Here is a 115,343-nt window from a genome sequence, read left to right on the forward strand (position 1 = left end):
CGGCCGCTTCCTGCCCGCCGAGGAACTCGCCGCCCGCTTCAAGTCCCTGGGCGCCTGCGAGGACACCCGCGTCGGCGTCTACTGCGGCTCGGGAGTCTCCGCCGCGCACCAGGCCCTGGCCCTGGCCGTCGCGGGCATCCCGGCGGACCTGTACGTCGGCTCCTGGTCGGAGTGGTCCTCGGACCCGTCCCGTCCGGTGGCCGTGGGTCCCGATCCGCAGTAGGACCCGTACACGGATCGAGGGCCGCGTTGCGAACAACGCGGCCCTCGTCTTCGTACGGCCGCACGGGCGGCTGTACGACCGGCGGTTACCGGCTACTCCTGCTTCTTCCTGCGGGTGCCGAACACGATCTCGTCCCAGCTCGGGACGGCCGCCCGGCGGCCCGGACGGACGCCGTCCGCCTCGGCCTGGCGGTCGGTGGCACCGATGAGGCGATCGCGGTGGCTGCCCACGGAGCGGGGCATGAGGACGTCCGCGTAGGCGGAACCGGCGGACGCGGCCGGAGCGGGAGGCTCCTCCGCGGCCGGTTCGGCCGGCGGCTCCTCCACCTCGGGCTCCGCAGGGCGCTCGGGGACCACCATGTCACCGCGGAAGCTGGGAACCGCCTCCAGCAGGCTGGTCAGCGAGTCCCGCTCCTCCGCGGTCTCCTCGACCGGTTCGGAGGCCTGGGCCGGCAGGCTCGGCCGCGCGGTGTCGAGGGCACGGTCCATCGAACGCTCACGCGGGAGCCGGGCGATCCGCGGCACGAACGGGAAGCTGGGCTCCGGCGCGGCGAGGTCGTCGGACTCGCCGATCAGCGAGCGCGCCTCCTCGTCGACGGCCTGGACGAGCCGCCGGGGCGGGTCGTAGGTCCAGCTCGCCGAGTGCGGTTCGCCCGCCACCAGGTAGACCAGCAGTACTTCCCAGGTGCCGTCGTCGCGGCGCCACGAGTCCCACTGCACGGTGTCCTTGTCGGCGCCGCGCAACGGCAGCCGCTCCTGGACGGCCTCGCCGAGCTGCGGACCCGCGGCGTTCTCACCGGGCCTGCGCACGGGAGTCTTGCGCGCCCGCTCGGCCATGAAGGCACGCTCGGCGAGCACGGGACCCTCGAAGCGCCGCACACGGTCGACGGGGATACCGGCGAGCTGGGCGACCTCTTCCGCGGTGGCACCGGCGCGTATACGCGCCTGGATGTCGCGGGGGCGGAGATGGCTCTCCACCTCGATCTCGATCTGGCCGAGACGCGGACGGTCGCCGCGCACGGCTGCGCGCAGGCGTTCGTCGATCGGAAGGGTGTACTCCGTTGCGTCGGCAGCCTTCAGCACCAGCCGTGTGCCGTCATTTGAGACGGCCACGACACGCAGTTCGGGCATGGGGACCTCCCGGGTGGTGCCTGCCGACGTCACGTGCGTCGCTGCTTCCGCTAGTCGAGTGTGGCCTGCCCGGGTGCAGCCTGCCACAACCTTGCCGAGTTGCCCGGCGTGTCGGGCACGGGCCCTGGATCGCCGTTATGGCACGGTTACCTATTCGCAACGCTAAGTGACCAACTCCGTCACCCTGTGCAACTAGCCCCCTCCCGGCGGTCCTTGAAGGCCACGGATGCCCAGGCGGGAGACCGGACCCAGGGCTCGCCACAGTACTCCATTTGGGCCACGTGCGTGGATTGGCACGCCGCCCAACTTCTGGCAAGAGGCGTGACTCGGCCGTGGGTTGGGCGGTTTTGGACCTTGAACGTGGCGTACTTCACGCAAATGTCAGAAACGGAACTAATGCTTTCGACCGTGCGTGCCCCCGTCGCGCAGTTGGCCGGAACGGCGGGCTCGCGGACCGGGCGCTACGCGCCCAACACCCTCCGCAGGTAGTCGTTCTGGAAGAGCCGGTCGGGGTCGAGCCGGTCCCGCAGCGCGGTGAACTCCTCGAAGCGCGGGTAGACCCCGGCCAAGTACTCGGCGTCGCGCGTGTGGATCTTGCCCCAGTGCGGGCGCCCCTCGTGCGCCGTGAAGATGCGTTCGGCCGAGGTGAAGTACCGCTGGAACGGGGTGCCCTTGACCATGTGGACGGCGATGTACGCGCTGTCGCGCCCCGAGGCGGTGGACAGGGTGATGTCGTCGGCCGGGGCGGTGCGCACCTCGACGGGGAAGCTGACCCGCAGGCCGGAGCGCTCGACCATGGCCTTGAGTTCGCGCAGCGTCTCGACGACGGCCTCGCGCGGAACGGCGTACTCCATCTCCACGAAGCGCACCCGGCGCGGTGATGTGAAGACCTTGTAGGGGATGTCCGTGTAGGTCCGCGCGGAGAGGGCCTTGCTGGAGACCTGGGCTATCGCCGGGATGGTGGCGGGCACCGCGCGGCCGACCCACTGGGCCACCTGGAAGACGCCGTTGGAGAGCAGTTCGTCCTCGAACCAGCCGGCGAGCTGCCCCACCGGCTTCTCCGGGCCCGCGCTTCTGTTGTTGCGCTTGGTGTTGGTGCTGCCGGTGTGCGGGAACCAGTAGAACTCGAAGTGCTCGTTCTCGGTCCACAGTTCGTCGAACTCCGCCAGGACCCGTGCGAACGGCATCGGCTCCTCCCGCGCGGTCAGCAGGAAGATCGGCTCCACGGCGAAGGTGATGGCGGTGACCACGCCCAGGGCGCCGAGGCCGATACGGGCCGCCGCGAAGACCGCGCGTTCTTCATCGGTCCCCTTCTCGGAGCAGGTGAGCACGGAGCCGTCGGCGGTGACCAGTTCCAGGGCCTTGATCTGAGCGGCGATCGAGGCCGAGTCGCGGCCCGTGCCGTGCGTGCCGGTGCTGGTGGCGCCGGAGACCGTCTGCTCCATGATGTCGCCCATGTTCGCGAGCGACAGGCCCTCGCGCGCCAGGGCCACATTGAGGCGCTTGAGCGGGGTGCCCGCCTCGACCGTGACCGTCCCCGCCTCGCGGTCGATGTGCCGGATGCCCGTCAGCAGCTGAGGGCGGACCAGCACACCGTCGGTCGCGGCTATGGACGTGAAGGAGTGCCCGCTGCCGACCGCCTTCACCTTCAGGCCGTCCTCGGCGGCCCGGCGTATCGCCGCGGCCAGTTCCTCCACGGACGCCGGAGCGACCTCCCGCGCGGGGCGGGCGGAGACAGTGCCGCCCCAGTTACGCCACGTGCCGTTCTTCCCGCTCGCTGTGCTGCTCAACGGTGCCCTCCCGACGCGGAGCCGGCCTGCTGAGCCGGCGATACCCCAGGAAACCGACCGCGACCGCGACGGCCCCGGACACCGCCGGAACCCCGTACCCGGCGTCCGCGCCGGCCGCGTCGATGACCCAGCCGGCCATGGAGGAGCCGAGCGCGACCCCGACCGCCAGCCCGGTGCTCACCCAGGTCATGCCCTCGGTCAGTTGCGCGCGTGGTACGTGCTCTTCGATCAGGGACATGGTGGTGATCATCGTGGGAGCGACCGCCATGCCCGAGACGAACAGCGCCACGGCCAGAAACGGCAAGTTTCCGACCAGTAGGAGGGGGATCATACTCACGGCCATCGCGCATATGCCCAGCAGCCAACGACGTTCGGGCGCCCCCTTGAAGCGCAGCAGCCCGAAGACGAGGCCCGCCGCGCAGGAGCCCGCCGCGTACAGCGCGAGGACCAGGCTCGCGGCGCTCTTGTGCCCCTGCTCGTCCGCGAAGGCCACCGTGACCACGTCGACGGCCCCGAAGATCGCGCCGGTCGCCACGAAGGTGGCCACCAGCACCTGGAGCCCGGGGGCCCGCACGGCCGAGCTGCCGCCCTGCTTCTCGCGCGGATGCGGCGCGGGCTCGGTGGCGTGCTGCGCGGTCAGCCAGAAGACGCCGACCGCCAGGAAACAGCCCGCGAGCAGCGGCCCGGCCTCGGGGAACCACGCCGTCGACAGCCCGATGGAGATGATCGGCCCGAAGATGAAGCACACCTCGTCGATCACGGACTCGAAGGAGTACGCGGTGTGCAGCTGTGGGGTCCCCCGGTACAGCGCGGCCCAGCGGGCCCTGATCATCGCCCCCACGCTCGGCACGCAGCCGATGCCGACACAGGCCACGAACAGCACCCAGTCCGGCCACGAGTAGTGCGCCGCGAACAGCAGCAGGGCGCCCGCCGCGAGCGAGATCAGCGTCGCCGGGCGCAGCACCCGGGCCTGCCCGTACTGGTCCACCATGCGCGAGACCTGAGGGCCCGCCACCGCAGCGGCGAGCGCGATGGTGGCCGACAGGGCGCCGGCCAGGCCGTACCGCCCGGTCAGTTGGGAAACCATGGTCACCACGCCGATGCCCATCATCGACAGCGGCATCCGGCCGAGGAGACCCGCGGCGGAGAAGGCCTTGGAGCCGGGGGCGGCGAACAGGGCGCGGTAGGGGCTGGGCACGGGGGTCTCCGGTCAAGGCGGAAGCAGGCGTGGACGGGTGAGGCTCTGGAGCGCGCGGTAAGGCGTGTCGCCAGCCGAGACAGCTTACGAGTTAGGTGACCCTAACGCACCCGTCCGGGCGAACGGGGAACCCGGGTCGACACCCCGCCGTTTCCCGGCTGTCAGTACCGGATGACAGGATCGACCCATGCCAGACGCGCGCGATGCCAGCCCCTACGACGCCTTGCTCCTGCTCTCCTTCGGCGGCCCCGAGGGCCCGGACGACGTGATCCCATTCCTGGAGAACGTCACCCGTGGGCGGGGCATCCCCACCGAACGCCTCAAGGAAGTCGGCGAGCACTACTTCCGGTTCGGCGGCGTCAGCCCCATCAACGACCAGAACCGCGCCCTGCTGGACGCCCTGCGCAAGGACTTCGCCGAGCACGGTCTGGATCTGCCGATCTACTGGGGCAACCGCAACTGGGCGCCGTACCTGACGGACACGCTGCGCGAGATGGTCACCGACGGCCACCGCCGCATCCTGGTCCTCGCCACCAGCGCCTACGCCTCCTACTCGGGCTGCCGCCAGTACCGCGAGAACCTCGCCGACTCGCTGGCCGCGCTGGAGGCCGAGGGCCTCGAACTGCCCAGGGTCGACAAGCTGCGGCACTACTTCAACCACCCCGGCTTCCTGGAGCCGATGATCGACGGCGTGCTGCGCTCCCTGGCCGAGCTTCCCGAGGACGTCCGGGCCGGCGCGCACATCGCGTTCTCCACCCACTCCATCCCGACCGCCGCGGCCGACAGCTCCGGCCGCGTCGAGGACCACGGCGACGGCGGCGCGTACGTCGCCGAGCATCTGGACGTGGCTCGCGTGATCGCGGACGCCGTCCGTGAGCGCACGGGCGTGGACCACCCCTGGCAGCTCGTCTACCAGTCCCGCTCCGGAGCCCCGCACATCCCCTGGCTGGAGCCCGACATCTGCGACCACCTCCAGGAGCGGCACGCGGCCGGTGTCCCTGCCGTCGTGATCGCGCCCATCGGCTTCGTCTCCGACCACATGGAGGTCCTCTACGACCTCGACACCGAGGCCAGGGACAAGGCCGAGGAGCTGGGCCTGCCGATGCGCCGCTCGGCCACCGTCGGCGACGACCCGCGTTTCGCCGCCGCGGTCCGCGACCTCGTCCTGGAGCGCGCAGCCGTGGCGCGCGCCGAGGAGGTCACGCCCTGCGCGCTCGGCGCGCTCGGCGCGAGCCACAACGTCTGCCCGGTCGGCTGCTGTCCCTCCCGCGCACCCAGGCCCGCCGCAGCCGGCGCCGACAGCCCCTACGCATGAGGAGCCCCGTGACCGACGCCCTGCCCACGGAACTGCTCACCCTGGCCCGGGAGGCGGCCCGCCGCGCCGGTGAACTCCTTCGCGACGGCCGCCCGGCCGACCTCGCGGTGGCCGCGACCAAGTCCAGTCCGATCGACGTCGTCACCGAGATGGACATCGCCGCCGAGAAGCTGATCACGAACCTGATCTCCGAGCAGCGCCCCGACGACGGATTCCTCGGCGAGGAGGGCGCCTCCACCGAGGGCACGAGCGGCGTCCGCTGGGTGATCGACCCCCTCGACGGCACCGTGAACTACCTCTACGGACTGCCGACCTGGTCCGTCTCCATCGCCGCCGAGCAGGACGGCGAGACCGTGGCCGGCGTCGTGGCGGCCCCCATGCGCGGCGAGACGTTCCACGCGGTGCGGGGCGAGGGCGCCTGGGCGACGGGCCCCTGGGAGGGCGAGCGCCGGCTGACCTGCCGTCCCACGGCCCCCCTCGACCAGGCCCTGGTCTCGACCGGCTTCAACTACGTCACCGAGGTCCGCACCCACCAGGCCGACGTGGCCCGGCGCCTGATCCCCCTCCTGCGGGACATCCGCCGCGGCGGCTCGGCCGCGATCGACCTGTGCGACCTGGCCGCGGGCCGCCTGGACGGCTACTACGAGCGCGGCCTCAACGCCTGGGACTTCGCCGCCGGCGACCTCATCGCCCGCGAGGCGGGTGCCCTGACCGGCGGCCGGCCAGGAGAACGCCCGTGCCGCGACCTGACGGTCGCCGCGACGCCGGGAGTCTTCGAGCCCCTCCAGCAGTTGCTGGAGGACTTCGGCGCCTGGCACGACTGACCCGACGGACAGGTACGAAAAAGGCGGCCCCCGGCGCTGGATTCGCCGGGGGCCGCCGTTGTACCGAAAAGCCGATCAGACGCCAGACGCGCTGACTTCCACACCATGCTCGGCGGCGAGGCGGCGCAGGTCGTCGAGCTCGCCCTGCTCCACCTCGACGAGGAAGTCGTCGCCCTCGTCACGTGCCCGCGTCAGGTCGGACTCGGTCGTCTTTATGCGCTGCAGAAGTCCTGCGGTGAATGCGTCCATGCTGCGCCCCCTCGTCCTGGGTCGTGGGTCGGTGGCACGGGGGTGTGCCGTTCGGAAGGGGCGATCACGTCTCCAGTAGGTGCCCAGCGCTACCCATGCCGGGCGGCGACGGTGCCGGACACCCACACCCGCTCTGCGGAAAGCGGATCCCCTCGTACCGCAAGGTGGTGCGGCACAAGCAGAGCGTGATCGCGGGGTGTACATGCCGTCCTCCCCGCGGTCCCTCCCACGGAAACCTCAACCGGAAGAGAAAATCTCGCATTCCCGGGCCTCACACCCGTCCTGCATGCTCCGCTCACCCGTCTTACCGCCGACTTATGGCCGAAAAGGGCAGGATGGAGGCCAGGAGACCCGACAAAGACCCCTGCCCACGTGCGGCACAACCGCTACGCGGGTGGACACAGGAAGGACAAGCGACGTGCGCGTACTCGTCGTCGAGGACGAGCAGCTGCTCGCCGATGCGGTGGCCACCGGACTGCGCCGGGAGGCCATGGCCGTCGACGTCGTGTACGACGGTGCGGCCGCCCTGGAGCGCATCGGCGTCAACGACTACGACGTGGTCGTCCTCGACCGCGACCTCCCGCTCGTGCACGGCGACGACGTCTGCCGCAAGATCGTCGAACTCGGCATGCCCACCCGCGTGCTGATGCTCACGGCCTCCGGCGATGTCAGCGACCGGGTCGAGGGGCTGGAGATCGGCGCCGACGACTACCTTCCCAAGCCCTTCGCCTTCAGCGAGCTGACGGCACGCGTGCGTGCCCTCGGCCGCCGCACCAGCGTGCCGCTGCCGCCCGTCCTGGAGCGGGCCGGCATCAAGCTGGACCCCAACCGCCGCGAGGTGTTCCGCGACGGCAAGGAGGTGCAGCTCGCGCCGAAGGAGTTCGCCGTGCTGGAGGTGCTGATGCGCAGCGAGGGCGCGGTCGTCTCCGCCGAGCAGCTCCTGGAGAAGGCGTGGGACGAGAACACCGACCCGTTCACGAACGTGGTGCGGGTGACCGTCATGACGCTGCGCCGCAAGCTGGGCGAGCCGCCGGTCATCGTGACCGTCCCGGGTTCCGGCTACCGGATCTGATCCGCCATGGCCGCCACTCCCGCGCCTCCCCAGGCGCCCCCGAAGCCCACCTGGGACCCCCGCAGGTCGGAGCCGCCCTTCCCGTGGCTGCGCCCGACGATCCGGATAAGGCTCACGCTGCTGTACGGCGGGATGTTCCTGATCGCGGGCATCCTGCTGCTGTCGATCATCTACCTGCTGGCCGCGCAGGCCATCAACACCGGCAACGAACCGCTGTTCAAGATCGTGGGCGGCGCGGAGCTCAAGGTCACCAGCGACAACTGCCCGGCGATCAACAACGCCTCGAACCTCACCTACCCGCAGTTCAACGACGCGGTGAGCGCCTGTATCGACGATCAGCGCCGGGTCGCCCTCGACGATCTGCTCAGCCGGTCGCTGCTGGCCCTGCTCGGCCTCGCGATCATCGCCTTCGCCTTCGGCTACGCCATGGCCGGCCGTGTCCTGTCGCCGCTGGGCCGCATCACCCGCACCGCCCGCGCGGTGGCCGGCTCGGACCTGTCCCGCCGGATCGAGCTGGACGGCCCGGACGACGAGCTGAAGGAGCTGGCCGACACCTTCGACGACATGCTGGAACGATTGCAACGGGCCTTCACCGCCCAGCAGCGCTTCGTCGGCAACGCCTCGCACGAGCTGCGCACCCCGCTGGCGATCAACCGCACGCTGCTCGAGGTGCACCTCTCCGACCCGAACGCACCGGTGGAGCTCCAGCAGCTCGGCAAGACGCTGCTGGCCACCAACGAGCGCAGTGAGCAGCTCGTGGAGGGCCTTCTGCTGCTCGCCCGCAGCGACAACCAGATCGTCGAGCGCAAGCCGGTCGACCTCGCCGAGGTCGCCGAGCAGGCCGTCGACCAGGTGCACGCCGAGGCGGAGGCCAAGGGGGTGGTGATCCGCGGCGAGCAGAAGACCGCGGTGGTCCAGGGCAACGGCGTCCTGCTGGAGCGCATCGCCCTGAACCTGGTGCAGAACGCCGTGCGGTACAACGTCCCGGAGGACGGCTGGGTCGAGGTCACCACCGAGGTCCAGCACGGACAGGCGGTCCTGGTCGTCTCCAACACCGGGCCGGTGGTCCCGGCGTACGAGATCGACAACCTCTTCGAGCCGTTCAGGCGGCTCAGGACGGAGCGCACGGGCAGTGACAAGGGTGTGGGCCTCGGCCTCTCCATCGTGCGGTCGGTGGTGCGGGCCCATGGCGGCCACATCTCGGCCCAGCCGCGTGAAGGAGGCGGGCTTGTGATGCGAGTGACCCTGTCGGTCTGAGACCATGTGCGCCGACACACGCCGCTGGCACGGGGATGTTCGCTTTGCGCGGAATTTTCTGGGCGCTCGGTGAGCGGAACCGTGTGTGATCGATCACAAGGGCGAATTTCAGGCCATCTACTCTCCGTGATCATGTGACCTGTCGGAAAGCCGGGAAAATCCGGGTTTTCGGGGGTCTTGATCACGGGAAGTACAGGGTGAGACGCCTTTGAACTGCGGCATTAGGACCGTGTACGGTCCCGTTCGCCATCCAAGTCGATCACTCTTGAGGAGTCCGGTTGGGTGTCGATTGAGTAACAGACCTTGATGTGAGGCAAAATCTCCGCCTCGGGTCGGGCACAAGTCCGGCCTCTCACGCGTTACGTGCGCTGGAGACACCGCAGACACCCAGAGGGGGAGAGCGACATGGCAACGGATTACGACACCCCACGCAAGACCGACGACGACGTCGACTCGGACAGCCTTGAAGAGCTGAAGGCACGGCGGAACGACAAGTCGACGTCCGCTGTGGACGTGGACGAGTTCGAGGCCGCCGAGGGCCTGGAACTGCCCGGCGCGGACCTCTCGAACGAGGAGCTGGCCGTCCGGGTGCTGCCGAAGCAGCAGGACGAGTTCACATGCATGAGCTGCTTCCTGGTGCACCACCGCAGCCAGCTGGCCCGGGAGAAGAACGGTCAGCCGATCTGCCGCGACTGCGACTGAGGCCGGGTCGGGCATGACTGGCTCGACCCCTCCTCGGAAGCGCCGCTTCCTCAGGCGGGGAGCGGACCAAGGGCCGTCCGACGGCCCGTACGGCGCGCGTGACGACGAGCGGGGCTCATCCGGTACGGGAGCCTCGCTCGAACCGCTGTCCGGGGCTGACCTCCCGGCGGCGGCCGAGATTCCCGCGCCCGTCGCCCGGCGGCGGGTCGCGGTCATCCGGGAAAGGGCCAGGGAAGGCGTCCGTAAGGGCGGTAGCCGGGCCAGAGCGGCCCTCGGGTACCTGGCCGACCGGATCATCGAGAACGCCCCGCGTATCCCCGTACGTGACCTCGCGGCGCTGCGGCGCCAGTTCCCGGGCCTCGGGCCCGAGCAGCTCGCCGACAAGCTCGTGGCGGGTGCCGCCAACGCGAGCTCGACGGTCGGGGCAGGCGTGGGCGCGGCGGCGATGCTGCCGGTGCCGCCCGCGATGCCGACCGAGCTGGCCGCCGAGATCACCGGTGTGGCCGCGATCGAGCTGAAGCTGATCGCCGAACTGCACGAGGTGTACGGCGTACGCCCGCCCGGCGGTCTCAAGGAACGCAGCACCGCGTATCTCTCCTCGTGGTCCGAGGAACGCGGCATCGACCCGATGAAGCCCACGACGATCAACGTCGCGCTCGGCGGACAGATGAAGCGCGAACTGCGTCAACAGATCATGAAGCGCATGGTGCGCAATCTGCCGAACCTGATGCCCTTCATGGTCGGCGCCGCTGTGGGCGCGGTCATGAACCGCCGGGACACGAAAAAGCTCGCGGCGCGGATCCGGAACGACCTGCGGAAGGTGCAGGTGCCGTGGGAGGAGTTGCCCGAACTGCCGCCGCTGGAGCGCCCGGCGAAGCCGCTGCCGATGGGTGACGACGCACGCGCCCAGTGGCGCAAGGACCTCGGGAACGGCTGACCGGCCGGCGCCGCGGACAAGTTTTTACGACGGGCAGGGGAAATCTTGACCGGGCCGGTGACGGCCCGATCTGGTGTGCTAGGCCGCGGCCTTGGCCGCGGCGATCGCCTCCGCCAGACGCTCCGGCTCACGCGTCGACAGGTACAGGTACGGCGTCGGGTCCTCGGGGTCGACGACCTCCACGCGCAGCGCCGTCGGGATGTAGGCGCGCAGCAGCAGGAAGGCCCTGGTGTCGGCCTTGTGGGTGCGCCAGGCCCGCGCCTCCTCCGAGTCCATGACATGCGCCTCGCCCAGCGCCCGCACCGGAAGCTTCGCCTCGCCCGCGATCAGGGAGTCGCCCACCACGCGGATGCGGATGGAGCCGTACGAACTCGCCACGACCGCCGCCGCGGCGGTGCCGCCCGCCAGGCCCGCGAGCATGGGGAGCGTGCCGAACGGCAGAAGGATCAGGGCCAGCGAGAGCCCGACCAGGAACGAGATCAGCCACCAGGACCGGGGGGCGGTGAGGCGTTCTTCGTACGGGGCGGCGGAAAGCTGCATGGAAACAAGCTTGGCACGGTGTCCGACAGGTTCCGACGCGCGGGTAAGGTCTGCGGCTGTGAGAGGTACTTCAGCAGCTCTTCAGCCGCCGGCCGACGCCGTGAAACCGGTACGGCACCCGGACGCGCCCGCGCCCGGGGAACTCCTCGGCGCGCACTACGGCGAGTGTTTCGGCTGTGGCGGCGAGCAGCCCCACGGGCTGCACCTGGAGGCGCGGGCCGGGGACGGTGTGAGCATCACCGCCGAGTTCACCGTGCAGGCCGCCCACCAGGGTGCGCCCGGGCTCGCGCACGGCGGCGTCCTCGCCACCGCCCTCGACGAGACCCTCGGCTCGCTGAACTGGCTGCTGCGGACCATCGCCGTGACCGGGCGGCTGGAGACCGACTTCGTGCGGCCGGTGCCGGTCGGCACGGTGCTGCATCTGGAGGCCGAGGTGACGGCGGTCGCGGGCCGCAAGATCTACTCCACCGCCACCGGGCGGATCGGCGGGCCCGACGGGCCCGTCGCGGTGCGCGCGGACGCCCTCTTCATCGAGGTGAAGGTCGACCACTTCATCGACAACGGCCGCCCGGAGGAGATCCGGGCCGCCATGAACGACCCGGACCAGGTGCGGCGGGCCCGCGCCTTCGAGGTGAACCCGTGAGCCGTGATCCCCTGAACGTGCTGATCCGGCGCCTCGATGCGGACGTACCGCTTCCGACGTACTCGCACCCCGGTGACGCGGGGGCCGATCTGCGGACGACCGAGAGCCGGGAACTGAAGCCCGGGGAGCGGGCCGTCCTGCCCACCGGGGTGTCGATCGCCCTCCCCGAGGGGTACGCGGCCTTCGTGCACCCGCGCTCAGGTCTCGCCGCCCGTCTCGGTGTCGCCCTCGTGAATGCCCCGGGGACGGTTGATGCCGGGTACCGTGGGGAGATCAAGGTGATCGTGGTGAATCTCGACCCGCACGAGCCCGTGCGGTTCGAGCGCTTCGACCGGATTGCCCAACTGGTTGTCCAGCAGGTCGAGAGGGTTCGCTTCCAGGAGGTCGCGGAGCTTCCCGACTCGGCAAGGGCCGAGGGGGGCTTCGGGTCCACCGGCGGCCATGCCGCGGTGGGCGCTACAAGCGATAAAAGCGGTCAGGCCGCCGAAGGCGGCACTACGGGTGGGAATCGATACGCTTCGGTCGTATCCGACCGGGAAGGACAGTGACGTGTTCGGACGTCGCAACAAGAAGGGTGCCGCCGAGGACGCGGCCGGCGAGCCCGAGCAGGTCGTCGACATCGACTCTGAGGCGGACGACGACGGCACGCGCGAGCGTGTGCGGCTCGAACCGGAACCGCGGCCCGACGGGCCCTGGGACAGCTCCGAGGTCCGTGACCCCGCCGAGGGCCGGGTGGACCTGGGCGGCATGTTCGTGCCGGGCGTCGACGGCATGGAACTGCGCGTGGAGGTCGCGGGCGACGCGATCGTCGCGGCGACGGTCGTGCTGCGCGACAGCGCCATCCAGCTCCAGGCATTCGCCGCCCCCAAGCGTGAGGGCATCTGGGGCGAGGTGCGCGAGGAGATCGGCTCCGGCATCACCCAGCAGGGTGGCATCATCGACGAGGTCGAGGGGCCGCTCGGCTGGGAGCTGCGGGCCCAGGTGCCGGTGCAACTGCCGGACGGCACGGGTGGTTTCCAGGTCGTGCGGTTCGTCGGTGTGGACGGTCCCCGCTGGTTCCTGCGCGGTGTGATCTCGGGCCAGGGCGCGGTGCAGCCGCAGGCGGCCGGCCTGCTGGAGCAGATCTTCCGGGACACGGTCGTGGTCCGCGGCGAGGGTCCGATGGCCCCGCGCGATCCGATCGTCCTGCAGCTGCCCAACGACGCCCAGATGGTTCCCGAGGGCGTGCAGCAGGAGGAGGCGGGATCCCGCTTCTCCGGTGGCATGGGCCAGCTCCAGCGCGGGCCGGAGATCACCGAGGTGCGCTGAGCACCGTAAGGACACAAGGGCCGTACCCCGTCCGGGGTGCGGCCCTTTCTCGTGCGTGAACCCTTGACGACTTATTGGTCTGTACCTATTGTCTGCGGCCATCGCGAGTGTTCAAAGGGACGCTCATTGTTCACGTACGAGAACGGATGGCCCCCCACATGTCACCTGCTCCCGCACGTCATCGCCGCAGATTCCGTCGCACCGCCCTGTTCGCGGCACTGACCACCGCGCTGGTGGCCACCCTGCTGCTGCGGCCGCAAGCAGAGCGTGCCGACGCGGCGCCGGCCACCTTCGCCCATCCCGGAGTCACCGTCTCCAAGTCCCAGCTGGACTTCGTGCGGACCAAGGTCAACGCCGGCGCCCAGCCCTGGAAGGGCGCCTTCGACCAGATGACGGCGAGCAAGTACGCCGACCTGAACCGCACCCCCAAGCCCCGCGCGGTCGTCGAGTGCGGCTCCTACTCGAACCCGAACTACGGATGCACCGACGAGCGCGAGGACGCGATAGCGGCCTACACCGACGCCCTCGCCTGGTACATCACCCGGGACGAGCGGTACGCGCGCAAGGCGATCGAGCTGATGGACGCCTGGTCCGCGGTGATCAAGGACCACACCAACAGCAACGCGCCGCTCCAGACCGGCTGGGCCGGCTCCTCCTGGCCCAAGGCCGCCGAGATCATCAAGCACACGTACACCGGGAGCTGGGCGAACTCCGGACGGTTCGCCACCATGCTCCGCAACGTCTACCAGCCCGAGATCATCAACGGCTCCAACTCCAACGGCAACTGGGAGCTGTCGATGATGGAGGCCGCCGTCGGCATCTCCGTCTTCCTGGAGGACAAGGCGTCGTACGACAAGGCCATGGCCAAGTTCCGCACCCGTACCGCCGCCTACGTCTACCTGGCCTCCGACGGCGATCTGCCCAAGACCGTGCCGAGCCAGAACCTCGACACCCGCGAGAAGATCGTCAACTACTGGCAGAAGCAGTCCACCTTCGTCACCGGCCTCACCCAGGAGACCTGCCGCGACTTCACCCACACCGGGTACGGCATCTCCGCGATCTCGCACATCGCCGAGACCAGCCGGATCCAGGGCCAGGACCTGTACGGCACCGACGTCGGCGAGCGGCTGCGTCAGGCACTCGGGTTCCAGGCGAAGTACCAGCTGGGTACGGCCGCCCCGAGCTGGCTGTGCGGCGGCTCCCTGAAGCTGGGCCTCGGGCCGATCACCGAGGTGGGCTACAACGCCCTGCACAACCGCCTCGGCATCGCGATGAGCAACACCCAGACGCTCACCGAGCGCGGCCGCCCGGCCGGCAGCAACAACCTGTTCGTGGCGTGGGAGACCCTCACCCACGGCGACAACCCCAGCTGAGGCGGGGACCCGCGGCGAGGGCGTCAGAGTTGCGTCAAAGACGCCCCCGTCGCGGCACCCGGCCCCATTTGTCTCGATTGTTGGCCGTAAGGTCGACGCTGCGTAGGCAGCTATGACCGGAACACAATGGGGACCATGGGACGCGGCAGGCTTCGGATCTACCTCGGTGCGGCACCGGGCGTCGGCAAGACGTACGCGATGCTCTCCGAGGCGCACCGGCGTGTGGAGCGGGGCACCGACTGCGTGGTCGCGTTCGTGGAGCACCACGACCGGCCGCGCACCGAGGTGATGCTGCACGGCCTGGAGCAGATCAGGCGCCGGCAGCTGGAGTACCGGGGGAGCGCCTTCACCGAGATGGACGTGGACGCCGTCCTCGCCCGGCGCCCGCAGGTCGCCCTCGTCGACGAACTCGCGCACACCAACATCCCCGGCTCCCGCAACGCCAAGCGCTGGCAGGACGTCGAGGAACTCCTCGCGGCCGGCATCGACGTCATATCGACCGTCAACATCCAGCACCTGGAGTCCCTCGGCGACGTGGTGGAGTCGATCACCGGCGTGCGGCAGCAGGAGACGGTGCCGGACGAGGTGGTGCGCCGGGCGGACCAGATCGAGCTTGTCGACATGTCACCCCAGGCGCTGCGCCGTCGTATGGCGCACGGCAACATCTACCAGCCGGACAAGGTCGACGCGGCCCTGTCGAACTACTTCCGTCCCGGCAACCTGACCGCCCTGCGGGAGCTGGCGCTGCTGTGGGTGGCGGACCGGGTCGACGAGTACCTCAAGCAGTACCGCAGCGATCACCGGGTGTCGCGGATCTGGGGTTCCAGGGAGCGCATCGTGGTCGGGCTGACCGGCGGCCCGGAGGGCCGCACCCTGATCCGCCGGGCCGCGCGGCTGGCGGAGAAGGGCGCCGGCGGTGAGGTGCTCGCCGTCTACATCGCCCGCAGCGACGGGCTGACGTCCGCCTCGCCCAAGGAACTCGCCCTCCAGCGCACCCTCGTCGAGGACCTCGGCGGCACCTTCCACCACGTGGTCGGCGACGACATCCCGGCGGCGCTGCTGGCCTTCGCACGCGGGGCGAACGCCACCCAGATAGTGCTCGGCTCCTCACGCCGCAAGAGCTGGCAGTACGTCTTCGGACCGGGCGTGGGCGTCACGGTGGCCCGGGAGTCGGGCCCCGACCTCGACGTGCACATCGTCACGCACGAGGAAGCCGCCAAGGGGCGCGGACTGCCCGTGGCCCGCGGGGCGCGCCTCGGCCGGCCCAGGATCCTCGCGGGCTGGCTCGTCGGCGTCGGCGGACCGGTACTGCTCACGCTGCTGCTGACCCATGTCGACGCCGACCTCGGGCTCGCGAACGACATGCTGCTCTTCCTGACCCTGACGGTGGCGGCGGCCCTCCTCGGCGGGCTCTACCCGGCGCTCGCCTCGGCCGCGGTCTGCTCACTGCTGCTGAACTGGTTCTTCACCCCGCCCCTGCGCCGCATCACGATCGCCGACCCGAAGAACCTGCTCGCGCTGGTGATCTTCGTCTTCGTGGCGGTGGCCGTCGCCTCCGTGGTCGACCTCGCGGCCCGCCGCACCCACCAGGCGGCCCGGCTGCGCGCCGAGTCCGAGATCCTGTCCTTCCTCGCCGGCAACGTGCTGCGCGGCGAGACCGGTCTGACGGAGCTGCTGGAGCGGGTCCGCGAGACCTTCGGCATGGACTCGGCGGCGCTGCTGGAACGGGAGAGCGACGTCGATCCGTGGACCTGCGCGGGCCGGGTGGGCGCGGGAGCGGCACCGGTACGGCCCGAGGACGCGGACGTGGACGTGCCGGTCGGCGACCACATGGCGCTCGCGCTGACCGGCCGGGTGCTGCCCGCCGAGGACCGCCGCGTCCTCGCCGCCTTCGCCGCCCAGGCCGCGGTCGTACTCGACCGCCAGCGCCTCCAGCGCGAGGCCGACCAGGCCAAGGAACTGGCCGAGGGCAACCGCATCCGCACGGCGCTGCTGGCCGCCGTCAGCCACGACCTGCGCACGCCCCTCGCGGGCATCAAGGCGGCCGTCTCCTCCCTGCGCTCCGACGACGTCGCATGGTCCGAGGAGGACGAGGCCGAACTGCTCGAAGGTATCGAGGAGGGCGCCGACCGGCTCGACCACCTCGTCGGGAACCTGCTCGACATGTCCCGCCTCCAGACCGGCACCGTCACCCCGCTGATCAGGGAGATCGACCTCGACGAGGTGGTGCCGATGGCGCTGGGCGGGGTGCCGGAGGGCGGCGTCGACCTGGACGTGCCGGAGACGCTGCCGATGGTCGCCGTGGACCCCGGGCTGCTGGAGCGGTCGGTGGCCAACCTGGTCGAGAACGCCGTCAAGTACAGCCCGGACGACAGCAGGGTCCTGGTGTCCGCCAGCGCCATCGCCGACCGGGTCGAGGTCCGGGTGGTCGACCGCGGGCCCGGCGTCCCGGACGAGGCCAAGGAACGCATCTTCGCCCCCTTCCAGCGCTACGGCGACGCCCCGCGCGGCGCCGGAGTCGGGCTCGGCCTCGCCGTCGCCCGCGGCTTCGCCGAGGCCATGGGCGGCACCCTCAACGCCGAGGACACACCAGGCGGCGGCCTCACCATGGTGCTCACGCTCGGGGCGGCGGGCGCGCGGCCCGGGGAACCGCCCGGCCCCGGAGAGCCCTCTCACGGCACGGGGCACCCCCGCCCCGACGAGCCCCTTCACTCCGTACGACCCGAAAGGCAGACCACATGACCCGGGTGCTGGTGATCGACGACGAGCCGCAGATCGTGCGCGCCCTCGTGATCAACCTCAAGGCCCGCAAGTACGAGGTCGACGCCGCCCACGACGGGGCCACCGCCCTCGAACTCGCCGCCACCCGCCACCCCGACGTGGTCGTCCTCGACCTCGGTCTGCCCGACATGGACGGCGTCGAGGTGATCCGCGGGCTGCGCGGCTGGACCCGGGTGCCGATCCTGGTGCTGTCCGCCCGGCACTCCTCCGACGAGAAGGTCGAGGCCCTCGACGCGGGCGCCGACGACTACGTCACCAAGCCCTTCGGCATGGACGAGCTGCTGGCCCGGCTGCGGGCCGCCGTCCGCCGGGCCGAGCCCACCGGGGGCGGCGAGGACGACGTGATGGTGGAGACCGAGGAGTTCACCGTCGACCTCGCCGCGAAGAAGGTCAACCGCAGCGGGAAGGACGTACGGCTCACCCCCACCGAGTGGCATCTGCTGGAGGTGCTGGTGCGCAACACGGGGCGGCTGGTGAGCCAGAGACAGCTGCTCCAGGAGGTGTGGGGGCCGTCGTACGGGACGGAGACGAACTACCTGCGGGTGTACATGGCCCAGCTGCGCCGAAAGCTGGAGGCGGACCCCTCGCACCCCAAGCACTTCATCACGGAGCCCGGCATGGGGTACCGCTTCGAGAAGTGAGTCGCGGGCCTCTTCCGCAGGTCGGAGCGGGGCGGGTTCGGGCCGTGGCACCAGGGGTACGTAGGTGTCGGCGCACCCCGGTAGGCTTCAAGACATGAGTGCTGTTCCTCGTTCGGAAAAGTCGGTGGGCCGGTTCCGGCGCATGCTCGACCGGCTCTCCTCGTCGCAGGAGGACCTGGAGTCCGAGGAGCTGCGCGAGGACGCCGAGACCGCCGGCTGCACCAGGATCGGTGACTGCCGTGACCGACAGATAGTGACGGTTACTGGTACCTTGCGCACGGTCACGCTGCGGCCGCGTGCGGGAGTCCCGGCCCTGGAGGCCGAGCTGTTCGACGGCTCCGCCGCCCTGGACGTGGTGTGGCTCGGCAGACGCTCCATAGTGGGCATAGAGCCCGGGCGCCGGCTGATCGCATCCGGCCGGATCTCCATGAGCCGGGGGCGCCGTGTGCTGTTCAACCCGAAATACGAACTGAGACCCCTCGGACGGGAGTAGCCGGTGACGTCGCTCGACAAGCCGACCGAAGACACCACCGCAGACGCCGAGCACGACTCCCGGGCGGTGACCGAGGCCGCGCTGTTCGAGGCTTTCGGCGGCATGCGCGGCATGATCGAGACGGTCCTGCCCGGCCTGCTCTTCGTCACCATCTACACGATCAACAAGGACCTGCACATGTCGGCCATCGCGGCCCTCGCGGTGTCCTTGGTCCTCGTGGTCGTGCGTCTGGTGATGCGGGACACCATCAAGCACGCCTTCAGCGGCGTCTTCGGCGTCGCCTTCGGTGTCGTGTTCGCGATGATGACCGGCAACGCCAAGGACTTCTACCTGCCCGGCATGCTCTACACGCTGGGGCTGGCGCTCGCGTACATCATCACGACCCTGTGCGGTGTGCCGCTGATCGGCCTGATCCTCGGCCCGGTGTTCAAGGAGAACCTCTCCTGGCGCACCCGCAACCCCGGCCGCAAGAAGGCGTACGCCAAGGCCAGTTATGCCTGGGGCCTGATCCTGCTCGCCAAGTGCGCGATCCTCTTCCCGCTGTACTGGTGGGCCGACACGACCCAGCTGGGCTGGGTGCTGGTCGCCCTGAAGATCCCGCCGTTCCTGCTGGCCGTGTGGCTGACCTGGGTGTTCCTGGCGAAGGCGCCGGCCCCGATCGACGTGTTCGCGGAGATGGAGGCGGCGGAGAAGGCCGAGGCAGAGCGGAAGGCTGCCGCCGGCCGGGCCGAGTAGGTTCCGGGTCACCGCTGCCGGGGCTGCCGCCCCCGGACCCCAGCTTCGGCCTGAACGGCCTCGTCCTCGAACGCCGGACGGGCTGGTACCGAAAGGGCGCCCCGAGATTCCGGGGCGCCCTTCCTGTCGTGTCGCGCGCAGCGGCTAGCTCGTCGTGTCCTCGCGGCGGACCGACAGCAGGTCCTCCAGCTGCTCCTCGCGGGCCTGGGCGGCCACGAAGAGGAGCTCGTCGCCGGCCTCCAGGGAGTCCTCGCGGGACGGGGTGAGGACGCGGGTGCCGCGGATGATCGTCACCAGGGACGTGTCCTGCGGCCACTCCACGTCGCCGACCTGGGTGCCGGCCAGCGCCGACTCCTCCGGAAGGGTCAGCTCGACGAGGTTCGCGTCGCCGTGGCTGAAGCGGAGGAGACGGACCAGGTCGCCGACGCTCACCGCCTCCTCGACCAGGGCGGACATCAGACGCGGCGTGGACACGGCCACATCCACGCCCCACGACTCGTTGAAGAGCCACTCGTTCTTCGGGTTGTTCACCCGGGCGACGACGCGCGGAACGCCGTACTCCGTCTTCGCCAGCAGGGACACGACCAGGTTGACCTTGTCGTCACCCGTGGCCGCGATCACCACGTTGCAGCGCTGGAGCGCCGCCTCGTCGAGCGACGTGATCTCGCAGGCGTCGGCCAGCAGCCACTCCGCCTGCGGGACCCGCTCGACCGAGATCGCGGTCGGCGCCTTGTCGATCAGCAGGATCTCGTGGCCGTTCTCCAGCAGCTCGCCCGCGATCGAGCGGCCCACCGCGCCGGCACCGGCAATGGCGACCCTCATCAGTGACCGCCCTCCTCTTCGGGACCCTTGGCGAACGCCGCCTCGACCTTGTCGACCTCGTCGGTGCGCATCATCACGTGCACCAGGTCGCCCTCCTGCAGCACCGTTTGCGAGGTGGGCAGGATCGCCTCGCCGAGGCGGGTCAGGAACGCCACGCGGACGCCCGTCTCCTCCTGGAGCCGGCTGATCTTGTGGCCCACCCACTCCGCGGAGGCGTGCACCTCGGCGAGCTGGACGCCGCCGGTGGGATCACGCCACAGCGGCTCGGCGCCCGAGGGCAGCAGGCGGCGCAGCATCTGGTCCGCCGTCCAGCGGACCGTGGCCACGGTGGGGATGCCCAGGCGCTGGTAGACCTCGGCGCGGCGGGGGTCGTAGATCCGCGCCGCGACGTTCTCCACGCCGAACATCTCGCGGGCCACCCGGGCGGAGATGATGTTGGAGTTGTCGCCGCTGGAGACGGCGGCGAAGGCGCCCGCCTCCTCGATGCCGGCCTCGCGCAGGGTGTCCTGGTCGAAGCCGACGCCGGTGACGCGGCGGCCGCCGAACCCGGGGCCCAGCCGGCGGAAGGCGGTGGGGTCCTGGTCGATCACAGCGACCGTGTGCCCTTGTTGCTCCAGGGTCTGGGCCAGAGCGGAACCCACCCTTCCGCAACCCATGATGACGATGTGCACGGCGCTTACCCCGCACTCCTCGTGAGGCGTCTGACTTGCGTGAACGTGGTGCTCATAACCTTCTCTCGGTTCGCCGGGCAACGGGCGCGGGCCGGTCGCGGACCGCTGGGCAACATCATGCCGGGCAATGGCCTGAATGATCCCTCGCGGTACGGATCGTGGACGCGCGCGTGCCTCAGTCCCACCGTAACCGTCCCCTCCGACAGGCCCACCGGGGCGTCCGCCGGTGCCCTCAGCGGCGGTTGAAGCTGCGGAGGCTGGCCAGTGCCAGGACGCCGAGTCCGGCGAGCGAGACGAGAGCTCCGACGAGCTGAGCGGTCGTCTGCGACATGGGGTCTCCCGGATGTGATGAGCGTACCGACGCAGGTCATGGAGGCACGCGGACGTCTTCCGGCTCCGTGCCCGGCGCGTTGCGGGCCCGGAATTCACCCCCGCGCCGTGCGCGATTTCACCCGGATGTGCTCCGCCCCAGGCAGGGGGCCTACGATTCTCTGTTGTGTCCAAACTGACCGACGTGCCCAAGCGGATTCTGATCGGGCGCGCACTGCGCAGTGATCGGCTGGCGGAAACGCTCCTGCCGAAGCGCATCGCGCTGCCCGTCTTCGCCTCCGACCCGCTGTCCTCCGTGGCGTACGCGCCCGGAGAAGTGCTGCTGGTCCTCTCCATCGCGGGCGTGTCGGCCTACCACTTCAGCCCCTGGATCGCGCTCGCGGTCGTCGTGCTGATGTTCACCGTGGTGGCCTCCTACCGGCAGAACGTGCACGCCTACCCGAGCGGTGGCGGCGACTACGAGGTGGCGACCACCAACCTCGGCCCCAAGGCGGGCCTGACGGTGGCCAGCGCGCTCCTGGTCGACTACGTCCTGACCGTCGCCGTGTCCATCTCCTCGGGCATCGAGAACCTGGGCTCCGCGGTCCCGTTCGTCGTCGAGCACAAGGTCGAGTGCGCGGCCGCGGTGATCCTGCTGCTCACGGTGATGAACCTGCGCGGCGTGCGGGAGTCCGGCAGCCTCTTCGCGATCCCGACGTACGTCTTCGTCGCGGGCGTCTTCATCATGATCGCCTGGGGCGCGTTCCGCGGGCTGGTCCTGGACGACACCATGCGGGCACCCACGGCGTCGTACGAGATCAAACCCGAGCACGAGGGCCTCGCCGGCTTCGCGATGGTCTTCCTGCTGCTGCGCGCGTTCTCCTCCGGCTGTGCCGCGCTCACCGGCGTCGAGGCGATCTCCAACGGCGTCCCGGCCTTCCGCAAGCCCAAGTCGAAGAACGCCGCGACCACGCTGGCGATGATGGGCCTGCTGGCCGTCACCATGTTCTGCGGCATCATCGGGCTCGCCATGGCCACCAAGGTCCGCATGGCCGAGAACCCGGCCGTCGACCTGGTCAAGGACGGTGTCGCGGTCGGCACCGGCTACGTCCAGAACCCCGTGATCACCCAGGTCGCCGAGGCCGTCTTCGGCAAGGGCAGCTTCTTCTTCATCGTGCTCGCCGCGGCCACCGCGCTGGTGCTGTTCCTCGCGGCCAACACCGCCTACAACGGCTTCCCGGTGCTCGGCTCGATCCTCGCCCAGGACCGCTATCTGCCGCGCCAGCTGCACACCCGCGGCGACCGGCTCGCCTTCTCCAACGGCATCGTGCTGCTGGCCGGTGCGGCCGTGCTGCTGGTGTGGATCTACGGCGCCGACTCCACACGCCTGATCCAGCTGTACATCGTCGGCGTGTTCGTGTCCTTCACGCTCAGCCAGATCGGCATGGTCCGGCACTGGAACCGCCTGCTGGCCACGGAGAAGGACATGGCCCAGCGCCGCCACATGGTCCGCTCCCGCGCGATCAACACCTTCGGCGCCTTCTTCACCGGGCTCGTCCTGGTGGTCGTCCTGGTCACCAAGTTCACGCACGGCGCCTGGGTCGCCCTGCTCGGCATGGTGATCTTCTACGTGACGATGACGGCGATCCGCCGTCACTACGACCACGTCTCCGAGGAGCTCTCCGCACCCGAGGGCCCCAGCGACGACAGCGTCCGGCCGTCCCGGGTGCACTCCGTCGTGCTGGTCTCCAAGATCCACCGGCCCGCGCTGCGCGCCCTCGCCTACGCCAAGCTGCTGCGTTCGGACACCCTGGAGGCGCTCAGCGTCAACGTCGACCCGGCGGAGACCAAGGCGCTGCGCGAGGAGTGGGAGCGGCGCGGCATCGACGTACCGCTGAAGGTCCTCGACTCGCCCTACCGCGAGATCACGCGGCCCATCATCGAGTACGTGAAGGGGCTGCGGAAGGAGTCGCCGCGCGACGCGGTGTCCGTGATCATCCCCGAGTACGTCGTCGGCCACTGGTACGAGCACCTGCTGCACAACCAGAGCGCGCTGCGGCTGAAGGGCCGGCTGCTGTTCACGCCGGGCATCATGGTCACCTCGGTGCCCTACCAGCTCCAGTCCTCCGAGGCCGCGAAGGTCCGCGCCCGCAAGCGCGGGGAGTGGAACGCGCCGGGTGCCGTGCGACGGGGTCCGGCGCAGGAGCGGGCCAAGGAGACCGAAGCCCGGAAATGACGGGGGCCGGGAGCACGTAGACTGGTGGGCTGTTGTCAGGCCCTCAGGAGTCCTCTGGAGAGGGCCGTGCCCCCCTCTCGATCTGGAGTCACCCCACCATGCAGGCAGAAGAGAAGAAGTCGCTGGTGGGGGAGGAGTACGAGGTCGAGATCGGCCCCGTCGCCCACGGTGGGCACTGCATCGCCCGTACCGACGCCGGCCAGGTGCTGTTCGTCCGGCACACACTGCCCGGCGAGCGGGTCGTGGCCCGGGTGACCGAGGGCGAGGAGGGCGACCGCTTCCTGCGCGCCGACGCCGTCGAGATCCTCACGGCCTCCAAGGACCGCGTCGAGGCTCCTTGCCCCTACGCCGGACCCGGCCGCTGCGGCGGCTGCGACTGGCAGCACGCGAAGCCGGGGGCGCAGCGGCGGCTGAAGGGCGAGGTCGTCGCCGAGCAGCTGCAGCGGCTCGCGGGCCTGACGCCCGAGGACGTCGGCTGGGACGGCACGGTGATGCCGGCCGAGGGCGACAAGCTGCCCGCCGGGCAGGTCCCGCAGTGGCGCACGCGCGTGCAGTACGCCGTCGACGCCGACGGTCACGCCGGACTGCGCCGGCACCGCTCGCACGAGGTGGAGCCGGTCGACCACTGCATGATCGCCGCCGAGGGCGTCAGCGAGCTGGGCATCGAGAAGCGGGACTGGACGGGCATGGCCTCGGTGGAGGCCATCGCGGCGACGGGTTCGCAGGACCGCCAGGTGATCCTGACGCCGCGGCCCGGCGCGCGGCTGCCGATCGTCGAGCTGGACAAGCCGGTCTCCGTGATGCGGGTCGGCGAGAAGGACGGCGGCACGCACCGCGTCCACGGCCGTCCCTTCGTCCGCGAGCGCGCCGACGGCCGTACCCACCGGGTCGGCAGCGGCGGCTTCTGGCAGGTCCACCCGAAGGCCGCGGACACCCTGGTGACGGCGGTCATGCAGGGCCTGCTGCCGCGCAAGGGCGAGATGGCGCTGGACCTGTACTGCGGCGTCGGCCTCTTCGCGGGTGCTCTTGCCGACCGCCTCGGCGACAAGGGCGCGGTCCTCGGCATCGAGTCCGGCAAGCGCGCGGTGGAGGACGCCCGGCACAATCTGGCCGACTTCGAGCGCGTCCGCATCGAGCAGGGCAAGGTCGAGTCGGTCCTGCCGCGCACGGGCATCTCCGAGGTCGACCTGATCGTCCTGGACCCGCCGCGAGCGGGAGCGGGCCGCAAGACGGTCGAGCACCTCGCTTCGCTGGGCGCGCGGAGGATCGCCTACGTGGCGTGTGATCCGGCGGCGCTGGCGCGGGACTTGGGGTACTTCCGGGACGGGGGGTATCGGGTGCGGACTCTGCGGGCCTTCGATCTGTTTCCGATGACTCATCACGTGGAGTGCGTGGCGATTCTGGAGCCGGCGAAGTAGGGCTCCTGAGCTGCGGTTTCGGCGACCTGTGAGCGGCCGGGGCGTTGCCCCGGCCGCTCTTCCTCGTGGTGTCAGGCGGCCGGCATCAGGACCGTGTCGATGATGTAGACGTTCGCGTTGGCCGTCTTGACGTTGCCGCACACCACCTTCGCGGAGTCGTTGACGGTGTAGGACTCACCCGAGCCGGTCGTGGTCAGCTTCGACTTCTGCAGGGTCTCGTAGGAGCCCTTCTCAAGGTCCTTAGGCGTCAGCTTCTGGCCCACCACGTGGTAGGTGAGGATCTGCGTCAGCTGCTCCTTGTCGGCCAGGACCTTGTTCAGGGTTTCCTTCGGGATCTTCGCGAAGGCGTCGTCGGTCGGCGCGAACACCGTGATGTTCTGGGCGTTGTTGAGGGTGTCGACCAGACCCGCCTTCTTCACCGCTGTCACCAGCGTGGACAGGGCAGGGTTGTTGGACGCGGCAGTGGCCACCGGGTCCTTGGCCATGCCGTCGAACGAGCCGGCGCCGTCCTCGGGTACCGATGAACAGGCCGGTCCGAACGGCGCGTCGGCAGGGGTGGCGCTCGCGGAGTTGCCCATGCCCTCGGCGGCCGGCGTCGTCGCGGACGACTTTCCGGCAGAGCCCGACGAGGCGGAGTCGCTGCCGCTGCCGGAGCAGGCGCTCAGGGACAGAGGCAGAACGACCGCGGCGGTGACAGCGAGCGCGGCGCGGCGAATACGGGTGCTCATGGTGCTTCTCCTGTTGGTTGATGCAGCCGGAGCTGCGTTCACATCGGGGGTCGGGAAAGTGGCGTACGGGTCATTCGACGGTCACCACGACGGAGTGCTGTCCGCCGGCGCCGTCGGGGACGGTGCGGGTGCGCTTCTCGGTCTGGACCGTGCCGGTGCGGTCCGTGGCACGCACGGTGAGGGTGTGGCCGCCCTTGGCCGCCTGCCAGGCGAAGGACCACTGGCGCCAGGTGTCGCGCGAGTCCTCGGCGGCGAGCCGGGCCTCCTGCCAGCCGCCGTCGTCGACGCGGACCTCGACCCTGTCGATCCCTCGGTTCTGGGCCCAGGCGACTCCGGCGACCATGACGTTGCCGGCCCGGGGGCGGGCGAACGGCTTGGGGGTGTCGATCCGTGACTGTGTCTTGACGGGTGCCTCGCGCGCCCAGTCACGCTTGACCCAGTAGGCGTCGTAGGCGTCGAACGTGGTGAGTTCGATGTCCTCGATCCACTTGCAGGCCGAGACGTAGCCGTACAGACCGGGGACCACCATGCGGGCCGGGAAGCCATGCTCGAAGGGGAGCGGCCGGCCGTTCATGCCGAGGGCCAGCAGGGCGTCCCGGCCGTCCATGACGTCTTCCACGGGGCTGCCGATCGTCATGCCGTCGACCGAGCGGGAGACCAGCTGGTCGGCGGGTCCTCCCTCGGAGGGGGCCCTGACGCCGCACTCCGCGAGCAGGGGTGCGAGGGGTACGCCGATCCAGCGGGCGTTGCCCACGTAGGGGCCGCCGACCTCGTTCGAGACACAGGTGAGCGTGATGTCGCGCTCGATGAGATCGCGCCGCAGCAGGTCGTCGTAGGAGAGTGAGACCGCCTTGCCGACGCCCAGGCCATGGATGCGCAGCCGCCAGGCGGTGGCGTCCACCTTCGGAACGACCAGCGCGGTGTCCACTCGGTAGAAGCCGTCGGTCGGCGTGATGAAGGGGCCGACTCCCCGGATCCGCAGTCCGGCGCCTTTGGGTGTCGCGGGGGCGGGAGAGCCGGGGGCGGGCAGAACGACGTCCTCGCGTGAGGCGACGGCATCGCGGGCGGTCGAGCCGTTCAGACGCCGGCCGAGTGTGCCGGCGCCGGTGGAGGCGGCGGCCGCGGCGACCGCCGTGATCACGAAGCCCCGGCGGTCCCAGCCCGGTTCGTCGCCCGCCCCCGACTCGCCGGTCTCAGCGCCGGTTTCGGTGCGAGCGGCCGTCAGGCGGCTCACCAGAAGGAAAAGGGTGACCGCTCCGGCCGCCGCGCCCGCGAGGGAGGGGACGGCATCGGTGATGCCGGCCGAGTCCGGGCGGCTGGTCGCCGCGAGGCCGCCCACGACACCGAACAGCAGCACCCCTGCCGCGGCCGAACGGACGTGGCGCAGGGCGAGCAGACCCAATGCGAGTGCGAGCAGGGCGAGTACGGCGAGAATGCCGAGTTGCAGCATCAGTTTGTCGTCGGTCCCGAAATTGCGAATCGCCCAGTCCTTGACGGCTGGGGGTGTGCGGTCGATTGCCGCACTTCCGACCGCGACGACCGGACCTGCCTGAGGACGCGCCCATACGGAAACCAATTCGGCGACGGTGAGGGCCGTGCAGCCCGCGAGAACACCGCTGAACGCGGCCAGCGCGGGCCGCATCCAGCTGCGCGGATGGCGAAGTTTCTTTCCGTCGTCGATCACGTGGGGAATCCGGGCCTGAGGGCTCCGCGGATTGGTCGACGACTCGATTGAGGGATTCTTTTTTTCTGACCAATCCGTCCCCCGCTTCCGCAACGGATTACATCTAATGCGTCAGGCGGGGAGATTCATGAGGGCCAGTGGAGGGGAAGTGGGCTGACGCGAGCCGCCCGCGGGCTCAACGGTGATGCCCATACCGGACGCCCCGTCGACGGGACCCCGCAGCAACACGGTCTGATCACCGCGCTCGGGGTCCATCAGACCGGCGGAGCGCATTGCGGTGCCGTCGGCGAACCAGAGCTGATACACCTTCCCGCGCGTCGGCCGCTCCATCCCGGAGACGACGAACACGGCCCTGTCGAGGTCCTGCGAGACGACGACGGTGCCGGTGGCGCCATCGCCCAACGCGGCTGACCGGGCAGCGGCATCCGGCGCCGCCAGCACGGTGGCGATCTCGCCCGCGCCCTGCTCGGCCCGGCGGGCCTGCTCCAGAGCGTTCTCGGCGCGCTCGTGCTGCCACACCGCCGTGCCGCCGAGCGCGGCGACGGCCGCCATGCACACGGCCAGCGCCCAGCGCGAGATCAGCCCGGCCCGCGCCCCCGCCCGCTCCGGACGGGCAGCAGCCCCCGCGTCGGGCGGGTCCTGCCGGACGGCGTTGACGCGGCGCAGCACCTGCTCCCGCATCGCGGTGCGCGGCGTCATGGAGACGGCAAGTCCGAGGCGCGCGGCGGTGGCGCGCAGCTCGGTGGCCTCCCGCTCGCACGGCTCGCAGTCCGGCAGGTGGCGTTCGAAGGCTTCGCGCTCGTCGTCGGACAGGGCGTGCAGCGCGTAGGCGCCCGTCATCCAGTGCAGGTCGGCGGTGGTCATACGGCCACCCCCAGGCAGTCGCGCAGCCGGATGAGGCCGTCGCGCAGCCTTGTCTTGACCGTGCCCAGGGGAAGTGTCAGGGCTTCCGCCACCTGGCGGTAGGTCAGACCGCGGTAGTACGCCAGCGTGACGGCCTGGCGCTGGAGCTCGGTGAGTGTGCGCAGGCAGCGGCGGACCTGCTCGCGCTCGATGCGCGCCTCGACCTGTTCGCTGACCTCGTCGTACTCGGGCATGTGGTTCATGACGGCGGCTCGGTGGTCCCGGGCCGCCGTGGCCTCGACCGAGCGCACGCGGTCGATGGCCCGGCGGTGTGCGAGCGTGAGGATCCAGTTGATGGCGGTGCCTCGGTCGGGGCGGTATCGGGGGGCCGTGCGCCACACCTCCACAAGGACCTCCTGGGCCACCTCCTCCGACTGCGCCTGGTCGCGCAGGACGGCGCGGACGACACCGAGGACGGGGCTGACCACAAGGTCGTAGACCGAGGCGAACGCCTCCTCGTCGCCGAGAGCGACGCGACCCACCAGCTCCTGCAGATCCGGGTCCACGGATGGATTTCTGCCGATCTGGACTGCTTCTCGCACGTGGGCCCTCCGTCATCGCCGCGCCTGGGACATCTCCGGACGTAATCCGATCCTGCGCATGCCCCGGATTGGTCCCTACGGGGAGGAAGCTTCAGGTGGTACCGGCCAGCGACGGGGGAAGGGCTCCTGAACCGGGACCAGGGGCCCGGCGTGGTCAAGCTCAACGGTCTGTACGCATGCGTCGTACGACGACTCACGACGAATCCAGATCACCTCGTCGCGATCACTGAGCCGGCGGCAAAGGATTTTGAACTGCGGCTTCGGCAGCGCGCGTTCGGTGCGATGTGCGGAGATCCGGGCGATATCTTGGCGGTGACGGGGGAGGGGTTCGTGGCGGGTTGGGAGCGGCGGCTGGTGGCTGCCGGGGTGCGGGGGCGTGGGCTGCGGGACGACTACTCGGTCGCCGGCCGGGTCTTCGCTCGCCGGATCCTGGCGCACTACGCCGTGGTGCGACTGCTGGTGGCTCCGGCGTTGCAGCCCCATCTGATCGCCGCCTACGCCTTCCTCGCCCGCACCGACGACCTCGCCGACCAAGGCCCCCTGCACGAGCGTCTGCCGCGCTGGAGGGCCTGGGCCGAGCAGGTCGCCTCCGGGCTTGACTCCGGGCGCGCTCAGGATCCGGTGCTGCGGGCCTTCCTGCACACCGTGTCCGTGCGGCAGTTGCCGCACCACTGGGTGCACACATATCTCAAGGCCACTGACGAGGAACTGCACTTCACCGGGCACGCCACCGAAGCCGACTTCCAGCGCTACGTGGACAACCTCGCCCTGCCGGCCCTGATGCTGATCGAGGACCTCCAGCACGAGGGCGGCGGTGACGCGGTCTTCCGGTCCCGGTGCCGGTCGTTCGCCGAAGGTCTGCAGCGTCTGGACTTCCTCGCCGACCTCACCGAGGACCTGGGCGAAGGACGCCTGTACCTGCCGCAGGAGGACCTCGACCGCTTCGGCGTCACCCGCGCCGCCCTGGAACAGGGGCAAGACACCGTGGCGGTGGGGGAGCTGGTCGCCTTCACCTGCCGCAGGACCAGGCAGGCCCTCACGGATTCACAGGCCCTGCTCGACTCCACCGCGCCGAGTTTCCAGCCGTTGCAGCGGGCTCTGCTGGAGCTGGCCGCGCATCAACTGTCCCGTGTCGAGCACGCCGGTGCCTCCGTCACCCGGCGCACCGTCGGATACGGCCTCCGCAAGCCCCTCTCCGTCCTGCTCCGCGAGCGGCGGATCATCAGGGCCGGCACATCGTGAGCGGTCATGGACGGACCAGCACCTTCAAGGACTCGCGGTCGTTCATCGCGCGGTAGCCGTCGGCGATGTCCTCCAGGGTCACGGTGCGGTCGAAGACCCGGCCGGGGCGGATCGAGCCGTCGAGGATGTGCGGCATCAGCTCCTCGATGTAGGCGCGGGCAGGGGCGACGCCGCCGGTCAGGGTGATGTTGCGCATGAAGTCGCCGAACCCGAACGGTACTTCGGGGTATTGAGGGGCGCCGACGCGGCTGATCGTGCCGCCCGCGCGGACCACGCCGAGGCTCTGCACCAGGGCGTCCTTCAGGCCGACGCATTCGAGGACCTTGCGGGTGCCCTCACCGCCGGTGAGTTCGCGGACCAAGTCGACGCCCTCGTCCCCGCGTTCGGCGACCACGTCGGTCGCGCCGAAGTCGCGGCCCAGGTCGGTGCGGGCCCGGTGGCGGCCCATGAGGACGATCCGTTCGGCGCCCAGCAGCCGGGCGGAGAGCACGGCGGACAGGCCGACCGCGCCGTCCCCGACGACGGTGACGGTGTCGCCGCGGCGGACGCCCGCCGTGCGGGCGGCGTGGTAGCCGGTGCAGAGCACGTCGGAGAGCGTGAGCAGGTCGGGCAGCAGCTCGGAGTCCTCGGCGACGGGCATCTTCACCAGCGTGCCGTCGGCCTGGGGGACGCGGGCGGCCTGGCCCTGGCCGCCGTCGACGCCGTTCACGCCCCACTGGCCGCCGTGCGGGCAGGAGGTCTGCAGCCCCTCGCGGCAGTACGCGCAGGTGTTGTCGGCCCAGACGAACGGCGCCACGACCACGTCCCCCGGCTTGAGGGTGCGTACCGCGGAGCCGGTCTCCTCGACGACGCCGAGGAACTCGTGACCCATGTGACGGGGGGTGTCGGTGGGCTCCAGCGACTTGTAGGGCCACAGGTCGCTGCCGCAGACGCAGGACAGCACGATCCGTACGACCGCGTCGGTGGGCTGCTGGATCTTCGGGTCGGCGACGTCTTCGACACGTATGTCCTCGGCCGCGTACATCAGGGTGGCGCGCACGGTGGGGCTCCTCGGGGAGACGGCGGTGAGTGGTCAGCGGGGTTCGAGGCGGAGGGTGGAGGCCCGGGCCCGGTCGGTCAGGACGTGGTCGACGATGCTGGTGTACCGGCCGTACTTCTCCCGGTAGGCCGCGTCCACGTCGGCGTACTCGCCGGGATCGGCATCGCGGAAGGCGACGTCGGCACGGACGCCTCCGGCCTCGACACGTCCCCGCAGGCGTGAGCGTGTGCCCTGGTACCAGGGGCCGTCGACGCCCTTCACCGAGCGGACGTAGAGCCGGTCGCCCGCCCGTACGACCCACATGGTCACGGGGGCACGGAGTGTGCCGTCGGAGCGTTCGGACTCCAGGGCCAGCTCTTCCGCCGTGCCGATCTCTGTCAGGTCGGAGTCGTTCCAGGTGGTCATGGTCCTCACCTTCGGTGGAGGGAATCTCGGGCTTTCCGAATCCCGGGGCTCCCGGAGTCTCAGGCTTCCGGGATGGCGCGCCCGTAGGCGGCGAGGGTGACGTTCTCGGGCTCGGGGCCGCCGCGCCGGCCGGTCTCCAGGGCGTCCAGGGACTTCAGCTCCTCCGCGGTGAGGGAGAAGTCGAAGACGTCGATGTTCTCGGCGATGCGCCGGCGCCTGGTCGACTTCGGGATCACCGAGCGGCCCTGCTGGATGCCCCAGCGCAGCAGCACCTGGGCCGGGCTCTTGCCGTGTGCCCCGGCGATCGCGGTCACGACCGGGTCCTCCAGGACGCTCCTGCGGTCCTCGCCGTATCCCGGATAGAAGGTGATTCCGCCGATGGGGGACCACGCCTGGTTGAGGATCTGGTGCCGGTCGTCGAAGTCGAGGACGGCGCGCTGCTGGAAGTAGGGGTGGATCTCCAGCTGGTTGACGGCGGGAACGACGGTGGTGGCGTCGAGCAGCGCGGTCAGGTGCTCGACCATGAAGTTGCTGACGCCGATGGCGCGGACCCTGCCGTCGGCCAGGAGCTTCTCCAGGGCGCGGTAGGCGGCGATGGTCCTGTCGAAGTCGGACGGGAGGGCCTGGTGGAGGATGAGCAGGTCGATCCGGTCGACGCCGAGCTTGGCGGCGCTCTTGGCGAAGCCGTGCAGGGTCTCGTCGTAGCCGTAGTCGCTGATCCAGATCTTCGTCTCGATGAAGAGGTCGTCGCGGGGCACCGCGGAGTCCCGGACGGCCTGGCCGACCTCGCGTTCGTTGCCGTACGCGGCCGCGGTGTCGATGTGCCGGTAGCCGAGGTCGAGCGCGGCGGTGACGGCGGCCCTGGTCTCGTCGGGCGGGGTCTGGAAGACGCCGAGTCCGAGGGCGGGCATCCGTACGCCGTTGTTGAGGGTGACGGTCTGCATCACGAGGACCTTTCGGAGTGGAGGCCCGTGCGGGCGCGATTCGCGGTCGGGGTCAGGACGCTCGGGCTCAAGGCGCTGCCGATCCCGGTGGACGGGGTCCGACCAGGACCGATGCGGCGCCGGCGGCGACGCCACTCCGGTCGGACATGTTCGCCGTGGTCAGGGCAAACCCGACAAGCAGCACTCTCGGCCTGCTCGCCCGCTCCGGCAACCGCGGCTACTTGAACGGCATGCGGCCGGGGTCCGGAGTCTCTCCAGAGAACCCCATGTGGCACACGGGAGGGAGTCACTGCTCTTCCGGGTAATGCCAGTACCTCGCACGTCCTCCCGGACCGATCTACGGTGAAGAGCGAGGCAGGACCGTCCGCCCGGGGCGTGAGCGCCGGCGGACGAGTGATTTCGGGGATCAGGACGATGGCTGACAGAGACAAGAAGGGCGTGGCCGCCGAGGTCCGCGAGTTCCTGAGCACCCGGCGTGCCCGGATCACCCCCGATCAGGCCGGACTGCCGGTCTACGGCGGCAACCGCCGCGTCGCGGGCCTGCGCCGGGAGGAGGTCGCGCTGCTCGCGGGCATGAGCGTCGACTACTACGTCCGCCTCGAGCGCGGAAACCTCTCCGGCGCCTCGGACTCCGTACTGGAATCCCTCGCTCACGCCCTGCAACTCGACGAGGCCGAGCGCACCCACCTGTACGACCTGGCCCGCGCGGCGACGCCGTCGGGCCGGCGCGCCACGGTGACCGCGTCCCGGGTGCGGCCCACGATCCTTCGCCTGCTCGACTCGATGACCGACGTACCGGCGTACGTACGCAACGCACGCTTCGACATCCTCGCCGCGAACACGCTGGGGCGGGCGCTGTACGCACCCCTCTTCGACTCGCCCCTGTTCGCGCAGCGCGGGCCGGTCAACAGCGCCCGCTTCCTGTTCCTGGATCCCGCGAGCAAGGACTTCTGGATCGACTGGGACAAGGGCGCCGACGACTCCGTCGCCTTCCTGCGCACCGAGACCGGCCGGGCTCCCCACGACAAGGCGCTCACCGACCTGATCGGTGAACTGAGCGCCAGGAGCGACGACTTCGCCCACCGCTGGGCCCGTCACGACGTGAAGTTCCACCGCTCCGGCGTCAAGAACCTGCACCACCCGCTGGTCGGCGATCTCGCCCTGCCCTACGAGGCGATGGACCTGCCCTCCGATCCCGGACTGCGCCTCAACTTCTACACCCCCGAACCGGACTCCCCGGCGCGGGAGGCCCTCGGTCTCCTCGCCGGCTGGGCGGGCACCGGCACCGTCGTTCCGACCACGAACGACTGACCACTTCAGAGGAGCACAGCTTCATGCAGTACCGACCGCTCGGCCGCACCGGCGTCCAGGTCAGCCCGCTCTGCCTGGGCGCGATGATGTTCGGCCCCTGGGGCAACGAGGACGAGGCCGACTCGATCCGGATCATCCACCGCGCCCTCGACGCCGGGATCAACTTCGTCGACACCGCGGACGTGTACTCCGCCGGAGTCTCGGAGGAGATCGTCGGCAAGGCCCTGAAGGACCGCCGCGAGGACGTGTTCCTGGCGACCAAGTTCTTCATGCCGATGGACCCGGACGACCCCAACCGGCGTGGCGGCAGCCGACGTTGGATCATCCGCGAGGTCGAGAACTCCCTGCGGCGGCTCGGCACCGACCACATCGACCTCTACCAGGTGCACCGCCCCAGCCCCGACACGGACGTCGCCGAGACGCTCGGGGCGCTCTCCGACCTCGTGCACCAGGGCAAGATCCGCTACCTCGGCTCCTCGTCCTACTCCGGCTCCCAGATCGTCGAGGCCCAGTGGGTCTCGCGCGAGCGGCACCTGGAGCGGTTCGTGACCGAGCAGCCACCGTACTCGATCCTGGTGCGCGGGATCGAGGAGGACGTGCTCCCCGCCGCCCGCCGCCACGGCATGGGGACCCTCACGTACAGCCCGCTCTCCGGTGGCTGGCTCTCGGGCCGTTACCGCAGGAACGCCACCGAGGGCCCCGCCTCCGCCGCGCGCCCGCAGGCCCGCTTCGACATGGGCACCCCCGCCAACCAGCGCAAGCTCGACGCCGTCGAGCAGCTCGCGGTCCTGGCCGAGAAGGCCGGCCTCACGCTGATCGAGCTCGCCGTCGCCTTCGTCGTCAACCACCCCGGTGTCACCTCGGCGATCATCGGCCCGCGCACCATGGAGCAACTGGAGGCGTTCCTGCCCGCCGCAGACGTCACGCTCCCGTCCGACGTGCTCGACGCCATCGACGAGATCGTCGCACCCGGCGTCACGGTCAACCCGGTCGACAACAGCTACGGCGACTTCGAACTGCGGGTCGACCAGCGGCGCCGCTGACCGATTCGGCAGGATGGGGGCCATGACGCGTCGCGCCCTCATCTCGCCCCAAGTGGTCCAGATCCGGAAGGCCGTTCATCGGTCACGGCGAAGCGCCGTGGGGCGATCCCGCGTGGTGGCCTTGTGAGCGGGCGGTCGGCGGTGTTACCGCCGTCGCTGCGGGCGTGGCTCGGGCTGGTCTCGGGTCTCGCCGCGTTGGTGGTCCTCGGGCTCGGGGTCGCGTACTCCGGGCACACGGAGCCCGGTCGGGTGGACAGGTGGGTCGTCGATCCGACGGCGGACAGCGTGGGGCCGCCGTGGCGGGGGGTCGCGCTGGCCGTCGACTTCCTGGGGGAGCCCGTGGGCGCGGCCATGCTGGTCGGCGCCGTCGTGACCGGCTGTCTGCTGCTGCGGAGTCCTCGCGCGGCGGTGTTCGTCGTCGCCGGTCCGGGAATCGCCGTGGTGACGGCGACGCTGCTCAAGTCCCTGGTGGGGCGCACCATCCACGGCGACGACAACCTGTCGTATCCGAGCGGGCACACCGCCTTCCTCACCTCGCTCGCCCTCGTGGTGGCGCTGCTCGTGACCGGGCGGCTCGGCCTCGGGAGGATGGCCGGCTCGCTGGTCGTGCCGGCCGCGGCGCTGGTTGCGGGCACCGTCATGGGCTGGGCCCAGGTCGCCCTGGGCGCGCACTACCCGACCGACGTCCTCGGCGGCTGGTGCACCGCGCTCGCGGTGATGCCGGCGACCGCGTGGCTCGTCGACCGGACGGCCGACCGGATCGTCGATCGGACGGCCGACACCGGTCGGCGTGAGCTGCGCTGACGTCACATCAAGGCAGGTGATGCCGCGTCACGCCAGGCGGCGGAACACCGGCTTCACCGGCCGTCCACCGAGCCACGGCTTCGGGTCGGCCGCGTCAAGTGCCTTCCGGTACACCGCACATGCCTGGGCCACCACGTCGACGGTTTGATCGATGTCCGCGTCGTCGAGCGCGCTGCTCACCACGAACGACGGTGCCAGCACCCCGCCCGCGAGGAGCCGGCGCAGGAACAGCGTGCGGTACTGCTGCGAGGGCCGGCCGTTCTCGTCGAGGGTGGCGAAGACCAGGTTGCTGGCCCGGCCGCGGACGAGGACGTGGTCGGCGACGCCCATACCGGCCGCGGCCTCGCGGACACCCGCGGCCAACCGCTCGCCCAGGGCGTGCAGTCGGGCGGTGATGCCCTCCTCCGCGTACGTGGCCTGCACGGCCATCGCGGCGGCCAGCGAGTGCGTCTCCGCACCGTGCGTGGTGGACAGCAGGAACACCCGGTCGCCCGAGTGCCGCAGCCCGCCCCGCTCCATCAGCTCGCGGCGCCCGGCCAGCGCGGAGACGGCGAACCCGTTGCCCAGCGCCTTGCCGAACGTGGAGAGGTCCGGGACGACGCCGTACAGGCCCTGGGCGCCCGCCTCGGACCAGCGGAAGCCGGTGATCATCTCGTCGAAGATCAGTACGCAGCCGTGCCGGTCGGCGAGCTCGCGCAGGCCGGTGAGGTAGCCGGGCGGCGGCTCGGTGTGGCCGGCGGGCTCCAGGATCAGGCAGGCGATCTCGTCCTGGTACCGGGTGAGCAGTTCCTCGGTGGCGGCCAGGTCGCCGTACGGGAACGCCACGGTGAGTTCGGTGGTCGCCGTCGGGATGCCGGCAGACATCGGTGTGGTGCCGATGAACCAGTCGTCGACGGAGAAGAACGGATGGTCGCCGCAGATCGCCACCCGTGGGCGGCCGGTGACGGCACGGGCGAGGCGCACCGCGGCGGTGGTGGCGTCGGAGCCGTTCTTCGTGAACTTCACCATCTCGGCGGTCGGCACCGTGGCCAGGAAGCGTTCCGCGGCTTCGAGTTCCATCATGGACGGCCGCACGAAGTTGGTGCCGCGGTCGAGTTCCCGTCGTACCGCCTCGTTCACGCGCGGGTGGGCGTGGCCGAGGCTGACCGAGCGCAGGCCGGAGCCGTACTCGATGTAGCGGTTGCCGTCGACGTCCCACACGTGGGCGCCACGGCCGTGGCTGATGACCGGGGCCAGGTTCTCGGGGTACTGGTCGTCGCCCTTGGCGTAGGTGTGCGCGCCCCCGGGGACCAGGGCGTGCAGCCGCTCGTTCGCCGCCCGCGACCGGGGCAGGAAGAACTCCTCAGTGTCCACGCTGACTTCAGCTCTCTCTCTGCTTCAGGACCTGGGCGAGGCTCGGCGCCTGGCGGTCCCGCTGGGACATCGATGTGGCCGGCAGCGGCCAGCGGATCGCGAGTTCCGGGTCGTCGAAGGCGATCGTCACGTCCTCCGCCGGATCGTGCGGACGGTCGATCCGGTACGAGGTGTCGGCGGACTCGGTCAGCGCCTGGAAGCCGTGCGCGCATCCCGCCGGGATGTACAGGGTCGTCTGTGTATCGCCGGACAGTTCGAAGGTGGCCACGTTGCGGTAGGTCGGCGAGTCGGGCCGCAGGTCCACGACGACGTCGAAGATCCGTCCGTAGGAGCACCGCACCAGCTTGGCCTCGCCGGCGCCGGAGCGCAGGTGCAGGCCGCGCAGCACGCCCCGGACCGAGCGGGACACGCTGTCCTGGACGAAGGCGTCGGGGTCGATGCCCACCGAGCGGACCACGTCGGCGTCGAAGGTGCGGCAGAAGAAGCCGCGTTCGTCGGCGTACGGCGTCGGCTCGAAGAGGTACGCGCCGGCGATCGCCGGGACTTCGATGGCCTTCATGGAGTCTCCTGCCGGGTACGGGCCTGCGCGTGGTCGGTTGTCGGGAACAGGGCGGCGGTCAGGGCGGTGAACTGCTCCTGGAGCTGCCGGGCCGCGACCAGGTTCCGCTCGGCGAGAGTCCGCCGCAGCTCGGCCGATCGCTTCTCCAGCGCCCGGAACTGCTCCAGCAGCCGGTCGGCGTCCACCTCGCGAGCCGGATGGCAGTACGCGGCGAGGCCCATCCGGTCCATGAGCGCGTCGCTCTTCGCCGCGTAGCTCAGTGCGAGCGTCGGGGTGCCGGCCTTCAGCGCGCAGACCAGGTTGTGATACCGGGTCGCCACCACGGTTTCGGCGGCCGCCGTCTCCTTCATCAGGTCGGCCAGCGAGGTCGCCTCGGCGGCGGTCACCAGCGGTGAGTCCACCGCTTCGAGGACCGCGGCGACCACGGACCGGTCGCACTCGTCGCCGGTGAGCAGCCGCACCGGCCTGCCGTCCTCCACCAGCGCGCGGACGAACCGGGTCGTCCCGTCGAGGTAGCGCCGGTGGATCTCCTCGGCCCGGGCACGGTCGTCGTCGCCGCCGTGGAAGTCCATGACACCGACGCAGACCGGGCCCGGAGGACTCGAAGGTGCGCCGGCCCGCGGTGCCGGCAGGGCGAACGCGAGGTCCGGGTGGACCCCGTCGCGGGCGGTGTCCACGCCCATCTCCCGCAGCGCGTCGCGGGACTGGGCGTCCCGGAACGACCGGTAGGCGGCCAACCGCGCCGACCGGCGCACCAGGCCCCGGGTCAGCCGGTTGCCGACGGGACCGGCGCCGACGCCGACCAGCGCCACCTTGGTGCCGAACAGCTGGCCGGACGCGCAGAGCAGGAACAGCGAGTACGGGAAACCCCACGGCCGCAGCGGCAGCGTGGCCTCCAGGACGCCCATGCCCGGCACGATCACCACGTCGTGCCGGCGCACCCAGGCCGCGGTGCGGACGACGTCGACGAGTTTGCCCAGCCCTTTGCCCGCGATCGCGCCCGCACGTGACGCGGTCCGGTATTCCCCGCGGTACCAGTGCAGCCGTGTCGCGGGGATCCCGTACCGGGCGGTGACGACCTCGGGTCCGCCGCACAGCGCGTCCACGGACGCCTCCGGGTGCTCGGCGCGCAGGTACCCGAGGACGGCCTCCAGCGACCCGTCGTTGCCGAGATTGCCGGAACCGAGCAGGCCGAACATCCCGACGCGTACGGGGGGTCTCATGTCCGCCGCCCCTCGCGTCCCGCGACCAGGTCGTCGACGGAGACGGTGAGCTTCGCCGGGTCGACGGGGGCGCGGTCCTCGACGCGCTCGCCGGCGCCCGGCCGGGCCCGGCTGGTCATCCACTCGCCCAGGTGGCGGTAGCAGGCGCGCCGGTCGGCCCCGGACAGCGGAGCCCGCCGGATCGCCGAGACGAAGCCCAGGACGTACTCGGCGAGCAGCCGGGGCGTCGGGTGCAGCGGGCCCGCCCGGCGCGGGTCCAGGTTGACGCACCGGGAACGCTTGCTCGGGTTCGCCCGCTCGGCGCGGGTGGGATGGTCGCGGCGGAAGTACAGCAGCTCCGGCACCTGATGGAAGGGTCCCTGGAGGACGATCTGGGCGACGAACGTGCGGTCCGCGTGGTGGTAGCTGTCGTGCGGCCGCACCCGGCGCAGCATGTCGGCGCGCATCACCCCGTAGAAGTCGTCGCCGCCGGGCTCGAACAGGAAGCTGCGGAAGCGCTCCGGGGCGTCGGGCGAGGCGGTCGCGAGACCGTACTCGTAGGGGACCTTCACCTGTCCGTCGCCGTCGATGACCGCCTGGTCGGAGTGCGCGAGGACGATCTCCGGCCGCTCGTCCAGCGCCTCCACACAGCGGCGCAGCAGGTCCCGGGCGTAGAGGTCGTCGTGCGAGGCCCACTTGAACAACTCGCCGCGGCACTGGGTGAACACGTAGTTGTGGTTCGGCGCGGCGCCGACGTTCCGGGGCAGCCGCAGATAGCGGATGCGCGAGTCCTGCGCGACGTACTTGCGGCAGATCTCCTCGGTCCCGTCGGTCGAGGCGTTGTCGGAGATGACCAGCTCGAAGTCCTCGTAGGTCTGCCCGAGGAGGGCGTCGAGCGACTCGGCGAGGTACTCCTCGCCGTTGTACACGGGCAGGCCGATGCTCAGCCTGGGTCGGGCGGTCATGGCGTCCTCACTTCGGGAATGGAGTCCTGGTGGTGCTCGCGCAGGGCGGAGCGCAGCTGGAGCCACCACACGGCGGAGGCGGCGAGGGTCGCGGTGGCGACGCCCCAGGCCGAGCCGACCGTGCCGGCCAGGGCCGCGCCGCCGAGCCCGCCCGCCGCGTAGCAGGCGGACGCGAACAGCTGGCAGCGCAGGCTGCGCCGGGCCGCGGCGAGCGCGCGCAGCCCGGCCGCGGCGCCGGTGCCGAGGCCGGCGCCCGCGACGCCGAGGGTGACCGGCACGATGAGCTGTGCGGCGGAGTGCCAGACGTCGCCGAGCACTAGCTCGCCGAGCCGGTCCGGCATCAGGAGCAGCGCCCCGCCCCAGCACAGCGCGGCGACGGCCTGCCCGCCTCCCAGCAGGAGACAGAACCTGCCCAGGCGGTCCGGGGCCCGCCGCAGCACCCGTGCCGCCTCCGCGACGGTGACCAGCGACAGGCCCATCAGCACGGCGAGGAACGGGCCGAGCAGCAGCTCCGCGCCCCGGACCGCGCCCACCGCGCCGACGCCGACGATCGCGCCGAGCCCGTACGCACGCAGCTGGCTCGCGCCGCTGAGGCTGACGTTCTCGACGAGGTACCGGTAGCCGAGGTCGCGCTGCTCGCGGAGCCAGTCGCGTGCCTGGGCCGTGCGCGGCAGGATGCCGGACTGGACGTAGCCGTATCCCGCGGCCACCGTGGCGGACGCGCCCCAGGCGAGCACGAAGGCGGCCACGCTGCCCGCGCGGGCGGCCAGCACCATCGCCGGGACGAGCGCGACGCCCCACACGACGTCGTTGACGAACGCCTTGCGCCCGGTGCCGGCGGCGAAGAACGCGTACCGCCAGGCGTCCTGGAGCAGCAGTCCCGGCAGCATGACGCCGAGACAGGCGAAGGCAGGCCCCACCTGGCCGCCGAGGGCGAGGCCGACGACCAGACATGCCGCACCGATCGCGGCGCCGACGCCGAGCGCGGTACCCGACGAACGGGCCACCGCCCCGCGCCAGGCCGTGTCCGACACGCCGCTGAAGCGCACCACGAGCGGGTCGGTGGCAAGGCCCCGGGAGACGTTGAGCACCACGCCGTAGGTCACCCAGGCGAGGCTGAACACGCCGAACGCGGTCACCCCCAGCGAACGGGCCACGTAGATCCCCACCGCGAAGTTGCTGATGCTGGAGGCCGCCTGGTCGGCCAGCCCCCAGGACAGCCGGCCGGCGAAGGCCCGCCGGGTGGACCGCGCCGGTGCCTTCGCCTTCTCCTCCTCGGTGGTCATCCGCGTCATGCCTTGATCAGACCGGCGCCGTGCAGGGCGTCGGCCGCGGTGGCGACGGTGTCGAACGGCAGCCCGGACCGCTCGGTCACGTCCAGCAGACTGTGCTCGCCGTCGGAGAGGCTGAGCACCCAGAGCATGGCCATCTGGGCCTGCTTGGTGTCGCTGCGGCCGCCGAGCGCGTCGTACAACCCGCGCCGGCCGAGCTGTGGTTCGCCGTAGGGGCTGAGGTTGAGGTACCTCCGGTTGCGGTCGAGGACGCCGAACGCCTCGCGGCAGACGGCGAGGGTGTCCGCCATCGCCTTCGGGGAGACGAAGTCCAGGTTGTCCGCCGAGGTGTGGTACTCGGGGTAGCCGCCGTACGTGGTCCGGCTGAGCGAGCCCACGCCGAGGTTGAACCCGGGCGAGCAGTACTGCCGCTCGTCGTAGCCGTACGGGGTGAACTCGTTGATCTGGTGGGGGCGTTCGGAGGCCGCCAGTACATGCCCCATCACCCGGTCGATCTCCGCGTCGCCGCGCCTGCTCCGCTTGTACGTCAGCGAGCCCGAGTCACCGGCGCAGGCCAGCACCAGCCCGTGCTTGACCCGGTCGACCCGCTCGGCGTTGCGGGCCAGCCAGGTGATCGCCCCGATGGTGCCGGGCGCGTAGATGAACCGGTAGGTGTAGTACGGCGTCTCCTGCGCCAGCTCCCGGGCCAGGAACGTCGCCACCGCGATGCCGGCCAGGTTGTCGTTGGCCAGCGACGGGTGGCAGACGTGGCAGGAGACGATCACCTCGTCCGGGACCTCACCGGGGACCACGTACTCGGCGTAGGTGAGGTGGCCGTCGGCGAGGGTGGAGTCGATGTGCACCTCGTACTCGCCGTCCGGCAGCGCGTCCAGGGTCTCCTGGGCCAGGCAGAACCCCCACTCCGGCTTGTAGTAGCTGGTGCGGTACGGCACCCAGCCCGGGTGCTCCGGAAGCGTGTGCAGGTGCGCGCGCAGCTCGGACAGCGGCATGGTCGCCGACACCGGCACGCTGTAGCCGAGCACGTGCAGGCTGGACTCGGCGAAGTCGACGACCCGGTTGCCGTCGGAGTCGGCGATGTAGGCGTCCCGGATGTTCCACTCCTGCGGCACCGTCCAGTCGAGCACCTGGGTCCCGGTCGGCACCTCGTACGTCTGGAGCGGGATGTACTCGCCGACGATGTCCAGGGTGGCGCGCACACCGTCGCCGGTGATGCTCCGGCACAGCGGGTACAGCCGCTCCACCAGCTCGTACATCTCCTCGCCTGCGTCGGTCATCGGCGCCACCGCAGGGTGTCGTCGACGGCGCCGGCCTCGGACGCCGAGCGGAGCACGGCGAGCCGGGTGAAGCGCTGCTCGAAGGCTTCCCTGGTCAGGTCGAACTTCCGGTAGGAGTCGGCCAGTTCCAGCGCGCCCCGCTTCACCGTCCACTCGCAGTCGAAGCCGGGGATCGCGGCGCGGAAGCGGGAGAAGTCCACGCGGTACGACCGCGGGTCGGCGCCGTTCTCCCCGGTGATGTTCACCTTGGAGCCGGGCACCGCCTCGGCGACCTGCTCGGCGATCTCGGCGACCGTGACGTTGTTGGTCTCGCTGCCGATGTTGAACGCCCGGTCGTGCACGGCTTCCCGGGGCGCGGTGAGCGCGGCCGTGAAGGCCCGGGCGATGTCGACGGCGTGCACCAGCGGGCGCCAGGGGGTGCCGTCGGAGAGAACCAACACCTCGCCGGAAAGCAGCGCGTGGCCCACGAGGTTGTTCAGCACGATGTCGGCGCGCAGCCGGGGCGAGTAGCCGAAGGCGGTGGCGTTGCGCATGTACACCGGGGTGAAGTCGCCGTCGGCCAGCTCGTGCAGGTCGTCCTCGACGCGCACCTTGGACTCCGCGTACGGCGTCACCGGGCGCAGCGGGGCGTCCTCGGCCACCAGCTCGTCGCCGCCGGCGGCGCCGTAGACCGAGCAGGTGGACGCGTACAGGAAACGCCCCACCCCGGCGTCGCGGGCGAGTCGGGCGAGCCGTACGGACGCGTGGTGGTTGATGTCGTACGTCAGCTCCGGCGCCAGCGATCCCAGTGGGTCGTTGGAGAGCGCGGCCAGGTGGATCACGGCGTCGACGCCGGCCACGTGCTCGGCCGTGACGTCGCGCAGGTCCACCTTGTGCCCCTGCGGGTCCGCCGGGGTCTCGCCGAGGACGCAGTCGGCGAAGAGGCCGGCGTCGAGGCCGACGACCTCGTGTCCGGCGGCGGCGAGGACCGGGGCCATGACGGTTCCCAGGTATCCCTGGTGACCGGTCAGCAGTACGCGCATGGTTCAACCCCCCAGGTTGAGCTTGAGTTTGGTGACGGCGAACGCTTCGGCGTATCGCTCGTGGCATTCGATGCCGCGGATCCGCGCGAGGCCGAGGAAGGCCTCCCGGTCGTACCAGGGGCGGTGGCGCTGCGAGGCGTAGTGCTCCTGCAGCAGCCGTACCTTCTCCTCGGCGATCTCCGTCGGCAGCGGCTGGTAGGCCGCCATACGGCCGAGGTCGCCGTCCCACTTGACGATCTCGTAGCCGAGCACGAGGTGGTCGCGGAACGCGGTCGGTATCAGCCGCGCCAGGCCGCGGTGGTCCTGGTGCGCGTCGTCGGTACGCGGGGCGAGGATCAGGTCCGGCTCGGTCTGCCCGCGCAGCTCCTCGACCGCGGCCTTGGCCTCGTCCCAGTGCACCGGCATCCGCCCGTCCGGCAGTTTCAGCACGGTCAGCCGCAGGTCGGCGCCCGGGCAGAAGGCGGCGAGCGCGGCCCGCTCCTCCTGCTCCCGGTCGGTGCCGCCGCCGGACAGCACCAGCGCGTCGACCCGGAGGCCGGGCCGTGCGCGGCACATCGTCAGCAGCGTGCCGCCGGCGCCGATGGCGATGTCGTCGCAGTGCGCGCCCACGGCGACGATCCGGTCCGGGGACCCGGCCCCGAGTCGGATCACGCGCGCACCCCCTGCTCCCAGACGGCCCACGGGCGGTCGCCTCTGGCGTAGGCGGCGTCCAGCGCGGCCCGCTCCTTGACGGTGTCGGTCGGCTTCCAGAAGCCGCGGTGCTGGTGCGCCACCAGCCGTCCGCGCTTGGCCAGCTGGGCGCAGCCGTCGGCGACCAGGTCCCCGTTCTCCGGTATGTGGTCGAAGACCTCCTGGCGGAGCACGAAGTAGCCGCCGTTCTCCCACAGCGGCATGTCGCTCACCGCGGTGATGCCTCCCACCAGGCCGTTCTCGCCCAGCTCCACACAGTGGAAGGAGGACTGCGGCGGCACCACCATCATCGACGCCCCGGCGTCACGCGCGGCGAACCGGTCGATCATCTCGTCGAGGGGCGCGTCGGTGAGCACGTCGGCGTAGTTGGCGAGGAACATCTCGTCGCCGTCCAGGTGGTGCCGCACCCGGCGCAGCCGCTCCCCGATGGGCGACTCGATGCCGGTCTGCGCGAACGTGATCGTCCAGTCCGAGATGTCGGTGGACAGCAGCTCGGTCCGTCCGCCGCGCAGCACGAAGTCGTTGGACGTCGTCTCCTCGTAGCTGAGGAAGAAGTCCTTGATGTGGTGCGCGCCGTACCCGAGGCACAGGATGAACTCCGTGTGCCCGAAGTGCGCGTAGTAGCGCATGACGTGCCAGATCAGCGGCCTGGGGCCGACCATCGCCATCGGCTTGGGCACGTCGTCCGCTGCGCCGCTGCGCATCCGCATCCCGTAACCGCCGCAGAACAGGACGACCTTCATCGCTTTACCTCGACAATGCTCAGTTCCGGGATGGGGAAGACCAGCCGGCCGCCCCAGTCGCCCACGAAGGACAGCTGTTCGATCAGCTCAGCCCGCAGGTTCCACGGGAGGACCAGGACGTAGTCCGGCCGGTCGGCGGCGATCTGATCGGGCGCCAGGATCGGGACGCGGGTGCCCGGGGTGTACCTGCCGTGCTTGTAGGGGTTGCGGTCGACCGTGTACGGGAGCAGGTCGGGCCGGATGCCGCAGTGGTTGAGCAGGGTGTTGCCCTTGCCGGGAGCGCCGTAGCCGACGACCGTCTCGCCACGCTCCGCCGCTGTGATGAGGAACTTCAACAGGTCCCGGCGCACCTTGGCCACCCGGGCGGAGAACTCGGTGTACCCGGACAGCTCCTGGAGTCCGGCGGCCTTCTCCCGGGCCAGCACGTCCGCCACCCGCTGCGACGGCTCGCCTGCCACCTCGGCGGGCCGGGCCCACAGCCGGATGGAGCCGCCGTGCGTGGGCAGCAACTCGACGTCCACGAGCGTGAGTCCGCCGCTCGCCAGGGCCCGGATCGCGGAGGCGACCGTGTAGTACTGGAAGTGCTCGTGGTAGATCGTGTCGTACTGGTTGTCCTCGATCAGGGTCAGCAGGTGCTGCACCTCGATGGAGACCCAGCCGTCGTCGGCGACCAGGGCACGCAGCCCCTGGGTGAACCCGACCACGTCGGGGATGTGCGCGTACACGTTGTTGGCCACGACCAGGTCCGCCGGTCCGTGCTCGGCGCGCACCGCCGAGCCGGTGTCGGGCGACAGGAACTCCGTGAGCGTGGGCACGCCCGCGTCCCGGGCCGTGGCGCCGACGTTCACCGACGGCTCGATGCCCAGGCAGCGGATCCCGTGGTCCACCACGTGCTTCAGCAGGTACCCGTCGTTGCTCGCGACCTCGACCACGAAGGCGTCGGTGCCGAGACCCAACCGCCGCACGGCGTCTGCGACATACGTACGCGCGTGCTCCACCCAGGAGGTCGAGAAGGAGGAGAAGTACGCGTACTCGCTGAACGTCTCCTCCGGCGTGATCAGCGGAGGTATCTGTGCCAGCCAGCAGTCGGTGCAGACCCGAAGGTGCAGCGGGTACGCCGGCTCCGGCTTGTCCAGTTGGTCCGCGGCCAGGAAGCTCTCACATGGTGGCGTCGCCCCGAGGTCGACGACGCTCGCCATCGCTTCCGAGCCGCAGAGTCGGCATCGTGTCATCTACTGTCCCCATCCCCCCTGTTCGCGCGGGTGTCCCCGCCGCGAGCCAGCGCTGACCGTCCCGCGATCGCGGTGCGGTACTCCTCCACCAGGCGTTCGAGGCCGACGGCCGGGCTGAAGCCCAGCTCGTACCGGCGTCGGGCCGCCCGGCCCATCTCCCGGTTGCGGTCCGGTCCGGCCGCGATCCGGCGTATGCAGGACGCGAGCGATTCGGGCTCGCCCGGCCGGTGCAGCAGCCCGGTCACTCCGTCCTCGACGAGTTCGACGAACGCGCCGTGACCGGCGGCGACGACCGGGACCCCGGCCGCCATCGCCTCGACGACCACCAGGCCGAACGCCTCCAGCCACGTCGAGGGGGCCACCACGGCGACCGACCGCGCGATGGCCTTCCGGCACTCCGCCGTGTCGTACAGGCCGACGTACCGCACGTCGTCCCGGCCCGCCGCCCACGCGGTCACCTCCTGCTCCAGCGGTCCCGTGCCGGCTATCACGAGCGGCACGCCCACCCCGCCGGCCGCGGCCAGCTCGTCCCACGCGGTCATGAGCAGCCGAACGCCCTTGGCCTCCGCCAGCCGGCCGAGATACAGCACGTGCTCGCCGGCGCCCGAGCGGCGGTCGTCCGGGTCGGGCACGAAGTTGTGCTTCACCACCAGCCGTTCGGCCGGCATGCCCGCCCGCACCAGCACATCGCGCTGGGCCGCGGAGATGCACAGGAACCGCTCCACGCCTGACCACCAACGCCGCCGGTTGACCGACATGCTGACCGCGAGCGGCACCGTCGCAAGGCGCGAGTCGCGGTAGCAGCCGTGCCGCACGGCGGGCAGCGGTGCCGTCGAACCGACGCACTCGGTGCACGGCCGGCCGGCCCGCTGGAGCGTGCCCGGCGGGCAGACCTGGGTGTAGTTGTGCAGTGTGGCGACCGCGGGCACGCCGGCGTCGGCGCATGCGGCCAGCACCGCGGGCGACAGGAGCGGGAAGACGTTGTGGACGTGGACCACGTCCGGCCGTTCGGCGCGCAGCCGGGCAGCCAGCTCGGTGCGGACCGCCGGGTTCCACGGCACGAGGAACGGCAGCGCGGCCTTGCCGAGCAGGGACCGGTCGGCGATGTCGTCGCTGCGCCGCTCGAACAGCTCGACCTGATGGCCGGCCGCGCGCAGCAGCTCCACCTCCTGGTCGACGACCTTGTTCTCCCCGCTCGGCTGCGCCGAGGCGTAGCGGTTGTGCACCACGAGAACGTGCATGCTCAGATCACCTCCGTTCTCCGGGCCCACTGCGGGACGCGTCGTCGAGGGGCTTCGGGCGTCATGAGAGGCGCCTCGGGCACGGGCACGGGCGCGGGCGCCGCGAGCAGCGAGGCGGCCAGCGCCAGATGCAGCAGATACGGCGAGGCGTCGCCCAGGCCCGCCTCGGTGTACGACGCCATCGCGCAGTAGCTGATCAGGAAGATCGCGCAGGCCCGCTCCAGCGAGGGCGGCCGCAGCAACGCGATGCCGCCGAGGCCGATGACGATCGCCGCCACGAGGGAGACGCCGATCAGCCCCTGCTCCTGGTAGACGGCCAGCCAGCTGTTGTCGATCGGCAGCCCGCCGAACGACTTGTCGCCCAGGCCCATGCCGAACAACGTCTCCCCGGTCGACCGGGGTTCGGCCAGCAGGGCGTCCCAGACCTTGGCCCGGCCGGTCAGGCTGGAGAAGTTCTCCTTGCTCTGCCCGCGCAGGAACCACGCCTGGAGCACGGAGGCGAACCCCACCGCGGCCACCGTGGCGCACACCACCGCCCACGTGAAGAAGCGGCGGGCGGCGGCGCTGGTCAGGATGAGCGACCCGATCGCCAACGTCAGCCCGATGACGAGGCCGAGCGTGGCCGTGCGGGTATGGGTCAGCGCGAGCAGGACGAGCGAGGGCACGATGACCACCGCCGCGCCCTTCCGGTCGGTGCGACGGCCCAGCAGGAGCAGCACGGTGAGCCCGATGATCACCGCGGCGTACTGTCCGATCTGCGGTGGCGTGAGCGGCCACAGCGCGCCGACCAGCCGTCCGCCGTAGAGGTCGGGCAGGGCCGCGCCCGGCGAGATGACCAGGCCGGCGGCCACCAGCCCGAGCACCGCGAAGTACATCCGGATGTGATGCCGTACGAACGCCGTACTGCCGTCCCACCAGCGGCTGAGCAGCCACAGCGTGCCGACGAAGAGCGCGAGCCGGGCGCACCGGAACAGCGCACCGAACCCGGACTCCAGATTGGCGCTGGAGATCACGCTCGTCACCAGGAGCAGGGTGAGCAGGGACACGTACGCACTGGCTCGGATGCGCAGCTTGAGATTGACGGTGAGCGCCAGCGTGAACGCGGCGACCAGCGCGCCCATGGTGACCATCTGGATCAGCGAACGGGGCAGCGGCACGATGGTCTTCGCCCCGGCGGAGCCGAGCGTGTTGAGGACCAGCAGCCCCCAGACCGTCCCGACGATCTTCGGTGTGCGATCTCCGGCCATCTCAACCACCATCCCGTGCGCGCAAGGTGCTGCCCGCGTCCTGCCGGTACGGCGTGGCCTGCCAGCGCCCGAAGTCGAGCACCTGGCTCGGGTCGTGGGCGACGAACGTCCACGGTCCGACGTAGACGTTGTCGTGCCAGCGGTTGTGCTGCTTGCGGGTGATCGCCTCGGAGACCCGCTCGCCCTGGTACGGCGACCAGTCCGGATAGGTGCCGTAGTTGGCGAGGACGGCCATGCGGTCGCACTTCGCCGCGCACTTGACGACCGACTTGTCCAGCACGAAGCGGTTGTCGTGGATGTCGACGCGCTGGGTCTTCCACCGGCAGTCGGCGTACAGCGGTGCCTTGGCGATCGCCGGCTCCGCGCAGCGGTCGGTGTCCTTGACCAGCAAGGTGCAGTCACCGGAGGAGGTGTTGGCCGGGCTGTTGCAGAAGCGGTCGGCGTTCTCCCACAGGGTGATCCCGGACCAGTTGTTCTCCAGTACGTTCCGGTAGATCTCGATCTTGTCGGTGCGGGCCTTGATCCGTGGCTCGCCGCCGGACTCGGACAGGTAGACGGTCGCGAAGGGGAAGTTGTCCCCGCGCTCGGCCTGCCTGCGGCCCTCGACCCAGTTGTTCCGCCGGATCGTGTTGCCCCTGATGACGGCGTTGTAGCTGGTCTCGTAGATCAGGGCGGCACCGTCGTTGTCCTCGAGCACGTTGTTCTCGATGCGGAAGTCGTTGTTGTTGGTGTCCGCCCACAACCCGGTTCCGCGGTTGTCGTGCACCCAGTTGCCGCGTACGTCGGCGCCGTCGACGGCCCAGAACTTGATGCCTCCGGTGCAGCCGCAGCCTTCCCTGCGCCGCTCCCAGTCGTCGGTGTTGTTGCCGACGATCTCGTTGCCCTCGACCACCAGGCCGCTGATACGGCCGCCGCCCTTGTACGCGTTCATGCCGTACTGGCCGTTGCCGCGCAGACAGCTGGCGCGGACCTGCTGGTGGGCGCCTGCCATCAGTCCGGCACCGGAGTTGTCCTGGATCGTGGCGTGCTCGATCACCCACCCGTCGGCCGAGTCGTGGTTGACCACGCCCTCGTCCGGCGGCGCGACGAAGCGCTGCACGGTCAGATGGCCGATGGTGACGTGGCGGGCGCTGCCGCCGAACGCGTACTGGTTCTTCTTGCGGCCGTCGAGCACCGCGCCCGGCGCGCCGAGGTAGCGGTTCCCCTCCTTGGGGATGACCTGGGCGTAGCGGTCCGGGTCGAGCCTGTGCTTGCCCGGCCGGAGCCAGAACGTGGTGTTCGGGGGGTTGCTCCTGGTCTTCGCCGCCAGGTCGCCGACGACCTTGGGGTCGACGGTCACCGCGCCCGCCGGTGCCTTCGCCGGCCCGGCCCCGGGCTGGGCGCACACCCGGGCCACGGGCGTGGGCGACGGCGTGGCGGCCGGCTTCGCCCCGGCGTCCGACGTGCTGTCGCAGCCGGTCACCGCCAGCAGGGCGAGAGCCGCCGGTGCCGCCACCGACGCCCAGTGCCGCCTGTTGATCCTCACGTTCACCCCTGGCTGCCGAACCCGAGCACGGTGACGAAGCCCTCCGTGCCGTCGGTGGAGCCGGTGCCGACCAGCGTGGTGGCGGGCTCCTTGCGCCCGAATCCGGCGGAGTACCAGCCCAGCGGCGGGTCGCTCTCGCCGCGGTGTGCCCGCCAGCTCAGCTGCCCGGGCAGGTCGAGCACCGCGGAGCGCTCCTCGCCGTCCCGGGTCCAGGTGAGGACGGCCCGGCTGCCCACCAGCTCCGCGGTGATCGCCGGGCCGAGGTGAAACGCCAGCCGCACGGACCGGTTCGGGCCCCGCACCTCGTCGACGATCCTCAACTCCCTGCTCGCGGCGGTGAGTTCCACCCGGCGGCGGTGCACGGAGCCCTGGTAGCCGTCGTGTTCGGCACACCAGCGGGCCACGTCCTTCTCGGACGTGTCCGCGACCAGGACGCGGCTGCGGGCATGCCGGGTCCACAGGAACGGGCCGCCGGAGACGGACTGGTCGTCGCCGTCCAGCTGCAGGGTGTTGTGGCCGAGGGTGGAGCGGAAGTACCGCCGCCACTCGGGCTGCCCGTGGTAGCAGTACGTCCCCGGGTCGGCGAGCACGTCGACGCCGTCGTGCCGGACCTCCACGGACAGCGCGTCCGCGTGGGCGTGGGCGGCGATGGACAGGAACCCGTGCGGACCCCCGTCGCAGCGGCACCAGATCTCCTCCGGCCCGCGCAGGACGGTCATGCCCGCGTCGGCGAAATGAGCCGGCCGGCTCGCCGGGCGCGTGGCTTCGATGGCGCCGGGTCGTATGAGCGCGGCCAGCAGCGGGGTGCGTACATCGCCGCCGGTCACCTCCGGCCACCAGGCGAGCCGGCCGAACACGGCGTCCCCGGTGGCCAGCAGCGAGGCCCAGCGGTCGGTGCCGGCGCCGTCCACGATCAGACCGTGACCGTCGTCCGCGTCGCCCTGGCGCGGGGGCCGCAACCGGCTGTCCACGACGGCCGCGAGCGCGTCGGTCATCCGCAGCAGGACCAGCCGCACGGGCGCCGGTACCGGCACGCCCGCCGCGTCCGCCTCGGCCACCGCGGCCAGGCCGAGCTCCAGCACCAGCCCGTGGTACTCGGTGGCCAGCTCACGGTTGAGGCCGGATCCGAAGGTGTTGGCCCGCAGATGCCGCTCCAGCGACCGCAGCGCGTCGGCCCGCCAACGCGCCGAGGAGGGGAACCAGCCGAAGGCGCAGGCCGCGGCGAACTGCCCGGCGGCCTCCGCGATGACATGGTTGTTCGCCGACGACCCCCGGCTGGGGAACGCGGCCAGCCAGCGCTGGTGGTGCCAGATCTGGTCCAGCGCCACCGGGTTGTCCTCGAACAGCCCGGCCGCGCCCGGCCAGCCTTCGAGGAGCCGGCGGATCCACACCCAGGACAGCAGCCGTATCCCCAGCTCGATGCCGCTGATCCAGTGCACTCCGCGCAGCGGCGCGTTGGCCGCCCACCACGACCGCAGGTGCTCGGCGACACGCTCGGCGTACCGCTCGTCCCCGGTGACCGCGTAGGCCGCGGCGAGGACGGTGAGGTACTGATGCCGGGACGGCTCCCAGATCTGCTTGATGTCCCCGACCGTGTCCTCGCTGCGGTACGGCACGTCGAAGGCGTAGCCCCACGGCGCCCGGCGCCCCGTCTTCGGGTCGTGGCACCAGTCCGGGTCGACCAGGTCGTCGCGGACCACCCCGAAGAACTCGGCGTGCCCGGCCATCAGCCGGTCCGCCTCGGCGATGAGACGTTTCGCGGCGTCCGGCGGCACCGCGGCCGTCGTCCCCGCGGGCAGCACCGCCGTGAACCGGGCGCCGCTCACGCCCGGGCTGTCCGGCAGCGACGAGCGCCACCGCCGTCTGCGCACCGCGTCGCCCGCCCGGCCGCCGATCTCCCGCGGCCCCATCCGGGACAGGCGCCGCAGGTACCAGCCCGCGCTCATGCTCACAGGGCCCTCGCCAACGTCACCGGCGCACCGGCGGCCAGGCCGGCCTGCACGGCGAGGGTGGCCGACGTGGTCGCGACCAACGACTGAAGCGGCACCGGCATCGGCCCGCCGGTCCGCACGGCCTTGACGAACGCGGCCAGTTCGGCGTTCTGGCCCTTGTCCCGGGCCTTGGGCAGCCGCGAACTGACCCACCTCTTACGGGCGTACACCGAGGCGCGGACGAAGTCGTCGAGCCGCAGCACCTTGCCGTCCGCGACCAGGTCCAGCGTCTCCTTGGGGAAGCCGGGCGCGCCGGTGGTGACGTAGCTGATGGTGGCGGTGGACCCGTCCGGGTAGCGCAGCACGACCTGGAGGTCCTCGTTGCCGGCCGGGGCGACCGCGTACACCGACACCGGGTCGGCTTCGAGGAGCCAGCTCGCCGTGTCGATGAAGTGTCCGCCCTCGCCCTCGAACCGCGAGCCCTCGGTGCCCTGCTGGAGGTACCAGCTGCCGTGCTGGAGCCGGCCCGCGTTGACGAGGTAGCGCAGGCTCGCGGGACCGGTCCGGGCGCCGAACCGCTCCTTGGCCTCGGTCAGCAGCGGCGCGAACCGGCGGTTGAAGCCGACCTGGAGCCGGTCGTTGCCGGACTCCTCCACCGCCGCGAGCACACCCGCCAGGTCGTCCTCGGTGAGCGCCAGCGGCTTCTCCACGAACACGGCCTTGCCGGCCAGCAGCGCCTGTCGGGTCAGGTCGGCGTGCGAGCTGTGGCGGGTGACCACGAACACCGCGTCGATGGACTTGTCGCCGAGCACCGCGTCGAGATCGGTGGTCGCCTCGGCGAAGCCGAACTTGCGCTGCGCGTTGGCCCCGGACAGTGCCGTCGTGGTGACGACCGTGGACAGCTCGACGCCGTCACGCCTGGCCAGGTGCGGCAGCAGCATCGACGTCGCGTAGTTGCCGGCGCCGACGAACGCGAGGCGCACCGGCCTGCTCGCGGCCCGGGCCGGAATCGGCTTCACGTTCACCGCGGGCACGGCCACCGCCGGGGCCTCGGCCCGATCCTCCTGCTCGGGGTACCGGAACAGCACCGCCACGGCCTTCAGGTCGCCGTCCTTCAGACTCCGGTACGTCTCGACGGCGTCGTCGAAGTCGGCGATGTGCGAGACCAGCGGCTCCACGTCGACTCGGCCGCGGGCGACGAGGTCGAGGAAGCACGCCAGGTTCCGGCGCTCGGTCCAGCGCACATAGCCGATCGGGTAGTCGCGCCCCTGAAGCTCGTACTCCGGGTCGTAGCGCCCGGGGCCGTAGCTGCGGGAGAACCGGACGTCGAGCTCCTTCTCGTAGTACGCGTTCCACGGCAGGTCCAGGCGGCACTTGCCGATGTCGACGACCCGGCCGCGGTCCCGGCACAGCCGCGCGGCCAGCTCGACGGGCTGATTGCTGCCACCGCCCGCGGCCAGATACACCTGGTCCACGCCGTGCCCGTCGGTGAGTTCGGCGACGGCGGCCTCCACGGCCGCGGACTCGGGATCGCCGCAGGCCGCGGCGCCCAGCCGCTCGGCCAGCTCGCAGCGCGCCGGGTCCGGGTCGACGCCGACGACACGGACGCCCGAGGCGTTGAGGAGCTGCACCACCAGCTGCCCGATCAGCCCGAGGCCGATGACCAGGGCCACTTCGCCGAGCTGCGGCTCGCCCTGGCGGACGCCCTGCATCGCGATCGACCCGACGGTCCCGAAGGCCGCGTGCCGCGGCGCGAGGCCGTCCGGCACCGGGGTGTAGAGGTTCTTCGGCACCCAGTTCAGCTCGGCGTGCAGCGCGTGCTCGTTGCCCGCGCAGGCCACGAGGTCGCCGACCTTCACGTCGTCGATCCCGGCGCCGACCTGCTCGACCACACCGCACAGCGAGTAGCCCAGCGGCGTGTAGGAGTCCAGCTTGCCCATCACCTTGCGGTAGGTGGCGGGCACCCCGTTGGTGGCCACGCTCTGCATGACCTTGGCCACCTGGTCCGGGCGGGAGCGGGCCTTGCCCAGCATCGACATGCCGGCCTCGGACACCTTCATCATCTCGGTCCCGGTGGATATCAGCGAGTACGCGGTGCGGACCAGCACCCCGCCCGGCTTGCACCCCGGCTCCGGCACGTCGAGCACCGCCAGCTCGCCGCTCTTGTAGTTCTGTACAACCTGCTTCACCCGAACTCCTCTGATTCCTAAGCCGTTAACCGAGTGCTCTGGCCGGACCCAGAGGTCGCGTCGCGATACCAGTACTCGAGGGTCAGCACATGCCACAGATGCTTGGAGAAGTCCCGCTGCCCCGCGGCGTCCTCGGCGGCCATCCGCGCCAGCGCGTCGCGGCGCAGCAGCCCTGACCTGACCAGCTCGCCGTCGTGGATCACCTCACGCACCAGCGGTGCCAGATCCCGGCTCATCCAGGCCCGCAGCGGCGCGCTGAACAGGCCCTTGGGCCGGTACACGATCTCCCGGGGCAGGATCGAGGTGGCCGCCTCCTTGAGGACGGCCTTGCCCTGCCGCCCGGCGATCTTCCGGTCGCCGGGGAATGCGAACGCCGCCTTGACCACCTCGACGTCCACGTACGGCACCCGCACCTCGGTCGACGCGGCCATGCTGGAGCGGTCCGTGTACGTGAGGTTCAGGCCCGGCAGGAACATCCGGGCGTCCGTCAGGCACATACGGTTGACGAAGTCGTCGAGGTCGTTGTCCCGGTAGACGTCCGCGTGCTCGGTCAGCACGTCCTCGACCGTCCCGGCCAGATCCGGATCGACCAGGTCGAGCAGTTCCTCCTGGTCGTACATGGTGTAGCTGCGCCGGAACGCGGTCTCCTCCGGCAGATCGGCGAAGGAAAGGAACCGTTTGGCGAAGCGCACCGACCGGTACCCCCGGCGGCTCGTCGCGACCGGCAGCCGGTCCACGAGAGCGGACACCCCGCGCCGCAGCGTCCGCGGGACGCGCTGGTAGCGCAGCGCGAGCAGGTTGGCCAGGTGCTTGCGGTACCCGGCGAACAGCTCGTCGGCACCCATCCCCGAGAGCATCACCTTCACCCCGGCCTCCCGGGCGGCCGAGCAGATCAGGAAGGTGTTGATGGCGGCGGGGTCGCCGATCGGCTCGTCCAGGGAGTACGTCATCTGCGGCAGCAGATCGAGCACGTTCGGGGCGATCTCGATCTCGTGCAGGTCGACACCGAACCGCTCGGCGACCTGCCGGGCGTAGCGCAGATCGTCCGGCATCGCCTCGAACTTGGCGTCCTCGGCGCGGAACCCGATCGTGTAGGCGGAGATCCCGGGCTGATGGCGGGCCGCGAGGGCCGTCAGATAGCTGGAGTCGAGACCGCCGGAGAGGAACGTCGCCACGGGTACGTCGGAGAGCAGGTGGCGCCGGGTCGACTCCTCGACGACCGCGTTCAGGTCCGGCAGCTCGCCGCTGCGGGCCCGCTCCAGGCCCTCGGCGGCGACGTCCTTCAGGCTCCAGAACGTGCCGCGCTCCACCCGGCCGTCGGGCCGGCACCTGAGCCAGCTCCCCGGCGGCAGCTTCTCCGCCTCGCGGAACGCGCACCGCGAGTCCGGCACCCAGTAGTACAGCAGCGAGGCCACCAGTGCCGCCTGGTCCACCTCCAGCGATCCGCCGGCGGCGGCGAGCGCCTTGAGCTCGGAGGCGAACACCATGCCTTCGCCGCGCCGCAGCAGGAACAGCGGCTTGATGCCCAACTGGTCGCGGGCGAGCACCAGTTCACCGGTGCGCTCGTCGAAGATCCCGAACGCGAACATGCCGCGCAGCCGGGGCAGACAGTCCGTGCCCCAGCGCCGCCACGCCTCCAGGAGCACCTCGGTGTCGGAGGTGCCGCGGAAGCGCACCCCGGCGGCGGCCAGCTCGGCGCGCAGCTCCGGCGCGTTGTACAGCTCGCCGTTGTACGTCAGGGCGAGGCCGTCCGAGACCATCGGCTGGGCGCCGGTCGCGGACAGGTCGATGATGGCCAGCCGGCGGTGCCCGAGGTACACCTCGCCGTCACCGACGGGGTGGCTGTACCGGCCCGCCCCGTCGGGTCCGCGGTGGGCGAGGGTCTCGGTGAGCCGGTCGGTCACGGCCTTCCCGTCCGGCCACCGGTAGGTGCCTGCGATGCCACACATGTACTACCGCGCCTCCTGGTTGCTGTCCGGGACCCGTGTGGCCCACATCGGCTGCCGATCCGTGCGCGGCCGGCCGTCCCCCACTGCCTGAACGGCGTGGGAGGCACCCCCACCGCTCTGCCGGGCGAGCCGCTCGTTCCGGCCGCGCAGCGCGATGTTCAGCCCGTCCCACAGCGTGCCGTCCGTCCGGTCACGCGGATCCGGGTCGATGAGCACCACACCGATCACCGGAATGTGCTGGTCCGCGAGTTGCCGCGCCACGGTGTGGAGCCAGGCGGCGCTGCCGTGCCCGGCTCGCACGACCAGCACGGTCCGGGTGCCGAGGTACTGGAGGTCGGTCCAGGCCGTGCCCGGCGCGACCGAGCCGACGCCGATCCGGCGCTCCTGCGGCGACCCGGCCGCGGCCTGCTCGCCGCTGACCACCGTGGGATCTCCCGGCTTCGGACGGCGGCCGGAGAGCTGCGGGCCCGGCAGACCGTCGACGACGACCACCGGCCCCTCCTGCCCCAGTGCCCTCGCGACGTTCAGGGCGAGCACGCTCGTGCCGCGCGCACAGCCCAGTTCCAGCAGCGACAGCGGTTCCGTGGAGCCGCGTACCGTGCGGGCCAGGGTCCCGGTGAGCCGTTCGCGTGCGGCTCGGGTCCGGCGGCGCTGCCACAGCCTGCCCGAGCGGCGGGGCAGTTCCGCGATGACCGAGGCGCCCAGGTTCGCCGCGATGTCCCGGCGCAGCACGGGACGGTCCGCCACCACCGTGCCGACCGCGGCCAGCGCGAGCCCGAGGACGAGTCCGAGTACGAGCCCGATCGCGGAGTCGGTGGCGACCGCCTTGGGCAGGGATTGCCGCACCGCGCGCGGGGCGTCCACGATCTGCGTGCCGGCGATGACCTTGGGCGTGCCGGTGCGCGCGTCCGCGGCGCGCTGGTCGAAGTCGGCTATCCGGGAGTTGAGTTCGGCGCGACGGGCGAAGAGCGACTCGATGCTCGCCGACGCCCTCGGGTCGCTCTCCGGGGAGCGGTCGCCGATGGCCTTGTTGACCTCGTCGAGCTCGTCCTGCATGCGGTCGCGCTGGTCGAGCAGGGCCTTGGCCTCGGCCTGCGCGGACTGCCGCATCCGCCGCACATGGTCCGTCACGAACGCCTCGGCCAGCGCCTTGGCCCGGGCCACCGCCTCCGCGTCGCTGTCACCGGTCACGTCGATCTGGAGCAGGTTGTTGGTCAGGCCGGTACCCCGGTAGTCCCGCATGAAGTCCTCGGTCTTCTCCGGGGACTTCAGGGACCGCAGGGCCATGTCGGCGACGCGCGTGGTCTGCAGCAGCGCGACGTCGGTGCGGATCAGCGTGCCGGTGTCGTTCGGCTGGTCGTCCTCGTGCGAGACCAGCACCTTGGTCACCGCGCTCGGTGGCGGCGGCAGCACGACCGCCACCGCCGCCCCGGCCAGCAGGCCGAGGAGCGCCATGGTGCACCACAGGCGGCGGCGCCTGCGCACCGCCACCACCAGCCCTTGCAGGTCGATGAGCGGACCGGCCGCCGACGACTCCGAAACCGTGCCGGTCGTCATGCCGGACCTCCCGTCGCGTGGCCGCGCACCGCGAGTGCGGGAGCGGCTTCGTCCGGCGGATCGGCGGCGGATCGCGCGGGGCGGGCCCGGACCGGCTCGGCGACGACGACCCCGACGACCTCGTGCCTGCCGTCCGCGCACGCCTCGGCGATGCCGGCCAGTTCCTCCGCGGTCCGGCTGCCCGCGCCGAGCACCACCAGGGCACCGGACTCGGTGTCGCGGTCCGGCACCATCGGCCGGTCCACCGAGACCTCCACCACCCGCAGCAGCGGATCGCCCTTGGCCTCGGCGACGAGCTGCCCGGCGGCGCGGCGGGCGATCTCGTCGTCGTCCGGTACGACGACCAGCAGCAGCCTGGGGGCCGGCAGCAACTCCCGGACACGGGCGCACACCCGGCCGTATCGGATCCGCCGGCCGCTCTCGTCACCCGACTTCAGCGGGGCCGGCAGGTCCCACCGGGTGTCGGTGCCGAGGAGCCTTCGGATCCGGGCCCTGGAACCTCCGCCCTCCGGTCGCCGCGTACGCGGGTCGTCGGGCACGTCGACGGTGCCGAGCAGCGCCGAGCCAAGTGTCGCGGCGACCTCCTGCTCGGTGCGCAGCCGGCGGTTCATCCGTGCGGCGACGAGATGGCCGACGACCGCGAGCAGGAGGAACAGCACGGCGCCGGCGACGACGAGCTGCACCCGTGTCGGCGGTGCCTCGCCGGTCGGCCGGGCCGCCGGGCCCATCACGACCAGGCCCGCCTTGTTGTTCGCCGGGTCGGCCTCGTCGAGCTTCGTCATGGCCTCTTCCAGCGAGGTGCGCAGTTTCTCGAGCATGGTGCGGGCCTGGACGCTCTCCACGGTCCGCCCCGGATCGGCCGCGTCGGCGAGGTCGCTGATACGGCGGTTCGTCTCCTCCACCTGCTGCCGCAGCGCCTCGGGTCCCGTGGCCGCCTCGGAGTCGGTGCCGCCGCCCGCGATCCGCTCGGCGAACGCGACGAACTGCTGGGCCACCCGGTCCGACAGCTGTTGCGCGTGCTTCGGGGTGTCGGCCGTACCGGAGATCTTGATGATGTTTCCGTCGGACGCCTTGGCGCTCACCCGGTCCCGCAGCTCGTCGCTGCTGAGGCCGGTCCAGCCGAGGTCGGCTGCCGCGCGGTCGACCACCGTCGAACTGGTGACGATGTCGACCTGGGTCAGCAGCTCGCGCTCCTCCCACTGCCCCGGCAGCAGTACCGATGCCGAAGCGGTGTAACGCGGTGGGAACACCAGCGAGGTGCCGTAGCCGACGAGTGCGCCCGCCACGGCGAGGACGGCGAGAAGCCGCCACCTGCGCCGGAGTATCCGCCCGACGGTGACCAGGCGGATCGTGTCTTCGCTCAACGCCGCTGCCTCTTCCCTGTGCGGACCGGGCCGCCCGCCGAAACCTGAGTGCGGTCACGGCACGCGGCTGCGTAGGCGGCGAGCAGTGACGCCTGCGAGTTCTCCCAGGAGAGCCGGCCGGTGATCCGCTCCTGGCCGACCTTGCCCATCCGGACCCGCCGGTCCGGGTCGTCCAGCAACTCCGAGATGAGGTCGGCGAACCGGTCCTCGTCGTTGGCGGGCGCGTAGACGGCGGCGTCACCTGCGGAGACGCGCGCCTCCTTCAGGTCGAACGAGACGATCGGCCGGCCCATCGCCATGTACTCCAGGACCTTGTTCATCGTCGACACGTCGTTGAGCGGATTGCGCGGGTCGGGGGACAGGCACACGTCCGCGGTGGACAGGTACCGCACCAGGTCGGCGTCCGGTATGCGCCCGGTGAACTGCACCTGGTCCGACAGTCCGAGCTGCCGGGACAGTTCCACCATCGCGTCGAAGGCGTCGCCCGCGCCGACGAACACCGCGTGCCAGTCGGTCCGCCCCAGCTCGTCGCGCAGCTTCGCAAGGGCGCGCAGGGCGTAGTCGACGCCGTCCTGGGGGCCCATGACGCCCAGGTAGCACAGCAGATGAGGCTTGCCGCGCTTCAACTCCGGCTCGGGCGGCACCGGTTGGAACCGGTCGACCTGGGGCGCGCTGCGCACCACGAAGACGTCCTCGGGGCGTCGGCCGCCCCGGCTGATCGCGACGTCCCGGTAGCTCTCGTTCGTGGCGAGCACGATGTCGGCTGCCCGGTAGGTCCGCCGTTCCAGCGCGCACACGGCGCGGTAGAGCAGGTCCTTGCCGCGGCCGAACCGGGAGAGATACAGCTCGGGCACCAGGTCGTGCTGGTCGAAGACGAACCGCGCACCGCGCCGCCTGAGCCACCGTGCCGCCAGGAACAGCAGGTCGGGCGGGTTGCAGGCGTGGACCACATGGACCGGGCCGACCTTGCGGGCCAGCCGTGCCGTGTGCCACAGGGCCGATCCGTACTCCCGCAGGTAGCCGGCCGGTCCGCCGGTGGCGGCGCGCAACGGGTAGCGGTGGATCCGCACCCCGTCGATCAACGCCTCCGGCTCCGTGTCCCGCTTCTCCCCCCGGGGGCAGATGACGTGCACCTCCCAGCCCGCGTCGCGCAGCGTCGTGCACTCCTGCCACACCCGCCGGTCGAACGGCACCGACAGGTTCTCCACCAGGATCAGCGCGCGCCGGCCCGACCCCTCACCGCTGACTGCGTTACCAAGCAAGGCCTATGTACCCCGGTTCGGTCCGGCGCGTGTCGGCGTCGGGAAGGTGGATGAGGTCGACGATCACCGGGCCGCCGCCATGCGGCAGCGCGGCAAGGACGGCCGGGTCCTTGGTCCCGACCAGACACACCTCGGCGTGCTCGAGCACGTCCTCGACGGAGTCCGCGAGCAGTTGCGCGAGGTGCGGCAGCCGGGTCTCGATGTACTCGCGGTTCGCGCCGAGCAGCCGGGACAGGCTCACGTTGGCGTCGTGGATCCGCAGGTCGTACCCCTTGCCGTGGAGCCGCTCCGCCAGCTCCACGAGCGGGCTCTCGCGGAGGTCGTCGGTGCCGGGTTTGAAGGACAGCCCGAACATGCCGATCCGGCGTTTGCCGGTGCGCTCGACCAGCTCCACCGCGCGTTGCAGATGGTCGGAGTTGGAGGGCAGCACATGGGAGAGGATGGGCACCGAGACGTCGGCCCGCTGTGCCGCGTGGACCAGGCTGCGCAGGTCCTTGGGCAGGCAGGACCCGCCGAAGGCGAAGCCGGGGCGCAGATAGGCGGGGCTTATGTTCAGCTTGCGGTCGGCCAGGAACACGTCCATCACCTGGTGCGAGTCCACCCCGAGCGCCTGGCACACCGCGCCCAGCTCGTTCGCGAAGCCGATCTTGAGGCCGTGGAAGGCGTTGTCGGCGTACTTGATCGCCTCGGCCGTCGGGATCGGCACTCGGAACACCTCGCCGGGCAGGCCCTCGTACAGCGCCAGCACCGTGTCGCCGCTCGCCGCGTCGAGCTCGCCGACGACGGTCTTGGGCGGGTCGAAGAAGTCCTTCACGCTGGTGCCCTCGCGGAGGAACTCCGGGTTGACCGCGACCCCGATGTCCACGCCGGCCGTGCCGCCGACGGACTTCTCCAGGATCGGCACCAGCAGGTTCAGGCAGGTGCCCGGGAGCATGGTGCTGCGGAACACGACGGTGTGCCGCCCGCCGCGTTCGGCAAGGGCCGCGCCGATCTGCTCGGTGACCCGCTCCAAGTAGGTGGTGCACAGGCTGCCGTTGGGTTCCGACGGCGTGCCCACACAGACCAGCGACACCTCGCTGTCCATGATCGCCTCACGGACGTCGACCGTGGCTCGTAATGCTCCGGTCCGTACGACGTCGGCGATGAGCTCGCCGATCCGCTCCTCGACCACCGGGGCCTTGCCGTCGTTGACCAGGTCGACCTTCACCTGGTTCACGTCGACCCCGATGACCTCGTGGCCCATGCCGGCCAGGCACGCGGCCGACACACAGCCCACGTAGCCGAGCCCGAAAACGCTGACTCTCATGTCCCGTTCCTCCCCCCAGGCAGGCCCTTGTGGCCTGCGGTCCGCGCGTCGGCGGGACCGTTGAGTTGCAGTCCCTGGCGCATCAGTAGGCCCCCTGGCCGTAGAGCACCGCCCGCAGCGTCTTCCACAAGATCACCGTGTCCAGGGCGAGCGACCAGTCCTCCACGTACCGCAGGTCGAGGCGGACCGCCTCCTCCCACGGCAGGTCGCTGCGTCCGCTTATCTGCCACAGTCCGGTGAGTCCGGGCTTGACCAGCAGCCGTCGCCGGATGTCCGGGCCGTACGCGGCGGACTCCTCCGGCAGCGGAGGCCGCGGCCCGACCAGCGACATCGATCCGGTGAGCACGTTGAACAGCTGCGGGAGCTCGTCGAGCGAGTACCGGCGCAGCACTGCTCCCACCCGGGTCACCCGCGGATCCCGGCGGAGCTTGAACAGCAGCCCCGCACCCTCGTTGCGCTCGGCCAGCTCGGCACGTGCCTTGTGCGCCCCGACGACCATGGTGCGGAACTTGAGGATGGTGAACTCGCGGCCGCCCTTGCCGACCCTGCGCTGGCGGTAGAACACCCCGCCCCGGCTGTCCGCGACCACGAGCAGTCCGACGAGTGTCATCAGCGGCGCGAACAGCAGCAGCAGGAACGCCGCGCCCACCCGGTCGACGACCACCTTGATCGCCCGGCGCCCCCCGGTGAAGGTCGGCATGCTGACCCGCAGCAGCGGTATCCCGAGCACCGCGTCGACGTGCAGCCGCGGGCCCGCCACCTCCATCAGCACGGGGGCCACGACCATTTCGGCGTCGCTGCCCTCCAGGTTCCAGGCCAGCCGCTGGAGCCGGTCCGGTGTCCAGTGCGGGTCCGGCGTGACCGCGACGACGCGGTAGCCGTCGTGCTCGACGTACTTGGCGACGTCCGTCAGCCTGCCGACGACCGGCACCCCGTCGAGCTGGTCGCCGTCGATCCCGCGACCGTCCGTCGTGCACACTCCGTCCACGCGCCACCCGAGGTGCGGGAACTTGCGGGTACGGGTGATCAGGTCGCGTACGGTGGCCGGGCTCCCGGCGGCGAGCACCGGTCTGAGACACCTCCCTTCCTTGCGCTGCTTGTGCAGCGAAAGGCGGAGCAGATAGCGCGTCGTCATGGTGACGAGTGCGATCGCGGGGATCGCGACGAAGATCCAGAGCTTGATGTTGCGCGAGGTGAGGGCGATCCCGCCGAGCGCGAGCACGACGGTCGCCGTGAACATGGAGCGTCCGAGCCGGCGGAATTCCTCGGCGCCCTGACCCAGCACGGCCGGGGACCACGACCTGCTCACCGCGAGTGCCCCCAGCACCAGCAGCTCGGTGCAGAAGGCGAGGATTCCCCACTTCTCGTGCCAGTTGGCCGCGTCCCGGGCCCCGAAGAAGTTGCCTATCGACGCCACCACGAACGCGGTGGCCACGGTATCGCTGATGATCACGGAGCGGCGGTAGCGCTGCTCCCAGCCGCTCGCGGGCCGGGACATCGTCCCGTTCGCCAGACGCCCGCGCGCCGACGAAAACGGGTCTATTAATTCCCCCTGTTGCACGGGACCCCCCAGGTCGCCAGTGGTTCGACAGAGTTCGCCCAACACTGTCTTCTCGCCCGGGAGGCACCCCCGCCCCCCGCGCCGTGCTGTTCCTCCCCTCGGGGCCCCCGCCCCGCGCATGACATCCCGGCGTTACGGCGCTACCTGAACAACCCGCCCTGACGGCAGCACAGTTGCCCGTCCTGCCGTCCTGTCGGGTTGAGCGCGATCCCGTCGAGACCTCGGGTGCTCCCCGCACCCACGGCCCGTCCCGGGCGCCGGGAATCGATCACCCCCACGCGTGGCGCGGAGGACGAGACTGCTGGTTCTGCATAGCAACGGACCTACACATCATTGGTGGTCGCCTCGTGTCCGATCAGCTGAAGCACGGTCAATCTAGACCATCGGGGCCAGAAATGAGGAGGGGATGTGTGTGATTTGTGGACAAGCTTTGGGACAGGGTCTACCGGCTGATGACGACCCCTCGTCGACACCGGTCGGCGGATTCCGGTTCACAAGTCGCGTGGGGCGTCGACGATGTGGGAGAGGGCCACGGTGAGGGCGTTCTCGCGGGTGAAGACGTCCACCGCGCCGAGGCGGCCCAACCACTTCCGGTACATGACCGGTTCGACCTTGTCGGCGACGGCCTGGAGGTAGAGGTCGAAGCCGGCCCAGTTGTTCCCGGGTTCGACCTTGCCGAAGCAGGGAGCCATGTCGGTGGCGGCGACGGCCTCGCCCGTGGCGCTCCACAGGTCCCGCACGAACTCCCGGGAGACCTCGATGTCCTCCTTGGTGCCGAGCCGGTGGACATGACCGCCGATGTAGGTGTCCAGATCCATGCGGGCGAGCTGGTCATGGGCCCGCAGTACGCCGGGGACGCTGTCGGCGGTGCCCCAGGCCCGGAAGGGGGCCCAGCCCGGCATCACGAGGTCCACCATCATGGCCGCGCGCTGGCGAGGGGCGTGGATGAGGATGTTGCCGGCCTCGTGATTGGCGCCCGGATAGCTGAGCAGCAGCCGCTGACCGCCCAGGTCGAGGCGGTAGCGGTCGTCGAAGGTCACGGTGGGCATCGGACGGCCCGGGTCCTGGGCCGCCCTGATCCGTTCCGCGGTCGCGGTGTGCGCGATGCGGACCACGTCGCCGAACGCCGACGCGCCGGCCGTGTGGTCGGCGTGGTCGTGGCTGTAGACGAGGTGGGTGACCTTGCGGCCGGTGACGCGGCGGATCGCGGCCGGAAGTGCTTCGGCGAGCGAGGGCGGTGCGTCGATGACGACCACCCCGGCGCCGGTGACGAGGAAGGCCGCCTGAGTACCGCCGGCGGTCACGGCGTAGAACGCGTCGCCGATGCGGTCGAGCCGGTAGCCCTCAGGGGGGACCGGCAAGGGCTTGGCGGTGGCGGGAAGTGGCGCGAAAGTACGGGTCGCGGCGCCGTCGGGGGATTCGGGGAGCGCCAGACGTTGGCCGGTTCGCGGCTCACCGCTGTCGTCCAGGACCTGCCGGTTCAGCCGGTAGAGCTCCGTCCAGCGCCGTTCGGAGCCGAGGAAGCGGGAGGCGATGCCGCGCAGGGTGTCTCCGCGTGCGGCCTCGTAGTACGCACCGCTGCCCGTGACGGCGGGTGTCGCGGCGGCCGCCCGCGTCGGCGGGGCGAGCGCCGAGAGGCCGGCGGCCGCGGGCACGGCTGCCGCGCCCCAGCGCAGGATGCCGCGGCGGGACGGCGACCGGTGGTCGTGCTGCTCTGCTTCGCACATGACGAACTCCCTGGATTCCGGGTGCCGTTGTCGGCACCTCGGGCACGCTAGGGCCGCGCGCCAAGTGCTTGAAGATTGCACTTTTTTGCTAGTGGCTATACCCGAGTGAAGCGTGCAGCTCAGACGTCGGCGTCATAGGCGCGCTGTGCCGCGGAACACAGCTCGATGTTGGTGTCGGTCCAGCCGAGCAGGGCTTCGACGGGTCCCAGCAGGGTCCGGCCGAGCGGGGTCAGCTCGTACTCGACATGCGGCGGAATCACCGGGTGCACCGTGCGCAGGACCAGGCCGTTGCGTTCGAGCTGCCGCAGCGTCTGGGTGAGCGCCTTCGGCGTGACCCCTTCGAGTTCGGCGGCCAGTTCGCCGAACCGCTGCGGACCCCGGGTCAGGCAGCCGACGACGAGGATCGTCCACTTGGCCCCGATCAGATCGATCAGCGGCCGGCCGGGGCACGCGGCCGAGTAAGGGTTCGTCTTGCTCAGATGCATTCCGTCAGTGTCGTTCACCGGTCGGGGAGCTGCCGTCGGTCGGCGGGAGCGTCAGGGCGTCGTCACGCAGCCGTGCGGGAACGCGGCCGCCAGGTCGGCCTCGATGCCGGCGGCACACGCGCGCAGGGCGGGCAGCATGGAGTCCCGGCTGTGCTCGGGCGGCTCAGGACCGGCGTGCAGCGCGATGTTCAGGGCCGCCACGGCGCGCCCGCTCCGGTCCCTGACCGGCACGGCCAGCGACCGCAGACCGGCCTCCAACTCCTGCTCCACCAGGGCGAATCCAGCACGTCCCGCCTCGTCGATCGCGGCCGCGAGCGCGGCGGGCGAGGTGAGCGTGTGCGGGGTCAGGGCCCGCGGGTCCATGACCCGGAGCCGCTCCTGCCGTTCCGCCCCGGGCAGGTCCGCGAGCAGGACCCGTCCCATGGAGGTGGCGTAGGCGGGCAGCCGGGTGCCGGGCGAGATGCGGGCGCTGGTGATCTGCTCGGTGGCCACCCGGGCGACGTAGCGGACCTCGGTACCGTCGAGGACCGCGAGCGAGGCGGACTCCCGCACCTGTCCGACCAGATCGGCGAGATGAGGCTGCGCGATGTCGGCGAGGGTGAGGGTGGACAGCCGCGCGTAGCCCAGCTCCAGGACGCGCGGGGCGGGCAGGAACCGGCGCCCGTGCTGCTCCACGTAGGCGAGCTCGCGCAGCGTCAGCAGATTGCGCCGGGTGCTGGGGTACGAGAGTCCGGCGGCCTGAGCGGCCTCGGAGAGGGTGAGTCCGCCGGGCTGCCGGCCGAGCGCGGTCAGCACGGCCAGGCCCCGGGCCAGGGCCTGTAGGAAGGACGGCCCCAGTTCGGGCTTGGCGTCGGTGTAGGCGGGGGAGACGGGCGGCGCCGCCGCGGCCGGGGTGCCGGAGGTGTCGTACAGCGTCCCGGCGATGTCCCGGGCGGCCTCGTTCATCGCGGTCAGGGCGTGCTCGCGCAGTTGGTCGGCGCTGTGCCGGCTGGTGTGGGCGAGCACGCTGATCGCGCACACGGGCCGGCCGTCGGGCGCGCGCACCGGGACCGACAGGGCGACCAGGCCGGGGGCGACGAGCTGGTCGTCCAGCGCCCAGTCGTTCGCGGCCGTGTCCGCGACCCAGGAGGTGAAGTCGGCTTCCGCCTGCTCGGCGCCGGGGGCGGTGCGGCGGGTGGGAACGGCCGGGAAAGCGGCGTCCAGGGGGTCGGCGGCCTGCCGGGCACGCCAGGTCGCGTACGTCTGAGGGTCCCAGGCGGTGGCGAGTACGGCGCCGGCCGCGCAGCGCTCGGCGGGCAGCAGGTCGCCGACGCGGAAGCCCAGCGGGATCATGCGTCCGGGCGGGACGGCGGTACCGACGATGCGTGCGTCGCATCCGTCGAGGACGATCGCCGAGACCGACTCGTCCAGCGTCCGGGTCAGCCGCTCCAGGCTCGGTCGGAGCGCGCGGGACCAGCCGCTCGCGTCGAGGTAGGCGTTGCCGAGTTCCATCAGGCGCGGGGCGAGCGCCAACTCGCGTCCCTCGGTGCGCAGATGGCCGAGATGGACAAGGGTGGCGGCGACCCTGTCGACGGCCGAACGGGCCAGACCCGTGGCGCGGGCCAGGTCGCCCGGACGCATCGGCTCCGGGGCGGCGGCCATGATCCGCAGCATCGCCAGACCGCGCTCCAGCGGGCCGGCGGACTCCAGGTCAGGGGCCCCCGCCTCGTCGGATGTCACCGATCTCCTCCCGTGCTTCCCGCGTCCCGGCGCCTCGGGCCGTGCTCGTACCCGTCGTCGGGAGAACGCTACCGGCCATTGACAGCCGTCACAGTGACCCGCAGACTCGGGCTCACTCGCTGAATGAATGATAGTTCACTCAGCGAAAAACTCGTCGGGACGGTCGGGTGCGCTGTGCGGGACGCGTGCACCTGACCCCGCTCCCTCCCCGCCCCTCCCCGAGGACTCTCATGAGCGCTTCCGCCCAGAGCCGTGCGGACCTCGTCCGGCACACCGTCTACGAATTCGCCCTCACCACGGTGCTTCTGTTCGTCGTGGTCACCCTGGTCCGCTGGCTCGCCCTCCCCGGCTCCCCGCTGGCGATCAGCGACCCGCACACCCTGTTCGCCGTCGCGGGCATCGCCGTCGCGGCACTGATCGCGGCGCTGATGTACTCGCCGCCCGGCCGCGCCTCCGGAGGCCACCTCCACCCCGGAGTCACCGTCTTCCTGTGGGCCTGCGGCCTCTTCCCCCGCCGCGCGGTCCTCCCGTACGTCACCGCACAGCTCGCCGGCTCCGCGGCCGGGACCGCGCTGGCCGGCCTCGTCTGGGGCGAACCCGTCCGCCGGATCGGTTACGCCGCCGTGCACCCCGCGGCCGGGACCGGATCGGTCGAGCTGTTCCTCATCGAGGGCTGCGCGCTCGCCGCGGTGTTCGTGGCGGTCACCCTGGTCATGACGAGACCCGCGTTGCGCGGCCTGATCCCGGCGGTCATCGGACTCGGCGTGGGCGTGGTCATCGCCACCCTGGGCACGGTCACCGGCGCCAGCATCAACCCCGCGCGTGCCTTCGGCCCCGCACTGCTCTCCGGCCAGTACGAGCACTTCTGGAACTACATGATCGCGCCGCTGGTCGGCCCGGCACTCGTCGGCCTCGCCCACCGGGCCCTGAGCGCGCGCAGAACCCCCGAGACTTCGCCGGCCGAGGCGTGAGCCGTACCGAACCCTGCTCCGGGGCGGCGGAACCCGAGGTCTGCCGCCCCCTGCCCCTGCCCCCCCGACTCTCGATCCGTACGTCAGGAGTAACCCCATGTCCGTCACACGAGGACTGATCATCGACGGCCGGGAGGTCGCCGCCTCCTCCGGCCGCACCACGTCCGACATCAACCCCTGGACCGGTGCCGTCTGCGCCGAGGTCGCCGCCGGCACACCGGACGACGTGCGCCGGGCCGTGGACGCCGCCGACGCCGCGTTCGAGGCATGGGCCGCGACCAGGCCGGCCGAGCGCCGCCGGATCTTCCTCCGCGCCGCGCAGCTGATGGGCGAACGCGTCGAAGAGGTCGTGCGGTTGATGGCCGAGGAAGTCGGCGGCGTGGCGCCCTGGGCCGGCTTCAACGCCCGGCTGGCCGCCGACATCCTGCTGGAGGCCGCGGCGGAGGTCACCCGGCCGACCGGCCAGACCCTCGCGACCAATGCCGAGGGCGTGCACTCCGCTCAGGTACGGGTGCCGAAGGGGGTGATCGCCGCGATCTCCCCCTGGAACGCGCCGGTCATCCTCGGCGTCCGCGCGGTCGCCATGCCGATCGCGATGGGCAACACCGTGGTGATGAAGCCGAGCGAGGACGCGCCCATCGCCTGCGGTCTGCTGATCTCGGACGTCCTGCACGAGGCCGGCCTGCCCGCGGGCGTGCTCAACGTCGTCACCAACGACCGCGCCGACGCCGCCGAGGTGGTCTCCGCACTGATCGCCGACCCCCGGGTGCGGATGGTCAACTTCACCGGTTCCACCGAGGTCGGCCGCGCCATCGGCGTCCAGGCAGCTCAGCACCTCAAGCCCGCCGTGCTCGAACTCGGCGGCAAGAACGCCCTGGTGGTGCTTCAGGACGCGGACGTCGACTACGCCGTGGACGCCGCGGTCTTCGGCTCCTTCATGAACGCCGGGCAGATCTGCATGTGCGTGGACCGGGTCATCGTCCATCGCGCGGTCGCCGACGAGTTCACGGCGAAGTTCGCCGACCGCGTCCGGGCGCTGCCGTGCGGCGACCCCGGCGACGCGGGCACGGCCGTCGGCCCGGTGGTCAGCGCGGCCGCCGCCCGCCGGGTCGCCGCGCTGGTCGAGGACGCGGTGGCCAAGGGCGCCGAACCGGTCGCGGGCACCGGTGAGATCGAGGAGCGGGGCACCCTGATCCGTCCGGTCGTCCTGACCGGTGTCACCCGGGAGATGAAGGTCTACTACGACGAGATCTTCGGCCCGGCGACCGTGGTCCACGTCGTCAACAGCGCCGACGAGGCCGTGGCCCTGGCCAACGACACCCCGTACGGGCTGACCGCCGGCGTCATCACCGAGGACCTGGCGGCGGGTCTGGCGGTCGCGGGCCGACTGCGCACCGGCATCGTCCACGTCAACGACCAGTCCATCGCGGACGAGCCGCAGGCGCCCTTCGGTGGAGTCAAGAGCTCCGGCTACGGCCGCTTCGGCGGGCAGGCGGGCGCCGAGGCGTTCACCGACACCCGCTGGGTCACCGCGCAGGCCGTCGGCCACGCCCACTACCCGATCTGAGGCCCGAGGGGATTCACAGCGGCGGCTCCGTCCCCGCCTGCTCGCTGACCATGTAGCGCGCGTACCAGTCCGGCCAGTCGGGATCCTCCGCGCCGGTGCGGGCCTCGTGCTCGCCGTGCGCCGCGGCGGCACGGCGCAGGGCGCCCGCCAGGTCCCCGGCCGAGGCGTACTCCGTCGTGGCGGGGTCCAGCCGTCCGGGGAGCCTGGTGGTGACCTCCTGGAGGAGCCAGCCGTTGCCGTCCGGGTCGTCGAACGACAGGAAGGAGCCGTAGCTGCCACGTTTCGGGTCGGCCCCCGGGACGCGGGCGTCGGTGCCGCCGTGGTGGAAGACGCCGCCGGCGTCGTGGAACACCTCGCTCGGATCGGCGCCGTTGCGCTCCAACTCGGCGTGGGCTGCCTCGATGTCGTCGACCACCAGATGCAGGCCCCGGGCCGAACCGGGCGCCTGCTCGGTCACGGACATACCGAAGATGACCGATGCCGGTGAGCCCGGAGGGGTCATCTGCACCACCCGGAACCCGGCGTCCGGGGCGACGTCCGCGTCGAGTCTCCAGCCCAGCGCCGTGTAGAACTTCTTGGCCCGGTCGACGTCGGCCACCGGCACCACGACGACCTCCAGTTTCATGTCCATGAGTTGTGGCTCCTCGTCTCGGAGGACGGCTCGGACGGTTCGGACGGCCCGACGGCGGACGACCGCCCGCCGTGCGTTCAGCGCGCGACGAACTGCTGGCCGCCGTCGATGTCGTAGGTGGCACCGGTGAGGGCGCCGTTGGCCATGAGGTGCAGTGCCAGAGCGGCGACGTCCTGCGCACCGACCACCCGGCCGATGGGCAGCGTGCTCCTCAACTGCTCCCGACGGGCGTCGAGTTGATCGCCCAGGAGAGAGGCCGACAGAGGTGTGTCCACGAAGCCGGCCGCGATGAGGTTGACCCGGACCGGGGCCAGCTCCAGTGCCAGGTTCGCGGTCAGTGCCGGGAGCGCCGCGGTGAGGGCACCCGTCACGGCCATTCCGGGCGCGGGCCGTCGGGCGCCGGTCCCGCCGATGAACAGCAGCGTTCCTCCGGCCCTGACCTTCTTACGGCTCGCCCGCGCCGCCGCGAGCAGCATCGCCAGACGCCCGCCGAAGTCCCGTCCGCCGGCGGCCAGGTCGAGGTCGTCGAGCGGGGTGTACGACGGGCTGCCCGCCGTCACCAGCACATGGTCGACCGCCCCGGGCAGATCGAGCAGGAAGCGCTCCAGACGGTCGGGCTCCATGGCGTCGAACGCTGCCGTGCTCAGCGGGCTCAGCTCGTCCGCCGCCCGCTTCAGCCGCTCGGCGTCGCGTGCCGTGAGCACCACGTCGCCACCGGCGGCACGCACCTGGCGCGCGGTCTCCAGACCGATTCCCGAGCTGCCGCCCACGACGACGACCGTCTGCCCGGCCGGCCCTCCCGGTACCGGAGAGGCCCCTCCTCCTTGTTCCCCGCTCGCCATCACAGGAGGTCACCGCCGTCCGGACTCGGTTCCTGGGCGTACGCGCATGCCCCCCTCGGCGGCGGCAGGAGGACGTCCCGCATCCTCCGCCGGGCCGCCCGGCCCGAGATCTCAGTCTGTCACCCGTCCGGCCGAGCCGCACCCGGGCCCCAAGACGGGCCTCGACGGCAGCCCCGGCCCGAACAGCGGCAACGCGGCCGCGTCGAACGCCGGCACCGGATCACGGGGCTCCCTGCCCCGGCAGTTCCTCCGAGACCCGGGACTCGTGGTCCGTCTCGGCGCCGAGGGCGAACTCGCGGGCGTAGGCGGCCTCGTCGATCGTGCCGCGCAGACGGCCGGCGATGCGCTCCACGTCACCCCGCTCCGCAGGCGGGTGCGGAGCGCCCGCGCGTTCCCTGGTCGCCGCCGCCGTGCCGAGCAGACGGATCGCCCGCCGCGGCGACCCGGCCAGGGAGTACGCGCCCGCCAGGCCCTCCAGCGCCAGGGCGACCGAGCGGGGGTCCTTCGTCGTCGCTGCGGCCCGCAGACCGTCCCGGTGGTGGGCGAGGGCTCGGTCGGCGTCGCCGCGCTGCTCGGCGATGAAGCCCAGTTCGGCCAGGACCAGCGCGAGTCCCGGCCCGTCGCCGCGCCTGCGGTTCCAGGCGAGCCAGGGCCGCAGCCACTCCTCGGCGGCGGCGAGCCGGCCCTGCCGCCGGGCGCTCAGCGCGAGGCCCAGCGCGGCGAACTGCTCGGCCGGCTGATTGCCCTGCTCGGCCGCGATCCGCAGGGCGCGCGTGTGCAGGTCGTCGGCCTCGTCGCAGCGCTGGGTGAGCAGGGCGATCCTGCCGAGACCCGACAGCTTCGTCGACATCTCGGGCCACATCTCCAGGGCCTGCGTGATCCGCAGACCCTCCCTGTGCAACTGGGCCGCGAGGTCGTAGTCGCCGTTGATCTCGGCGAGCCTGCCCAGCAGGTCGGCCGTCTTCAACCGGCCCCACAGGTCGCCCAGTTCGGCGAAGTGGGCGCGTGCCTCCTCGGCGTTGCCGCGCAGCCCCTCCAGGTCACCGCGCGCCAGCGCGAAGCAGGCGCGCGTGGTCAGCGAGGCCGCCATTCCCCACGCGTCGCGCAGGGTGCGGAAGCGGACCAGGACGTGCTCGACCCGCCGCTCGCCCTCGGCCAGCGCACCCACCGTCCACTGCGCGTGCGCCAGGAACCACTGCGCCCTGGTCGACTCCGCGCTGGACTCCGGCGGGTACTCCGCCGGCGCGTCGCACTCCCGGTCGTGCTCGCCGAGCAGCAGACGGATGCCCGTGTACCAGAAGACCGCCTCCACCCGCTCCTCGGGCGCGGCGTCGCCCTGCGTGTCCAGGGCCGTCGCCAGCGCTCTGCCCGCCTCGCCGAGCCGGCCACGGACGTACCAGTACCAGGTCAGGGAGTTGACCAGCCGCAACGCCTCCTGCGCGGCCCCGGCCCGGGCCGCCTCGGCCAGCGCGCGCTGCACATTGGCCGCCTCGGGGTCGAGGTACTGGAACCACCGGGCCTGCTCCCGCTCGTGCAGATGCGGCCGGGCGCGCTCGGCGAGACGGACGCAGTGGCGCAGATGCCGGGCGGCGGTCCCCTCGTACTCGCCGGACTCGGCGAGCCTGTCACGCGCGTAGACCGCGACCGACTCCAGCAACCGGTAGCGCGGGCCCCGCGGTCCCTCGGTGCGGACCGCCAGAGAGCGCTCTACGAGCAGGCTCAGGGCGTCCAGGACGTCCGCGGGGGACACACCGCCACCGGAGCACACCTCCTCGGCGGCCTGGAGTCCGCAGCCCTCGCTGAACACCGACAGCCTGCGCAGCACGGTCCGCTCCCGGACGTCGAGCAGGCCCCAGCTCCAGTCGAGCGTGGCCTGGAGCGTCCGGTGCCGCGAAGGGGCGTCGCGGTAGCCGCTGTTGAGCACCCTGAAGCGGTCGTCGAGACGGTCGTGCAGCTCCCTGATGCCCAGCGAACGCACCCGGGTGGCGGCCAGCTCCAGCGCGAGCGGGATGCCGTCCAGGCGCCGGCACACGTCCGCCACCAGCGGGGCGGTGGTCGCGTCGAGCACGAAGTCGGGGTCCGTGGCGAGGGTCCGGTCCACGAAGAGCCGTACGGCGCCCGCGCTCGCCAGCGCGTCGAGGTCGGGCCCGTCGACCGGGGGCAGGGACAGCGGTGCCACCGGGTACACCGTCTCGTCCCGGGTGCGCAGCGGCTCCTGGCTGGTCGTCAGGATGTGCAGATACGGCGCCCTGCTCAGCAGGAGACCGGCCAGCCGGGCGACGGCGTCCACGACATGCTCGCAGTTGTCCAGCACGAGCAGCAGCCGCCGGCCTGCCAGCGCGTTCGCGAGGCGGTCCGTGGGGCCCTTGCAGTCGTCGTCCGGGATGTTCTCCCGGATGCCCAGCGTCGCCATGATCTGCTCGGCCAGCGACTCCACCCCGGCGAACCGCTCCAGGCCCCCGGTGTCGGCGAGTTCCACCAGCCAGGTGCCCTCGGCGAACGCGCCCGCCATGCTCTGCGCCGTGGCCTGCGCGAGACGGGTCTTGCCGACCCCGCCCGGACCGGTGAGCGTCACGAGGCGGCGCCGGGACAGCAGCGCCCGGATCGCCCCGAGGTCCTCGTCGCGGCCCACCAGGGGCGAGGCCGAAGTGGTCGGTTCCGGCGCCACCGGTGTCAACGCCGCGGGCTGTACGGCGGGCTCCGGCCGGGCCAGCACCGGGTCGTGCCGCAGGATGGCCTGTTGCAGCGCCTCCAGCGGCGGGCCCGGCGTGAGCCCCAGTTCCTCGTCGAGCCGGCGCCGCAGGTCGTTGAAGTGGTCGAGTGCGTCCGAGGAGCGGCCCGCCTGGTACAGCGCCCACATCAGCGCGCCCCGCAGCCCCTCACGCAACGGGTGCTGCTCGACCAGCTCGGTCAGTTCGCCGACCAGCAGGCTGTGCTCGCCCAACTCCAGCCGGACCGCGGCGTGTTCCTCGACGGCGGTGAGTCGCTCCTCCTCGAGGCTCGCCGCGGTCGGCCGTACACAAGGCTGATCCGCGAACTCGGCGAAGGCGGGCCCGCGCCACAGCGCCAGCGCCTCGGTGTACAGCGCGGCCCGCTTCACGGGATCCTCGACGGCCCGGGCCCGGCCGACCAGTTCACGGAACCGCCCGGCGTCCAGGGCGCCGGCGGGGATGTCCAGGACGTATCCGGGCGGCCGGTGCGCGACGAGTTCACGGGCGCCCGGCTCCGCGTCCTGAAGCGCGCGGCGCAGCTGGGACACCTTCGCCTGGAGCGAGGCGGTGGGCCGGGCGGTGAACGTCGAGCCGCCCCACAGGTCCTCGATGAGCCGGGCCGCCGGGACGACCTGCCCCTGATGGGCGAGCAGGTCCGCGAGGAGCATGCGGACCTTGACTTCGGGCACCCGCACCAGACGTCTCTCGTCCGTGCGCACCTCCAGCGGTCCCAGCACCCCGAATTCCATGATCTCAGCGTAACCGGACGCCGGACGGCGCGACTTGTGACGAAAAGGGCTCGGCCATCCGTCCGAAGTGCGTGGACGCAGCAATTCCGAAGTCGTCCGAAGCGAATCCGAAGGGGCATATGCCAGCCTTCCCGGAGGAATGCGGTTCGGCGGCGGTGCGGAAGGCGGGGGCAGGTGGCCGAGAATGAACGACTGCGGCTGGCGATCATCATCGGCAGCATCAGGAAGGGACGGTTCGGGCACGTCGCGGCGGAATGGCTCGCTTCGCGCGCCCGGCTGCGGCACGACTTCGACGTGGACGTCATAGACCTGGCCACGGCCTGGCTGCCCGACGTGATGTCCGCCGACCCGGCGGCACCCAGACCCCAGGCCGTCAAGGACCTGGCGCCCTGGCTGGCGGCGGCCGACGCGTTCGTGGTGGTCACGCCCGAGCACAACCAGACGTTCCCGGCGTCCCTGAAGAACGCGATCGACTGGTACGACGAGGAATGGCACGCCAAGCCCGTCGGATTCCTCTCCTACGGAGGCCCCTCCAGCGGCCTGTGCGCGGTGTCCGCGCTGCGCCAGGTCTTCAGCGAGGTCCACACCGTGACCGTCCACGAGACCGTCAGTTTCCACAACTACTGGGAGCGGCTCGGGCCGGACGGCACCCTGATCGCCTCCGACGACTGGGACACGTCGGCCCGGCTGATGTTCGACCGCCTCAGCTGGTGGGCCGGTGTGCTGCACCGGGCCAGGGCCGAGCGCGGATACCCGCCACCGCAAGTGAACAGACAGGAGCGCAGCGCGCCATGGACGGCCAGTGGTTCCGACGTTTCGGCGATCCCGAGCCCGACGCTCTCAGGCTGATCTGCTTCCCCCACGCGGGCGGCGCCGCCAGCGCGTACCTGCCGTTGTCCCGGTCGCTCCGGCCGCACGTCGAGGTCCGCGCCGTGCAGTACCCCGGCCGCCAGGACCGGCGGCTGGAGGCCCCGGTGGCCGACATCGGTGAACTCGCCGAGATCGTCGCCGGGAAGCTCGCGGCCGACGACGCCGAGACACCGTTCGCCTTCTTCGGGCACAGTATGGGCGCGCTCATCGCCTACGAGACGGCTCGGATCCTTCAGGAGCGCGGGGCACGACCACCTCGCATGCTCTTCCTGTCGGCCCGGGGAGCGCCGGGTCCGAGGCCCGGCCCGCACGACGTCCTGGCGGACGACGAGGCGATCCTCGCCGCGGTACGCCGGCTCGGGGGAGCCGGCGTGGAACTGCTCGACGACCCCGAGCTGGCGGCAATGGTGCTGCCGGCTCTGCGAGCCGACTACGCGGCCCTCGCCGCGTACTCCTGGACACCCCGGGAACCGCTGGACGTGCCGGTCACCGTGCTGTGCGGCGACGCCGACCCGGTCGTCGCCGTCGAGGAGGCGGCCGGCTGGCGGACGTACACCCGCGCCCGGACCGAGGTGCGGGTCTTTCCCGGCGGTCATTTCTATCTGGACCAGCGGCTCGGTGACGTCGCCGAGACGGTCCTGCGCGGCGTCCGCTCGGCGAGCGCCGCTCGGGCGGGCAACGGCGCCCGCCATGACTGAACAAGGGTGCTCTACGTACGGGGGTAGGCGTGGAATTCAAGGTTCTCGGGCCGCTGGAAGTGGTGAGCGACGGACGGAGTCTGCCGCTGGGCGGCGTCAAGCAGCGGGCGGTGCTCGCCCTGCTGCTCCTCCACGCCAACCAGGTGGTCGCCACCAGCCAGCTCCTCGACGCCCTGTGGCCCGAGGACGCGAGGCCCGTCACGGCACGCAAGATGGTGCAGAACGCGGTGTGGGGGCTGCGCGCACTGCTGGAGAGCGGCGACGGCGAGGCGCGTGACGGCACCCCGCCGCAGCTGCTCACCCGGGCGCCGGGCTACGTCCTGCGCCTCGACCCCGAACGGCTCGACGCGACCCGCTTCGAGCGCGCCGTCGCCGCCGGGCGGGCACGCCTGGACGCGGGCGAGGCCGCCGAGGCCGCGGTGCTGCTGGGGGACGCCCTCGCGGAGTGGCGCGGCTCCGCCCTGTCGGACCTGGCCGAACAGGGCGTGGAGTGGGCCGAGTTGACCGCGCTCAGGCAGCTGCGCCTGGACGCCATGGAGGACCGCTTCGAGGCGGAGCTGGCGTGCGGCCGGCACCACGCCGTGCTCGGCGAGCTGACCTCGCTGGCCGAGGCGGAGCCGCTGCGGGAGCGGCTGTGCGGGCAGCTGATGCTCGCCCTGTACCGCTGCGGGCGGCAGGCGGAGGCGCTGAGCGTGTTCAGCAAGGTGCGGCAGGCACTGGTGGAGGAGTACGGACTGGAGCCCTCCGCCTCCCTGCAGAACCTGCAACAGCGCATCCTCCGCCACGACCGGGCACTGGCCTCACCCACCGAGGACCGCACGGAGCCGAACGCCCCGAACGCCCCGAACGCCCCGGACACTTCGAACGCTCAGGACGCGGGCGCGCCGCGGCGGGACCGGGCCGTGAAGGAGAGCCACAGGGAGGCACCGGCCCGCGACACCGCCGTAGCCACCCCGGAGCCCGGGCAGGTGCCCGCACTCGCGCCGGCCGACCACGGGACAACGGTGTCGTCCTCCTGCGACGCCCCGGAGAGCGGTGACCCGACGGGCGTTCTGTCGCCCGCGTCCGGTGCGACGGACACCGGCGACCACTCGCGGGCGTCCTACGGCTCCGCCGACACCGGCGCCGTCGCCGAGCGCCGGGACGTCTGCGTGCTCGTGGTGTGCACCGAGTCCGCCGGAGACGCCGCGGCCATGGAGAGCGAGCAGCTGGACACCTCACTGCACGACGCGGTCACCGCGCTCACCGAGAGCGTCGAGACCCGCTCCGGCACCATCGTCGGCTCCATGGGAGGACTGTGCGCCGCCCTGTTCGGGTTGCGCTCCGACCGCCCCGAGGCATCGCTGAACGCGGTGCGCGCGGCCTTCGAGGCCCGCGAACGACTGGCCAGCCGCGCGGGCATGGTGATGCGTGCCGTGGTGATCTCCGGCAAGGCGATCGTGCGGCACGATCCGCACGACCCCAGGGCCGCCGTCTCCGTGGTGGGCACCCTGCTCGACAAGGCGCACGGCCTGCTCACCGGTGTCCCGAAGGGCGAGCTGTACGTCAGCGACGACGTGGCACGCGACACCGACGCCTGGGTGCGCTACGACGAGTCCACCCGCACCACCGACGGCACCGTCGGCATCCGCGAGGCCCGCTCCCTGCACCCGGCCGGACCGGCCGGACACGGCACCGACACCCGGCGCCGGCCCGAACTCGCCCTGCTGGAGAACCTGCTGGAGTACTCGCGCCACCATGACGTGCCCTGCATGCTCACGGTCCTCGGCGACCACGGCGTCGGAAAGACCCCCCTGCTGACCGAGTTCGAGCGCCGCGTCCTCGGCGACCTGGACGAAGTGCGGGTCTTACGGCCGCGCGTGCCGAAGGACGGCTACGACGCCGCCGGCCTGGCCACCGCGCTCCTGGAGGCGTCGACACCACCTCGGCACCGCGCGCCGCTCGACCCGCCGGAGCAGCGGCTGCGGGCGCTGGTGCGCTCCGCGGTCGAGTCCGACGTGGACGCGGCGCGGCTGCTGCGCGTCCTGTGCCCCGCGCCCCACTCCGGCCGGCCCGCGGACGGGGCCGAAGTGCTCGCCGCCTGGCGCGAGGTGATCGAGCACGCGGCACACCACCGCCCCCTGGTCCTCTGCCTGGACGATCTGCACCTCGCCGAGGACGTGGTGCTCGACTGGGTGGAGAGCCTCGGCGGAGCCGGCACCGGCCCGCTGCTCGTGGTCGCCTGCGGCCACTCCGACCTGCTGCTCCGCCGGCCCCTGTGGGGCAGCGGCCACGAGCACGCCAGTCGGCTGACGCTGCCGCGCCTGCGCGAGCCCGCCGCCCCGACCCAGCGCCGCACACTGCCCTTCCCGGACTGCCGTCCGTGGCGGGAGGACCGGCACCGGGTCTCGGGCCGGTTCCACGGCGGGTTCCGGGGCAGGGGAGCGGAGCCGGTCGACGTACGGCCCCGGCGCCGGGCCATGTGATGACCGGGACGAGGAATCGCGAATGGGCGCCGTGTGTGCGGGACTTGATGTGCTGTCCGTATGGACATCGCATCCCCACAGACCCGCCGCCCGGTACGGCAGACCTCCCGGCCGGTGCGCGCCGCCGCCGGCGACATGGACGCCCCGCTGGCCGTCTTCGTCGGCACCCGGTTCGCCGAGGCCCTGCACGACGGGCTGCGCCGGGCCCGTAGCCCCCGGGACGCCGGCCAGGCGCAGCCCGACTCCGAGCGTCCCGCCCGGCCGCCCGGCGCCGCCGCGGCCCGGCAGGACGCCCTGCTCGTCGAGTACGCCGTGGAGATACTGGCCCGCTTCCGCGCCGGGCTGCGGGCCTTACCGGGCGTCAGCAACGCGGAGCGGACCCGGATCACCTCTTGGGCGCGGCGGGTGCTCGGCCCACCCGGGCTCGCGGGCCCGCCGCGCGCGGGCGACGCCGCCCACTGGGAGGCCGTCGCGGGGTCGCTGCTCGTCGAATCGGCGGCGGACGTCCTGCCCGCCGGGTCCCCGGACGTCCCCCGGGCCCTCGGAGCCCTCGCCCGTGCCATCCGCCTGGCCGGCACGAGCGGGACCCGCTCAGGCGACCGCGGAGCCGCGGAGCGGCAGGAGCGTGGGCGTCGGTAGTCGGGGCGGGGTGTCTTCAGGCTCCGGGCACCGGGGGGGGGCCGGGGACGCTCAGGCGACCTCGGACTCCCGCAGCGGCGGAAGCAGCGACTCCAGTAGCCGGTCCAGGGCGTCGCCGGCCTCCGGGCTCAGGCTCAGGGTCACCGTGCGCGGGTGCGCGGTGGCCCAGCCCGGACGCCGGTCCGGCAGCCCGGAGTCCGCGCCGACGACGTTGAGCAGCGGCACGCCGGCATGGGTCTGCGTCAGCCGCTCCACCACGTCCAGCAGCGCGTCGTCGGCGTGCTGGAGGTCGTCCCAGATCAGCACCAGCGGCTGCTTGCGTGCCGCCCGCGCCAGGAACTTCCCCCACGCCCGCAGCACTTCACCGGTCCCCGCCTCCGCCACCGTCGTCGGGCGGGGCGACAGCAGCCGGGCCAGGGGCGCGTACAGGTCCGCCCCGTCGGCCGGGCCGAGGCCGTCGAGCGTGGCCCGCAGCCGCGCCGTCGCGTGTGCCGCGGGGGCGTCCGGCTCGATGCCGCAGTAGGCGGCCAGGATCTCCGCCGGCACCGCCAGCGGGTCGCCGGTGCGCGGCGGCGGGACCGTGCCGGCCAGCACCCGCACATGTCCGCGGTGGCTGTCCTCGACCCGCCGCTGGAACTCCATGAGCAGACGCGTCCTGGCCCGGCCCGAGCCCTGGATGAGGGTGATCAGGTGCGCCGCCGAACGCTGCCGGGTGTGCAGCAGCGTGTGCTGCATCAGCTCCAGTTCGCTGACGTGGACACCGGCGTCGGCCCCGCCCCACGGCTGGTCCGCGGCCTCGTCGTGCAGCGCGTGCAGCTCCCACGGGGCGAGAGCGGAGGCACAGGCCCGCCGGAACGCCGCCGCCCGCTCGCCGTGCCGGCGGGTCTCGTCGCAGACGTGGATCTCCCCGGCCTGCACATGGTCGAGCATCGTCCGGCAGGTGTCGACGAGCCGGCCACCGCCCCAGGGTGACGGCGAGTCGGCGCAGGGCCGGCGCGGCAGCCGGGCCTCCCCGGAAGCCACGGCCGCGTGTACGGTCAGTCCGCGCACGGCTGCCTGCGGCGGGGTCAGCGTGCCGGTGGGGACGCTGAGGCTGTCACGGACTGCGGCGGCGGTACGGACCGCGCGCTGGGCGATGTCGGCCGGGTCCGCGCCGTCGGCGAACACGGCGAGGACCGTCGACCCGAGCACGGACGTCACCCGGCCGCCGTGCAGTTCGGTCTTCTCCCGGGCGATCTGCGTCAGCACGTCGAGCACGCGGTCCCGGTCCTCGGCCAGCACCCGCCCCAGCTCCCCGCCGAGGCCGAAGCGCAGCATGACCACGCTGGCGGTACGGGACTCGTGCGCGGCGGGGGAGGGGATCCTGGCAGCGGGTGCGACCGGTGCCGAGGGGGTGGTGACCGGTTCGGCGGACGCGGAAGGCTCGGGAGCCGTGGCCGCGGGCAGGGCGGACGCCGGCACCGTGGCGGGCCCGGCCGGGGAATCGGCGGGCCGGACGGCAAGGGACCGCGGAGCCCGGGATGCCGGAGAATCGGAGATCCGGGTCGTCGGGGACTCCGGACCCCGGTTCGCCGGGGCGAGGTGTGCCCGCTCCCGGGTGCCCGCCGTGCGGGGTGCCTCCAGCGTGGGGTCCTGGGTGAGGATCGCCTGCTGCAACCGGTGCAGTTCGCGCCCCGGCTCCAGCCCGAGCCCGTCCACCAGCGCGGAGCGCACCCGGCCGAACACCGCCAGCGCCTCCGCCTGCCGCCCGCACCGGTACAGCGCCACCATCAGCTGCCCCGAGGCGCGCTCCCGCAGCGGTTCCGCGGCCACCAGGCTCTCGATGTCGGGCAGCACCAACTGGTGCCGGCCGCAGGCGAGGGCGGCCTCGAAGTGATCCTCCATGACATCGAGCCGCCGGTTCTGCAGCGCCGTCAGCTCAGGCCAGCAGATGCCCTCCTCCACCAGGTCGGACAGGACGGGCCCGCGCCACAGCGCCAGCGCCTCGCCGAGCGACCGGCGGGCACGCTCCACCTCGCCGGCCGCCAGCGCGGCCCGCCCGGTCACCACCCGCTGCTGGTAGTCGAGCAGGTCGACGCGCTGCTGGGGCACGCGCAGCAGATAGCCGGGCGCCCGGGTCAGCAGCTCGGGGCCCTGCTCGGCCCTGGGCGGTCGCGACAGCACGCCGCGCAGCTTCCACACGGCGTTCTGGAGGATCTTGCGCGCGGTCATCGGCGCGTCGTCGTCGGCCCACAGGGCGGACAGCAACTGGCTGGTGGACACCACCTGGTTCGCCTGTAAGAGCAGATACGCCAGCACCGCGCGCTGTCTGTGCCCGCCCAGGTCCACCAGGCCGTCCGGATTCTCTATTTCCAGTGGACCCAGTATTCGGAAATGCATGAACTCCCCCGCTTCCGCTCGCTCCAGTGTGCTGCGTTCCCAGGGAAGCGGTGCCCGCCCGCCCGACGGGCCTAGGGCGCGTTCCGCTTCCCGTTCTGCCTCGGGCGCGCAGGGCCCGGTCACGGCCGCACGTGCCCGCACTGCCCTGGGAGTCCACCGGTGGGGGGAGGCGACGGACCCACCAGGAGTGGATCAGCGGCCGACGCCTATGAGTTCGTCGCCGGCCTGCTTGCGCAACAGTGTGCACACGTCATGCAGTCCGGCGTACAACTGACCCAGCTCGTCGTCTGTGACATAAATCGAGGGCTCGAAGCGCAACGTTTTGACCGCACTCGCCGTCGGGAACGTCCGCACCCGGTGCCGGCGCAGCAGATGACCCGCCAGGAAATAGCCGAACAGGCCGCTCCGCGCGATCTGGCTCAGCTCCGGCGACGACGCGTCGGACTGGTCGTGGAATTCCAGGCCCTGCATCAGCCCGTCCCCGCGCACGTCCGCCACCACGTCGGGGAATTCTGCCCGCAGCGCGTCGAGTTTCGCGCGCAGCGCCGCCCCGCGTTCCTCGGCCTGCCGGTACGCCGCTCCGCCGTCCCTTTCCAGGAGTTCGAGGACCTTCAGCGCGATGTGGCAGGAGAAGCTGTCCTTGGCGAAGGTCGAGCTGTGCACGATCTCGAAATCCCGCCGGTACCGCTTTTCGCGCACCAGCATCACGGACGCCTTCGCGATGCCGCCGCCGAGCGTCTTGGCGAGGGTGTAGTAGTCACCGCGCAGCCCGATCCGGGAACTGGCGAGCAGAGTTCCGGTACGGCCCATTCCGCTCTGGATCTCGTCCACGACGACCGGGCAGTCGATCCGCTCGCAGAACTCCTGGATCGCCCGGGCGAATTCGCGGGACAGCACCCGGATTCCGCCCTCGCCCTGCACGGGCTCGACGAGGAAGGCGCAGAACACCGGGAACTCGTGCTCCGTGACGGTGATCCTGCCGTTGTCCGTGCTCAGGCCGAGCAGCACCCGGCGCTCGCGCGCGTACACGGCGTCCAGGTCCTCGGGGCTGTCCTGCGGCACGAACCGGGCCTGCGCGGCGAGGGACTTGAAGGGCAGCCGGTAGCCCTCGTTGTGGGTCAGCTGCACACTCCCGGCGAGCTTGCCGTGGAAGCCGCCCTCCAGGGCGAGGAACAGCGGCGGGGCACCGGCGGTCTCCTCGTTGCGCTGCCTGATCGCCGCCTCCAGGAGGCGTACGGCATCGTTGTCGTCGGCGGCCAGGGCGACCCCGAGCCGGGCGGCCGCCTCCCCGTGAACGGTGGCCGATCCGTCCGCCGCGGCGGCGCGTGCCGCGGCCAGTTCGGCGTCGACGGTGCCGAGCAGTTCGGATATCCGTATGCCCCGGTCCAGTTCGGCGTGTTTGACGGCGGCTTCCACCGATTCCGCGCCACTGTTGCCGAAGATGGCGTAATAAGGCTCGTCGTCGGCGAGTTCACGCGCGATGATGCGGTTCAGTTCGGCGGCCAGCCGGTTCGCGTAGGGGTGGCGCGAGAACTGCGCGTGGATGGGGGTATGTTCGGCGAGCAGCTGCCGGGCGTACTCGGTGATCTCCGGGTGATGGTGGCCGAGCAGCACCGAGCCGTATCCGCCGGCGAAGTCCACGACCGGGATCTCGGCCCCGTCGTCGTCCAGCACGTACAGGGTGTTTCCCGCGGCGCGCACGTATTCCACGGCCAGGCCCGCGGTGTCGAGTACCTGGCGAAGATAGGGCTCGGCGAGTTCGCGTTCCGCGGCTGCGGCGGAGGTCTCAGTCATGCCCTCAGGGTCCGATGACGCAGTAAACGTACGGTCATTGAAAGGTCATCGGTCTCGTCCGGTCACAGGAGGCCCACCGGTTACCCGGGCATGAAGGAACCGCGAGACGCCGCGACTACGTTGATTTTCGCCGGCTGCTCTTCCGCGGACGGCACTGACGTGTCCCGTGTGACCCATCGGAGAGTGGCATGAATTCCGCGTCCGCCGAACTCGATCACGCTGCCGTGCGTTCCGGTCACGAACCGGTACGGCCGGACCGGCTGCGGGAGGTGATGTCCCGCTTCGCCACCGGCGTCACGGTCCTCACCGTGGGCGGCGAACACCTGCACGCCATGACGGCGAACGCCTTCAGCTCGGTCTCCCTCGACCCCCCGGCGGTGCTGTGCAGCGTCGGCCACAGCGCGGTCATGCACGACGCGCTCACCGCGGCGGGCCGCTTCGCCGTGAACATACTCGGCGCCCACCAGGAGCCGGTCGCCCGGCACTTCGCCGACAAGAGCCGCACGCTGGGCGCCGCCCAGTTCGAGCGGGTGGACTGGCGTGCCGGCGAGCACACGGGGGCGCCGATCCTCGACGACTCGGTGGCGTGGCTGGAGTGCGAGCTGACCGAGTCGCACGCCTTCGGCGACCACACCATCTTCATCGGCACCGTGCTGGCGACGGGCCAGGGAGCCGCGGGCGAGGAGCTGCTGTTCGTCAACGGCCGCTTCGGCAGGCCCGCCACCGCCTCCTGATCCGCCCCGTACGGGCGGGCACGACAGGGGCGGCACCACCCGGAGACCGGTGGTGCCGCCCCTGTCGTGTGCCGATGCCTCCCGCGGGTGCGGGAGGCCCGGCCGTCACAGGAAGTACGTGCCCGGGTCCAGGCCGAGCAGGACGCGTCCCTGGACCTCCAGGTTGGCGTCGCGCTGGACCAGGGCGTGCAGCGCGAAGCCCTGGATGTCGCGGTGGAAGCGCTGCATGGCGACCTCGCGCCGGATGACCGAGCCGCCGCTCGCCGTGTACAGCAGCTCCACGGCCTCCTTGGCGAGCTGCGCCGTGTACGCCGTCCGGCCGCGGATCACGGCCTTCTCCTCGTCGGTGGGCTGCTCGCCCGCGTCGGCGCTGCGCTGGAGGACCTCCAGCCACAGGTCCGCGAGCGCCTCGGCGGCGTCGATCTTGTTGCGGGCGGTGGCGACCTGGATCTGGGTGAGCGGGTGCAGCTTCTGGTCGGTCCAGTCGGTGTACGTGATGCCGCGGCCCGGCAGCCGGTCGAGGAACAGTTCGTAGGCGCCGCGCGCGATGCCGGTGAACGCGGCGGCGACGCCGGAGAGCACATAGCCGAGGAGCCCGTAGTTGCGGCCGGTGGCACCGGTGTTGGAGCGGTCGCCGGTCGCGCTGACCATGGCCTCCTCCAGGGAGACCACACGGTGGGCCGGTACGAACACGTCCCGCGCCGTGGTCGAGCAGCTGCCGGTGGCGGCCCCGGCGCTGACGTGCCAGTCGTCGGCGACCTCCAGCTCGGCGACCGGGACGAGCGCGACGAGTTCCTCACTGGTGCCGTCGGGGCGCTCCACCATCGCGGCGAGCAGATCCCAGTCGGCCCCCCGGACACCGGAGTTGTAGTGCCAGGTGCCGGTCAGACGGTAGCCGCCGTCGACGGGCGTGAGGGTGCCGGTGGGGGCGAAGACTATGGACACGCGGGTGCTGCCGCCCGCGAAGACCTCCTCCTGCGCCCGGTCCGGGTAGAGGGAGGCGCACCAGGTGCTGGTGAGCCACACCATGGTCAGCCAGCCGGTGGACGGGCAGCCGCTCGCGACCTCGGCGATGACCTTGAACTGGTCGGCCACGCCGAGGTCGAGCCCGCCGTGGGCCCTGGGCACCGAGGCGCGGAACACGCCCGCCTTCTCGAGCAGCCGGATGTTCTCCTCGGGTATCCAACGCCGCTCCTCCGCCTCCACGCCGTTCGCACGCAGCGTGGGGACGGCCTCGCGGACGGCGTCCAGTACGGTCGCGAGTTCTTCCTGTTCGGTCACTGTCTCTCCTCGGACGATCGTGGGTGTTCCGGCACGGCGGAGCCCCCCTGGCGCACCAGGGGGGCTCCCATGACTGCTAGTCGGCGACGAGGCCGGTCGCCGCCACCGGGCGGTCGATGGCCATCAGCCAGCGGCCGTCCTCGATGCGGCGCAGCACATCGGTGCAGACACCCTCCAGGCGGACGGGTTCACCGTCCGGGCCGGTGGTGTCGATGGAGTACTCGACGCCGATCAGCGCGACGTCGCCGGCCACGTACGAGTGGGTGACCTTCGCCTTCAGGGTCGGCTTGGCGGACAGGAACTCCTTGAAGAACTTCAGCCGGTCGGCGCCCGTCAGGGGCTCGCCGGAGAAGTTCGACACCGAGTCCTCGAGGTAGAGGCGGTTGAACAGCTCACCGTCACCCGAGTTGAACACCTGGATGAAGATCTCGTTCTGGATGTCGGTGTCGGAGGTGAGGTCGGGCCGTTCCGGGTCGAACGGGACGGTGAAGGAGGTGGCAGACATGGCTGAGCGCTTCCCTTCCGGGGGATGGTGGGTGGGTGATGCGTCGGCGGTCATTCCTCGCCCGCTGCCTGCCGCGCGGCACGCAGACCGGACTCGATGGCGCCGTCGATGTAGCCGCTCCAGCCGTTGGCTATGTCACCGCTGGCGAACGAGAGCCGCCCGCTGGTGAAGGTGACATCCGGGTAGAGCGTGGTGAGCTGACGCGGCTTGCGGAAGGCCCAGCCGCCGCGCGCGTAGGGGTCGCGGCCCCAGTCGTGCACCTTGAGTCCGATGATGTCCAGGTTCACGCCGAGCTGCTGCACGGCCTTCTTGACCTGCGTGACACTGGTCGGGTCGAGCCGCGGGTCGGTGCTGAAGGCGACGTAGAGCATGCCCTCGCTCGTCTCCTTGAACGGCAGCAGCATGGGGATCGGCGAACCGCCCTCGGCGCCCTGGCCGTAGACCCGGCCGGCTCCCTTGCGGGCGTGGATCCACAGCTTGACCGCGTTGGCGACGGCGATGCCCTGGGTCGTGGCGGTGGTGAGCGCCGCGGGCAGGGACGGGGTGAACTTGACCGTGCTCAGGGCGTTGACGGGCATCGCGACGACGACCGCCTTGGCGCTGTAGCGGGTGCCGGAGGTGGTGGTGACGTACGCGACCGAACCGGTGTCGTTCACCGAGGCGACCGGCGAGCTGAGCTTGATCGTCGGCTTGGCCTCGTTGATCATCGCCTGGAGCAGGGCCTTGGTGCCCTTGGCGATGCGCCAGCGCATGGTGTCGTTCCACCCCTGGTTGGTGTGGCCGGCCAGCGCCCACCAGTGGGCGAACATCGTGAACGCGCCGGTCGTGCTCGACCCGCCGGCGTAGACCGCCGTCTGCCCGTTGACGAGGAGTTCCTCCTCGGGCGTGAGGGCGAGCTCGGTGAGACGGTCGCGCAGCGTCAGCTTGTCCAGGTTCTGCAGCAGGTCGGACCGGTGCAGAGGCTGGAACGGCCGCTCGAAGTAGGTCCGCGAACCGTCGAACATGCGGTCGAAGATGGTGCCGATCCGGCCGAACCCGTCCTCCGGCGTGAACTGCCGCGGCCCGCTGGGCGTCGGCAGCCAGGTGGTCGAGATCGGCTCGTCCTCCTCCAACGCCAGGGAGTAGCGGGTGAGTTCGGCGCCGAGATAGGGCTGGGTCGGCTCGACCCAGGTCCCGCCGCGCTCGATCAGCTGGCCGCCGTAGGTGTCCGTCCAGGTGCGGCCGCCGATGCGGTCGCGGGCCTCCAGGACGAGCACCCGCTTGCCACGGGCGCGCAGTTCGCGGGCGGCGGTGATGCCCGCGAACCCCGCTCCGATGACGACGACGTCCCAGTCCGCCGCCTCCGCGACGCGGGTGGCGGCCGAGGCGACCTGGGTGAGCGCGGGCGTGGCGACTGCTGCCGCCCCGGCCGCCTTGAGCAGGGTGCGGCGCGTAGGCCGCGGCCGACTGGTGGGTCCGGTGGTGTGCATGGTGCGGTCTGTCCCCCGTGTACTGGATGCGGGCCCGCCGTGCGGAACCGACATGTCACTCATGAGCCAAGGTGCTTTCGGATCTGTGTGCCGCGGCGCTCGCGCCGGTCAGCTCGCCTGGCCGTACGGGTCGTCGATGGCGTAGCGCCACACCCCGTCCTCGCCGAGGGTCAGCACGTCCACCCCGACGCCCTCGAGGTGCTCGGTCGTGCCGTCGGCACCGGGGATGTCGATCGTCCAGTCGACGATCATCAGCGCGGTCTCACCGGTCACGAAGACCTGCCGGGGCTTGGCGGCCATCCGCGGCCCCGCCTCCAGGAATTCCCGCTGGTACTTACGGCGCTCGTCGCCGCTCAGCGGCTTGCCCGGTTCCCATACGGCGACGGCGTCGGCCGTGTAGAACTTCTCGACCGTCTCGAAGTCCCCGGCGTTGACTGCCTCGACGTAACGAGCGGTGTGGTTTTCCAGTTCCGCGACGAGCTCGGACATGGCGGAAATCGACCTGCCTTCTTGGCTGGAGAACGTTTGGGAGGAACGCTCCGGAGAAAGAACGTTCAACATGGGTGCATGCACGGTCGGTGCGGGCGCTCGTGCAATTCCGTGGCCGACACTATTCGGGTGAGTTCAACGTTCCAGCCACGCCGCGGTAATACCGTGGTCTCCCGGATTCGGGGCAGGACATGACAGTGCCGCCGCGGGCGACTGTCTGCCAGTCGCCCCGGCGGCACGTGATCCGGTCGGGCGGGGAGGGTTACGCCTGGCGCACCCGGCCGTCCCAGCGCCAGGCACCGCGACGCGGCAGGCCCGGCAGGGAGGCGCGGCCCGTGCACCACAGGAGTGTCTCGGCGGGGGAGTGGCCGGCCGGCGCGTCCGGGAAGAGCCGCTCGACGACGGGCGCCGCCAGCGCGTCCGAGGGCGTGTACTCCACGCCCACGGCCTGCGCGATGTCCCGTCCGTGGACGACGAGTTCGAGCACGCCCATCGCCGCGAACCCGGCCGCGTCGGAGTGCCCGTACGGGTGCCAGGCCCGGGCGTCCGGCTCCGTGTCACGCACGGTGCCGGCCAGCAGCGTGCCGGCGATCCGGATGCCCTCCAGCGCGGCCGGCACGGGGGCGTGCCCGTCGATCGAGGAGAACAGGGTGATGTAGCGGTCGGCGGGGCGGGCGATGAGCAGCCCGGCATAACCCACGACGCCGAGCGCGATGTGCGAAAGCGTTTCCCGACAGCTCCAGTCCAGATCACCCGCTTTTCCGCGCCAGTCCTGATCTGCTCCCTTTTCCAGTGCCGAAGTGGTGTCCTCGGCCGCCGTTCGTACCAGTTCGGGCCATGAAAGAGTCATGTGGGGATGTTCCCACATGCGGCCTCGCGGGCACCGTCCGCTCATTTTCCGGTCAGTGGCCGGTAATTGCCCGGTAATTGTGCGGCATCTGCGGCCGGACCACCGGAGGTACGGCGGTGATGACCGGGCGATGAGTGCACTCTTACTGAATTCCCCGAGCCTTTCGTTAAGGTTTTGAACTGCCCGGAGAGCGCTGGGTTCTCGCGCCTCCCGACCGGCAGTACGCATCACTATCGAGGAGCCGGAAATGGCTACGAACGACGACCTGGCAGCCGTACTGGAGGCCGTGGACAGCATCGTCCCCGCGCTGCGCGAGAACGGCCGTGCCGCCGAGGACCGCGGCTGGCTGCTGGACGAGAGCATCGAACTCCTGGAGAAGGCCGGCGTGTTCCGCATGGCCGTGCCGCGCCGCTTCGGCGGACTCGACCTGCCGCTCGCCGACCAGGCGAAGGTCATCACCGAGATCGGCCGCGGCTGCCCGGCCGCCGCCTGGGTGACCATGGTGTGGGTCACGAGCACCTGGACGGCGACGCTCTACCCCGACCGCACCCAGGAAGAGGTCTTCGCGGCCGGCTCCGTCAAGATCTCCAGCGCGTTCGCGCCGACCGGCGTCGCGGTTCCCACCGACGGCGGCTACCTCCTCAACGGCACCTGGAAGTTCAACACCGGCTGCAAGGGCGCCGACTGGGACTTCACCGCCGCCATGGTGCGCAACCCCGACGGCACCGAGGGCGAGATCATGGCCCTCGTCCCGATGGACCAGCTCAAGGTCGTCGACGACTGGGACGTCTCCGCCGGCGCCGCCACCGGCAGCGCCACCGCGGTCGCCGAGGACGTCTTCGTGCCGGCCCACCACGCGGTGTCCTTCGAGGAGGTCATGGTCAGCGCGACCGGCGACCGCTCCAACACCGGCGCCACCGGCCGCAACTACGGGCTGCTCAGCTTCGTGATGGCCGAGTGCGCCGCCGTGTTCATCGGCATCGCGCGCGGCGCCTACGAACTGTTCCTCGACCGGCTGCCGGGCCGCGGCATCACGTACACCGACTGGACCGACCAGAAGCTGCACCCGCTCACCCAGATCCAGGTCGCCACCGCCCGCAACAAGATCGACGCCGCCGAGGCCCTGTCGACCCGCTGGCTCACCCTCCTCCAGGAGCGCGCCGACGCCGGCGAGCAGCCCACCGACGACGAGAAGGCGATCGTGCGCGGCCAGACCGGCTTCGCCGCCCAGCTCGCCAAGGAGGCCGTGGAAATCCTGTACAACGCGAGCGGCGGCTCCGTCATCCGGCGCGACGTCCACCTCCAGCGCTTTAACCGCGACATCCAGGGCTTCGCCCTGCACGCGCTCGCCAACGCCGACGTCAACCTCGAACTCCAGGGCCGCGTCCTGGTCGGCCTGGAGCCCGGCACCGTCTTCCTCTGAGCCGACGCCCGGACAGCCCCCTTTTCCACCGGCACGCCCCGCGCGCCGGACCGTTCAGCACAACACTTCCGTACTGGAGGAACTGATTCATGGGTGACAACCACACCTCGGTGTCGGTGCTCGGCCTCGGCCTGATGGGGCAGGCCCTGGCCGCCGCCTTCCTGAAGGCCGGTCACGCCACCACCGTGTGGAACCGTTCGGCGGACAAGGCCGACGGCCTCGTCGCGGACGGCGCGGTGCGCGCCGCCGGCCCCGCCGACGCCGTCGCCGCGAGCGACCTCGTGGTCGTGTGCGTGTCGACGTACGACGTGGTCCACGACGTCATCGGCTCGCTGGGCGACGACCTGCGCGGCAAGACCGTCGTCAACCTGACCACGGGCTCCTCCGAGCAGGCGCGGCAGACCGCCGAGTGGGCGGAGAAGAACGGCGCCAAGTACCTCGACGGCGCCATCATGATCACCCCGCCCGGGATCGGCGCCGAGACGTCCGTCCTCTTCTACGCCGGCGACCAGGCCGTCTTCGACGCCCACGAGCCCGTGCTGAAGCTCCTCGGCGGCGGCACCACCTACCTCGGCACCGACCACGGCAAGCCGGCCCTGTTCGACGTGTCGCTGCTCGGCCTGATGTGGGGCGCCCTCAACAGCTTCCTGCACGGCGTCGCCATCGTGGAGACCGGCGACGTGAAGGCGCAGGAGTTCCTGCCCTGGGCGCACATGTGGCTCGACGCCATCAAGATGTTCACGGCCGACTACGCCGCGCAGATCGACGCCGGCGACGGAAAGTTCCCGGCCAACGACGCCACCCTGGAGACGCATCTCGGCGCGCTCAAGCACCTCGTCGAGGAGAGCGAGGCGCTCGGCGTCGACACCGAACTGCCCAAGTACTCCGAGGCGCTGATGGAGGGCATCATCGCCCAGGGCCACGCCAAGAACAGCTACGCCAGTGTCGTGAAGGCGTACCGCCGCCCGCAGAAGTGACCGGGTCCGGTATTCGCTTCACCCCCTGACGAAGGGGCCGGTTCTGAATCCCCCGTCGGAACCGGCCCCTTCCACATGCCCGAAAACCGGCGCCGGGAAATCGCCCTTCATTTCGGCCGCCGATTCCGTGCGCTTTCCGTCCAGTAATTCCCGCTCCTCGCGAAAGGTGTTCCATGACCGAGAACGGCGACAGCACGACACCTCGCGCCACCGCAGGCGTCACCCGAAGAACGCTCCTCAAAGCAGCGGGCGCCACCGCGCTCACCGCGGGCGCCGTCACGGCGACGACGTCCTCCGCCGCGGCCGAGGGCAGGCCCTACGATGCGATCGTCGTCGGCGCCGGGTACGCGGGCGGCACCGTCGCCCGGGAGCTGGGCGCCCGCGGCATGAGGGTCCTGGTGCTGGAGGCGCGCGGCCGGATCGGCGGCCGTATCGAGCCCGGCACGCTGGCCGGACAGCACATCGAACTCGGCGGCGGCTGGTTCGGCCCCGGCCAGGACCTCGTGGCCCGCGAGCTGCGGCGCTACTCGCTGACCACCACTGAGGACGTGCACGCCACCCGCATGGTCATGCCCGGCCCCGGCGGCTACGCCAGCCACACCCCGCAGGAGGCGGGCGCCCGCCTCAACAGCCTCTTCGCGGACTTCTACGCCGGCTCCGAGCAGTACTTCGAGCGGCCCTACGAGCCGCTGCACCGGGGTGATCTGCTGGCGTCCGTGGACCGCCTGTCGCTCGCCGACCGCATCGCCCAGCTCGGCCTGACCGGCGTCGACCACGACTGGGTCAGCGGCGCCACCTCGGTATTCGCCGGCGGTAACCGCACCGGCTCCCTCACCGGGCTCGCCCAGTGGTACCAGCTCGCCGGCGGCACCTACGACAAGTTCCTGTCGGTGATGAGCGAGATTCCCCAGGGCGGCATGATCGCCATCCTGGAGCGGATGCTGCACGAGTCCGGGGCGACCGTCAGCCTCAACTCGCCGGTCACCGCGATCCGGGAGCGCGGTGGCCGCACCCAGGTCGAGGTCCGCGGCGGCAGGGTCCACGAGGCGCCGGTCGTCGTGCTCGCCACGCCCGTCAACATGTGGTCCACGATCGCCTTCGAACCGGGCCTGCCCAAGGTGCACGCCGACGCCGCCCGCGAGGGCCTCGGCGTCCCGCACGCCACCAAGCTGTGGCTGCGGGTGCGGGGCACCTCGGAGGCGGTGTCCGCCCAGGCACCCGAGGGCGCCCCGATCCTGCTGCTGATCCCGCAGAAGGAACTGCCCGACGGCCGTGTCTTCGTCGCCTTCACCGGCCCCGCCCTCGACGTGTCCGACCCGCAGGCGGTGCGCGCCGCGGTCCGCGGGCTGCTGCCGGAGGCCAGGGTCGTCGAGTACCGGGCGAAGGAATGGCACAAGGACCCCTACGCGCGCGGCGGCTGGGGCCTGCGCCGGCCGGGGCAGCTCCTGCGTCAGCTGCCGGACATCCAGCAGCCGTTCGGCCGTGTCGTGTTCGCGGGCGGAGACATAGCGAGCGGCTGGAACGGCGCCTTCGTCGAAGGCGCGCTGGAGTCCGGCTTCCGTGCCGCGGAACAGGCCGCCGCCCTCGCCGGCTGACCGACGGCAGCGCCATGACCGGGCGGTGGGAAACGGGGAGTGCGGTCCCCGTCCACCGCCCGGTCATGGCGTCTTCTCTTATTCCAGACCTCCTTTGTCCGTACCGAATTACCGGAGCGAGGCCGGACACTGAGGAGGGGGAGAGACCCCCCTGCCTACGATCGGTCCGAACATTCCCCCACTCAGCAGTCTTGCGGTAATTCGGCCGGAAAGGGCAGTCGAGCGCGATGACGTATCAGCACCAGTCCGAATCGATCGGGACGCGCCGTGCACAGAGCGAGGAAATCGCGGTCGTCGGGTTTTCCTGCCGTTTGCCCGGAGCCGGAAACCCGGAGGAATTCTGGGAACTGCTCAGCACCGGCACCTCCGCGATCACCCCGGTTCCCGAGGGCCGCTGGCGGACCGCGCCCGAAGACACCGGGCCGGGGCTGCGCCACGGCGGCTTCCTGGACCGCGTCGACACCTTCGACGCCGGCTTCTTCGGCATAGCCCCGCGCGAGGCACGCGTCATGGACCCGCAGCAGCGCCTGGTTCTCGAACTGGCCTGGGAGGCACTGGAGAACGCCGGCATCGTCCCGGCCACTCTGCGCGGCAGCCGCACCGCCGTCTTCGTCGGCACCCTGCGCGACGACTACGCGGCCCTGCTCTACCAGCACGGCGCCCGCACCGTCACCCAGCACACCATGACCGGCGTCAACCGCGGTGTGATCGCCAACCGCGTCTCCTACCACCTCGGTCTGCGCGGCCCCAGCCTCACCGTCGACTCGGCCCAGTCCTCCTCGCTCGTCGCCGTGCACCTGGCCTGCGAGTCCCTGCGCTCCGGCGAGTCCGACGGCGCCGTCGTCGCCGGCGTCAACCTCAACATCCTCGCCGAGGCCGCGGTCGCCGGTGAGCGCTTCGGCGGGCTCTCGCCCGACGGCACCACGTACGCCTTCGACGCCCGCGCCAACGGCTTCGTGCGCGGCGAGGGCGGCGGCGCCGTCGTCCTCAAGCCGCTGTCCCGGGCCCTCGCGGACGGCGACGACGTCCTCGGTGTGATCCACGCCAGCGCCGTCAACAACGACGGCTCGACGCCCGGCCTGACCGTGCCCGGCCAGGAGACCCAGGAGCGGGTCCTGCGCGAGGCGTACGACCGGAGCGGCCTCGACCTCGACGCCGTCCAGTACGTCGAACTGCACGGCACCGGCACCCCGGTCGGCGACCCGATCGAGGCCGCCGCCCTCGGCGCGGTACTCGGCGCCGCCCGCGCGCAGGGCGCCCCGCTGCGCGTCGGGTCCGCGAAGACCAACGTGGGCCACCTGGAGGGCGCCGCCGGCATCGTCGGCCTGATCAAGACCCTGCTGGCGCTGCGGCACCGCCGGCTGCCCGCCAGCCTCAACTTCGCCACCCCGAACCCGGCGATCCCGCTGGCCGACCTCGGTCTGGAGGTGCAGCGCGAGACCGGCGAGTGGCCCGCCGCCGACCGGCCGCTGATCGCCGGTGTCTCCTCGTTCGGCATGGGCGGCACCAACGCCCACGTCGTCCTGGGCGAGGCACCGGCCCCGCCGCCGGCCGGGCCGCGACCCGCCGCTCCCGAAGGCGCCCTGCTGCCCTGGATCGTCTCCGGCCGTGACGCCGCCGCCGTCGCCGCCCAGGCCGGCCGGCTGCGCACCGCCGTCACCGCGGCGCCCGAACCGCGCCCCGAGGACATCGGCCGGTCCCTGGCCACCACCCGCACCGTCTTCGACCACCGCGCCGTCGTCCTCGCCGACGAGCGCGCCGCCATGGTCGCCGGCCTGACGGCGCTGGCCGAGGGCCGACCGGCCGCACAGCTCGTCACGGGCGCCGTCCGCCCCGGCACGACGGCCTTCCTGTTCACCGGCCAGGGCGCCCAGCGCGCCGGCATGGGACGCGAACTGCGCGCCGCCTTCCCGGCGTTCCGCGACGCCTTCGACGAGGTGTGCCGGGCCTTCGCCCCGTTCCTCGACCGCCCCCTCGCCGAGGTGGTGGACTCCGGGACCGGCCTGGACGACACCGCCTGGACCCAGCCCGCACTGTTCGCCGTCGAGGTCGCCCTGTACCACCTCGTCACCTCCTGGGGCGTCACCCCCGACCATGTCGCCGGGCACTCCATCGGCGAGATCGCCGCAGCCCACGTAGCCGGTGTGCTGTCCCTCGACGACGCCGCCCGGCTCGTCGCCGCCCGGGGCCGGCTCATGCAGGAACTGCCGGCCGGCGGCGCCATGATCGCCGTACAGGCCACCGAGGACGAGGTAGCGCCCCTGCTCGCGGCGCAGGACGCACCGGTGGCGATCGCCGCCGTCAACGGACCCCGTTCCGTGGTGGTCTCCGGCGCGCAGGCCGCCGTCACCGCCGTCGCGGAGCAGCTCGCCGTGCTGGGCCGCAAGACCCACCGCCTCACCGTCAGCCATGCCTTCCACTCCCCGCTCATGGACCCGATGCTGGAGGAGTTCCGGGCCGTGGTGGGGCGGTTGACGTTCCACGAGCCGCGGATCCCCGCCGTCTCCACGGTCACGGGCACCGCCGTCGAGCCGGGCCGGTGGACCTCGCCCGACTACTGGGTCGAGCAGGTACGCAGCCCCGTGCGCTTCCTCGACGCCGTGCGCACCCTGGAGAACCTGGGCGCCGCGACCCTGCTGGAACTTGGCCCCGACGGTGTCCTGACCGCGCTGGCCGCCGCGAGCGTCGACGACACCGACGACACCGACGACACCGACGCCACCTCGGCCGTCGCCACGCTCCGCGCCGGACGCGCCGAGGTCCGCGCCCTGTTCACGGGCATCGCCGCCGCCTTCGTCCGCGGTACGCCGGTCGACTGGGCCGCCGTGCACGCCGACGGTCCGGGCAGCCGCGTCCCGCTGCCCACGTACGCCTTCCAGCGCGAGCGCCACTGGATCGACGGCCCGGTCGCACCGGCCCTGCCCTCGGCGGAGGCCGACACGCCGGTCGCCGCACCGGCCCTGCCCGCAGCCGACAGGCCGCTCAGCGCACCGGCCCCCGACGCCACCGCCCTCGTCCTGGAGCAGGTCGCCGCCGTCCTGGAGCACACCGACATCCAACGCGTCGACCAGCAGGCCGCGTTCAAGGACCTCGGCTTCGACTCCCTGATGACCGTCGAACTGCGCGACGCGCTCGCCACCGCCACCGGTCTCAAGCTGCCCAGCGGTCTGCTCTTCGACCACCCCACCCCGGCCGCCCTCATCGCGCACCTCACCACCCTGCTCGCCGGCCCCGACACCGGCGCCGAGGACCCCGTCGGCACAGCCCCCGACCTGGCACACGAACCCATCGCCATCGTCGGAATGGCGTGCCGCTACCCGGGCGGTGTCACCTCCCCGGAGGAGCTGTGGCACCTGGTCGCCGACGGCCGGGACGCCATATCCGGCTTCCCCGGCGACCGTGGCTGGGACGCCGACCTGTACGACGCCGACCCTGCCAACGGCGGGCACAGCACGGTCCGCGAGGGCGGCTTCCTGCACGACGCCGCCCTGTTCGACAACGAGTTCTTCGGGATCTCGCCCCGCGAGGCCCTCGCCATGGACCCCCAGCAGCGCCTCCTCCTGGAGACCGCGTGGGAGGCCGTCGAGCGCGCCGGCCTGGACGCCACCGCCCTCAAGGGCAGCCGCACCGGCGTGTTCGTGGGCGCCACCACCCTCGACTACGGCCCCCGGATGCACGAGGCCCCCGACACCGTCGAAGGACATCTCCTCACCGGCACCACGCCGAGCGTCATGTCCGGACGCATCGCCTACCAGCTCGGGCTGCTCGGCCCGGCCGTCACCGTCGACACGGCCTGCTCGTCCTCGCTGGTCGCCCTGCACATGGCGGTGCGTTCGCTGCGTACCGGCGAGACCAACCTCGCCATCGCGGGCGGCGCCACCGTCATGTCGTCGCCCGGCATGTTCGTGGAGTTCTCCCGCCAGCGCGGCCTGGCCGCCGACGGGCGCTCCAAGTCCTTCGCCGCCTCGGCGGACGGCACCTCGTGGGCGGAGGGGGTCGGCCTCCTCGTCGTGGAGCGCCTGTCCGACGCCCGGCGGCACGGCCACCGCGTCCTCGCCGTCATCAAGGGCAGCGCCATCAACCAGGACGGCGCGGGCAACGGCCTGACCGCCCCGGTCGGCCCCGCCCAGCAGCGCGTCATCCGCGACGCCCTGTCCGACGCCCGTCTCACCTCCGTCGAGGTGGACGCGGTGGAGGCGCACGGTACGGGGACGCGGCTCGGCGATCCGATCGAGGCGCAGGCGTTGCTGGCGACGTACGGCCAGGATCGTGAACGTCCTTTGTTCCTGGGCTCGTTGAAGTCGAACATCGGGCATGCGCAGGCTGCTGCCGGTGTCGGTGGTGTGATCAAGATGGTGCAGGCGATGCGGCACGGGGTGCTGCCTCGGACCTTGCATGTGGATGAGCCGTCGCCGTTCGTGGAGTGGGGTACCGGCTCGGTGGAACTGCTGACCGAGGCGCGGGAGTGGGCCGCGCGGGACGGTGTGCCGCGTCGTGCGGGTGTCTCGTCCTTCGGTATCAGCGGGACGAACGCGCATGTGGTCGTCGAGGAGTTCGTGTCGGCGGAGGAGGCCGTTGAGCGGTCGGAGCCTGCCGGGCCCGTTCCGTTCGTGCTGTCCGCGCGGGACGAGTCGGCGCTGCGCGCCCAGGCCCGACGCCTGCACGACTTCGTCGCCGACAGCGGCGTCCGTTCCGCCGACCTCGGCGCCTCCCTCGCCGTCACCCGCACCGCTCTGCCCGAGCGTGCCGTCGTCACCGCCGCGGACACCGACACGCTCCTCGCCGGGCTCGCCGCCCTGGCCCAGGGCGAGGAGAGCGCGCAGGTCGTCACAGGCAGCGCGGGCGGCGCGGGCCGTACCGCGTTCCTGTTCACCGGGCAGGGCGCCCAGCGCGCCGGCATGGGCCGCGACCTGTGCGCGGCGTCCCCGGTGTTCGCGGCGGCCCTCGACGAAGTGTGCGCCGCCCTCGACGAGCACCTCGAACTGCCGCTGCGCAGCGTGATGTTCGCCGGCGAGGACACCGAGCCCGGCCGGCTGCTGCACCGCACCGCCTACACCCAGCCCGCCCTGTTCGCCGTAGAGGTCGCCCTGTTCCGGCTGCTCGACCACCACGGCACGGCACCGGACCTGCTGGCCGGGCACTCCATCGGCGAACTCGCCGCCGCCCATGTCGCGGGCGTGCTGTCCCTCGCCGACGCGGCCCGGCTGGTCGCGGCCAGGGGCCGGCTCATGGAGGCCGCACGGACCGGCGGCGCGATGATCGCCGTCGAGGCCACCGAGGCCGAACTCGCCGCCGACCTGGAGGAGAAGGCGGGCCGGGTAGCCCTGGCCGCCGTCAACGCCCCCGACTCCGTCGTGATCTCGGGTGACGAGGACGCCGCCGAGGAACTGGCCGGACAGTGGCGCGCCCGGGGCCGCCGCACCCGCCGGCTCCAGGTCAGCCACGCCTTCCACTCGCCGCACATGGACGACGTCCTGGACGAGTTCCGCGCGATCGCCGAGGAACTCACCTTCCACCCGCCGGCCATCCCCCTCGTGTCCACCGTCACCGGCGAGCTCGCCACTCCGGACGAGCTGACCTCGCCCGAGTACTGGGCGCAGCAGATCCGCAGGCCCGTCCGGTTCGTCGACGCCGCCCGCACCCTGCACCGGCACGGCGCCACCGTCTTCGTGGAGACCGGCCCCGACGCCGTGCTCGCCCCGCTCACGCGCACCGCCCTCGGCGACGCCGACGCGGCCGTAGTTCCGCTGCTGCGGGCCGGGCGGCCCGAGGCCGAGACGTTCCTCGCCGGGATCGCCGCGGCCTGGGCGGGCGGTGCGCCGCTCGCGGCCGAGACCTTCCACACCGCCGGTCGCCGAATCGACCTGCCGACGTACCCCTTCCAGCGTGAGCACTACTGGCTCGCGCCCGGACGGCCGCTGGACGCACGGGGACTGGGCCTCGACCCGGCCGGGCACCCGCTGCTGCACGCCTCGATGCGGCTGGCCGGAAGCGACGGGCTGGTCCTCACCGGCCGCCTCGCCGTCGCCGACCAGCCCTGGCTCGCCGACCACACCGTCGCCGGCACGGTCCTCGTGCCCGCGACCGCGTTCCTGGAGATTGCGCTGGCCGCGGGAGGCCGGTTCGGCATCGACCAGATCGACGAACTGACCCTGGAAGCCCCCCTGGAGCTGCCGGTACAGGGCGCCGTACGCGTCCAGGTCGCCGTCGGCGCGCCGGACGCCTCCGGCAGCCGGCCCGTGGAGATCCACGCCTGCCCGGACAGCGGTCCGGACGCCGCCGAGCAGCTGTGGACGCGGCACGCGTCCGGCACCCTCGGCGGCACCCCGCGGACCGGGCCCGACCTGAGCCAGTGGCCGCCCGCCGACGCCGGCGAAGTGTCCCTGGACGACGCCTACGACCGCCTCACCGCCCTCGGCTACGCCTACGGCCCCGCCTTCCAGGGCCTCACCCGCCTGTGGCAGGCGGGCGACACGCTGTACGCCGAGGTCGCCCTGCCCGACGCGCACAAGGACGGCGCCGACCGGTTCGGACTGCACCCCGCCCTCTTCGACGCGCTCCTGCACCCCGTGGTGCTGCACGCCGCCGGGGACGACACCGCGGCGGACACCATCCGTCTGCCGTTCGCCTGGTCCGGAGCGTCCCTGCACGCCGGCGGCGCCGACACCCTGCGGGTGCGGATCGAGCCCGGCGGATCCGGCACCTACGCGCTGCACGCCGCCGACACCGTGGGCGCGCCCGTCATGAGCGTGGAGTCCCTCGCCCTGCGCCCGGTCGCCAAGGACCGGCTCCGCTCCGCACCGAGGCTCCACGACGCCCTGTACGCCGTGCACTGGACGCCGGTCACGGCGGCCGACGGCGACGCCCCGCACATCGTGGAGGTGTCCGACCTCGCGGACGCGGACGGCACGGCCGACGTGCTGCTCGTCCGAGCCCCCGTCGCCGACGGAGAGATCGACGTCGCGGCCACCGCCCACCGCACCACGGAGGTCTTCCTGCGTCTCGTGCAGGACTACCTCACGGACGAGCGACTGACCGGGGCCCGCCTTGCGGTCCTCACCCAGGGCGCGGTGGCCGCCGCGCCCGGCGACCTCGTCCCGGAACCGGCGCAGGCCCCGCTGTGGGGTCTGCTGCGCACCGTGCAGTCCGAACACCCGGGCCGCGTGGTCCTGATCGACGCGGACGCATCCGCCGACGACCCGCTCCTGTCCGTCGCGCTCACGTCCGGTGAGGCACAGGTGGCGGTGCGGTCGGGCGAGTTGGTGGCACCCAGGCTGCGGCGGGCCGTGCCCGGCGAGGGTGGGGCGCCGTGGAACGAGGGCCCGGTGCTGGTGACCGGTGGCACCGGCGGGCTCGGTGCCGTGGTCGCTCGGCATCTGGTGGCGGAACACGGGGTCCGCTCGCTGGTGCTGGTGAGCCGGCGCGGCGAGTCGGCCACCGGTGCGGGGGAGTTGCGGGCCGAGCTGGAGGCGGCGGGCGCTTCGGTGACCGTGGCCGCCTGCGACGTGTCGGACGGGTCCTCCTTGGCGGCGTTGCTGGCCGAGGTGGGTGAGCTGTCGGGTGTGGTGCACACAGCCGGTGTGCTGGACGACGTGACGGTGGAGGGCCTGACCGCCGACCGGCTGCACTCGGTGCTGCGTCCGAAGGTGGACGCCGCCTGGCACCTGCACGAACTGACCCGGGACATGAACCTCAAGGCGTTCGTCCTGTACTCGTCGGTCTCGGGCCTCCTGGGCACGGCGGGGCAGGCCAACTACGCGGCGGGCAACGCGTTCCTGGACGCGCTTGCGGCCCACCGCCGGGCTGCCGGGCTCCCGGCGACCTCCCTCGCCTGGGGCCTCTGGGACGGCACCCACGGCATGGGCGGCACCCTCGGCGACGCCGACCTCGCCCGCTGGACGCGCCAGGGCATCAGGACCCTCACCCCCGAGCAGGCCCTGGCCCTCTTCGACGCCGCCCTCACCGGCGACGACGCACTGCGCGTCCCCGTCGTCCTCGAACAACGTGCGCTGCGCGCGGAGTCCTCGCCCCTGCTGCGGGAGCTGGCCCCGGCCCGCTCCCGCCGCACGGCGGCCCGCGCCGCCGACTCGGACGCGGAAGGCACCACCTGGGCCGAGCGGATCGCCGCCCTGCCCCAGGAACGGCGCCGCGACACCGTACTCGACCTGGTCCGCGGGATCGTGGCCGGCGTCCTCGGCCACACCGACCCGCAACGCCTGGACCCCAAGCGTGCCTTCAAGGAGAGCGGCTTCGACTCCCTCGCCGGTGTCGAACTGCGCAACCGGCTGAACGCCGCCACCGGGCTACGGCTGTCCGCGACCGTCGTCTTCGACCATCCGACGCCGGACGCGGTCGCCGACCATCTGCTCGGCCGTATCGCGGACACCGCCGCCCCGGCGCCGGCCCGCGCCACGCGGACCGCTCTCGACCACGACGAACCCATCGCGATCGTCGGCATGGCCTGCCGCTACCCGGGCGGCGTCGCCTCCCCGGACGACCTCTGGCGTCTGGTCTCCGAAGGCACGGACGCGATCAGCGAGTTCCCCGGCAACCGGGGCTGGGACCTGGACGGCCTCTACGACCCGGACCCCGCGCACACCGGCACCTCCTACGTCCGGCACGGCGGATTCCTGCACGACGCCGACCGGTTCGACCCCGCCTTCTTCGGCATCCCGCCGCGCGAGGCCACCGCCATGGACCCCCAGCACCGGCTGCTGCTGGAGACCGCCTGGGAGGCGTTCGAGCAGGCCGGCATAGACCCGACCGCCCTGCACGGCTCGGACACGGGCGTGTTCACCGGCGCCATGTACGACGACTACGCGTCCCGGCTCGCGGCGAGCCCCGAGGAGTACGAAGGCTTCCTGCTCGCGGGCAACCTCTCCAGCGTCGTATCGGGCCGGCTCTCCTACACGTACGGCTTCGAGGGCCCCGCCGTCACGGTCGACACGGCCTGCTCGTCGTCGCTGGTCGCCCTGCACCTCGCGGCGAACGCGCTGCGCAACGGCGAGTGCTCGCTCGCCCTCGCCGGCGGCGTGACCGTCATGGCCGGCCCGCACGTCTTCGTCGAGTTCTCCCGCCAGCGCGGCCTGTCGCCCGACGGACGGTGCAAGTCCTTCGCGGCCGCCGCCGACGGCGTGGCCTGGTCCGAGGGCGTCGGCCTCCTCGTCGTGGAGCGCCTCTCGGACGCGGTCCGCAACGGCCACCAGGTCCTCGCGGTCGTGCGCGGCAGCGCGGTCAACCAGGACGGCGCGTCGAATGGCCTCACCGCGCCGAACGGTCCGTCGCAGGAGCGGGTGATCCGGCAGGCGTTGGCGTCGGCGGGTCTGTCGGCGGCTGATGTGGACGCGGTGGAGGCGCACGGTACGGGGACGCGGCTCGGCGATCCGATCGAGGCGCAGGCGCTGCTGGCGACGTACGGCCAGGATCGTGAACAGCCGCTAATGCTCGGGTCGTTGAAGTCGAACATCGGGCATGCGCAGGCCGCTGCGGGTGTCGGTGGTGTGATCAAGATGGTGCAGGCGATGCGGCACGGTGTGCTGCCTCGGACCTTGCATGTGGATGAGCCGTCGCCGTTCGTGGAGTGGGGTACCGGCTCGGTGGAACTGCTGACCGAGGCGCGGGAGTGGGCCGCGCGGGACGGTGTGCCGCGTCGTGCGGGTGTCTCGTCCTTCGGTATCAGCGGGACGAACGCGCATGTGGTCGTCGAGGAGTTCGTGTCGCCGGAGGAGGCCGTTGAGCGGTCGGAGCCTGCCGGGCCCGTTCCGTTCGTGCTGTCCGCGCGGGACGAGTCGGCGCTGCGCGCCCAGGCCCGACGCCTGCACGACCACCTCGACACGCACCCCGAGCAGTCCCTCACGGACCTCGGCTGGTCGCTCGGCACCCGCCGGGCCCGGCACAGCCGTGCGGCCGTGGTGGTCGCCCGGCACCGCGCCGAACTGCTCGACGGACTGGCCGCGTTGGGCCGCGGCGAGACCACCCCGGCGGCACAGCGCACTCCCGCGCCGCCACGCGGCCGTACCGCGTTCCTGTTCACCGGGCAGGGTGCCCAGCGCCTCGGCATGGGCCGCGACCTGTACGCGGCTTCCCCGGTGTTCGCGGCGGCCCTGGACGAGGTGTGCGCCCACCTGGACCCCGAGTTGATGCGCCCGCTGAAGTCGGTACTCTTCGCCGCCGAGGACAGCGCGGACGCCGCGCTGCTCGACCAGACCGCCTTCACCCAGGCAGCCATGTTCGCCCTGGAGACCGCGCTGTTCCGGCTCGCCGAACACCACGGCCTCACCCCGGACTTCCTGCTCGGCCACTCGATCGGCGAGGTCACCGCCGCCCACCTCGCGGGCGTGCTCGACCTCCCCGACGCCTGCGTCCTCGTCGCCGAACGCGGCCGGCTGATGCAGGCGGCACGCGAGGGCGGCGCCATGGCGGCCGTCGAGGCGGGCGAGGACGACGTACGCACCGCGCTCACCCCCTACGGCGACCGGGTGGCCGTCGCAGGGGTCAACGGACCCCGCGCCACGGTGATCTCCGGCGACGCCGACGCCGTCGACGAACTCGCCGCCCGGTTCAAGGCGCGGGGCGCGCGGGTCAAGCGTCTCCCCGTCAGCCACGCCTTCCACTCGCCGCACATGGAGGAGGTCCTGGACGAGTTCCGCGCGATCGCCGCGGACCTCACCTTCCGAGCACCCCGCATCCCCGTCGTCTCCAACGTGACCGGTGAGCTGGCCACGGCCGAGGAACTCGCCTCGCCCGACTACTGGGCCCGCCACATCCGCGCCGCCGTCCGTTTCCTGGACGGCGTACGCCTCCTGGAGGCCAGGGGCGTCACCGAGTGGCTGGAACTGGGCCCCGACGGGGTGCTGAGCGCCCTGGTCGCCGAGTCCCTGGAGGCGGACTCCGGGATCGTGACCCCGGTCCTGCGCAGGGGCCGGCCCGAGACCGAGGTGTTCGCCGCCGCCCTCGGACTGGCTGCCGCGCGTGGCGCCGACGTCCGCTGGGACACCGTGTTCCCCGGCGCCCGCGGGACCGAGCTGCCGTTCTACGCGTTCCAGCGGCAGCGCTACTGGCTCGACGCGCCGACGACCGTCTCGGACGCCGCCGGCTTCGGACTCGTACCGGCCGACCACCCGCTGCTCGGCGTCGCCGTGCCGCTGGCCGACCGCGACGAACACGTCCTCACCGGCCGCCTGGCACGCGGCACGCACCCCTGGCTGACGGAGCACACCGTCGCCGGCACCGTGCTCGTGCCCGGCACCGGACTGCTCGAACTCGCCCTCAGGGCGGGCGAACAGCTCGGCGCCACCACGGTCGAGGAACTCACCCTCGCCGCACCCCTGGTGCTGCCGGAACGCGGCGGCGTACACCTCCAGGTGTCCGTCGGCGCCGAGGGCACCGACACCACACGCCCGCTGCGCATCCACACCCGGCCCGACGGCGACCCCGCCCACGACGGCACCTGGACCCTGCACGCCTACGGCACGCTGCGAGCCGACGGCGCCACCGCAGGGGAGGCGCTCACCGTCTGGCCGCCCGCCGGAGCCCGGGAGATCGACCTCACCGGTGCCTACGAGCGTCTCGCCGAGCGGGGTTACGCCTACGGGCCCGCGTTCCGTAACCTGCGCCGGCTGTGGACGGCCGACGACGACCTCTTCGCGGAGGTCGCCCTCGGCGACGACCGCCGTACCGAGGCGGGCCGGTTCACCCTCCACCCCGCACTGCTCGACGCCGCGCTGCACCCGCTGCTGCCCGGAGTCGTCGGTGACGAGGGCGAGGCGCTGCTCCCGTTCACCTGGGCGGACGTGAGCGTGACGGCCGGCGGCGCGTCCGTGCTCCGGGTCCGGCTCGCGGGAGCCGCGGCACCCGCGGTCGACGGCGGCTCCACGTCCGTCGCGCTGACGGTGGCCGACGGCTCGGGCGCACCGGTCGCCACCGTGGCGGACCTGACCCTGCGCCCGCTGTCCGCCGAGTCGCTGCGCGCCGCGGACACCGGCTCCAACGACGGCCTGCTGCGGGTGGAGTGGAGTCGGCCGGCCACGACCGGCGCCACGCCCGACACCACGCCCGACCTCGCGTCCTGGGCGGTCGTCGGCCCGACGTCGGACCTCGGCCTTCCGCCCGGCACGGTCCGCTCCTACGCCGATCTGGGCGAGCTGGCACGGGCCGTCGACGCGGGCGAACCCGCGCCCACCGCGGTCCTCACCCCCCACACCTCCGCGCCCGCCGGTGACGCACTGCCGGACAGCGCGAGGGAGGCGACGCAACGGGCCCTCGCCCAGGTGCAGGAGTGGCTCCAGGACGAACGCTTCGCGGACTCCCGCCTCGTGGTCGTCACCCGGGGAGCCGTGGCCACCGCGGCCGACGAGGACGTCACCGACCTGACGCACGCCCCGCTGTGGGGCCTGCTGCGCTCGGCCCAGACCGAGAGCCCCGGCCGCATCCAGCTCCTGGACGTCGACACCACGGACACGCCCGCCCTCACGGCCGCCGTCGCCTCGGGCGAGGTGCAAGTGGCGGTGCGGTCGGGCGAGTTGGTCGTGCCCAGGCTGCGGCGGGCCACGCCCGGCGAGGGCGCGGTGTCGTGGGGTGCGGGCCCGGTGTTGGTGACCGGTGGTACCGGTGGGCTGGGTGCGGTGGTCGCTCGGCATCTGGTGCGGGTGCACGGGGTGCGGTCGCTGGTGCTGGTGAGCCGGCGTGGTGAGTCGGCTGCCGGTGCGGGGGAGTTGCGTACGGAGCTGGAGGCGGCGGGTGCTTCGGTGACCGTGGCCGCCTGCGACGTGTCGGACCGGTCGTCCTTGGCGGCGTTGCTGGCCGAGGTGGGTGAGCTGTCGGGTGTGGTGCACACGGCGGGTGTGCTGGACGACGTGACGGTGGAGGGCCTGACCGCCGACCGCCTGCACTCGGTGCTGCGTCCGAAGGTGGACGCGGCCTGGCACCTGCACGAGTTGACCCGGGACATGAGGCTCGGCGAGTTCGTCCTGTACTCGTCCATCGCTGGACTGCTCGGCACGGCGGGGCAGGCCAACTACGCGGCGGGCAACGCGTTCCTGGACGCGCTTGCGGCCCACCGCCGGGCTGCCGGGCTCCCGGCGACCTCCCTCGCCTGGGGGCTCTGGGAGGAGACCAGCAGCATCACCGGCCACCTGGCCGAGGCGGACCTGCGCCGCCTCGCCCGCTCCGGCCTGCTGCCGCTGGCCACCGACGACGCGATGGCCCTCTTCGACGCCGCGCCGGCCACCGGCGAGAGCGTCCTCGGCGTCACCCGGCTCGACACCCGGGCGATCCGCGCCCTGGGCGACCAGGTGCCGCCCCTCCTCAGCGGACTCGTCCGAGTGAACAGGGCTCAGCGACCCGCCGCCACGGACGGCGCCCCCGCCACCCGTACGGAAGGCCAGGGGCTCGCCGAGCGGCTCGCCGTCCTGTCCGCGACCGACCGGGAACGGGCCCTGGTGGATCTCGTACGCGGCAGGGTGGCCGCCGTACTCGGACACGCCGACCACACGGCGATAGACGCCGACCGGCCGGTCCAGGAACTCGGCTTCGACTCCCTGACCGCCGTCGAGCTGCGCAACCAGCTCGCCGGCGAGACAGGACTGCGGCTGCCGACCACCCTCGTCTTCGACCAGCCCACGCCCAGGGCGCTCGCTCAGTACCTGGCCGACCGGCTCACGGTCGAGGAGGTCGCGCCGGACGAGCCGGTGCTCGCCGAACTCGCCCGGCTGGAGGCCGCCATCGCGACGGCCGCCGTCGACACGTCCGCCCACGGCCGGATCACCGCCCGGCTGAGGGAACTCCTCGACGCCGCCGACAGCGCGGCCCGCGCCACCGGCCGGGGCCGGGACGACGAGGCCGGCGACCTGACCGACGCCCTGGAGGACGACCTCGACTCGGCCACGGACGAGGAACTGTTCGCCCTCGTCGACGACCTGAACTGACCACGACCGCCCACGACGACACCGAACCAGCACACGACACACGGGAGTTGACACACCATGGCGGGCGAGGACAAGCTCCGCGACTACCTCAAGAAGGCCGTCGCCGATGCCCGTGAGGCACGCCGGCAGCTGCGGGACATCGAGGACAGGCGCCGCGAGCCGATCGCGATCGTGGGCATGGCCTGCCGCTACCCCGGCGGCGTCTCCTCGCCCGACGATCTCTGGCGCCTCGTGACCGACGGCACCGACGCCGTCGGCGGCTTCCCCGACAACCGGGGCTGGGACGTGGACGGCCTCTACGACCCGGACCCCGACCGCACCGGCACCTCGTACGCCCGCGAGGGCGGATTCCTCTACGACGCCGACCGCTTCGACCCGGCCTTCTTCGGGATGTCCCCGCGCGAGGCCATGGCGATCGACCCGCAGCAGAGGCTGCTGCTGGAGACCGCGTGGGAGGCGTTCGAGCACGCCGGCATCGACGCCACCGCATTGCGCGGCTCCGACACCGGCGTGTTCACCGGCCAGATGTACAACGACTACGGCTCACGCCCCCACCTGCCCCCGGAGGACTTCGAGGGCTACCTGTTCAGCGGCAGCGCCGGCAGCATCGCCGTCGGCCGGCTCTCCTACACGTACGGCTTCGAGGGCCCCGCGGTCTCAGTCGACACCGCGTGCTCGTCCTCGCTGGTCGCCCTGCACCTCGCGGTGAACGCCCTGCGCAACGGCGAGTGCTCCCTCGCCCTGGCCGGCGGCGTCACGGTGATGTCGACACCGGTGGCCTTCCTGGAGTTCTCCCGACTTCGCGGCCTGTCGCCCGACGGACGGTGCAAGTCCTTCGGGGCCGGGGCCGATGGTGTCGCCTGGTCGGAGGGCGTCGGCGTACTGGTGGTGGAGCGTCTGTCGGATGCGGTGCGTAATGGGCATCGGGTGCTGGCGGTGGTGCGGGGCAGTGCGGTGAATCAGGATGGTGCGTCGAATGGTCTGACGGCGCCGAACGGTCCGTCGCAGGAGCGGGTGATCCGGCAGGCGTTGGCGTCGGCGGGTCTGTCGGCGGCTGATGTGGATGCGGTGGAGGCGCACGGTACGGGGACGCGGCTCGGCGATCCGATCGAGGCGCAGGCGTTGCTGGCGACGTACGGCCAGGATCGTGAACGTCCGCTGTTCCTCGGCTCCTTGAAGTCGAACATCGGGCATGCGCAGGCTGCTGCGGGTGTCGGTGGTGTGATCAAGATGGTGCAGGCGATGCGGCACGGTGTGCTGCCGCAGACGTTGCACGCCGACGAGCCGTCGCCGTTCGTGGAGTGGGACACGGGCTCGGTCGAGCTGCTGACCGAGGCACGTGAATGGACCGCCCGGAACGGCGAGCCGCGCCGCGCGGGTGTCTCCTCCTTCGGATTCGGCGGCACCAACGCCCACGTGATCATTGAGGAGGCCCTGGCCGACCCGCCCGCCGAGACCACGGAAGGGCGCACCCTGCCCGCGATGCCGTGGATCCTGTCCGCCCGCGCTCCCCAGGCACTCACCGCCCAGGCCGAACGGCTCCACGCCTTCGCCTCGGCCCCCGGCGCCCCCGACCCACTCGACATCGCCTACTCCCTCGCCACCACCCGCGCCGCCCTGCCGCATCGCACCGCGGTCGTCGGCGCCGGCCCCACCGAACTCCTCGACGGCCTGCACCACCTGACCCCGACCAACCCCTCCGGCGGTGGTCTGGCGGTGGTGTTCTCGGGTCAGGGTGCTCAGCGGGTGGGGATGGGCCGTGAGTTGTATGCGGCGTATCCGGTGTTCGCGGGGGCGCTGGATGAGGTGTGCGGGGTGTTGGATCCGTTGTTGGGCGGGTCGTTGAGGGAGGTGTTGTTCGAGGCGGAGGGCTCGCTGCTGAGCGAGACGGGGTGGACGCAGCCGGCGTTGTTCGCTTTTGAGGTGGCGTTGTTCCGGTTGGTGGAGTCGTGGGGTGTGCGGCCTGATTTTGTGGCTGGGCATTCGGTGGGTGAGTTGGTGGCCGCGCATGTGGCGGGGGTGATGGATCTTGGTGAGGCGGGTCGTTTGGTGGCGGCTCGTGCAGGCCTGATGCAGGCGTTGCCGTCCGGCGGTGTGATGGTCGCGGTGGAGGCGACGGAGGGGGAGGTGCTGGCCGCGATCGGTGATCGTGGTGACGCGGTGGGCGTGGCTGCGGTGAACGGCCCCTCGGCCGTGGTGCTGTCGGGTGCGGAGGACGCGGTCGAGCAGGTTCTCAGCGCGCTCTCGGGTCGGCGTGTGCGTCGGCTTGAGGTGTCGCATGCGTTTCATTCGCCGTTGATGGACGGGATGTTGGAGGAGTTCCGTTCGGTGGCGAAGGAGGTGCGTTACGACGCACCGAACCTGGGTGTGGTCTCGACGGTCACCGGCCGGGTGGCCGAGGGTGAGGATCTGCGGTCTGCCGACTACTGGGTGACCCAGGTCCGCGAGGCCGTCCGTTACGCCGACGCCGTCACCACCCTGGAGTCCGAGGGCGTCACCACGATCCTCGAACTCGGCCCCGGTGGTGTGCTCGCCGCCCTCGCCGCCCAGGCCGTCCGTGACCCCGACGCCCTGACCGCCACGGTCGCCACCCGTGCCGGACGCCCCGAGCCGGAGACCCTGGTCGAAGCGCTCGGCACGCTGCACGCGCGCGGAGTGCCGGTGGACTGGGAGGCGTTCTTCGCCGGTACCGGTGCCCGCCGGGTCCCGCTGCCGACGTACGCCTTCCAGCAACAGCGGTACTGGCTCGACGAAGTCGCCGTCGACGGGGGCCACGCCGGACCCGCCGCGCCCGCCGGGCGGCCCCGCGTCCCGGAAGAGGCACCCTGGACGGTCCCCCTGGCCGAGCGGCTCGCCCCGCTGAGCGAGGCACAGCGGGAGCAGTACCTGCTGACCCTCGTCACGGAGCTGGTCGCGAAGGTGCTCAAGCACCCGGACACCTCGGCCGTCGTGCCCCACCGCCCGTTCCAGGAACTCGGCTTCGACTCCCTGACCGGCGTCGAACTGCGCAACCGGCTCGGCGCCGAGACCGGGCTCGCGCTGCCCGCCACCGTTGTCTTCGACCATCCGACGCCCGCCGCGCTCGCGACCCATGTGCGGACACAGGCCGCCGCATCCGGCTCGGAGGGCGTGACGGCCCGTGGCGCGACCGAGGAACTGGACCGGCTGGAGGCGTCCTTCGACGCCCTCGCGGCGAACGGCTCCGACCCCGCCGTCGCGGCGCGGCTGAGAGCACTGGCCGACCGTCTCGCGGGCCCGGCCGAGGCGCCGTCCGCTCCGGGGGCGGCAGACCTCACGGACGCGTCCGCGGACGAGATCTTCGACTTCATCGACACGCAGCTCGGCCGGGCCACGGACTGACGCCCCGCGCTCACCGTTCCGCAGCCCCCGCACCATCACCCTTTCGGTACCGAGGAGAGACTGATTCCGCATGTCCGCTGACATGTCCCGCGCGCAGGAGCAGACCCAGACCGGGGAAGACCGGACCGGGCAGGACCAGACCAGGGAACAGAAGCTCGTCGACTACCTGAAGTGGGTCACCGCCGACCTTCAGAAGGCGCGCGAGCGCATCGAGACGCTGGAGTCGGCCGCCACCGAGCCGGTCGCCATCGTGGGCATGGCCTGCCGCTTCCCCGGCGGTGTCGCCTCCCCGGACGACCTGTGGCGCCTCGCCGCCGAAGGCCGGGACGCCATCGGCCCGTTCCCCACGGACCGCGGCTGGGACCTCGACGCGCTGTACAGCACCGACCGTGACGAGCCCGGCACGTCGTACACCCGGGAGGCCGGATTCCTCGACGGGGCAGCCCTGTTCGACGCCGACTTCTTCGGTGTCTCGCCCCGCGAGGCCCGAGCCATGGACCCCCAGCAGCGCGTTCTGCTGGAGACCGCGTGGGAGGCGTTCGAGGACGCCGGCATCGACCCCGCCACTCTGCGCGGCAGCCGTACGGCCGTGTTCGCCGGTGTCATCGAGCAGAGCTACCTCGGACTCGAAGGCCCCGCCGAGCTCGAGGGCCACCTCATGACGGGCAAGCTCAGCAGCGTGGCCTCCGGGCGCATCTCCTACACCTTCGGCCTCGAAGGCCCGGCCGTCTCGATCGATACCGCGTGCTCGTCCTCGCTGGTCGCCCTGCATCTCGCGGTGGAGTCGGTCCGCCGAGGCGAGTCCACCCTCGCCCTCGCCGGCGGCGCGACGATCACCGCGACCCCCGGCGGCTTCGTCGACTTCTCGCGCCAGGGCGGACTCGCCCCCGACGGACGGATCAAGTCCTTCGCGGAGGCCGCAGACGGCACGTCCTGGTCGGAGGGCGTGGGCCTGCTGGTGGTGGAGCGTCTGTCGGATGCGGTGCGTAATGGGCATCGGGTGTTGGCGGTGGTGCGTGGCAGTGCGGTGAATCAGGATGGTGCGTCGAATGGTCTGACGGCGCCGAATGGTCCGTCGCAGGAGCGGGTGATCCGGCAGGCGTTGGCGTCGGCGGGTCTGTCGGCGGCTGATGTGGATGCGGTGGAGGCGCACGGTACGGGGACGCGGCTCGGCGATCCGATCGAGGCGCAGGCGTTGCTGGCGACGTACGGCCAGGATCGTGAACGTCCGCTGTTCCTCGGCTCCTTGAAGTCCAACATCGGCCACACCGTCGCCGCGGCCGGAGTGGGCGGCGTCATCAAGATGGTGCAGGCGATGCGGCACGGCGTTCTGCCCCGGACCCTGCACGTCGACCGGCCCACGCCCATGGTCGACTGGAGTTCGGGCTCGGTCGAGCTGCTGACCGAGGCACGCGAATGGCCCGCCAGCGCCGCGGCCCCGCGCCGCGCCGCCGTCTCGGCGTTCGGCGTGAGCGGCACCAACGCCCACGTGATCCTGGAGGAGGCCCCGGCAGCGGCGACCACCGCCCCGGAGCCGCCGGAACGCTCCCTCCCCGCCCTGCCCTGGTTCCTCTCCGCACCCGACGAGGACGCGCTGCGCGACCAGGCCCGGCGACTCCAGGACCACATGGCCGCCCACCCCGAGCAGTCCGCCACCGACCTCGCCTACTCCCTCGCGACCGCCCGCACCCTGCACGACCGTCGCGCCGTCCTGACCGGCGCCGACCGCGACGAGCTGGTCGACGCCCTCCGACAACTCACCGAGACCCCCACGAGCCTCGCCACCCCTGCCCGTCCCGGTGGTCTGGCGGTGGTGTTCTCGGGTCAGGGTGCTCAGCGGGTGGGGATGGGCCGTGAGTTGTATGCGGCGTATCCGGTGTTCGCGGGGGCGCTGGACGAGGTGTGCGGGGTGTTGGATCCGTTGTTGGGCGGGTCGTTGAGGGAGGTGTTGTTCGAGGCTGATGAGTCGGTGTTGGGGGAGACAGGGTGGACGCAGCCTGCCCTGTTCGCCTTCGAGGTGGCGTTGTTCCGGTTGGTGGAGTCGTGGGGTGTGCGGCCTGATTTTGTGGCTGGGCATTCGGTGGGGGAGTTGGTGGCCGCGCATGTGGCGGGGGTGATGGATCTTGGTGAGGCGGGTCGTTTGGTGGCGGCTCGTGCTGGGTTGATGCAGGCGTTGCCGTCCGGCGGTGTGATGGTCGCGGTGGAGGCGACGGAGGGGGAGGTGCTGGCCGCGATCGGTGATCGTGGTGACGCGGTGGGCGTGGCTGCGGTGAACGGCCCCTCGGCCGTGGTGCTGTCGGGTGCGGAGGACGCGGTCGAGCAGGTTCTCAGCGCGCTCTCGGGTCGGCGTGTGCGTCGGCTTGAGGTGTCGCATGCGTTTCATTCGCCGTTGATGGACGGGATGTTGGAGGAGTTCCGTTCGGTGGCGAAGGAGGTGCGTTACGACGCACCGAACCTGGGTGTGGTCTCGACGGTCACCGGCCGGGTGGCCGAGGGTGAGGATCTGCGGTCTGCCGACTACTGGGTGACCCAGGTCCGCGAGGCCGTCCGTTACGCCGACGCCGTCAATACCCTCTACGACCACGGCGTGCGTACCGTCGTCGAGATCGGTCCCGGCGGCGTACTCACCGCCCTCGCCCAGAACGTCCTCGCCGACCGCGACGACATGACCGTCCAGGCCCTCCAGCGCTCCGACCGGCCCGAACCGGACGCGTTGGTCGCCGGCATCGGCACGCTGCACGCGCGCGGGGTGCCGGTGGACTGGAAGGCGTTCTTCGCCGGTACCGGCGCCCGCCGGGTCCCGCTGCCGACGTACGCCTTCCGGCAACAGCGGTACTGGGTCGACGCGCTCGCGGCCGGCGGCCGTGACGCCGACGGCTTCGGTCTGGACGGCACCGACCATCCCCTCATCGGCGCCGCGCTGTTCCCCGGGGACCGTGACGAGGCGCTGTTCACGGCCCGTCTGTCGCCCCGTATGGATCCGCTTCTGGCCGCGCACGCCCTCGCCGGGGAGACCGTCGTGCCGAGCGCGGTCCTCGCCGAGCTGGCCGTCCGGGCCGGCGACGAGACCGGCTGCACGTCGGTCGACGAACTGGTCGTGGAGACACCGCTGGTGCTGCCCGCCACCGGTGCCCTGCACCTCCAGGTCCGCGTCGGCGAACCGGACGACACCGGTCGGCGCGTCCTCACCGTCCACGCCCGGCCCGACGACCCCGGCGCCTCCTGGACACGCCACGCGCACGGGCTGCTGAACGACACGGCGCTCGTCCCGCCGACGGAATCCGGGCCCACCACACCGTGGCCACCGGCCGACGCCGAGTCCCTCACAGGTGCCGAGTCCCTGAAGCCGCCCGGCACCCCGGAATCCACCACCCCGTCCCCCCTCTACGACCGCTTCACCGCCGCCGACATCCACTACGGCCCCCCGTACCAAGGCCTGACCAGCGCCTGGCGTCGAGACGGTGACCTCTTCGCCGAGGTGACCCTGCCCTCCGATCACCCCGTCTCCCGCCTCGAAGGCTTCGGCCTCCACCCGGCGCTGCTCGAAGCCGCGCTGCAACCCCTGTACGCCGCCCGACTGCCCGGCCGGCCTCACACCGTGACCCGGTGGCGCGGTCTGCGCCTGTACGCCACCGGCGCGGACACCGTGCGCGTCCACCTCGCCCCGCTGCCCGACGCCGACGACACCTACGAGGTACGTCTGACCGACCCGGCCGGGCAGACCGTCGCGGTGGCCGACGCCGTGACCGTCGGCCCCGTCCGCGCCGACGTGCTGCGTGCCGCCCGCTCCCGCGACCGTGACGCCCTCCACCACGTCGAGTGGACGGCCCGGCCGCTGCCGTCGGCGGCCCTGGACTGGGTCACGCTCGGCTCCACCACGCACCCGGACGTGACCGCCGTGACGGCCGCCGTGACCGGCGGACGGATCGGGGCCGTACGCCTGGAATTGACGACACCCGTCGGACAGTCCGCGCAGGACGCCGCTCGGGACACCGTGGGCCGCGCCCTCGCCCACGCCCGGCAGTGGCTCGCCGAAGAAGCCCTGTCCGCAACGCCGTTGGTGGTCGTGACCCGTGGGGCCGTTGCGGTCACCGGCGACGAGGACGTCACCGACCCCGCCGCCGCGGCGGCCTGGGGCCTGCTGCGCTCGGCGCAGTCGGAGGCGCCGGGGCGGATCGTCCTGGTGGACGCGGACGCCGACGTCGGCCAGGACGCGCTGTCCGCGGTGGTCGCCTCAGGGGAACCGCAGGCCGCGATCCGTACGACCGGCCCCGGCTTTCGCGTGCACCTGCCGCGTCTGCTGCGCACACCGGAACCGAAGGCCGACGGGGCCACGGTCTGGGACCCCGCCGGCACCGTCCTGATCACCGGCGGCACCGGCTCGCTCGGCGCCCACTTCGCGCGCCACCTGGTCGCCCGTCACGGTGTGCGCCGGCTGCTGCTGGTCAGCAGGCGCGGTCCGGACGCCCCGGGCGCCGCGGAGCTGTGCTCCGAACTGCGCGCCCTCGGAGCGGCCGTGACCGTGGCCGCCCTCGATGTCGCCGATCGCGCCGCCCTCGCGGACGTCCTCGCGGCGATCCCGGCCGAGCACCCGCTGCGCGGTGTCGTCCACACCGCGGGCGTCCTCGACGACGGTGTTATCGCCGCGCAGACGCCGCACCGGCTCGACGCCGTACTGCGGCCGAAGGCCGACGCGGCCTGGACGCTGCACGAGCTGACGCGGGACGCGGACCTGACGGCGTTCGTGCTCTTCTCGTCCGTGGCCGCCGCCATCGGCGGGCCCGGCCAGTCCACCTACGCCGCCGCCAACGCCCACCTGGACGCCCTCGCCGCGCACCGCGCCGCGTCGGGACTGCCCGCCACGTCCATCGCCTGGGGTCTGTGGGAGCAGGCGACCGGGCTGACCGGCGGCCTCAGCGAAACGGACCTGAAGCGGATCGCCCGCAGCGGCTTCCGTACCGTCCCCGAGGAGCTGGGCACCGCCCTGTTCGACCTCGCCCTGGACAGCGGCCGGCCGTACCTCGTGGCCACCCCCCTGGACCTCCCGGTCCTGCGCCGCCAGCCGCAGGTTCCGGCGCTGCTCAGGTCCTTGGTGCGGGTACCGGTCCGGGCGGCGGCGCGGGGTGCGGACGAGGCCGGGCCCGCGCTGGCCGACCGTCTCGCCGGGCTCGACGAGACGGAACAGCACAAGATCGTCCTGGACGCCGTGGCGGCGGAGATCGCCCGGGTCCTCGGCCGTACCGACACCACCGGCACCGACCCCGAACGCCCCCTCCAGAGCAGCGGATTCGACTCGCTCACCTCGGTCGAACTGCGCAACCGGCTCGCCACGCTCACCGGCCTGCGACTGCCGGCCACCCTGGTCTTCGACCGCCCGACGCCCCGGGCCCTGGCGACCTACCTGCGCACCGAACTCCTCGCGTCCGGGGACACCGCCGCCCCGTCGGCGCAGGCCCCCGCCCTCGACTACGCCGCCGACCTGGACCTGCCCGCCGACATCCGCCCGGCCGACGAGGTCGTCCGCACCGTCACCGACCCGGCCGACATCCTGGTCACCGGCGCCAGCGGGTTCCTCGGCGCGTTCCTGCTGCGCGACCTGATGCGCACCACGAAAGCGCGCGTCCACTGCCTGGTCCGCGGCGCCGACGACCGGACGGCGTATCAGCGGCTGCGGTCCAGCCTGGCCTGGTACCGCGTCTGGGACGAGATCGA

At 72.0% G+C, this 115,343-nt stretch carries 81 protein-coding genes and 1 pseudogene (2 of these 82 only partly in view); 34 read left to right on the forward strand and 48 right to left on the reverse strand.

Translation table 11 applies throughout. The features are described from left to right. Nucleotides 1–223 carry the 3' end of a sulfurtransferase gene (locus PGH47_RS31740; RefSeq protein ID WP_271666217.1) on the forward strand. The gene continues 629 nt to the left of window position 1, outside the view, so the window shows 223 of its 852 coding nt (coding positions 630–852); its start codon lies off the left edge, out of view; the stop codon is at nucleotides 221–223. Between the two features lie 92 nt (nucleotides 224–315). On the opposite strand, the gene sepH is transcribed toward PGH47_RS31740, so the two are convergent. From sepH to PGH47_RS31755, 3 genes are all read right to left on the reverse strand, one after another. After that, complete coding sequence (sepH, locus tag PGH47_RS31745; protein WP_107907496.1) at nucleotides 316–1,353, reverse strand: septation protein SepH; 1,038 nt, start codon at nucleotides 1,351–1,353, stop codon at nucleotides 316–318. A 461-nt stretch (nucleotides 1,354–1,814) separates the two neighbouring features. Continuing rightward, entirely contained in the window at nucleotides 1,815–3,143 is a 1,329-nt protein-coding gene (locus tag PGH47_RS31750; protein WP_271666218.1) for a D-arabinono-1,4-lactone oxidase, read from the reverse strand. Continuing rightward, on the reverse strand, nucleotides 3,103–4,341 hold the full coding sequence (locus PGH47_RS31755) for an MFS transporter (protein ID WP_107907498.1): 1,239 nt from the start codon (nucleotides 4,339–4,341) through the stop codon (nucleotides 3,103–3,105). Before PGH47_RS31755 ends, PGH47_RS31750 begins: the two co-directional genes overlap by 41 nt. A gap of 187 nt (nucleotides 4,342–4,528) precedes the next feature. Here PGH47_RS31755 and PGH47_RS31760 point away from each other — a divergent pair, with 187 nt between their 5' ends. Together PGH47_RS31760 and PGH47_RS31765 are read left to right on the forward strand one after the other, a co-directional pair. Beyond that, the gene (locus PGH47_RS31760; RefSeq protein WP_271666219.1) at nucleotides 4,529–5,656 is read left to right on the forward strand and encodes a ferrochelatase; all 1,128 of its coding nucleotides are present in this window, start codon (nucleotides 4,529–4,531) and stop codon (nucleotides 5,654–5,656) included. Nucleotides 5,657–5,664: 8 nt separating this feature from the next. Beyond that, the gene (locus tag PGH47_RS31765) at nucleotides 5,665–6,480 is read left to right on the forward strand and encodes an inositol monophosphatase family protein (protein WP_271666220.1); all 816 of its coding nucleotides are present in this window, start codon (nucleotides 5,665–5,667) and stop codon (nucleotides 6,478–6,480) included. 75 nt (nucleotides 6,481–6,555) lie between these two features. On the opposite strand, the gene PGH47_RS31770 is transcribed toward PGH47_RS31765, so the two are convergent. After that, complete coding sequence (locus tag PGH47_RS31770) at nucleotides 6,556–6,729, reverse strand: hypothetical protein (protein WP_163017036.1); 174 nt, start codon at nucleotides 6,727–6,729, stop codon at nucleotides 6,556–6,558. A 418-nt stretch (nucleotides 6,730–7,147) separates the two neighbouring features. Between PGH47_RS31770 and PGH47_RS31775 the strand changes: the two genes are divergently transcribed. The 4 genes from PGH47_RS31775 (at nucleotide 7,148) to PGH47_RS31790 (ending at nucleotide 10,697) form a co-directional block, all read left to right on the forward strand. Beyond that, on the forward strand, nucleotides 7,148–7,801 hold the full coding sequence (locus tag PGH47_RS31775; protein WP_007385219.1) for a response regulator transcription factor: 654 nt from the start codon (nucleotides 7,148–7,150) through the stop codon (nucleotides 7,799–7,801). A 6-nt stretch (nucleotides 7,802–7,807) separates the two neighbouring features. Then, nucleotides 7,808–9,058, forward strand: coding sequence for a sensor histidine kinase (locus PGH47_RS31780; RefSeq protein WP_030967357.1), 1,251 nt, complete (start codon nucleotides 7,808–7,810; stop codon nucleotides 9,056–9,058). Between the two features lie 405 nt (nucleotides 9,059–9,463). Further along, complete coding sequence (locus PGH47_RS31785) at nucleotides 9,464–9,760, forward strand: DUF4193 domain-containing protein (RefSeq protein WP_005481602.1); 297 nt, start codon at nucleotides 9,464–9,466, stop codon at nucleotides 9,758–9,760. 13 nt (nucleotides 9,761–9,773) lie between these two features. Further along, nucleotides 9,774–10,697: a hypothetical protein gene (locus tag PGH47_RS31790; RefSeq protein ID WP_271666221.1), complete on the forward strand. Its 924-nt coding sequence runs from the start codon at nucleotides 9,774–9,776 to the stop codon at nucleotides 10,695–10,697. 78 nt (nucleotides 10,698–10,775) lie between these two features. Here the strand turns inward: PGH47_RS31790 and PGH47_RS31795 are convergent, their stop codons facing one another. Further along, nucleotides 10,776–11,237: a DUF3093 domain-containing protein gene (locus tag PGH47_RS31795; protein ID WP_107907502.1), complete on the reverse strand. Its 462-nt coding sequence runs from the start codon at nucleotides 11,235–11,237 to the stop codon at nucleotides 10,776–10,778. Nucleotides 11,238–11,295: 58 nt separating this feature from the next. On the opposite strand from PGH47_RS31795, the gene PGH47_RS31800 reads away from it, so the two are divergent. From PGH47_RS31800 to PGH47_RS31835, 8 genes are all read left to right on the forward strand, one after another. After that, a complete protein-coding gene (locus PGH47_RS31800; protein WP_271666222.1) occupies nucleotides 11,296–11,880 on the forward strand; it encodes a PaaI family thioesterase in 585 nt (194 codons plus the stop codon). Further along, on the forward strand, nucleotides 11,877–12,428 hold the full coding sequence (dut, locus tag PGH47_RS31805; RefSeq protein ID WP_271666223.1) for a dUTP diphosphatase: 552 nt from the start codon (nucleotides 11,877–11,879) through the stop codon (nucleotides 12,426–12,428). The genes PGH47_RS31800 and dut overlap by 4 nt, the downstream gene beginning before the upstream one ends. 1 nt (nucleotide 12,429) lies before the next feature. Next, complete coding sequence (locus tag PGH47_RS31810; RefSeq protein ID WP_030967362.1) at nucleotides 12,430–13,188, forward strand: DUF3710 domain-containing protein; 759 nt, start codon at nucleotides 12,430–12,432, stop codon at nucleotides 13,186–13,188. A gap of 158 nt (nucleotides 13,189–13,346) precedes the next feature. Next, nucleotides 13,347–14,561 (forward strand): alginate lyase family protein, encoded by a 1,215-nt coding sequence (locus PGH47_RS31815; protein WP_271666224.1) that lies wholly within the window; start codon nucleotides 13,347–13,349, stop codon nucleotides 14,559–14,561. Nucleotides 14,562–14,696: 135 nt separating this feature from the next. Then, entirely contained in the window at nucleotides 14,697–17,303 is a 2,607-nt protein-coding gene (locus tag PGH47_RS31820; protein WP_271666225.1) for a sensor histidine kinase, read from the forward strand. Then, entirely contained in the window at nucleotides 17,300–17,983 is a 684-nt protein-coding gene (locus PGH47_RS31825; protein WP_271666226.1) for a response regulator, read from the forward strand. The genes PGH47_RS31820 and PGH47_RS31825 overlap by 4 nt, the downstream gene beginning before the upstream one ends. A gap of 94 nt (nucleotides 17,984–18,077) precedes the next feature. Next, nucleotides 18,078–18,476: an OB-fold nucleic acid binding domain-containing protein gene (locus PGH47_RS31830; RefSeq protein ID WP_125525889.1), complete on the forward strand. Its 399-nt coding sequence runs from the start codon at nucleotides 18,078–18,080 to the stop codon at nucleotides 18,474–18,476. Between the two features lie 3 nt (nucleotides 18,477–18,479). After that, a complete protein-coding gene (locus PGH47_RS31835; RefSeq protein ID WP_030953575.1) occupies nucleotides 18,480–19,211 on the forward strand; it encodes a DUF3159 domain-containing protein in 732 nt (243 codons plus the stop codon). Nucleotides 19,212–19,355: 144 nt separating this feature from the next. Here the strand turns inward: PGH47_RS31835 and PGH47_RS31840 are convergent, their stop codons facing one another. Next, complete coding sequence (locus PGH47_RS31840; protein ID WP_107907508.1) at nucleotides 19,356–20,033, reverse strand: potassium channel family protein; 678 nt, start codon at nucleotides 20,031–20,033, stop codon at nucleotides 19,356–19,358. Next, nucleotides 20,033–20,704, reverse strand: coding sequence for a potassium channel family protein (locus PGH47_RS31845; RefSeq protein WP_030953572.1), 672 nt, complete (start codon nucleotides 20,702–20,704; stop codon nucleotides 20,033–20,035). Before PGH47_RS31845 ends, PGH47_RS31840 begins: the two co-directional genes overlap by 1 nt. A 496-nt stretch (nucleotides 20,705–21,200) precedes the next feature. On the opposite strand from PGH47_RS31845, the gene PGH47_RS31850 reads away from it, so the two are divergent. Both PGH47_RS31850 and PGH47_RS31855 read left to right on the forward strand, forming a co-directional pair. Next, on the forward strand, nucleotides 21,201–23,249 hold the full coding sequence (locus PGH47_RS31850; RefSeq protein WP_271666227.1) for an APC family permease: 2,049 nt from the start codon (nucleotides 21,201–21,203) through the stop codon (nucleotides 23,247–23,249). A 98-nt stretch (nucleotides 23,250–23,347) separates the two neighbouring features. Further along, on the forward strand, nucleotides 23,348–24,667 hold the full coding sequence (locus tag PGH47_RS31855; protein WP_093747538.1) for a class I SAM-dependent RNA methyltransferase: 1,320 nt from the start codon (nucleotides 23,348–23,350) through the stop codon (nucleotides 24,665–24,667). A 71-nt stretch (nucleotides 24,668–24,738) separates the two neighbouring features. On the opposite strand, the gene PGH47_RS31860 is transcribed toward PGH47_RS31855, so the two are convergent. The 4 genes from PGH47_RS31860 to PGH47_RS31875 all read right to left on the reverse strand — a co-directional run bounded on the left by PGH47_RS31860 (nucleotide 24,739) and on the right by PGH47_RS31875 (nucleotide 28,524). Then, nucleotides 24,739–25,395 carry a fasciclin domain-containing protein gene (locus PGH47_RS31860; RefSeq protein WP_271666228.1) on the reverse strand — a complete coding sequence of 219 codons (657 nt, stop codon included), beginning with the start codon at nucleotides 25,393–25,395 and terminating at the stop codon, nucleotides 24,739–24,741. Nucleotides 25,396–25,465: 70 nt separating this feature from the next. After that, nucleotides 25,466–27,079 carry a sulfite oxidase gene (locus tag PGH47_RS31865; protein WP_443048584.1) on the reverse strand — a complete coding sequence of 538 codons (1,614 nt, stop codon included), beginning with the start codon at nucleotides 27,077–27,079 and terminating at the stop codon, nucleotides 25,466–25,468. A 111-nt stretch (nucleotides 27,080–27,190) separates the two neighbouring features. Then, a complete protein-coding gene (locus tag PGH47_RS31870; RefSeq protein WP_271666229.1) occupies nucleotides 27,191–27,943 on the reverse strand; it encodes an anti-sigma factor in 753 nt (250 codons plus the stop codon). Beyond that, a complete protein-coding gene (locus tag PGH47_RS31875) occupies nucleotides 27,940–28,524 on the reverse strand; it encodes a sigma-70 family RNA polymerase sigma factor (protein WP_271666230.1) in 585 nt (194 codons plus the stop codon). The genes PGH47_RS31870 and PGH47_RS31875 overlap by 4 nt, the downstream gene beginning before the upstream one ends. Before the next feature lie 330 nt (nucleotides 28,525–28,854). Here PGH47_RS31875 and PGH47_RS31880 point away from each other — a divergent pair, with 330 nt between their 5' ends. Then, nucleotides 28,855–29,766: a squalene/phytoene synthase family protein gene (locus PGH47_RS31880; protein ID WP_271666231.1), complete on the forward strand. Its 912-nt coding sequence runs from the start codon at nucleotides 28,855–28,857 to the stop codon at nucleotides 29,764–29,766. A gap of 4 nt (nucleotides 29,767–29,770) precedes the next feature. Here the strand turns inward: PGH47_RS31880 and PGH47_RS31885 are convergent, their stop codons facing one another. From PGH47_RS31885 to PGH47_RS31895, 3 genes are read right to left on the reverse strand one after another with little or no spacing between them, the layout of a single operon-like run. Beyond that, on the reverse strand, nucleotides 29,771–30,805 hold the full coding sequence (locus PGH47_RS31885) for a zinc-dependent alcohol dehydrogenase family protein (RefSeq protein WP_271666232.1): 1,035 nt from the start codon (nucleotides 30,803–30,805) through the stop codon (nucleotides 29,771–29,773). Nucleotides 30,806–30,838: 33 nt separating this feature from the next. Next, entirely contained in the window at nucleotides 30,839–31,210 is a 372-nt protein-coding gene (locus PGH47_RS31890) for a DUF2255 family protein (protein WP_150499504.1), read from the reverse strand. Between the two features lie 59 nt (nucleotides 31,211–31,269). Beyond that, nucleotides 31,270–32,154, reverse strand: a complete 885-nt coding sequence (locus tag PGH47_RS31895) for an aldo/keto reductase (protein ID WP_271666233.1) — start codon at nucleotides 32,152–32,154, stop codon at nucleotides 31,270–31,272. A 414-nt stretch (nucleotides 32,155–32,568) separates the two neighbouring features. Here PGH47_RS31895 and PGH47_RS31900 point away from each other — a divergent pair, with 414 nt between their 5' ends. From PGH47_RS31900 to PGH47_RS31910, 3 genes are all read left to right on the forward strand, one after another. Continuing rightward, nucleotides 32,569–33,465 (forward strand): helix-turn-helix transcriptional regulator, encoded by an 897-nt coding sequence (locus PGH47_RS31900; protein WP_271666234.1) that lies wholly within the window; start codon nucleotides 32,569–32,571, stop codon nucleotides 33,463–33,465. A 23-nt stretch (nucleotides 33,466–33,488) separates the two neighbouring features. Next, entirely contained in the window at nucleotides 33,489–34,508 is a 1,020-nt protein-coding gene (locus PGH47_RS31905; RefSeq protein ID WP_271666235.1) for an aldo/keto reductase, read from the forward strand. A gap of 123 nt (nucleotides 34,509–34,631) precedes the next feature. Continuing rightward, nucleotides 34,632–35,312: a phosphatase PAP2 family protein gene (locus PGH47_RS31910; RefSeq protein WP_271666236.1), complete on the forward strand. Its 681-nt coding sequence runs from the start codon at nucleotides 34,632–34,634 to the stop codon at nucleotides 35,310–35,312. A 27-nt stretch (nucleotides 35,313–35,339) separates the two neighbouring features. Here the strand turns inward: PGH47_RS31910 and PGH47_RS31915 are convergent, their stop codons facing one another. The 24 genes from PGH47_RS31915 to PGH47_RS32030 all read right to left on the reverse strand — a co-directional run bounded on the left by PGH47_RS31915 (nucleotide 35,340) and on the right by PGH47_RS32030 (nucleotide 66,707). Next, a complete protein-coding gene (locus tag PGH47_RS31915) occupies nucleotides 35,340–36,665 on the reverse strand; it encodes a glutamate-1-semialdehyde 2,1-aminomutase (RefSeq protein WP_271666237.1) in 1,326 nt (441 codons plus the stop codon). 7 nt (nucleotides 36,666–36,672) lie between these two features. Beyond that, nucleotides 36,673–37,224 carry a dTDP-4-dehydrorhamnose 3,5-epimerase gene (gene rfbC, locus PGH47_RS31920; RefSeq protein WP_271666238.1) on the reverse strand — a complete coding sequence of 184 codons (552 nt, stop codon included), beginning with the start codon at nucleotides 37,222–37,224 and terminating at the stop codon, nucleotides 36,673–36,675. After that, complete coding sequence (locus PGH47_RS31925; RefSeq protein ID WP_271666239.1) at nucleotides 37,221–38,447, reverse strand: polysaccharide pyruvyl transferase family protein; 1,227 nt, start codon at nucleotides 38,445–38,447, stop codon at nucleotides 37,221–37,223. Before PGH47_RS31925 ends, rfbC begins: the two co-directional genes overlap by 4 nt. Continuing rightward, nucleotides 38,444–39,391 carry a glycosyltransferase family 2 protein gene (locus PGH47_RS31930; RefSeq protein ID WP_271666240.1) on the reverse strand — a complete coding sequence of 316 codons (948 nt, stop codon included), beginning with the start codon at nucleotides 39,389–39,391 and terminating at the stop codon, nucleotides 38,444–38,446. Before PGH47_RS31930 ends, PGH47_RS31925 begins: the two co-directional genes overlap by 4 nt. Further along, on the reverse strand, nucleotides 39,388–40,686 hold the full coding sequence (locus PGH47_RS31935) for a hypothetical protein (RefSeq protein ID WP_271666241.1): 1,299 nt from the start codon (nucleotides 40,684–40,686) through the stop codon (nucleotides 39,388–39,390). The genes PGH47_RS31930 and PGH47_RS31935 overlap by 4 nt, the downstream gene beginning before the upstream one ends. Beyond that, complete coding sequence (locus tag PGH47_RS31940) at nucleotides 40,683–41,957, reverse strand: DUF4910 domain-containing protein (RefSeq protein WP_271666242.1); 1,275 nt, start codon at nucleotides 41,955–41,957, stop codon at nucleotides 40,683–40,685. Before PGH47_RS31940 ends, PGH47_RS31935 begins: the two co-directional genes overlap by 4 nt. After that, nucleotides 41,954–42,979, reverse strand: coding sequence for an NAD-dependent epimerase/dehydratase family protein (locus PGH47_RS31945; protein ID WP_271666243.1), 1,026 nt, complete (start codon nucleotides 42,977–42,979; stop codon nucleotides 41,954–41,956). The genes PGH47_RS31940 and PGH47_RS31945 overlap by 4 nt, the downstream gene beginning before the upstream one ends. A 3-nt stretch (nucleotides 42,980–42,982) precedes the next feature. Continuing rightward, nucleotides 42,983–43,630 carry a PIG-L deacetylase family protein gene (locus PGH47_RS31950; RefSeq protein WP_271666244.1) on the reverse strand — a complete coding sequence of 216 codons (648 nt, stop codon included), beginning with the start codon at nucleotides 43,628–43,630 and terminating at the stop codon, nucleotides 42,983–42,985. Further along, a complete protein-coding gene (locus tag PGH47_RS31955; protein WP_271666245.1) occupies nucleotides 43,627–44,412 on the reverse strand; it encodes a glucose-1-phosphate cytidylyltransferase in 786 nt (261 codons plus the stop codon). The genes PGH47_RS31950 and PGH47_RS31955 overlap by 4 nt, the downstream gene beginning before the upstream one ends. After that, entirely contained in the window at nucleotides 44,409–45,644 is a 1,236-nt protein-coding gene (locus PGH47_RS31960; RefSeq protein WP_271666246.1) for a class I SAM-dependent methyltransferase, read from the reverse strand. Before PGH47_RS31960 ends, PGH47_RS31955 begins: the two co-directional genes overlap by 4 nt. Continuing rightward, the gene (locus PGH47_RS31965) at nucleotides 45,641–46,885 is read right to left on the reverse strand and encodes a glycosyltransferase (protein WP_271666247.1); all 1,245 of its coding nucleotides are present in this window, start codon (nucleotides 46,883–46,885) and stop codon (nucleotides 45,641–45,643) included. The genes PGH47_RS31960 and PGH47_RS31965 overlap by 4 nt, the downstream gene beginning before the upstream one ends. Before the next feature lie 2 nt (nucleotides 46,886–46,887). After that, the gene (locus PGH47_RS31970; protein WP_271666248.1) at nucleotides 46,888–48,132 is read right to left on the reverse strand and encodes an O-antigen ligase domain-containing protein; all 1,245 of its coding nucleotides are present in this window, start codon (nucleotides 48,130–48,132) and stop codon (nucleotides 46,888–46,890) included. A 1-nt stretch (nucleotide 48,133) separates the two neighbouring features. Then, nucleotides 48,134–49,657 (reverse strand): right-handed parallel beta-helix repeat-containing protein, encoded by a 1,524-nt coding sequence (locus PGH47_RS31975; protein ID WP_271666249.1) that lies wholly within the window; start codon nucleotides 49,655–49,657, stop codon nucleotides 48,134–48,136. A gap of 2 nt (nucleotides 49,658–49,659) precedes the next feature. Continuing rightward, nucleotides 49,660–51,603 carry a heparinase II/III family protein gene (locus tag PGH47_RS31980; RefSeq protein ID WP_271666250.1) on the reverse strand — a complete coding sequence of 648 codons (1,944 nt, stop codon included), beginning with the start codon at nucleotides 51,601–51,603 and terminating at the stop codon, nucleotides 49,660–49,662. Between the two features lie 2 nt (nucleotides 51,604–51,605). Continuing rightward, the gene (locus PGH47_RS31985) at nucleotides 51,606–53,777 is read right to left on the reverse strand and encodes a bi-domain-containing oxidoreductase (RefSeq protein ID WP_271666251.1); all 2,172 of its coding nucleotides are present in this window, start codon (nucleotides 53,775–53,777) and stop codon (nucleotides 51,606–51,608) included. A 17-nt stretch (nucleotides 53,778–53,794) separates the two neighbouring features. Beyond that, nucleotides 53,795–55,726, reverse strand: a complete 1,932-nt coding sequence (asnB, locus tag PGH47_RS31990; RefSeq protein WP_271666252.1) for an asparagine synthase (glutamine-hydrolyzing) — start codon at nucleotides 55,724–55,726, stop codon at nucleotides 53,795–53,797. A 3-nt stretch (nucleotides 55,727–55,729) separates the two neighbouring features. Next, nucleotides 55,730–57,283, reverse strand: coding sequence for a Wzz/FepE/Etk N-terminal domain-containing protein (locus PGH47_RS31995; RefSeq protein WP_271666253.1), 1,554 nt, complete (start codon nucleotides 57,281–57,283; stop codon nucleotides 55,730–55,732). Further along, a complete protein-coding gene (locus PGH47_RS32000; RefSeq protein WP_271666254.1) occupies nucleotides 57,280–58,647 on the reverse strand; it encodes a Wzz/FepE/Etk N-terminal domain-containing protein in 1,368 nt (455 codons plus the stop codon). The genes PGH47_RS31995 and PGH47_RS32000 overlap by 4 nt, the downstream gene beginning before the upstream one ends. Beyond that, on the reverse strand, nucleotides 58,644–59,909 hold the full coding sequence (locus PGH47_RS32005; protein ID WP_271666255.1) for a glycosyltransferase family 4 protein: 1,266 nt from the start codon (nucleotides 59,907–59,909) through the stop codon (nucleotides 58,644–58,646). The genes PGH47_RS32000 and PGH47_RS32005 overlap by 4 nt, the downstream gene beginning before the upstream one ends. Beyond that, the gene (locus tag PGH47_RS32010) at nucleotides 59,899–61,215 is read right to left on the reverse strand and encodes a nucleotide sugar dehydrogenase (RefSeq protein ID WP_271666256.1); all 1,317 of its coding nucleotides are present in this window, start codon (nucleotides 61,213–61,215) and stop codon (nucleotides 59,899–59,901) included. Before PGH47_RS32010 ends, PGH47_RS32005 begins: the two co-directional genes overlap by 11 nt. A gap of 82 nt (nucleotides 61,216–61,297) precedes the next feature. Next, nucleotides 61,298–62,776, reverse strand: coding sequence for a sugar transferase (locus PGH47_RS32015; protein WP_271666257.1), 1,479 nt, complete (start codon nucleotides 62,774–62,776; stop codon nucleotides 61,298–61,300). Nucleotides 62,777–63,267: 491 nt separating this feature from the next. Further along, nucleotides 63,268–64,503 carry an MBL fold metallo-hydrolase gene (locus PGH47_RS32020; RefSeq protein WP_271666258.1) on the reverse strand — a complete coding sequence of 412 codons (1,236 nt, stop codon included), beginning with the start codon at nucleotides 64,501–64,503 and terminating at the stop codon, nucleotides 63,268–63,270. A gap of 119 nt (nucleotides 64,504–64,622) precedes the next feature. Continuing rightward, on the reverse strand, nucleotides 64,623–64,988 hold the full coding sequence (locus PGH47_RS32025) for a winged helix-turn-helix transcriptional regulator (RefSeq protein ID WP_271666259.1): 366 nt from the start codon (nucleotides 64,986–64,988) through the stop codon (nucleotides 64,623–64,625). A 51-nt stretch (nucleotides 64,989–65,039) separates the two neighbouring features. Then, nucleotides 65,040–66,707, reverse strand: coding sequence for an IclR family transcriptional regulator domain-containing protein (locus tag PGH47_RS32030; protein ID WP_271666260.1), 1,668 nt, complete (start codon nucleotides 66,705–66,707; stop codon nucleotides 65,040–65,042). Nucleotides 66,708–66,937: 230 nt separating this feature from the next. Between PGH47_RS32030 and PGH47_RS32035 the strand changes: the two genes are divergently transcribed. Together PGH47_RS32035 and PGH47_RS32040 are read left to right on the forward strand one after the other, a co-directional pair. Continuing rightward, nucleotides 66,938–67,678, forward strand: a complete 741-nt coding sequence (locus PGH47_RS32035) for an MIP/aquaporin family protein (RefSeq protein ID WP_271666261.1) — start codon at nucleotides 66,938–66,940, stop codon at nucleotides 67,676–67,678. A gap of 97 nt (nucleotides 67,679–67,775) precedes the next feature. Then, complete coding sequence (locus PGH47_RS32040; protein ID WP_271666262.1) at nucleotides 67,776–69,245, forward strand: aldehyde dehydrogenase family protein; 1,470 nt, start codon at nucleotides 67,776–67,778, stop codon at nucleotides 69,243–69,245. Nucleotides 69,246–69,258: 13 nt separating this feature from the next. Here PGH47_RS32040 and PGH47_RS32045 read toward each other — a convergent pair whose 3' ends face one another. From PGH47_RS32045 to PGH47_RS32055, 3 genes are all read right to left on the reverse strand, one after another. Beyond that, nucleotides 69,259–69,876 carry a VOC family protein gene (locus tag PGH47_RS32045; protein ID WP_333938167.1) on the reverse strand — a complete coding sequence of 206 codons (618 nt, stop codon included), beginning with the start codon at nucleotides 69,874–69,876 and terminating at the stop codon, nucleotides 69,259–69,261. Nucleotides 69,877–69,953: 77 nt separating this feature from the next. Continuing rightward, nucleotides 69,954–70,718 carry an SDR family oxidoreductase gene (locus PGH47_RS32050; RefSeq protein ID WP_271666263.1) on the reverse strand — a complete coding sequence of 255 codons (765 nt, stop codon included), beginning with the start codon at nucleotides 70,716–70,718 and terminating at the stop codon, nucleotides 69,954–69,956. A gap of 220 nt (nucleotides 70,719–70,938) precedes the next feature. Continuing rightward, nucleotides 70,939–74,178: a BTAD domain-containing putative transcriptional regulator gene (locus PGH47_RS32055; RefSeq protein ID WP_271666264.1), complete on the reverse strand. Its 3,240-nt coding sequence runs from the start codon at nucleotides 74,176–74,178 to the stop codon at nucleotides 70,939–70,941. Between the two features lie 174 nt (nucleotides 74,179–74,352). Here PGH47_RS32055 and PGH47_RS32060 point away from each other — a divergent pair, with 174 nt between their 5' ends. Genes PGH47_RS32060 through PGH47_RS32075 form a run of 4 tightly spaced genes read left to right on the forward strand, consistent with a single transcriptional unit; the run spans nucleotide 74,353 to nucleotide 78,850 of the window. Continuing rightward, on the forward strand, nucleotides 74,353–75,027 hold the full coding sequence (locus PGH47_RS32060; RefSeq protein ID WP_093747569.1) for an NADPH-dependent FMN reductase: 675 nt from the start codon (nucleotides 74,353–74,355) through the stop codon (nucleotides 75,025–75,027). Next, a complete protein-coding gene (locus PGH47_RS32065; protein ID WP_271666265.1) occupies nucleotides 74,970–75,746 on the forward strand; it encodes a thioesterase II family protein in 777 nt (258 codons plus the stop codon). Before PGH47_RS32060 ends, PGH47_RS32065 begins: the two co-directional genes overlap by 58 nt. A 29-nt stretch (nucleotides 75,747–75,775) precedes the next feature. Beyond that, nucleotides 75,776–78,211 carry a BTAD domain-containing putative transcriptional regulator gene (locus tag PGH47_RS32070; protein WP_271666266.1) on the forward strand — a complete coding sequence of 812 codons (2,436 nt, stop codon included), beginning with the start codon at nucleotides 75,776–75,778 and terminating at the stop codon, nucleotides 78,209–78,211. A 60-nt stretch (nucleotides 78,212–78,271) separates the two neighbouring features. Then, nucleotides 78,272–78,850: a hypothetical protein gene (locus PGH47_RS32075; RefSeq protein WP_271666267.1), complete on the forward strand. Its 579-nt coding sequence runs from the start codon at nucleotides 78,272–78,274 to the stop codon at nucleotides 78,848–78,850. 51 nt (nucleotides 78,851–78,901) lie between these two features. Here the strand turns inward: PGH47_RS32075 and PGH47_RS32080 are convergent, their stop codons facing one another. Together PGH47_RS32080 and PGH47_RS32085 are read right to left on the reverse strand one after the other, a co-directional pair. Then, nucleotides 78,902–81,229: a BTAD domain-containing putative transcriptional regulator gene (locus PGH47_RS32080; RefSeq protein WP_271666268.1), complete on the reverse strand. Its 2,328-nt coding sequence runs from the start codon at nucleotides 81,227–81,229 to the stop codon at nucleotides 78,902–78,904. A 192-nt stretch (nucleotides 81,230–81,421) separates the two neighbouring features. Next, on the reverse strand, nucleotides 81,422–83,023 hold the full coding sequence (locus PGH47_RS32085) for an aspartate aminotransferase family protein (RefSeq protein ID WP_271666269.1): 1,602 nt from the start codon (nucleotides 83,021–83,023) through the stop codon (nucleotides 81,422–81,424). A 188-nt stretch (nucleotides 83,024–83,211) separates the two neighbouring features. Between PGH47_RS32085 and PGH47_RS32090 the strand changes: the two genes are divergently transcribed. Next, entirely contained in the window at nucleotides 83,212–83,757 is a 546-nt protein-coding gene (locus PGH47_RS32090; RefSeq protein ID WP_125525130.1) for a flavin reductase family protein, read from the forward strand. Nucleotides 83,758–83,862: 105 nt separating this feature from the next. On the opposite strand, the gene PGH47_RS32095 is transcribed toward PGH47_RS32090, so the two are convergent. From PGH47_RS32095 to PGH47_RS32115, 5 genes are all read right to left on the reverse strand, one after another. Next, nucleotides 83,863–85,038: an acyl-CoA dehydrogenase family protein gene (locus PGH47_RS32095; protein WP_271666270.1), complete on the reverse strand. Its 1,176-nt coding sequence runs from the start codon at nucleotides 85,036–85,038 to the stop codon at nucleotides 83,863–83,865. Nucleotides 85,039–85,114: 76 nt separating this feature from the next. Then, on the reverse strand, nucleotides 85,115–85,543 hold the full coding sequence (locus tag PGH47_RS32100) for a YybH family protein (protein WP_107907552.1): 429 nt from the start codon (nucleotides 85,541–85,543) through the stop codon (nucleotides 85,115–85,117). 50 nt (nucleotides 85,544–85,593) lie between these two features. Then, nucleotides 85,594–87,012: a flavin monoamine oxidase family protein gene (locus tag PGH47_RS32105; RefSeq protein ID WP_271666271.1), complete on the reverse strand. Its 1,419-nt coding sequence runs from the start codon at nucleotides 87,010–87,012 to the stop codon at nucleotides 85,594–85,596. Nucleotides 87,013–87,120: 108 nt separating this feature from the next. After that, nucleotides 87,121–87,501, reverse strand: coding sequence for a YybH family protein (locus tag PGH47_RS32110; RefSeq protein ID WP_126901679.1), 381 nt, complete (start codon nucleotides 87,499–87,501; stop codon nucleotides 87,121–87,123). Nucleotides 87,502–87,763: 262 nt separating this feature from the next. Then, nucleotides 87,764–88,351: a maleylpyruvate isomerase N-terminal domain-containing protein gene (locus tag PGH47_RS32115; RefSeq protein ID WP_271666272.1), complete on the reverse strand. Its 588-nt coding sequence runs from the start codon at nucleotides 88,349–88,351 to the stop codon at nucleotides 87,764–87,766. Between the two features lie 247 nt (nucleotides 88,352–88,598). Here PGH47_RS32115 and PGH47_RS32120 point away from each other — a divergent pair, with 247 nt between their 5' ends. From PGH47_RS32120 to PGH47_RS32145, 6 genes and pseudogenes are all read left to right on the forward strand, one after another. Beyond that, entirely contained in the window at nucleotides 88,599–89,774 is a 1,176-nt protein-coding gene (locus PGH47_RS32120) for an acyl-CoA dehydrogenase family protein (RefSeq protein WP_271666273.1), read from the forward strand. Between the two features lie 89 nt (nucleotides 89,775–89,863). Further along, nucleotides 89,864–90,751: an NAD(P)-dependent oxidoreductase gene (locus PGH47_RS32125; protein WP_271666274.1), complete on the forward strand. Its 888-nt coding sequence runs from the start codon at nucleotides 89,864–89,866 to the stop codon at nucleotides 90,749–90,751. Between the two features lie 173 nt (nucleotides 90,752–90,924). Further along, complete coding sequence (locus PGH47_RS32130) at nucleotides 90,925–92,346, forward strand: flavin monoamine oxidase family protein (protein WP_271666275.1); 1,422 nt, start codon at nucleotides 90,925–90,927, stop codon at nucleotides 92,344–92,346. A 227-nt stretch (nucleotides 92,347–92,573) separates the two neighbouring features. Then, nucleotides 92,574–106,271 carry a type I polyketide synthase gene (locus PGH47_RS32135; protein WP_271666276.1) on the forward strand — a complete coding sequence of 4,566 codons (13,698 nt, stop codon included), beginning with the start codon at nucleotides 92,574–92,576 and terminating at the stop codon, nucleotides 106,269–106,271. A 60-nt stretch (nucleotides 106,272–106,331) separates the two neighbouring features. After that, nucleotides 106,332–109,631 (forward strand): annotated as a pseudogene (locus PGH47_RS32140) (type I polyketide synthase); the annotation flags it as partial. Nucleotides 109,632–109,701: 70 nt separating this feature from the next. Next, nucleotides 109,702–115,343: the 5' portion of a type I polyketide synthase gene (locus tag PGH47_RS32145; protein ID WP_271666278.1), read on the forward strand. It continues 913 nt past the right edge of the window; only the first 5,642 of its 6,555 coding nucleotides appear in the window; it begins with the start codon at nucleotides 109,702–109,704; its stop codon lies off the right edge, out of view.

Source organism: Streptomyces sp. HUAS 31 (genome assembly GCF_028198125.1).
GTDB classification, from domain to species: domain Bacteria; phylum Actinomycetota; class Actinomycetes; order Streptomycetales; family Streptomycetaceae; genus Streptomyces; species Streptomyces chartreusis.

Bases quoted from the DNA above. Each gene is read 5' to 3' on its own strand.
- sepH (WP_107907496.1), bottom strand. From the start codon at position 1,353: ATGCCCGAACTGCGTGTCGTGGCCGTCTCAAATGACGGCACACGGCTG.
- PGH47_RS31760 (WP_271666219.1), top strand. From the start codon at position 4,529: ATGCCAGACGCGCGCGATGCCAGCCCCTACGACGCCTTGCTCCTGCTC.
- PGH47_RS31770 (WP_163017036.1), bottom strand. From the start codon at position 6,729: ATGGACGCATTCACCGCAGGACTTCTGCAGCGCATAAAGACGACCGAG.
- PGH47_RS31780 (WP_030967357.1), top strand. From the start codon at position 7,808: ATGGCCGCCACTCCCGCGCCTCCCCAGGCGCCCCCGAAGCCCACCTGG.
- PGH47_RS31785 (WP_005481602.1), top strand. From the start codon at position 9,464: ATGGCAACGGATTACGACACCCCACGCAAGACCGACGACGACGTCGAC.
- PGH47_RS31790 (WP_271666221.1), top strand. From the start codon at position 9,774: ATGACTGGCTCGACCCCTCCTCGGAAGCGCCGCTTCCTCAGGCGGGGA.
- PGH47_RS31795 (WP_107907502.1), bottom strand. From the start codon at position 11,237: ATGCAGCTTTCCGCCGCCCCGTACGAAGAACGCCTCACCGCCCCCCGG.
- PGH47_RS31815 (WP_271666224.1), top strand. From the start codon at position 13,347: ATGTCACCTGCTCCCGCACGTCATCGCCGCAGATTCCGTCGCACCGCC.
- PGH47_RS31820 (WP_271666225.1), top strand. From the start codon at position 14,697: ATGGGACGCGGCAGGCTTCGGATCTACCTCGGTGCGGCACCGGGCGTC.
- PGH47_RS31825 (WP_271666226.1), top strand. From the start codon at position 17,300: ATGACCCGGGTGCTGGTGATCGACGACGAGCCGCAGATCGTGCGCGCC.
- PGH47_RS31830 (WP_125525889.1), top strand. From the start codon at position 18,078: ATGAGTGCTGTTCCTCGTTCGGAAAAGTCGGTGGGCCGGTTCCGGCGC.
- PGH47_RS31840 (WP_107907508.1), bottom strand. From the start codon at position 20,033: ATGAGGGTCGCCATTGCCGGTGCCGGCGCGGTGGGCCGCTCGATCGCG.
- PGH47_RS31855 (WP_093747538.1), top strand. From the start codon at position 23,348: ATGCAGGCAGAAGAGAAGAAGTCGCTGGTGGGGGAGGAGTACGAGGTC.
- PGH47_RS31860 (WP_271666228.1), bottom strand. From the start codon at position 25,395: ATGAGCACCCGTATTCGCCGCGCCGCGCTCGCTGTCACCGCCGCGGTC.
- PGH47_RS31870 (WP_271666229.1), bottom strand. From the start codon at position 27,943: ATGACCACCGCCGACCTGCACTGGATGACGGGCGCCTACGCGCTGCAC.
- PGH47_RS31890 (WP_150499504.1), bottom strand. From the start codon at position 31,210: ATGACCACCTGGAACGACTCCGACCTGACAGAGATCGGCACGGCGGAA.
- PGH47_RS31895 (WP_271666233.1), bottom strand. From the start codon at position 32,154: ATGCAGACCGTCACCCTCAACAACGGCGTACGGATGCCCGCCCTCGGA.
- PGH47_RS31900 (WP_271666234.1), top strand. From the start codon at position 32,569: ATGGCTGACAGAGACAAGAAGGGCGTGGCCGCCGAGGTCCGCGAGTTC.
- PGH47_RS31905 (WP_271666235.1), top strand. From the start codon at position 33,489: ATGCAGTACCGACCGCTCGGCCGCACCGGCGTCCAGGTCAGCCCGCTC.
- rfbC (WP_271666238.1), bottom strand. From the start codon at position 37,224: ATGAAGGCCATCGAAGTCCCGGCGATCGCCGGCGCGTACCTCTTCGAG.
- PGH47_RS31925 (WP_271666239.1), bottom strand. From the start codon at position 38,447: ATGAGACCCCCCGTACGCGTCGGGATGTTCGGCCTGCTCGGTTCCGGC.
- PGH47_RS31930 (WP_271666240.1), bottom strand. From the start codon at position 39,391: ATGACCGCCCGACCCAGGCTGAGCATCGGCCTGCCCGTGTACAACGGC.
- PGH47_RS31935 (WP_271666241.1), bottom strand. From the start codon at position 40,686: ATGACGCGGATGACCACCGAGGAGGAGAAGGCGAAGGCACCGGCGCGG.
- PGH47_RS31940 (WP_271666242.1), bottom strand. From the start codon at position 41,957: ATGACCGACGCAGGCGAGGAGATGTACGAGCTGGTGGAGCGGCTGTAC.
- PGH47_RS31945 (WP_271666243.1), bottom strand. From the start codon at position 42,979: ATGCGCGTACTGCTGACCGGTCACCAGGGATACCTGGGAACCGTCATG.
- PGH47_RS31955 (WP_271666245.1), bottom strand. From the start codon at position 44,412: ATGAAGGTCGTCCTGTTCTGCGGCGGTTACGGGATGCGGATGCGCAGC.
- PGH47_RS31960 (WP_271666246.1), bottom strand. From the start codon at position 45,644: ATGACACGATGCCGACTCTGCGGCTCGGAAGCGATGGCGAGCGTCGTC.
- PGH47_RS31965 (WP_271666247.1), bottom strand. From the start codon at position 46,885: ATGCACGTTCTCGTGGTGCACAACCGCTACGCCTCGGCGCAGCCGAGC.
- PGH47_RS31970 (WP_271666248.1), bottom strand. From the start codon at position 48,132: ATGGCCGGAGATCGCACACCGAAGATCGTCGGGACGGTCTGGGGGCTG.
- PGH47_RS31980 (WP_271666250.1), bottom strand. From the start codon at position 51,603: ATGAGCGCGGGCTGGTACCTGCGGCGCCTGTCCCGGATGGGGCCGCGG.
- asnB (WP_271666252.1), bottom strand. From the start codon at position 55,726: ATGTGTGGCATCGCAGGCACCTACCGGTGGCCGGACGGGAAGGCCGTG.
- PGH47_RS31995 (WP_271666253.1), bottom strand. From the start codon at position 57,283: ATGACGACCGGCACGGTTTCGGAGTCGTCGGCGGCCGGTCCGCTCATC.
- PGH47_RS32010 (WP_271666256.1), bottom strand. From the start codon at position 61,215: ATGAGAGTCAGCGTTTTCGGGCTCGGCTACGTGGGCTGTGTGTCGGCC.
- PGH47_RS32020 (WP_271666258.1), bottom strand. From the start codon at position 64,503: ATGTGCGAAGCAGAGCAGCACGACCACCGGTCGCCGTCCCGCCGCGGC.
- PGH47_RS32025 (WP_271666259.1), bottom strand. From the start codon at position 64,988: ATGCATCTGAGCAAGACGAACCCTTACTCGGCCGCGTGCCCCGGCCGG.
- PGH47_RS32035 (WP_271666261.1), top strand. From the start codon at position 66,938: ATGAGCGCTTCCGCCCAGAGCCGTGCGGACCTCGTCCGGCACACCGTC.
- PGH47_RS32040 (WP_271666262.1), top strand. From the start codon at position 67,776: ATGTCCGTCACACGAGGACTGATCATCGACGGCCGGGAGGTCGCCGCC.
- PGH47_RS32045 (WP_333938167.1), bottom strand. From the start codon at position 69,876: ATGGACATGAAACTGGAGGTCGTCGTGGTGCCGGTGGCCGACGTCGAC.
- PGH47_RS32050 (WP_271666263.1), bottom strand. From the start codon at position 70,718: ATGGCGAGCGGGGAACAAGGAGGAGGGGCCTCTCCGGTACCGGGAGGG.
- PGH47_RS32055 (WP_271666264.1), bottom strand. From the start codon at position 74,178: ATGGAATTCGGGGTGCTGGGACCGCTGGAGGTGCGCACGGACGAGAGA.
- PGH47_RS32065 (WP_271666265.1), top strand. From the start codon at position 74,970: ATGGACGGCCAGTGGTTCCGACGTTTCGGCGATCCCGAGCCCGACGCT.
- PGH47_RS32075 (WP_271666267.1), top strand. From the start codon at position 78,272: ATGGACATCGCATCCCCACAGACCCGCCGCCCGGTACGGCAGACCTCC.
- PGH47_RS32080 (WP_271666268.1), bottom strand. From the start codon at position 81,229: ATGCATTTCCGAATACTGGGTCCACTGGAAATAGAGAATCCGGACGGC.
- PGH47_RS32085 (WP_271666269.1), bottom strand. From the start codon at position 83,023: ATGACTGAGACCTCCGCCGCAGCCGCGGAACGCGAACTCGCCGAGCCC.
- PGH47_RS32090 (WP_125525130.1), top strand. From the start codon at position 83,212: ATGAATTCCGCGTCCGCCGAACTCGATCACGCTGCCGTGCGTTCCGGT.
- PGH47_RS32100 (WP_107907552.1), bottom strand. From the start codon at position 85,543: ATGTCTGCCACCTCCTTCACCGTCCCGTTCGACCCGGAACGGCCCGAC.
- PGH47_RS32105 (WP_271666271.1), bottom strand. From the start codon at position 87,012: ATGCACACCACCGGACCCACCAGTCGGCCGCGGCCTACGCGCCGCACC.
- PGH47_RS32110 (WP_126901679.1), bottom strand. From the start codon at position 87,501: ATGTCCGAGCTCGTCGCGGAACTGGAAAACCACACCGCTCGTTACGTC.
- PGH47_RS32115 (WP_271666272.1), bottom strand. From the start codon at position 88,351: ATGACTCTTTCATGGCCCGAACTGGTACGAACGGCGGCCGAGGACACC.
- PGH47_RS32120 (WP_271666273.1), top strand. From the start codon at position 88,599: ATGGCTACGAACGACGACCTGGCAGCCGTACTGGAGGCCGTGGACAGC.
- PGH47_RS32125 (WP_271666274.1), top strand. From the start codon at position 89,864: ATGGGTGACAACCACACCTCGGTGTCGGTGCTCGGCCTCGGCCTGATG.
- PGH47_RS32130 (WP_271666275.1), top strand. From the start codon at position 90,925: ATGACCGAGAACGGCGACAGCACGACACCTCGCGCCACCGCAGGCGTC.
- PGH47_RS32135 (WP_271666276.1), top strand. From the start codon at position 92,574: ATGACGTATCAGCACCAGTCCGAATCGATCGGGACGCGCCGTGCACAG.